Raw genomic sequence first — 112,912 nt, 5'->3', positions numbered from 1 at the left:
TGCTGACCGCCAGCGGCAAGACCATCGATGCCGACCTGACGGTGTGGGCCGCGGGTATTACCGCGCCGCCGGTGCTGGCGACGCTGGGGCTGCCGACCAGCCGCCAGGGCCAGATCGTGGTCGGCCCGACGCTGCAGAGCGAGGGCGATCCCGACATCTTCGCCTTCGGCGACTGCGCCAGTTGCCCATGGCCGGAGAAGCAGACTTCGGTGCCGCCGCGCGCGCAGGCGGCGCACCAGCAGGCGACTTTCCTCTACCAGGCGTTGTGCGCGCGGCTCGATGGCAAGCCGCTGCCGTCGTTTGCCTTCAAGGACTTCGGCTCGCTGGTGTCACTGGGCCACTTCAGCGCGGTCGGCAGCCTGATGGGCGGGCTGATCGGCGGCTCGATGTTTATTGAAGGGCTGATGGCGCGCGTCATGTACACCTCGCTGTACCGGATGCACGTGATGGCGCTGCACGGCGCGGTCGGCATGGCGCTGGATACGGTGTCGCACTGGCTGCGCAGCAAGACCAGCCCGCGGGTGAAACTGCACTGAGGGAAATGAGCACGAAGCGTCATGTCTGCTTAGAATCGGTGGCTGGCGATTTTTTGGCACGCCAGCCACCAACATTCCTGGAGACACGCATGCTCAAACCCGAAGTGGAAAGCCTCGTCCCCGGCCAGACTTTCGACCGCCGCGGCTTTGTGAAAACCGCGCTCGGTTCAGCCTTTGCCGCGGCAGCCTTGCCGGTGATGGCCCAGCAAGCCATCAAGACCGATTTCGCCGGCCTGACCGCCGGCGAGATCACGATTCCGTCCGGCGGCTTCAGCATGCCCGCCTACCGGGCCCAGCCGGAAGGCAAGAAGAACCTGCCGGTGGTGCTGGTCATCAGCGAGATCTTCGGCGTCCATGAACACATCGCCGATATCTGCCGGCGTTTTGCCAAGCTCGGCTACCTGGCGATCGCGCCCGAGCTGTTCGCGCGCCAGGGTGACCCGCAGAGCTTCGGTACCATCCAGGAACTGCAGCGCGAGGTGATTGCCAAGGTCTCGGACGCCCAGGTCATGGGCGACCTTGACGCCGCGGTGGCCTGGGCGGGCGCCAATGGCGGCGACGTGTCGCGCCTTGGCATCACCGGTTTTTGCTGGGGCGGCCGCATCACCTGGCTGTTCGCGGCGCACAGCCGGCAACTCAAGGCCGGCGTGGCCTGGTACGGCCAGCTGTCGCCGGAGCCGACGCCGCTCAAGCCCAAGAACCCGACCGACCTTGTCGGTCAGTTGCATGCCCCGGTGCTCGGCCTGTACGGCGGCAAGGACACCGGTATTCCGCTGGAGCATGTGGAGAAGATGAAGGCGGCGCTGGCGGCTTCGTCCGACCCGGCCGCCAAGGCCTCGCGCTTTGTTGTCTATCCGGAGTCCGGCCACGCCTTCCATGCCGACTACCGGCCCAGCTACCGCGAGGCCGATGCCAAGGATGGCTGGCAGAAATGCCTCGCCTGGTTCAAGCAGCACGGCGTGGCCTGACCTGACCTGGCCCGCCACCAGGGCGGCCCGGCCGTCGGCAGGATTGCAAACTGCCGGCGGATACGTACAATGCGGCCTTTGAGTTATTGCAACATTGTTGCGTTAGCCGTCCGGCGCAATGCGGGCGGAACGGCGGAGCTGCTGAACGTCCTTTACGTCCTTAAGGGATGGCTGAAAGGCCGGCAGCGTCGCCACCTGGGAGCCCATCATCCATTCGACGCTTTTGTACATCCTGCTCGCCGCCACGATCTCGGGCGTGGGCAGCATCTTCGGGGCGGCGCTGCTGTCGCTGACCGTGGCGTCCCGCGTGGTCGAGCGCATGGTGAGCTTTTCGGTGGGCGTACTGCTGGCCACGGCGCTGCTGCATTCGCTGCCGGAGGCGTTCGAGTCCGGCGCCGACCCGCGCGCGCTGTTCGGCACGCTGCTGGCCGGGCTGCTGGGCTTCTTCCTGCTGGAGAAGATCTCGCTGCTGCGGCACTCGCACCACCACGAGGGCGACGGGCACCACCACCACCACGGCCATGACCGCGAAGAGGCGGGGCGCAGCGGCCTGACCATCCTGGTGGGCGATACCTTCCACAATTTCGCCGACGGCATCGTGATTGCGGCGGCCTTCCTGGCCGACCCGCATATCGGCGTGGTCACCGCGCTGGCGATCGCCGCGCACGAGATCCCGCAGGAAGTGGGCGACTTCATCGTGCTGCTCAACGCGGGGTTCTCCAAGGCGCGCGCCTTCGCCTTCAACCTGCTGTCGAGCGTGGCGGCCATCGCTGGCGGCCTGGTCGGGTATTTCCTGCTCGACGAGATGAGCGGCTGGATCCCTTACGTGCTGGTGATCGCCGCCAGCAGCTTCCTCTATATCGCCGTCAGCGACCTGATGCCGCAGATGCAGCGCAAGCCGCGCTGGCGCGAGTCGGCGATCCAGGTGGTGCTGGTGGCGGCGGGGATTTCGGCGATCGTCTTTATCACCAACGGCGTGCACGAGCGGCACGGCCACGGGCACGGCAGCGCCGCGCCGGTGGCAACTTCGCACTAAGCCGCACCAAGCCGGATCCTCAGGCGGCGCCCGTCGCCACCGGGCGCGCCGGGTCGGCGCACCATTCGCTCCACGAGCCCGGATAGAGCGCCGCGCCGCCCAGGCCGGCAGCTTCCAGTGCGAGCAGGTTATGGCACGCCGTGACGCCGGACCCGCACTGCATCACCGCCTGCGCGGGCGCGCGCTGGCCCATCACCGCGGCAAACTCCGCGCGCAGCGTTTCCGGCGACTTGAAACGGCCTTCGGCGTCGAGGTTGTCTTTGAAGAAGCGGTTGACCGCGCCGGGGATATGGCCGCCGACCGGATCCAGCGTTTCGTTCTCGCCGCGGAAGCGGTCGGGCGCCCGCGCATCCACCACCAGCAGCGCGGCACGGCCCAGGTTGTCGAGCAACGCGGCCGCGTCCACGGTCGGCACCAGCGACTCGCGGCGCGAAATCTTGCCGGGAAACTCCGGCTCGGGGGTGGCCTCAGGCTCCAGCGGCATGCCGGCCTTGATCCAGGCGTCCTTGCCGCCATCCAGCACCGCGACCTCGGCATGGCCGACCCAGCGCAGCAGCCACCATAGCCGTGCGGCGAACATGCCGCCCTGCGCGTCGTAGGCCACCACCGGGGTGTTGTCCTCCACGCCCAGCGCCTGCATCCGCGCGACGAGGTCGTCGGCGTCGGGCAGGGGGTGGCGGCCGTTGCTGCCGGTCTTGCGGCCCGACAGTTCATTGTCCAGGTGCAGATAGAACGCGCCCGGCAGGTGGCCGCCCTGGTATGCCTCGCGACCGGCGGCGGGGTTGGCCAGGTCGAAGCTGCAGTCGATCACGACGCACCGGTCGTTGCCGGCCAGCAGCGCCTGCAGTGCGGCGACGGAAATCAGCGGTTTCTGCATGGGAATCCTGTAGCGAGCGAAGGGAACGACAGCATACTGGATGCTACCCCTCGGGATGCTACACCTCGGGATGCACTTCCGCCTCCGGCGACTTGACCGGCGTGGCCGGCGTCGGTTTGGCGTCGGTGCCCTGGCGCGCGCGCATCAGCGTGGTGGCGATGCCGCTGGCGATGATCAGCCCCATGCCCAGCCACGACAGCCAGTTGAGTTGGTCGGACCAGATCAGCATGCCCCAGACACTGGAAAAGACGATGCCGGCGTATTGCAGGTTGGCGGTCAGCAGCGTGTTGCCGCGCTTGTAGGCGCGCGTCATCGCGGTCTGGCCAAGCGTTGCCAGGATGCCGATGGCCAGCAGCAGGCCGGCGCCATACCAGGTATGCGGGCTGACGCCGGAGATCAGCATCCACGCCAGGCCGGCGATCATGCCGACCAGCGAGAAATAGAACACGATGCGGCCCTCGGGCTCGCCCAGCTGGCCGAGCTGGCGCACCTCGACATACGCCAGCGCGGTGAAGACCCCGGAGATCAGGCCGACCAGCCCGCCGGTGAGCTGGTCCTTGCCGACCGAGGGCTGCAGCAGGCAGATCACGCCGCCAAAGGACAGCAGGATCGCCAGCACCAGGCGCCGGTCCGCATTGCCGGCGGTGCCGGCCAGGGCGGCGCTGGCGCCGAGGATCAGTGCGATCCACACCGGCGACATGTAGTTGAGCGTCATCGCGGTCGCCAGCGGCAGCAGCGTGATCGAGGTGAACCACAGCATCAGCGCGGTGACGCCGAACACGCTGCGCTTGATATGCGACAGCATATATGGCGTGCGCACCGGCACGCCGCGCGACGACAGCAGCACCCACATGATGACCACGCTGATCAGGCCGCGGTAGAACACGATCTCGCCGGTGGTGTACAGGTCGGATGCCAGCTTGACGCCCACCCCCATCAACGAGAACGAGAAGGCGGCGAACAGCATCCAGAGCGATTGCATGGCGGGGGCGGGAAGGGGTGTGGTGCGGCGCGGGGTCTTGCGAAAGGCGCGGGCGGCGGCGTTGCGCCCCGGCGTTGCGGAGCGATGATTCTATCAGCGCACATCGCGCCCCAAAGCAAAACGGACCGCCGCGGCGGTCCGTGATGGCGCAAGGCGTGCGGTTATCGCACTGCCCCCGGTCTAGCCCTGGTACGACATGGCGCGCCGATACCACTCGTGGAAGTGCTGCATGCCATCTTCCATCGGCGACTGGTACGGCCCGACCTCGCTGGTGCCGCGCTTCATCAGCGCCAGGCGGCCGGCGTCCATGCGCTCGGCGATCTCGTCGTCCTCGATGCAGGTTTCCATATAGGCGGCGCGCTCGGCCTCGACGAACTCGCGCTCGAACAGCGCGATCTCCTCGGGGTAGTAGAACTCCACCACATTGCGGGTCTTGCGCGGGCCGAGCGGATGCAGCGTCGAGATCACCAGCACGTTCGGGTACCACTCCACCATGATGTTGGGGTAGTAGGTCAGCCAGATCGCGCCGTGCTTGGGCAGCACGCCATTATTGAAGCGCAGCACCGCGTCGTGCCATTTCTGGTACGTCGGGCTGCCGGGACGCTTCAGGCCGGCGTGCAGGCCCACGGTCTGCACGCTGTGCCACTCGCCGAACTCCCACTTCAGGTCGTCGCACGAGACAAAGCTGCCGAGTCCCGGGTGGAACGGCACGACATGGTAGTCCTCCAGGTAGACCTCGATAAAGGTCTTCCAGTTGTAGTCACAGTCGTGCACCTCGACGTGGTCGAGCATGTAGCCGTCGAAGTTCAGGTCCTGCGCCACGCCCAGTCGGGCCAGGTCGGCGCGCACGTCGCGCTTGCCGTCGAACAGCAGGCCGTTCCAGTTCTGCAGCGGCGAGCGCTTCAGGTGCAGGCACGGCTGCTGGTCGAAATGCGGCGCGCCGAGCAGTTCGCCCTTCAGGTCGTAGGTCCAGCGGTGCAGGGGGCAGACGATGTTCTGCTTGTTGCCGCGGCCATTGAGCATGATGGCCTGGCGGTGGCGGCATACGTTGGACATCAGCTCGACACCGGCGGCGTTGCGCACCAGCATGCGGCCCTCGTCCTCGGCCTTGAGCGTGTGGTAGTCGCCGACTTCGGGAACCATCAGTTCGTGGCCGACGTAGCCCGGACCTTGCCTGAACAGCAGTTCCAGTTCTTGTTGGTGCAGCGCTTCGTCGAAATAGACGTCGACGGGCAGTTGCGTATCAGCCGGCGCGAGCTTAAGCGCGGTGCTGAGATTGGACATTATCCCCACTCCCAGATGAACAGGTGAAAGCAGTGAACAACCCAACCATCGAAAATTGAATCGATTTGGGAAAGACAGCCGCAGGTTTGCAAGGATGCGTCAGACCCTCGCGGCGAGCGGGAGATTGTACCCGACCCAAAAAGTTAAGGGACTGATTTTTTTGCCTTTTTAGCGAAAAAGTCGACCCGGGTCGTCATCGGGGTGCCGTACCGGCCGCATTCGGAAAGACGACCCGAGCGCACAAGTCACATATGCCCCGACTGCACTCCTGTGGTACGCCGTTGCGGTCCACTCGCGCATGCTCAAGGATGGGGCAAGCGCCGGCTTTGGCGTAAAATCCGGGCTTCCCCATCCGGGTTTTCCCCCGGCGCCATATTTTCAGGGCCCTACATGCCAAAGACGACGACCGCTGCGGTCCAGACCGAAGACACCATCACGGCCTCCGCGCCTCCCGCTTCCTATGAAGCGGCGATGGCCGAACTCGAGACCCTGGTGGCCAGCATGGAGAGCGGCGAACTGCCGCTCGAGGCCTCGCTGGCGGCCTACCGCCGCGGCGCCGAGCTGGTGCGCTACTGCCAGCAGAAGCTGGAGCGCGTGGAGCAGCAGGTCAGGGTGCTGGAGGGCGAGGTGCTGAAGCCGCTCGCCGGCGACGGCAACGGGGCCAACGGTGCGCAGGGGGCGGACGAGGCATGACCGATTTCGCCCAATGGACGCAGGCGCAGGGCGCCCGAACCGAAGCCGCGTTGCAGGCGGCGTTGCCTGACGCCAACACCGTGCCGCATACGCTGCATGAAGCCATGCGCTATGCTGCACTGAGCGGCGGCAAGCGCGTGCGGCCGCTGCTGGTGCATGCTGCCGGCGAGGTCAGCAGGGCCGACTCCGCCGCCTGCGATGCCGCGGCCTGCGCGGTGGAGATGATTCACGCCTACTCACTGGTTCACGACGACATGCCGTGCATGGACGACGATGACCTGCGCCGCGGCCGGCCCACCGTGCACAAGGCTTACGACGAGGCTACCGCGCTGCTGGTGGGCGACGCGCTGCAGACGCAGGCCTTCATCGTGCTGGCCGGCGCCGAGGTACTGACCCCCGCGGCACGGCTGAAGCTGGTGGCCGAGCTGGCGCAGGCATCAGGTTCGACCGGCATGGCCGGCGGCCAGGCGATCGACCTGCAGAACGTGGGCCACGCCATGACGCGCGACGCGCTCGAGGCCATGCACCGGATGAAGACCGGTGCGCTGCTGCGCGCCAGCGTGCGCATGGGCGCGCTGTGTGGCGAAATCGACGCCAACGGGCTGGCCGCGCTGGACAAGTATGCGGCGGCGGTGGGATTGGCGTTCCAGGTGGTTGACGATATTCTGGACGTCACCGCGGATACCGCAACGCTGGGCAAGACCGCCGGCAAGGACGCGGCGCACGACAAGCCGACCTACGTGTCGCTGATGGGGCTGGCAGCGGCGCGCGACCTGGCCGCGGCGTTGCGCACCGAGGCGCATGCGGCGCTGGCCGGCTTTGGCAGCCGCGCGGCCCGCCTGGCCGACCTGGCGGACCTGATCGTGCTGCGCACACACTGAAATGACGAGCCGGACGCAAGAATCCGGCGGCCGAACGGACACTATGACCTACGCACTCCTCAAGAAGATCGACGCCCCCGCAGACCTGCGCAAGCTGGACCGGCGCGAGCTACAGACGCTGGCCGAAGAGCTGCGCGCCTACGTGCTGGAATCGGTCTCGCAGACCGGCGGGCACCTCTCTTCGAACCTCGGCACGGTCGAACTGACCATCGCGCTGCATTACGTCTTCAACACCCCCGATGACCGGCTGGTGTGGGACGTGGGCCACCAGAGCTACCCGCACAAGATCCTGACCGGGCGCCGCGAGCGCATGGGCACGCTGCGCCAGTGGGGCGGCATCTCGGGCTTCCCGCGCCGCAGCGAGAGTGAGTACGATACCTTCGGCACCGCGCATTCGTCGACCTCGATTTCGGCTGCGCTGGGCATGGCCCTGGGCGCACGCACGCTGGGCGAAAAACGCGTTTCGGTGGCCGTGATCGGCGATGGCGCCATGACCGCGGGCATGGCCTTCGAGGCGCTGAACAATGCCGGCGTGTACAAGGACCTGCCGCTGGTGGTGGTGCTCAACGACAACGACATGTCGATCTCGCCGCCGGTGGGCGCGCTCAACCGCCACCTGGCGCGGCTCTTGAGCGGCCAGTTCTATGCGGCCACCAAGAAGGGCATCGAAAAGGTGCTGTCGGTGGCGCCGCCGGTGCTGGAATTCGCCAAGCGCTTCGAGGAACACGCCAAGGGCATGATGGTGCCGGCGACGCTGTTCGAGGAATTCGGCTTCAACTACATCGGCCCGATCGACGGCCACGACCTGAACTCGCTGGTGCCAACGCTGCAGAACATCCGCGAACGCGCGCTGGAAGGCGCCGGCCCGCAGTTCCTGCACGTTGTGACCAAGAAGGGGCAGGGCTACAAGCTGGCCGAGGCGGACCCGATCCTGTACCACGGCCCGGGCAAGTTCAACCCGGCCGAGGGCATCCGTCCTGCCGCCAAGCCGGCGCGCAAGACCTATACGCAGGTGTTCGGCGAATGGCTGTGCGACATGGCCGCCGCCGACAAGCGCCTGGTCGGCATTACTCCGGCGATGCGCGAAGGCTCGGGCATGGTCGAGTTCGAAAGGCGCTTCCCGGACCGTTACTACGACGTCGGCATCGCCGAGCAGCACGCGGTGACCTTCGCCGGCGGCCTGGCCTGCGAGGGCCTGAAGCCGGTGGTGGCGATCTACTCGACCTTCCTGCAGCGCGGCTATGACCAGCTGATCCACGACGTGGCGCTGCAGGACCTGCCGGTGTTGTTCGCGCTGGACCGCGCCGGCCTGGTCGGCGCCGACGGCGCCACCCACGCGGGGGCCTACGATATCGCCTACCTGCGCTGCATCCCCAACATGATGGTGATGACGCCGTCGGACGAGAACGAGTGCCGCCAGCTGCTGACCACGGCGTTCCATCAGGATTGCCCTACCGCGGTGCGCTACCCGCGCGGCTCGGGCCCAGGCGCGGCGATCGCCGCCGAACTGGCCGGCGTGCCGGTCGGCAAGGGCGTGGTGCGCCGCGAAGGCGCTGCGCGCGCCGGCCAGCGCGTTGGCTTCCTGGCCTTTGGCTCGATGCTGCATCCGGCCCTGGGCGCGGCCGAGGCGCTGGATGCGACCGTCGCCGACATGCGCTTCGTCAAGCCGCTCGACGTGGAACTGGTCAAGCGCCTCGCCGCCGAGAATGACTTCCTGGTCACGGTGGAAGAAGGCAGCGTGATGGGCGGCGCGGGCAGCGCCGTGCTGGAAGCGCTGGCCGAAGCCGGCATCGATATCCCGGTGCTGGTGCTGGGCCTGCCAGACCGCTTCGTCGACCATGGCGACCCGGCCTACCTGCTGCAGCAGTGCGGGCTCGATGCGGCCGGCATCGAGCGCTCGGTGCGGCAGCGCTTCGGCCTGGACCAGCCCAAGGTCACTGTCGCTTCGCGCGTGGCCTGACCGCTGCCGGCGTATTCCCGCGCGGGTGGCTGAGATCACCCGCGCCGGCTAAGGGGATTCGGCCCTCGGCAACGAGTGCGTCCGAATTCCCTTAAACTCCCCCTTTTTGTGTTCGCAGCTGCGGGTCGGCGCACCCTGTGCCGGGTCCCGTGGTTTCACACTCGTTGCGCGGCATGGATGGACTGCGAAAATGCCGCGACCGTAAGGACCTGTGCCAACCGCTGGCGCAGCCCTGGAGGAAACCGTAGATGAATGACATCAATCCCGCCTTCGTGATGCCCGACGTCCAGTCGAGCCTCGACACCCGCCAGATCCCCATCCAGCGCGTTGGTGTCAAGGGCGTGCGATATCCCGTGACCCTGAAGACCCCGACCGGCATCGTGCCGAGCGTGGGTACCTTCAACCTCGACGTGCACCTGCCGGCGGACCAGAAGGGCACGCATATGTCGCGCTTCGTCGCGCTGCTGGAGGAAGAGCGTGCGCCGCTGGAGCTGGCCAGCTTCCGCCTGCTGCTCGACAAGATGCTGGAAAAGCTGGAGGCCGAGGCGGGCCGCATCGAGGTCACCTTCCCGTACTTCATCAGCAAGATCGCGCCGGTGTCGGGCGTGCAGTCGCTGCTGGACTACGAGGTCACGCTGACCGGCGAAGTGCGCAACGGCCTGACGCGCGTGTTCCTGAAGGCGATGGTGCCGGTGACCAGCCTGTGCCCATGCTCGAAGAAAATCTCGCAGTACGGCGCGCATAACCAGCGCTCGCACATCACGATGGACGTGGAACTGGCCGCAGAGCTGCCGGTGGAAGCGCTGGTGCGGATGGCCGAGGAAGAGGCGTCGTGCGAACTGTGGGGGCTGCTCAAGCGCCCGGACGAGAAATTCGTCACCGAGCGTGCATACGAGAACCCCAAGTTCGTCGAAGACCTGGTGCGCGATATCGCGATGCGGCTGAACGCGGATGACCGTATCGTCGCGTATGTGCTGGAGGCGGAGAACTTCGAGTCGATCCACAACCACAGCGCGTATGCGGTGATCGAGCGGGACAAGCGGGCGAATTGATCCGGTTGCCGCCGAAATGGAAAAAGCCACCGCATGCGGTGGCTTTTTCTTTGGCGAGGGAGTCGTCAGGCTGCGGACGGCAGCCGGATATCCGCAAGATCCCACCTCGGCGTCACGCCATAGCCATACTCGCGCCGCGCCAGCTCCGGCGCCGCCTGCAACCGCATCGCGCCGGCAAACGCAATCATCGCGCCGTTATCGGTGCAGAACGCCAGGTCCGGGTAATACACGTCGATCTTGCGTTGCTTGCCGAGCTGGTCCAGCCGCTCGCGCAACTGTCGGTTGGCGCCGACGCCGCCGGCCACCACCAGCCGCTTGTGGCCGGTCTGCTTCAGCGCCGCGAACGACTTGGCCGCCAGCACATCGACGATCGCATCGACAAAGGCCCGCGCCAGGTTGGCCCGATCCTGCTCGCAGGTATTGGACAGCTTGCGGGTTTGCGTCAGCACCGCGGTCTTCAGCCCCGCGAAGGAAAAATCGAGATTGCCCGAATGCAGCATTGGCCGCGGCAGCGCAAACGCGCCCGGCGTGCCGAACTCGGCCAGCCGCGACACTTCCGGTCCGCCGGGATACCCCAGGCCGAGCAGCTTGGCGGTTTTGTCGAAGGCCTCGCCCGCGGCATCGTCCAGCGTCTCGCCCAGCAGCGTGTAGTCGCCGACGCCGCGAACATCCATCAGCTGGGTATGCCCGCCCGACACCAGCAGCGCCACGAACGGGAACGGCGGCGGCTCGCGCGTCAGCAACGGCGACAGCAGGTGGCCTTCCAGATGGTGCACGCCGACCATCGGCACGTTCAGCGCAAAGCCCAGGGCGTTGGCGACCGAGGCGCCGACCAGCAGCGCGCCGGCAAGGCCCGGTCCCTGGGTAAAGGCGATGGCGTCGATGTCCTGGCGGGTGCGGCCTGCGTCGGCCAGCACCTGCTCGAGCAACGGCAGCACACGGCGGATATGGTCGCGCGAGGCAAGTTCGGGGACCACGCCGCCGTAATCGCGGTGCATGGCGATCTGCGAATGCAGTGCATGCGCCAGCAGGCCGGCCTCGGTGTCGTAGAGGGCCAGCCCGGTTTCGTCGCAGGAAGATTCAATGCCGAGGACAAGCATGAGGAAGAAGCTGAACGCCGCCGCAAAGGCGAAACGGCTGTCGAAACAACAAGTTGCAGGAAGCGCGCAGGGTAGCACAGCGGCGCGCGGCGCGCTTTTCGCTACAATCTGCCCTTTCTTGAGCGGTGGCAACAGATGGATTGGCGAGGCAAGCAATGAGCGGGGCGACGGGAACCCGGACGGGCCGGTATGACGTGGCCGTGCTGGGCGCGGGCGCGGCCGGCATGATGTGCGCCGCCGTCGCCGGCCAGAACGGTGCCAGCGTGGTGCTGGTCGATCACGCCACCAGGCTGGCCGAGAAAATCCGCATTTCCGGCGGCGGCCGCTGCAACTTCACCAACCTGCAGGCGGGGCCGGCCAACTACCTGTCGTCCAATCCGCACTTCTGCCGTTCGGCGCTGGCGCGCTACACGCCGCAGGACTTCCTCGACCTGATGCGCCGCCACGGCATCGCCTGGCATGAGAAGCATCGCGGCCAGCTGTTCTGCAATGACAGCGCCGAAGACGTGATCGCCATGCTGCGCGCCGAATGCGACACCGGCCGCGTACGCTGGCAGACCGGCTGTTCTGTGACGGAAATCCGCCGCGAGGGCGACGACTTCCTGCTGCTGACCTCCACCGGCACGATCCGCGCCGGCGCACTGGTGGTGGCGACCGGCGGCCTTTCGATCCCCAAGATTGGCGCCACCGACTTCGGCTATCGCATCGCGCGCCAGTTCGGGCTGGGCATCGTCGAAACGCGGCCGGCGCTGGTGCCGCTGACCTTCGACGGCAAGGACTGGGCCCCGTTCGCGCCGCTGGCCGGCGTGTCGCTGGAGGTGGATGTCGTCACCGGCAACGGCAAGACGGCCGGCGCGTTCCGCGAAGACTTGCTGTGGACCCACCGTGGGTTGTCAGGCCCGGCGGTGCTGCAGATCTCGAGCTACTGGAAGCCGGGCACGCCGATCGCCATTGACCTGTTCGACGGCGAAGACGCGGCGGGGTGGCTGCTGGAGCAAAAGGGCGGCAGCCGCAAGCACCTTGGCAACCTGCTGGCGCAGCGGCTGCCGGCGCGGCTGGCCGACGCGTGGTGCGCGGCCGCCGGCGCTGACGCCGCCATGCCGCTGCACGATGTCACGGACAAGGCGCTGCGCAAGCTTGGCGCATCGCTCAACGACTGGCGCATCGTGCCGTCGGGCACCGAAGGCTACCGCAAGGCCGAAGTGACGATCGGCGGCGTCGATACCCGCACCTTGTCCTCGACGACCATGATGGCGCGCGAGGTTCCAGGGCTCTACTTCATTGGCGAAGTGGTCGACGTGACCGGCTGGCTGGGCGGCTACAACTTCCAATGGGCCTGGGCCTCCGCCGTCGCGGCAGGCAAGGCGGTGGCGGAGGCCAGACGCAGCGCGGACGCCGGGCAGCCAATGGCCTGATCGTTGGGTCGGTTTGAGACTTAAGCAGCACTTTTCGGGTGTCCATTGCGCGCCACTTCCGTGCTCTGGGCTTGGTGCTACAATCCAAAGCTTCGTAAAGCCGCTATCCCGAAAATCTTTATTTTCTGGCCAAATGACTACGATCCGCCTCAAGGAAAACGAGCCTTTTGAAGTCGCCTTGCGCCGTTTCAAGCGCACCATCGAAAAGAACGGGCTGATCCCCGAATTGCGGGCCCGCGAGTTTTACGAAAAGCCCACTGCCGAGCGCAAGCGCAAGAAGACCGTCGCTGAAAAGCGACAATACAAGCGCATCCGCAGCCAGATGCTGCCGAAGAAGCTGTACTGAACCGGGCCTCGCGCTTGCACCAACCCGCTGTGGCGCACGCTTCGGCGGGTTTTTGCGTTATGGGCCTTGCAGCGAGCGGCTCTCGCCGCCACCTGTGAGTGTCCGCCCACTTTCTGGAAGATCACAATGTCCCTCAAAGCCCGTATCAGCGAAGACATGAAGACCGCCATGCGCGCCCGCGAAGCGGAGCGCCTCGGCACCATCCGCCTGCTGCTGGCCGCCATCAAGCAGCGCGAGGTCGACGAGCGCACGGAGCTTGACGACACCGCCGTGCTGGCCGTGGTCGAGAAGCTGATCAAGCAACGCAAGGACTCGATCTCCCAGTTCCAGCAGGCTGGCCGCAACGACCTGGCCGACAAGGAGCTGGCCGAAGTCGAGGTGCTGAAGGTCTACATGCCCGCCGCACTGTCGGAGGCCGAAGTCGCCGCCGAGGTCCAGCAGGCGGTTGCTGCCACCGGGGCAGCCGGCCCTCAGGACATGGGCAAGGTCATGGGCGTGCTCAAGGGCAAGCTCGCCGGCCGTGCCGACATGACGGCCGTGTCGGCGCTGGTCAAGGCGGCGCTGGCTCCGAAGTAAGTGCTGATTTAACCAGATATAGGTGTGATGAGCGCCGAATCGTTGGGATTCGGCGTAAATGCACGGAGTTGATAAACATTGCGGGCGGCCTGAGCGCGCTGCACTACAATGTTCCGATAGCAACCGGGCGTCGCACCGGTCACGCATTCCTAGAAATTGCCTCCCGTCGCGGGACGGCCAAGCCTCAGGACGGTCAGTCGGGTGATTCCGCAATCCTTTATTCAGGACCTGCTCAACCGTGTCGACATTGTCGATGTGGTGGGCAAGTATGTGCAGCTGAAGAAGGGCGGCGCGAATTTCATGGGGCTGTGCCCCTTTCATAACGAGAAGTCGCCGTCGTTCACGGTCTCGCCGACCAAGCAGTTCTATCACTGCTTCGGGTGCGGCGCGCATGGCTCGGCCATCGGTTTCCTGATGGAGTATTCCGGGCAGTCCTACCCGGAGGCGGTGCGCGAGCTGGCGCAGTCGGTCGGCATGACCGTGCCGGAAGAGCGCGACCGCCTGCCGCCCGGCCAGCGCGCCGAGCAGCAGGCCCGTTCGGTGGCGCTGTCCGACGCCATGACCCGCGCGACTGATTTTTTCCGCCGCCAGCTGCGCACTGCGCCACAGGCGATCCAGTACCTGAAGGGACGCGGGCTGACGGGCGAGATCGCCGCGCAGTTCGGCCTGGGCTATGCGCCAGATGACTGGCAGGGGCTGGAGGCGGTGTTCGGCAGCTATCGCGATGACAATATCGCCGCACCGCTGGTCGAGGCTGGCCTGCTGATCGAAAGCGAAAAGCGCGATCCCGACGGTAAGCCGCGGCGCTATGACCGCTTTCGCGACCGCATCATGTTCCCCATCCGCAACACCAAGGGGGCCGTGATCGGCTTCGGCGGCCGCGTGATGGGGCAGGGCGAGCCCAAGTACCTGAACTCGCCCGAAACCCCGCTGTTCAGCAAGGGCACCGAACTATATGGCCTGTTCGAGGCGCGCCATGCGATCCGGGAAACCGGCTACGTATTAGTGGTCGAAGGGTATATGGACGTCGTGGCACTGGCTCAGCTCGGTTTTGCCAATGCCGTCGCTACCCTCGGCACGGCATGCACCCCCGTGCACGTGCAGAAGTTGCTGCGCCAGACCGACGCGGTGGTGTTCTCGTTCGATGGCGATGCCGCCGGCCGTCGTGCGGCGCGACGGGCACTTGAAGCCTGCTTGCCGCATGTGGCCGACAACAAGACCATCCGCTTCCTGTTCCTGCCGGCCGAGCACGATCCCGACAGCTACGTCCGCGAAGAGGGGACCGAGGCTTTTGCCACGCAGGTGCGCAACGCCATGCCGCTGTCGCGCTTTCTGCTGCAGTCGGTGACCGAGGAGCTTGACCTGCGCCAGCCCGAGGGGCGCGCCCGCGCCCAGTACGAGGCCAAGCCGCTGCTGCAGGCGATGCCGGCCGGCGGCCTGCGGTTACAGATTGTGCGCGAACTTGCCGATGCAACGGGTACGACTCCTGCCGAGATCGAGGCCATCTGCGGCCTGCGCAGCGATCCGGCCCGTGTGGGCCGTTTCGAGAAGCCGCGCCCGCGGGCAAGGCGACAGGCACCGACCGGCCTCGAGCAGCGCGTGATCCAGTTGCTGATGTGCTATCCGGCACTGTCGGCGCGGCTCGACGAAGACGCGCGTGCCCTGCTGCTGGATGGCGAGGGCGGCATGGGCGCGGAGAGCGAAGTGCTGACGCACCTGGTGTCGACGTGCGACGGCCTGCAGGGCGAGGTGAATTTCGCGGCGTTCAGCGAGCAATTGGCCCAGTCGCCATACGCCGAGTTGTATGCGGCCGCGCGCACCGCCGTGCTGAAGGAAGAGATCGAAGAGGCGCCTGCCACACAGGAGTTCGATGCCGCCATCACCAAGCTGCTGGCCGAGCCATTGCGGCGCGAACTCGACATGCTGCAGGCCGAAGTGGTGGCCGGAACCGCCGATGAGGCGGCCAAGCAGCGCATGCGCTGGCTGGTGGGCGAGATCCACCGGCGGCGTCAACTTGGCTGAAGCGTCGCGGCGCAACGGCTATCAACCGGGAGACAGGTTCAGGCGTTCGATGAGGGGCTAGGCCGGCGCAGCCGAGCTTAAGCCTTGATTTTTCAGGTGAAAACCCCACCTGACAGGAAGCCGGCTATCCGTGGCGTGCTACAATAGGCGGTTTGGATTGCGAAATCTTTCTTCCCAGTTCTGGTGAAAGTGAGCGTGCCAATGGCAAAGGCCAAAGCAACCGAAAAGGTTACAACGAAGGCTCCCCAATCAGGGAGCGGCAAGGCGTCTGCGAAAACGACGGCGGCGAAGACATCGACCGCGCCAGTCAAGACACCAGCCAGGTCTGCGCCATCCAAGTCCGTGCGTAGCGCGAAAGCGCCCGCCGTGACGACTCCTGCCAGGACTCGCACATCCAAAGAAACACAGGCCTCGACTTCGGCACGCGAGGGCGCCAGTACGAGCGGCAAGGTTGCCGTGTCTGCACCAGTGAAAGGCAAGAGTATCACCGTGGCGAAACAGCAGAATACCGAAGTCGAGAGCAAGCGAGCGGCAGCAACCGGCGCCAAGAGCGGAGCCGCCAAGGCGGACAGCACCGCGACGGCATCCAAGGCGCGCACCGCGACCCCTGCATCCGTTGCATCCGAGCGTCCCGCTGCCCCGGCAATCAAGCCGGAGCCGAAAAAGCGCGGCCGCAAGCCCAAGGCCGAGATGCAGCACGACGACAGCACAACAGACGACGTGACTGAAGAGTTTTACGAGAACGACGTGCGCGCCGCGACGCCCGCAGCCGCGCCGAAGACCGAAAAGCAGAAGGCCAAGGACCGCAAGGCCAAGGAAAAGGCCCTGCTCAAGGAGTTCGCCTCGACCCAGCAGGGGACCGAAGAGGAGCTCGAGCTGCGTCGCCAGAAGCTCAAGGCGCTGATCAAGCTCGGCAAGTCGCGCGGCTACCTGACCTACGCGGAAATCAACGATCACTTGCCGGACGACATGGTCGATTCGGAAACGATCGACACGCTGGTCGCCACGCTGAACGACATCGGCATCGCTGTCTACGAACAGGCGCCGGATGCCGAGACGCTGCTGCTCAACGACAACGCCCCCTCCGCCACCAGCGAGGAAGAAGCCGAGGAAGAGGCCGAGGCGGCCCTGTCCACGGTGGACTCCGAGTTCGGCCGCACCACCGACCCGGTACGCATGTACATGCGTGAAATGGGCACGGTCGAGCTGCTGACCCGCGAGGGCGAGATCGAAATCGCCAAGCGCATTGAAGCCGGCCTGAAGGACATGGTGATGGCGATCTCGGCATGCCCGGTCACCATCTCCGAGATCCTGGCCCACGCCGAGCGCGTGGCCAACGACGAGATCAAGATCGACGAGTTCGTCGACGGCCTGATCGACCCGAACGCCGACGAAGCCCCGGAAACCCCCGCGGCCGCGGCCGCAGCGTCCGAAGACGAGGATATCGAGTCAGACGACGAGGAGGAAGGCGACGAGGACGATGACGACGAAGGTGGCGCCGGCGCCGGTGCCTCCGCTCGCCAGCTGGAAGAACTGAAGCAGAACGCGCTGGAGAAATTCCGCGTGATCGCCGAGCAGTTCGACAAGATGCGCCGTGCCTTCGAGAAAGAGGGCTACAAGTCCAAGCCTTACGTCAAGGCACAGGAAGCCATCCAGGCCGAACTGATGGCGATCCGTTTCACCGCCCGCAATGTCGAGCGTCTGTGCGACACGCTGCGCGGCCAGGTGGACGAAGTGCGCAAGCTCGAGCGCTCGATCCTGAATATCGTGGTCGACAAGTGCGGCATGCCGCGCTCGGAGTTTGTCGCCCGCTTCCCGGGCAACGAGACCAATCTCGAGTGGATCGGCACCGTGGTGGCCGACGGCAAGGGCTACAGCGCCATCGTCGAGCGCAACGTGCCGGCCGTGCATGAGCTGCAGCAGAAACTGATTGACCTGCAGTCGCGCGTGGTGCTGCCGCTGAAGGAGCTGAAGGGCGTCAACCGCAAGATGGCCGAGGGCGAGCGTCGTGCCCGCGAAGCCAAGCGCGAGATGACCGAGGCCAACCTGCGCCTGGTGATCTCGATCGCCAAGAAGTACACCAACCGCGGCCTGCAGTTCCTCGACCTGATCCAGGAAGGCAACATCGGCCTGATGAAGGCGGTGGACAAGTTCGAATACCGCCGCGGCTACAAGTTCTCGACGTACGCCACGTGGTGGATCCGCCAGGCCATCACGCGCTCGATCGCCGACCAGGCGCGCACCATCCGTATTCCGGTGCACATGATCGAGACGATCAACAAGATGAACCGCATCTCGCGCCAGATCCTGCAGGAAACCGGTAATGAACCGGATCCGGCAACGCTGGCCGAGAAGATGGAGATGCCGGAAGACAAGATCCGCAAGATCATGAAGATCGCCAAGGAACCGATCTCCATGGAAACGCCGATCGGTGACGACGACGACTCCCATCTGGGCGACTTCATCGAGGACACCAACACGCTGGCCCCGGCCGAAGCGGCGCTGCACGGCTCCATGCGCGACGTCGTCAAGGACGTGCTGGACTCGCTGACGCCGCGCGAAGCCAAGGTGCTGCGCATGCGCTTCGGCATCGAAATGAGCACCGACCACACGCTGGAAGAGGTCGGCAAACAGTTCGACGTTACGCGTGAACGGATCCGCCAGATCGAGGCCAAGGCGCTGCGCAAGCTGCGCCACCCGAGCCGCTCCGACAAGCTGAAGAGTTTCCTGGAAGGCAACTGAACGCTTCCAAGGGCCTCTAGCTCATGCCTGGTTAGAGCAGCGGACTCATAATCCGTTGGTGCCGTGTTCGACTCACGGGAGGCCCACCAATGCTGAAAAAAGGGGTTACGGTGAATGCCGTAGCCCCTTTTGGTTTTGCCGCGAGTTACTTCCAGAACCCCACATGCGGCTGCGCCGCTTCCTCCTCCAGCACCGGCCCGATCACCTCCACCTGTCGTTGCCCGCGCGCAAACACTTCACGGCATGGTAACGAGAAGGTGGGATTCTCCGGGTGGTCACCAGTCAGCCCCAGCAGGCTGTGCTCGGGAAGCGCATAGACCACGCGCCCAATGCCGGTCCAGTACACCGCCCCAGCGCACATGCAGCAAGGCTCGGCACTGGTGTACAAGGTGCAGTCGGCCAGCTTTTCCGGTGGCAGCGCGCGGGCGGCCTGTGCAGCGGCTACCAGTTCGGCGTGCTGGGTCGGGTCGCCTTCCGGCGGCATCGAGTTGTTGCCGGCGCTGGAGATGATATTGCCGTCCTTGTCGGCGACCAGCGCGGCAAACGGATGGCGGCCACGGGCCTTGGATGTGTCCGACAGCCTGATGGAATGGCGCAGCAACTCAAGGTCGAGCGGCGACAGTTCGTTGCCTGACGGGTCGGTCATTCGGGTCATGCTGGATATCTCCGGGTTGGGGGAAAAGACTCAGGAAAGGGAAGGGTGGTCGGACTCCGCCGCCATCGGCGCGGATTCCGCATGGGACTGCGTGGCGTTGCCGTTGAGCAATACGTTGAGCAGGATCGCAGTCATGCCGCCCAGGAAAATCCCGCTTTCCAGCACCAGCTTGAGCGTGCCGCCCACATGCTCGAAAAGCGCGGGGAATGACATCGGCAGCACGCCCACGCTGACCGAGACGGCAACGATGATGGCGTTGCGGGTGCCGTCGAATTTCACCCGCGACAGTTCCTGGATGCCGGCGACCGTGGTCATGCCGAACATCACGATGGCGCAGCCGCCCAGCACCGGCCGTGGTACCGAGGCAATCAGCGCGCCGAGCTTGGGAAACAGACCCATCAGCACCATGATCGCGCCAGCGGCGGCCACCACGTAGCGGCTCTTGACGCTGGACAACGCGATCAGTCCGGTGTTCTGCGTGAAGGCGTTGTACGGGAAGCTGTTGAAGATGCCGCCCAGCATGGTTGAAAGACCGTCTGCACGGAAGGCGTTGCCAAGCGTTTCCCGCGTGGATGGCTTGCCGACGATCTGGCCGATGGCGAGGCAATTGCCGGTGGTCTCCGCCATGATCACCAGCATCGCCAGGATCATGACCAGCGTTGGCGCAATGCCGAACTGAGGCAAGCCGAAGGCGAAGGGCGGGCTGATCTCGAACCATGCCGCGCTGCCGACATGGGCAAAGTCGGTGAGACCGAATGCGGCGGCGATTACTGTCCCGGCGAACAGGCCCAGCAGCACCGCAAGATTGCCGATAAAACCCCGAAAGCGCGCATAGATGAACAGCGTGATGGCAATCGTGGCGGCGCCGAGCAGCAGGTTCGGCATGCTGCCGAAATCCGGCGCGCCGGGATTACCGCCACCGAGCCAGATTGCCGCGGCCGGCATCAGCGAAATGCCGATGATGGTGATCAGGCTGCCGATCACCACTGGCGGAAAGAAGCGCAGCAGGCGGCTGAACACCGGTGCCAGCGCGATGGTGGCGGCGCCGGCGGCGATCACCGCGCCGAATACCATGGCCAGGCCGTATTGCTTGCCGATCATGATCATCGGTGCCAACGCGATAAAGGAACAGCCCTGGATCATCGGCAGCCGCGCGCCGAACTTCCAGACGCCCAGGCACTGGATCATGGTGGCAATGCCGGAGGTCAGCAGGTTGGCGTTGATCAGCGTAACCACCTGCGCCGCCGACAAGCCGAGCGCGCTGCCCAGGATCAGCGGCACGGCCACTGCGCCGGCGTACATCACCAGCACGTGCTGCAGGCCAAAGCTGGCCAATTGGCGCAGCGGAAGGATTTCGTCGACCGGATGCACCGGCTTGGGGGTGTTCATGCGCTTGTCTCCTCTGTTGTGTGCTGGAACGGAGCGGTGTTTGCGGTGGCGCGTCCGTTGCGGCATGATCTGCGCAACGTCATCGAGACAACAAATCAATATCTATCGATCCAGTCGATAGGTTGGGAGGCAATGATGCGCTTCTCGCTGGACCAGTTGCAGGTTTTTGCCCTGGTAGTGGAGACTGGATCGTTCTCCGCGGCGGCACGGCGGCTGGGCAAGACCCAGTCGACCATCAGCGCGGCGGTGGCGAACCTGGAGATCGACCTCGGCGTGCCGCTGTTCGACCGCAGCAGCCGCAACCCGGCGCTGACCGAGGCCGGCGGCAAGCTGCTGGCCGAAGCCGAGGCGGTGCTGGAACGCTGCCTGTCGCTGCAGGCCCACGCCGCCAGCCTGTCCGACGCCAATCCCTGCGGGCTGACGCTGGCGATCGAGATCCCGTACAACGCGGTAATGCCCGTGCTGGCGGAGTTCGAGCGGGAATTCCCGTACGTCGACCTGATCATCCGCAACCCCGTGTATGGCGATGTCAGCGAACTGGTGCTGCAGGGCGAGGCCGAATTGGGCATTGCCTTCTCGCAGCCCGGCTATCCGCCGGAACTGGCCTTCATGCAGCTGGGCAAGCTGATCATGTCGCACGTCGTGCATCCCGACCACCCGCTGGCCGCGCGGGCCCAAGTGTCCTTCGCCGACCTGCATGCGTACCGGCGCTTGGCATTCAGTGCACATGCCGACAAGCTGCCCACCTCCGAGTATCTGTGCGCTGCCCGCGTCTGGCGCGCGGAGAACTACCTGGCGTTGCTGGAAATGGTGAAAAGCGGCTTGGGCTGGGCCACGTTGCCGCGCCAGCTGGTGCGCACCGCGCTGGACCACGGCGAACTGGTCGAACTGGATCTGTCCGCCTATCCGTACACCGACTGGCTGGTCAGCGTGGACCTGCTGTGGGCACGCTCCGGGCGGCCACAGGGGCGCGCCGAGCAGTGGCTGCGGCGGCGCTTCCAGGAAAACATGGTGTTCGAGGCTGACCGCCGCGGTCAGCGCACCACGCGTTGACGTGAAGGGCGCGATCCATGGAGGAACCTCGGCCCATGTAACGATGGACTAAGGTATTCGGATGCAAGGCGTTTGCAACCGTTCAACCCGACGAGGAGTCAGATCATGTCTTATATCGACGGATTCTTGCTGGCCGTGCCGCAGGCCAATCGCGAAACCTACCGCCAGGTGGCGCAGAAGGCCGCAGCGGTGTTCAAGGAGCACGGCGCGCTGAAGGTGGTGGAATGCTGGGGTGACGACGTGCCGGAAGGAAAGGTGACGTCCTTCACCATGGCGGTCAAGCGCAAGGACGATGAAGCGGTGGTGTTCTCCTGGATTGTGTGGCCGTCAAAGGAGAAACGCGACACCGGCATGAAGGCGGCGATGGAAGACCCGCGCCTGAAGGAAGGGATGGATCCGATGCCGTTCGATGGCCAGCGGATGATCTACGGCGGCTTCGAGGTGATTGTCGACGAGTAAGGCGCCGGGCGACAAACACCGCGCCGGCGTGGCGGCGCGGTGCCCGGTGAGTTCAGGTCAGATCAGGTGGAAGACCATGCCGAGAGCGATCGCGCCGCCTACGGTTTCCACTGCTGCGAGGGCAAGCAGGTTCTTCAGTACGAATGCGTCTTCTTTTTTCGTCACCATGGTCTGTCTCCCGGTCATTGGAATCGTCTTGGTGCTTCATCGACTGCGGCGCTGGCGATTGCCGTGCCTGTCAATGTGATACCAGTAGACCTCATGGGCGGCGTGATCGGAAGCTGGCGGAAACCCGCTCGGAGAAAACCCCGATTCCAGGCCGGGCAAGTGCGAGTGATGATTGACAGGCTTTGCAGGTGGCATTAGCCACGCGCCGCCCGTGCTATGTTGTCAACCGTACAAAGACCCGCATTTGGGGGATGTGGGCCTTGGAACGATCGGACAAGATCACTGTGTGGGTGATCGGAAGGTTGCCCCGCTACCACTTAAGCCCCGCTGCCCTCCCCGGCACGCGGGGCTTTTTCATGGCCAGGCGGCCAGCTGGAACGATGGCAAGCCTCAGCGCGCCTGCAGGATTGCTTCGATCTGTCCGGCGGCGTCGCGCAGCGGTCCCAGGAAATGCCGTTCCAGATGCGCCCGATCGCGGCTGCCCAGCACCATGCTGAACCCCAGTCCCGCCACGACCTTGCCGGCCTGGTCGCGCAGCGGCACCGAGATTCCCGCATAGCCGTCCACCAGTTCGCTGATTAGCACGCAATAGCCGTCGCTACGCACCTGCCGCAACGTGCGCGCCAGCGCCGTGCGCGAGCTGATGGTGAACGGCGTCAGCTTGCGCAGTGTGGTGCCGTCCAGGCAGGCCGCCAGCGCGTCGTCGTCCAGCCCGGCCAGCAGCACGCGGCCGAGCGAATGCGCGTAGGCCGGCATACGCCGTCCCAGCGCCATGTCGACGCGCAGCAGCTGGCGCGGCTCTTCGCGCGCCACCAGCACCACCGACTCGGCGTCGAGCACCCCCACGGAGCAGGATTCGCCCAGCGCCCCGCACAATTCCTGCAGGTAGGGGCGCGCCATCTGTGGCAGGGTCATCGAGGCAAAGTAGGCATAGCCGAGCTCCATCACGCGCGGCGTCAGTGCGAAATGGCGGCCGTCCTGCGCCACGTAGCCATTGTGCTCCAGCGTCAGCAGCAGCCGGCGCGCCGCGGCGCGGGTGACGTCGAGTTGCTCGGCCACGTCCTGCATGGTCAGGCGTTCCGCGCCGCCGGCGAACAGGCGCAGCAATGCCAGCCCCTTGCTCAGCGACTCCAGCAGTTCGTCTTTCTTGGCGGCTTCGGCTTGTGGCATGTCGGTCGAGGCGGGGAATGATGAAAAAATGATTCGGAAAGCACGCGATTTTCCATGCCTCGCCGGTCTTGCGCCAGCCTCTGACATTTCCGTATGATATGCATTTTGCGAACAAATGTTCGCAAAATAAAAAGCACAAGCCGTCCCCGATGCCGGGGCGAGACTAGAACCGGAGACAGCGATGAAGGTAATCACCTCACGCGAAGCGGCCGCCCTGGTGCAGGACGGCTGGACCGTGGCCAGCGCAGGGTTTGTCGGCGCCGGCCATGCCGAGGCCGTGACCGAGGCGCTGGAGCAGCGCTTCCGGCAAAGCGGCCTGCCGCGCGACCTGACGCTGGTGTACTCGGCCGGGCAGGGCGACCGCGGCGCGCGCGGCGTGAACCACTTCGGCAATGCCGGCATGACCGCCAGCATCGTCGGCGGCCATTGGCGCTCGGCCACGCGGCTGGCCACGCTGGCGATGGCAGAGCAATGCGAGGGCTACAACCTGCCGCAAGGCGTGCTGACGCACCTGTACCGCGCCATTGCCGGCGGCAAGCCCGGCGTGCTGACCAGGATCGGCCTGCACACCTTCGTCGACCCGCGCACCGGCCAGGATCCGCGCTATCACGGCGGCGCCGTCAACGAGCGCGCGCGCCAGGCGCTGGCCGAGGGCAAGGCGTGCTGGGTCGAAGCAGTCGACTTTCGCGGCGAGGAATACCTGTTCTATCCCAGCTTCCCGATCCACTGCGCGCTGATCCGCTGCACCGCCGCCGATGCGCGCGGCAACCTGAGCACGCACCGGGAAGCCTTCCACCATGAACTGCTGGCGATGGCGCAGGCCGCGCACAACTCCGGAGGCATCGTGATCGCGCAGGTGGAAAGCCTGGTCGATCACCACGAAACCCTGCACGCTATCCACGTGCCCGGCATACTCGTCGATTACGTGGTGGTCTGCGACAACCCCGCCAACCACCAGATGACGTTTGCCGAGGCGTTCAATCCGGCCTACGTCACGCCGTGGCAGGGCGAGGCTGCCGCGGCTGCGCTAGAGGCCGAGCAAGCCGCCTCGGTGCCGGCCACGGGCGGGGCGCTTGACGCGCGCACCATCGTCCAGCGGCGCGCAGCGATGGAGCTGGCCCGGCGCGCGCCCCGCGTGGTCAATCTCGGCGTCGGCATGCCGGCCGCAGTCGGCGCGCTGGCGCACGAGGCCGGGCTGAGTGGCTTCACGCTGACAGTCGAGGCCGGCCCGATCGGCGGCACGCCTGCCGACGGCCTTAGCTTCGGCGCCTCGGCCTATCCGGAAGCGGTGGTCGACCAGCCGGCGCAGTTCGACTTCTACGAAGGCGGCGGCATTGACCTGGCCGTCCTTGGGCTGGCCGAGCTCGATGGCCACGGCAACGTCAATGTCAGCAAGTTCGGTGAGGGCGAGGGCGCGCTGATCGCCGGCGTCGGCGGCTTCATCAACATCACGCAGAGCGCGCGCGCCGTGGTTTTCATGGGCACGCTCACGGCGGGCGGGCTGGAAGTCCGGGCCGGCGACGGCGAGCTGCAGATCGTGCGCGAAGGCCGCGTGAAAAAGATTGTGCCGGCGGTCTCGCACCTGAGCTTCAACGGCCCGTACGTGGCGTCGCTGGGCATCGCGGTGCTGTACATCACCGAGCGTGCGGTGTTCGAGATGCGCGCGGGCGATGACGGTGAGCCGCGGCTCACGCTGGTCGAGATCGCGCCCGGCGTCGACCTGCAGCGCGACGTGCTCGACCAGTGCGCCACGCCGGTGGCGGTCGCGCCGGACCTGCGCCAGATGGATGCGCGGCTGTTCCAGGCCGGCACCATGCGCCTGTAGTCGCGCATCCCATGCAACCCGCATCGATCAGACGGGCCGGCCACGACCGGTCCGCGAGGAGACACGCCCAGCCCTGTATGACGTCATTGATCCGCTCTCGCTTTGCCTTGCCGCGGCGCTGCGCCGCTTTGCTCCCGATACATTGCAGGACTCAGTCTTACCATGCAGAACACTAGCCGCCTTACTCGCCTTACTCGTCGCTCCCGCCGTATCTTCACGCGCCGCCTGGGCGCCGTCCTCCTGACCGCTTCGCTGCCATTCGTCGCCACCCCCGCCTTTGCCGAGGCCTTTCCGAACAAGCCGATCCGCCTGGTGGTGCCGTTCCCGCCGGGCGGCCCCACCGACACGGCCGCGCGCATCATCGGCCAGAAGATGAGCGAGTCGCTCAAGCAGCCGGTGGTGGTCGACAACCGTCCCGGCGCCTCGGGCACCATCGGTGCGGAGAACGTCGCGAAGAGCCCCGCTGACGGCTACACGCTGCTGGTGCTGGCCACGCCGACGCTGCTGGCGCCGCACCTGCTCAACCGCAAGGGCTACGACATCTTCAAGGACTTCACGCCGATCGGGGCGGCCTACGACCTGCCCATCGTGATGGTGGTCAATCCGCAGGCGATGCCGGACGTGAGCGACCTGCAGCAGTACATCGCCAAAGCCAAGGCGAAGCCGGGCGCTCTCAACTACACCAGCGCCGGCAACGGCAGTTTCGGCCACCTGTCGACCGAACTGCTCAAGAACCTGGGGCATTTCGACGTGCAGCACGTGCCGTACAAGGGCAGCGCGCCGGCGATCTCCGACCTGCTGGCCGGACAAGTGCCGATGATGTTCTCGGACATGATCGCGGCGCTGCCCCACATCAAGGCCGGCAAGCTGCGCCCGATCGCGGTGGGCTCGTCCAGGCGTGTGAGCTTTACGCCGGAAGTGAAGACGGTGGCGGAGCAGGGCTTCCCGGGCTTCGATGCCACTGCCTGGGGCGGCCTGCTGGCGCCGGCCGGTACCCCGAAAGACGTAGTCGCCAAGCTGTCGGCCGAGCTGAAGAGCGCGCTGGCCGATCCGACGGTGCAGCAGAAGATGCTGGGCGCCGGCACCGTCGCCGCCTATATGCCGCCGGAGCAGCTGGCGGCGCGCATGAGCGGTGACTACAAGAAGTGGGGCAAGGTGATCCAGGACAACGGCATCCGCGGCGATTGAGTCAACCTGGGGCCGCGCTGACGGTCCGATGGATCTCTCTGTCAGGCCGCCTGCTGTGCAGGCTGGGCCGGCTGGCTCGCCGGCCGCGCCGGCAAGGGCAGGACGGCGGCCAGGCCAAGGAACTGGCTCGAAGTGCGCAGGAACTGCTGGCAGGTCTGGCGGAATTGCTCGAAGTCCATATTGGTCTCGGTGGTCGGAGGGTGGCGTCCGCGCGGCCGGTTCGGGCTCGCCTTGTCAACGGCGCCGCCGGCATCATCCATCGCCGATGTGACAGTTTCTTGAAAACGCCCCGGCGGAGCCGCGCACTGTCGCGGCGCCCGCACGCCCGCGCCATGCTGGTCACTGTGGGGGCAGAAATGCTAAAATGTAAGTCTTTGATTCTCTTGGCCAAAACTGCAAGCTCTGTGTAAGCGGCATGGCCGCACCGGCGCTTCCCCAGTGCCAGGCGAGAGCCAGGGCGAGATGAGTTCCAGACGCGTATCCGTTTGTGCCGGGTTCGCCTCCCGCCAGACACCGATACCCATGACCACTACGACCGCACCAGAACCCACCACCGCCGGGCAGACCGCGGTGCAGACCTTCGAAAGCTTTGGCCTGGACGCGCGCATCCTGCGTGCCTTGTCCGACCAGGGCTACACCACGCCCACGCCGATCCAGGCGCAGGCCATTCCCGTCGTGCTCCTCGGCAAGGACGTGATGGGCGCCGCGCAGACCGGCACCGGCAAGACTGCCGGCTTCGCGCTGCCGATCATCCAGCGCCTGTTGCCGCTGGCCAACGCCAGCGCCTCGCCGGCGCGCCACCCGGTGCGCGCGCTGATGCTGACGCCCACGCGCGAACTGGCGGACCAGGTCTACGACAACGTCGCCCGCTACGCCAAGCACACCGACCTGCGCAGCACGGTGGTATTCGGCGGCGTCGACATGAATCCGCAGACCGACGCCCTGCGCCGCGGCGTCGAGATCCTGGTGGCCACGCCTGGCCGCTTGCTCGACCACGTGCAGCAGAAGTCGGTCAACCTGTCGCAGGTGCAGATGCTGGTGCTGGACGAAGCCGACCGCATGCTCGACATGGGCTTCCTGCCGGACCTGCAGCGCATCATCAACCTGCTGCCGGCGCAGCGCCAGACGCTGCTGTTCTCGGCCACGTTCTCGCCGGAAATCAAGCGGCTGGCCGCCAGCTACCTGAAGCATCCGGTCACCATCGAAGTGGCGCGCAGCAACTCGACCAACGAGAACGTGCGCCAGGCGGTATACCAGGTCGAGGACGGCCACAAGCAGGCTGCGGTGGTGCACCTGCTCAAGCAGCGCGCCGAGCAGTCGCAGTCGCGCCAGTGCATCGTCTTCGTCAACAGCAAGATCGGCTGCTCGCGGCTGGCGCGGCACCTGGAGCGCGAGGGCATCAACGCCGCCGCGATCCACGGTGACAAGACCCAGACCGAGCGCATGCAGACGCTGGACGGCTTCAAGAGCGGCACCATCGATGCGCTGGTCGCCACCGACGTGGCCGCGCGCGGGCTCGATATCCCGGAAATGCCGTGCGTCATCAACTTCGACCTGCCGTTCAGCGCTGAAGACTACGTGCACCGTATCGGCCGCACCGGCCGTGCCGGCGCCAGCGGCGATGCACTGTCGATCTACGTGCCGGGCAACGATGAGCGCCTGCTGTCCGATATCGAGAAGCTGATCAAGCGCAGCATTCCGCGCGGCAAGCTGGAAGGGTTCGACCCGACCGGCGAGAAGTCGCGCCAGGACGAGGCAGAGCGCCGCCGCCAGCGCGGTGACCTGCGCCGTGCGCGTGGCAATGGCGACGAGGAGCGGCCGCGCCGCAACGAGCACAGCGGCAACCGCCAGGTGTTCCGTCCGTCCGACGATCCGTTCTTCTCGCGCCCGTACGAGCCCAGCGGCAGCAGCGCGCAGGTCAAGCCGTCGGAGGAAATCGCCGCCGCGCTGAGCCGTGGCCGCCAGGCACCCAAGCGGCCGGTCGCGGCGCTGCTGGGCGGCGTGCCGCGCAAGTCCTGATCCGGCGATTCTCCTGAGGCGGCCTGCAGATCAGGCCGCCGCCATGTGCTGGCGCCAGTCCTCCGTGGCGCGCGTCAGCCAGTCCTGCACATTCCCTTCGTTGTTCGCCAGTCCCAGGTGCATGCCCGCCAGGCGCAACGCCTCCAGCGGCGCGCCAGTATCGATCGCCTGCGCGCCGCTCTGCTTGCTCAGCTTTTCCCCAATCTCGTTGACCACCACCGGCACGTGCAGGTAGCTCGGCGTGGGCAGGCCCAGCAGGTGCTGCAGGTGGATCTGCCGCGGCGTCGAGTCGAGCAGGTCGGCGCCGCGCACGATATGCGTGATGCCCTGCAGGCCGTCGTCGACCACCACCGCGAGCTGGTAGGCCCATAGGCCGTCGGCACGGCGCAGCACGAAGTCCCCCAGCTCGGTTTCGAGGTTCTGGCACTGGCGCCCCTGCCAGCGGTCGTCAAAGCAGATCGTGGCGGCCGGGCCATCCGGTACGCGCACGCGCCAGGCGCGCGGCAGCTTGCCGTTCAGGCCGTGGCGGCAAGTGCCGGGGTAGCCCAGCGTCTGGTGCCGCTCTCGCACATGCACCAGCGAATCGGCGATTTCCTTGCGCGAGCAGCCGCAGGGGTAGAGCTGTCCGGCGGCGTCGAGTTGGCGCAGTGCCTCGGCGTAGTGCGTCTCGCGCCGGCTCTGCCACACCGGCGGCTCGTCCGGCGTCATGCCCAGGCGCGCCAGCGTCTGCAAGATGTCTTCGTCGGCGCCGCGCACGCAGCGCGGCAGGTCGATATCCTCGATGCGCACCAGCCACTGGCCGTCGTGCGCGCGCGCATCCAGCCAGCTGGCCAGCGCGGTGACCAGCGAACCCATGTGCAGCGGGCCGGTCGGCGAGGGGGCGAAGCGGCCGCGGTAGCCGGCCGCCAGGGCAAACATTGCAGCCGTCTCTGCCATGCGCAAGCCCTCAGCCGGCGTGTTCGGGTTGCAGCAGCAGAGCCTGCGCCAGGCGGGGGTCTTCCAGCTTGCCGGCCCACCACTGCAGCGCCTTGCCGCGGTTGCTGGTGCGCCAGGCCACCTTGAAATTGCCCGGGGCGCGCACCTCGACCGTCTCGCGCACCTGCAGCACGCCGCTTTCGATATGCGGCTGCGCCATCGGCGCCGGCAGCCAGCCGCAGCCGAGGCCGCGGATCTGCGCTTCCATCTTGTCGCGCATGGTCGGCACCACCAGCACGTCCTGGCCGGCCAGGACGCCATGGGTTCGCGCCGGCAGGTTGCGCGAGGTGTCGCCCACCGCGACGATGCGGTGCCGGGCGATCTGGATGGTGGTGAGCGGGCCTTCCTCGGTGGCCAGCGGATGGTGCGCCGCTACCGCGAACACGAACGGCACCGTGCCCAGCGGCCGGATCTGGAAGCCCTGCGTGCTCGGTGCGTCGTAGGCGCCGCCGATCACCAGGTCGGCGCGGTTGCTGACCAGGGCATCCCAGGCGCCGCCCAGCACTTCCTTGGCGAAGCGTAGCCGCGTGGCGGTGTTCTCGGCATAGAAGTCGTGGATCACCGGCAGCAGCGCGCGGAAATTGATCAGGTCGTCCACCACGATAGTCAGCGTGGCTTCCCAGCCGGTGGCCAGCCGCTTGACGCGGCGCGCCAGGTCGTCGGCGGCGTGCAGCAGGTGGCGGCCTTCGTCGAGCAGGGCGCGCCCGGCCGGGGTCAGCTCGGCGCGGTGGCGGCGCCGGTCGAACAGCAGCACGTCCAGGTCTTCTTCCAGCTTGCGCACGACGTAGGTCAGCGCGGAGGGCACTTTGCCCATCTCGTGGGCGGCAGCGGCGAAGCTCCCCTTGCGCTCGATGGCGTCCAGGACTTCGAGGGATTCGAGTGAGAGTGGCATATTCAGAAAAACTGAATGAGTGCTTCTAAGGTGGTCCCCGTAAATATACGCCCCGCGGCTTAAACTTCCTAGCATCAACAGCGAAACATATGCCGCCAAACGGTTGCAAGCGATACCGATGCCGGTGGTGATACGGAAACAGGCCAAGGAGGGCCATCAAAATGATTGAAATCAGAAAGTCTGCAGAGCGCGGTTTTGCGGATCACGGCTGGCTGAAGTCCTATCATTCGTTCTCGTTTGCCGACTACTACGATCCGCAGCATGTGCAGTTCGGGCCGCTGCGCGTGATCAACGAGGACCGCGTCGCGCCGGGCATGGGCTTCGGCACGCATGGCCACCGCGACATGGAGATCATCAGTTACGTGCTCGAAGGCGAGCTGGCGCACAAGGACAGCATGGGCAACGGCAGCGTGATCCGCCCGGGCGATGTGCAGCGCATGAGCGCCGGCACCGGTGTGCGGCACTCGGAGTACAACCACGCAGCGCACGATACAACCCACTTCCTGCAGATCTGGATCATGCCTGCGCAGAACGGCATCGAGCCTGGCTACGAGGAAAAGTACTTCAAGGCGGCCGACAAGCGCGGCAAGCTGCGCCTGGTGGCCAGCCAGGACGGCGCCGACGGCTCGGTGGTGGTGCACCAGGACGTGCGCCTGTACGCCGGGCTGTTCGACGGCGACGAGGCCGCCACGCTGGCCCTCGCGCCGGGCCGTCGCGCCTACGTCCATGTGGCGCGTGGCCGCGTGCTGGTCAACGGCAAGGCGCTGGAAGCGGGCGATGCGGCCAGGCTGGAGTCGGTCGGCGAAGTCGCACTGTCCGGTGGCGACGAGGCCGAAGTGCTGGTGTTCGACCTGCCCTGACCCCCACCGCGCGTAGATGCGTAGATTCCATCGAAGAAGTGTTGCCCGCCCACCGGCGGGCTTTTGCTTTTTGTGTCGCAACGGGTAGGGTCAGGTACCGCTGTGCTATCTTCTTGCTATGCATTGCGCCTGCACCGGCACATCGGGCAGAGCGCGCCCCCTTGGAACACCCGTACCAAGATGACCTTTGTTTCTATTCTCCTGGCGCTGATCGCCGAGCAGTTCCGCGCCCTGGGCCGCAGCAACCCGATCTACGAAATCGTGCGCACGCTGGGCGACCGCGCCGAGCACGCCTTCGACACCGGTCGCCCCCGCGATGCCGCGCTGGCCTGGTTCACCGTAGTGCTGCCATTGACGCTGGGCGTGGTCGTGGTGCATTACCTGCTGGCTTCGATCAGCGTGGCGCTGACGCTCGCCTGGAACGTGCTGGTGCTGTACTTGACGCTGGGTTTCCGCCAGTTCAGCCACTACTTCACCGATATCCACGAGGCGCTGAACCGCGACGACGTCCATACTGCGCGCACGTTGCTGCATGAGTGGACCGGCGTCGACACGGTCGAGATGCCAGTCACCGAGATCGTGCGGCACACGCTGGAAGCGGCGATCATTGCCGTGCACCGGCATGTGTTCGGCGTGTTCTTCTGGTTCCTGGTACCGATCGGGCCTGGCGGCGTGGTCTTGTACCGCGTCGCGGAATATCTCGGCCGCCACTGGAACGAGCCGTCGACCGACCGCAGTCCCGCGCTGGGCCGCTTTGCCGCGCGCGCGTTCTACCTGCTTGACTGGATCCCCTCGCGCCTGACCGCGATCGGCTTTGCCATTGTCGGCAATTTCGAGGATGCGGTGTACGCCTGGCGCAACCATGCGCGCAAGTGGAACGATGCGGTCAACGGCATCCTGCTCGCCAGTGGCGGCGGGGCGCTGGGCGTGCGCCTGGGGACGCCGCTTGCCGAGGACGATTCCACCGTGGTGCTGCGCGCCAGCGTGGCCGGCCCGGCGGTCGACTATGCACCCGGCATGGAAGAGGACAACGGCCCCGAGCCGTCGGCGCCGGAATTTGGTGCCGAGCCAGGCGTGCGCACGCTGCAGTCAGCAGTCGGGCTGGTATGGCGTGCGGTGGTGCTGTGGATGCTGCTGCTCGCCATGCTGTCGCTGGCGCTGTGGGTGGGTTGATACCGGCGTATGTGAATGGGGGCGCCGACGCTAGTCGCGCGCCGCGCCGCAGCGCCAGCAGGCGCTAAATTGCGCCTCATGCCATTCGTGGCAGTGACGGCATTGCCAGCTTGGACCTGGCACCGGGTTCGCGGCGGCATTGAGCGCTGCCCACGCCTGCGCTTCCATCTCGTCATCGACCAGCCAGACCTGCGGCGCGCTTTCCCGGAACGGGATCTCGCCGGTGGCGCCGCCCAGCCAGGTGTTGCGGAGTTCCGCCCGGATGCCGGCGGCCCGCAGCACATTCTCGCAATGGGCGGCGTGGACCAGCGAGGTGGCATACAGCAGCAGTTTCATGGCGGCTCGCCGGTTACCCAGTGCGCTTACCTTACCACGGCTTCTGCTGGCTGGATTCGTGCAGCAGTTGCGCGTAAAGCTGGTGGCGGCGTTCGGCGATCGCGCCGGACGCCACCGCCGCCAGCACGCCGCAGCCGGGTTCGTTGGTGTGGTGGCAGTTGTAGAAGCGGCACTCCGTCAGCCGCGGCCGGAACTCCGGGAAGGCGCGTTCCAGCATGCCTTCGCTCAGATGGTACAGGCCGAATTCCTGGAAGCCGGGCGAGTCGATCAGCGCACCCTGGCGCCCGTCAACCGTGCCCCAGTCGGCCGGCAGGTGATACAGCCGCGTGAAAGTGGTGGTGTGCTTGCCGGAATCGAGCTTGGCCGAGATCTCGCGCGTCTGCGCGTCCACACCTGGAATCAGCAGGTTCAGCAGCGACGACTTGCCCATGCCCGACTGGCCGATCAGGATGCTGGACAGCCCCGCCAGCCGCGGCTGCAGCGCCGCCAGCGCCTGTTCCGGGTCGGCACGCACCGACAGTTCCAGCGTGTCGTAGCCCAGCTCGCGGTACAGCGCCAGGCGCCGACGCGCTTCGTCCAGCCGCTCCGGCAGGTCAGTCTTGTTGAGCACGATCAGGGGCCGGATCTCCAGCGCCTCGGCCGATACCAGCGCGCGTCCCAGCAGGTCTTCGGAGAAGCCCGGCTCGGTCGCCAGCACGATGACGACCTGATCGATATTGGCCGCCAGCAGCTTGGACTTGAACTGGTCGGAACGGTGCAGCAGGTTCTTGCGCGCCAGGACCCTGGTGATCACGTACTGGTCCGCCGCGGCGCGCTCGACGCTGACATGGTCGCCCACGGCGCTGTCGCTCTTCTTGCCGCGCGGGAAGGCATGCATGCGCGTGCCGTCGGCCAGCTCGACCACGTAGTGGCGGCCGTGCGCGGCGATGATCAGTGCGGGCTCGGCGCTTTTGCCTGCATTCGCGCCGGCATTGGCGCCGCCGGCGCCGCGGTGTCGGGAGGTGCGGCTCATGCGTGCGCCAGCAACCGGTCGATCCGCTGCGCGGCGGGCGGATGCGAGTAGTAGAAGGCGCTGTAGAGCGGATCGGGCGTGAGGGTCGAAGCGTTGTCCTTGTACAGCTTCACCAGCGCCGACACCAGGTGGCCGGCGTTGGTATGGTCGGCGGCGAAGGCGTCGGCCTCGAATTCATGGCGGCGCGACGACTGGCTCGACAGCGGCCCGAGCAGGAAGGTGAACACCGGCAGCGTCAGGAAGAACAGCACCAGTGCCAGAGCATGGTTGGACACGCCCAGGTTGGGCGCCACGCCGAGGCCCGTATAGAACCACGTGCGCGTCGCCAGCCAGCCCAGCAGCGCCAGGAACACCAGGCTCAGTGCAAAGGTGACGGCGATGCGCTTGGCCACGTGGCGGCGCTTGAAGTGGCCGAGTTCGTGCGCCAGCACCGCCTCGATCTCGTCGCCCGACAGGCGTGCCAGCAGCGTGTCGAAGAAGACGATGCGCTTGGCCGCGCCGAAGCCGGTGAAGTAGGCGTTGCCGTGCGCGCTGCGCTTGCTGCCGTCCATCACGAACAGGCCCTTGCTGGCAAAACCGCAGCGCTGCATCAGGCTCTCGATGCGCTGGCGCAGCGATTCGTCGGTCAGCGGCTCGAACTTGTTGAACAGCGGCGCGATGAAGGTCGGGAACACCACCAGCAAGAACAAGTTAAAGCCCATCCACACCAGCCACGTCCACAGCCACCACAGCGAGCCGGCGCGTTCCATCAGCCACAACACCGCCAGCAGCAGCGGCAGGCCCAGCACGCTGGCGACCGCCAGCATCTTGACCATGTCCGCCAGCCACAGGCCGAAGGTCATCTTGTTGAAGCCGAAGCGCTCCTCGATGCCAAACTGGCCATAAAGCGAGAAGGGCAGGTCGACCAGCCCGCCGATCACCGCCACGCTGGCGACCAGCGCTACGCCATATACATAGCCCGGGCCGAAGATTTCCAGCCAGAACTGGTTGAGCCACTGCAGCCCGCCCAGCATGGTGAAGCCGATCAGTACCGCGGCGCCGGCCAGCACTTCAAGCATCGACAGCCGGGTGCGGGCGATGGTGTAGTCGGCCGCCTTCTGGTGCGAGGCGAGCGAGATGGTGTCGGCAAAGCGTGCCGGCACCGCATTGCGGTGCTGTGCCACATGGCGCACCTGGCGCGCGGCCAGCCAGAGCTTGGTCAGCACCATCAGCACCAGCGCGGCGAGGAAGACAAAGGTGAACATCGGCAAGAGCCTTGAGACGGATATGCGAGAATTATAAGTTGTTCGCGTCCGCCCCCGCCGCGGCCGCTTCCCCAAATCCCTTTCTCAGCAGTCCCGATGACCACCCACGCCACCGCCAAATCCGTCAAAAGCGAAAACAACCTGATCTGGCTGGACATGGAAATGACCGGCTTGCAGCCGGATACCGACCGCATCATCGAGGTGGCGGTCGTCATTACCGACTCCGAACTCAATATCCTGGCCGAAGGGCCGGTGCTGGTAATCCACCAGAGCGATGCCGTGCTCGACGGCATGGACAACTGGAACAAGGGCACCCACGGCCGCTCCGGCCTGATCGACAAGGTCAAGGCGTCCACGCTGACCGAGGAACAGGCCGAGGCCGAGCTGCTGGCCTTCCTGAAGCGCTGGGTGCCGGCCAATAAGTCGCCAATGTGCGGCAACTCGATCTGCCAGGACCGCCGCTTCATGGCGCGCTACATGCCCAAGCTGGAGGCGTTCTTCCACTATCGCAACCTGGACGTGTCCACGCTCAAGGAGCTGTGCAAGCGCTGGGAGCCGGTCATCCACAAGGGCTTCGTCAAGCGCCAGCTGCATACGGCGCTGGCCGACATCCTGGAATCGGTGGAAGAGCTGCGGTACTATCGCACGCACTTTATCCGTCACACGCCGCCGGGCGCCCCGGCGGCCACTCCTGCTGCCGACACTCCTGCTGCCGACACTCCGGCGCAATAAGCCGGGTTTTCGGCCTGCGACGACAACAACAAACAACCACCACCGACGGGGCGCGCGCTGCCCTCCCCGGGCACCTCCCGTCGAGCCCGCCATGTTCGAGCGCATCGTATCCATCATCACGCCGGTCATCCTGATCATCCTGGTCGGGTGGCTGTACGGGCGCAAAGCCCATCCGGACATGGCCGGGATCAACCGCGCCACGCTGGATGTGATCGCGCCGCTACTGGTGGTGTCGGCCTTTGTCAGCAAGGACTTCGTGCTGGCAGACCAGCTGGTGCTGCTGGTCTGCGCGGTGGCTGTGGTGCTGGGCTCAGGCGTGCTGGCGTGGGTGGTGGCGCGGCTGCTCAAGGTCGATCCCCGCACCTTCGTGCCGCCGATGATGTTCAACAACTGCGGCAACATGGGTTTGCCGTTGTCGGTCTTTGCCTTTGGCCACGCCGGGCTGGCACCGGCGGTGGCGCTGTTCGCGGCGTCGAACCTGATGCACTTCACCCTCGGCCTGAAGATCGTCAACCGGCATGCGTCGATGGGGCAGATCGCGCGCAACCCGATGGTGCTGGCCACGGTGGCCGGCGTCGGGCTGTCGCTGGCGCGGCCCTGGTTCACGTTGCCGGACCCGGTGTATCAGTCGGTCAAGCTGCTGGGCGACGCCACCGTGCCGCTGATGCTGTTTGCGCTGGGCGTGCGCATGAAGGACGTGAGCCTGCGCAACTGGGGCATGGGCGTGGTGGGCGCGGTGGCGTGCCCGCTGACCGGCATCGCCGTGGCGCTGCTGCTGGCGCAGTGGGTGCCGCTGACGGAGCTGCAGCGCGGGCTGCTGTTCGTTTTCGCGGCGCTGCCGCCGGCGGTGCTGAACTTCCTGATCGCCGACCATTTCCGGCAGGAGCCCGACCAGGTCGCGTCGATCGTGCTGCTCGGCAATATTGCCGCGGTGGTGTTCGTACCGTTGGGGTTGTACCTGGGATTGCGCTGAGACGCAGGGGAGGCTGCCGCCGGCAGATGCCGGCGGTCAGGCTTTTGTGACTCAGGCAGCAGGCTTGGCGCGCACCGCGTTCTTGGGCCGCCAGGCCTTGACCACGGCCTCGTCGGTTTCCATGTAAGGCCCGCCGATGAGGTCGATGCAATACGGCACCGCGGCGAAGATGCCCTGCACCACGGACTTGCCGTCGGCATCGCGCAGGCCTTCCAGCGTCTCGCGGATGGCGCGCGGCTGGCCGGGCAGGTTGACGATCAGCGCGGCGCGGCTGGCGGTCTCGCGGATCACCGCCACCTGGCGCGAAAGGATCGCGGTCGGCACGAAGTGCAGGCTCACTTGCCGCATCTGCTCGCCGAAGCCCGGCATTTCCTTGGTCGCCACCGCCAGCGTGGCCTCCGGCGTGACATCGCGCCGCGCGGGGCCGGTGCCGCCGGTGGTCAGCACCAGGTCACAACCCGCCACGTCCACCAGCTCGATCAGCGTGCGCGAGATTTGCGCCTGCTCATCGGGAATCAGCCGCTCCACCGCCTGCCACGGCGAAGTCAGCGTGCGGCCGAACCACTCGCGCAGCGCCGGGATGCCTTCGTCCTGGTAGGTGCCGGCCGAGGCGCGGTCCGAGATCGAGACAAAGCCGACGACGAGTTCGTCGGGATGGTTGCGGGATACCGGCTGCGTGGACTGCGTGGTCTGGGTCATGCCTCGGGCTCCGGGGAAGGGGCTGCGTCGCTGGAGGCAGCGCCGTCCTTGGCGTCGAGCGCTGCCTTGATGGCCTGGAACAGTTCGCGGAAGTAGCGCGGCGGCCTGGCCTGCTCCTTCTCCCTGCGTGCGTTGCGGATGATGTTGCGCAGTGACTGGACGTCGGCGACCGGGTGCTCGCCGAGGAACCGCGTCAGTGCCGCGTCATCGGCCAGCAGCAGTTCGCGCCAGCGCTCGATCAGGTGCATGCGTGCGGTCTCGGCCTTGCTGGTGCCCTTGAAGCCTTCCAGCGCGGCGCGGATCGCCTCGACCTCGTCGTCGTCGAGGCTGCGCATGACTTTGCCCACGAACTGCATCTGGCGGCGCTTGCCTTCATGGCTGGTGATGCGGCGCGCCTGGTGGATGGCGTCGGCCAGTGCTTCGGGCATGGGCACGCGCGCCAGCCGGTCCTTGGCCAGGCTTTCCAGCTCGGCGCCAAGGTCCTGCAGGGCGGTCATGTCGCGCTTGCGCTGCGACTTGCTTTTCGGTTCGTCGTCTTCGGGCTCCGGCGAAAACGCGCCGGGGAAGCGCGAGCCTTGGGAATTACGGGAATTTCGCGTCATGACCGGCATTTTATCTTGCTATGATTGCCGCTTGGACTTTTGATGACCCCCAGGCACGGATCCCACATGGACCAGATCGCAGAACAGACCGCGCATTTCACCTACACCCAGGCCCAGCTCAGCGAGATGGCCGCCGATGTGCTGCGTGTGGCACGCGAACTGGGCGCGACCGACGCCGCCACGGAGATCTCCGAAGGCAGCGGCCTGTCCGTGTCGGTGCGCAAGGGGCAGGTGGAAACGATCGAGCAGAACCGGGACAAGGTGGTCGGCGTCACGGTGATGATCGGCAAGCGCCGCGGCAACGCCAGCACCTCGGACTTCTCGCCGGCCGCGCTTCGCGCAACCGCCGAGGCTGCCTACAACATTGCCCGCTTCACCGCGGAAGACGAGTGCGCGGGCCTGGCCGAGGAAGAGCTGCTGGAGCGCTCGCCGCAGGACCTCGACCTGTTCCATCCGTGGACCATCGATGCAGAGGCTGCCATCGATATCGCCACCCGCGCCGAGGCCGCCGCCTTCGCGGTGTCGCCGCGCATCCGCAACAGCGACGGCGCCAGCGTGTCGGCGCAGCACTCGCAATTCGTGCTGGCGACCACGCGCGGTTTCTCGGGTGGCTATCCATATTCGCGCCATTTCATCTCGTGCGCGCCGATCGCCGGCAGCGGCAGCGGCATGCAGCGCGATGACTGGTACTCGTCCAAGCGCTCACCGCTGGCACTGGCCAACCCCGAGGACATCGGCCGATACGCCGCAGAGCGCGCACTGGCGCGGCTGCAGGCACGCAAGCTGACCACGCGCCGCTGCCCGGTGCTGTTCGAGGCGCCGCTGGCCGCCGGCCTGCTGGGCGCCTTCGTGCAGGCGGTGTCGGGCGGCGCGCTGTATCGCAAGTCCACCTTCCTGTGCGATACGCTGGGCAAGGCCGTGTTCGCGCCGCACGTGCAGATCCACGAGCAGCCGCACACCCCGGGCGCGATGGGCAGCGCCCCGTTCGATGAAGAAGGCGTGCGCACGCGCGAGCGCGACGTGGTCTGCGACGGCGTGGTGCAGGGCTACTTCCTGTCGACCTATTCGGCGCGCAAGCTCGGCATGAAGACCACGGGCAATGCCGGCGGCTCGCATAACCTGAGGCTGTATAGCAACCGGACCGAGCCAGGCGATGACTTCCCGGCGATGCTGCGCAAGCTCGGCACCGGCCTGCTGGTGACCGAGCTGATGGGGCAGGGCGTCAACTACGTGACCGGCGACTATTCGCGCGGCGCGTCGGGTTACTGGGTCGAGAACGGCGTGATCCAGTACCCGGTGGAGGAAATCACCATTGCCGGCAACATGGCCGAGATGTTCCAGCAGATCATCGCGATCGGTGCCGATTCGCTGATCCGCGGCACCAAGGAAACCGGCTCGATCCTGATCGAGCAGATGACCATCGCCGGCAACTGATCGGCGACGGATCGGCAACTGACGGACTGGCGAGCCGCCTTCGGGCGGCTCGCTTGCGTTTACAGCGGGAACTACGCGAGGAACATGCGGTACGCCGGGTTTTCGCTGACTTCCTGCCACGGATAGCCCAGCGTGGCCAGCCGCTCGCGGAATGCCTGCACCTGGCCGTCGGTCACCTGGATGCCGGCCAGCACCGATCCCGTATCGCCGCCCTGGTTGCGGTAGTGGAACAGGCTGATGTTCCAGCCCGGCGCCAGCGCCGACAGGAAGGCCATCAATGCCCCCGGTTTCTCGGGGAATTCAAAGCGGAACAAGCGCTCGCCGCGCGCCAGCGGCGAGCGGCCGCCGATCATGTGCCGCACGTGTTCCTTGGCCACCTCGTCGGCGGTCAGGTCGATCGCCGGGAAGCCCTCGGCGTGCAGTGTGTCGAGGATCTCGGTCGTCTCGCCGGGGGAGCGCTGCTGCATGCCGACAAAAACGTGCGCGGTCTGCGCATCGGCAATCCGGTAAGTGAATTCGCTGATGTGCCGGTCGCCCATCCGCTCGCACACCCGGGCGCACAGGCGGCGGAACGCGCCGCAGGCCTCGGGCAGCGTTACGCCAAACATGGCTTCGCGCGCGTTGCCCAGCTCGGCGCGGTCCGCGACGAAACGCATGCGCTCGAAGTTGATATTGGCGCCGGAGGTCACCGCCACCAGCGTCTGGTTGCGCAGGCCCTCGCGCATCGCATACTGCTTGGCGGCGGCCACCGCCAGCGCGCCGGCGGGTTCCAGCACGCTGCGGGTGTCCTCGAACACGTCCTTGATGGCTGCGCACAGCGCGTCGGTGTCGACGGTAACGATCTCGTCCAGGTAGCGGCGGCACAGCCGGAAGGTCTCTTCGCCGACCAGTTTGACCGCGGTGCCGTCCGAGAACAGTCCCACTTCCTCCAGTTCGATGCGCCGTCCCGCGCGGACCGATTGCGCCATCGCGCACGAGTCCTCCGTCTGCACGCCGATGACCTTGATCTCCGGCCGCACGGCCTTGACGTAGGTGGCCACGCCCGCGGCGAGGCTGCCGCCGCCGATCGGCACAAAGATCGCGTGGATCGGGCCGCGGTGCGCGTTGAGGATTTCCGCCGCGACAGTCCCCTGGCCGGCGATGACATCGGGGTCGTCGAATGCCGGGATGAAAGTCAGTCCTTGCTCAGCCTGCAGCTGCATCGCGTGACGGTAGGCATCGGTATAGGAATCGCCGGCCTGCACCACCTCGACCGTGGGCCCGCCGTGCGCGCGCGCCGCATCGACCTTGACCTGTGGCGCCGTCGTCGGCACCACGATCAGCGCGCGCACGCCGAGCCGCGCCGCGGACAGCGCCACGCCTTGCGCATGATTGCCCGCCGACGCGGTGATGACGCCGCGCCGCAGCGCCTCGGGAGCCAGTTGCGCCATCTTGTTGTAGGCGCCGCGCAGCTTGAACGAGAACACCGGCTGGGTGTCTTCGCGCTTGAGGTAGACCTGGTTGTGCAGCCGCGCGGACAGGTGCCTGGCAAAGTCCAGGTCGGTCTCGCGCGCCACGTCGTAGACGCGCGCGGTCAGGATGCGCTTCAGGTAGGCGTGATGGTCGGACGCGGCGGATGTGGCGACTTCGGTGGCGACTTCGGTGGCGTCGTCAGTGGCGGCTTCGGCGGTGGCGTGCATGGGGTGGCTCCGGGGTTCGTTGTCGATTGCCCTGGAGCCGGGAAACAAAACACCCGCCTGCAGGGCGGGTGTTTGCGGAAATCTGGTTCTGGACGCGCGCTAACCCACCATTCGGAGAATGGTGCGAATAATTCGCGCGATGGGGAAGTGACGGCGGTCCATGGGACAGACTTTGGGCGATGCGGCGGGATTTGTCAATGCCGCCGGCATGGGCTCAGGACTCTTCCGAAGGTGGCCGATCGTACGTGACGAACGCATAGTCGAAGCCGTTGGCCTCGGAATGATGCATCTCGCGCGCAGTTTCCAGCCATTGCGTGCGGTCGATCGGCGGGAAGAAGGCGTCGCCTTCCACGTCGGCATCGATTTCGGTCACGACCAGCCGGTCGGCGCAAGGCATCGCCTCGGCATACAGCTGCGCGCCGCCAATCAGAAAGATCTGGTCGACGCCCACGCACAAGCGCTGCGCGTCTTCCAGCGACGTTGCCACCTCGGCGCCTTCGATGCTCAGCTCTGGGTTGCGGCTGACCACGATATTGCGCCGGCCCGGCAGCGGGCGGCCGATCGAGTCCCAGGTCTTGCGGCCCATGATCACGGGCGCGCCCATGGTGGTGCGCTTGAAATGCGCCAGGTCTTCCGGCAGGCGCCACGGCAGCGTGTTGTCGCGGCCGATGGTGCCGTTGCGGGCCTTCGCGACAACCAGGGTCAGGATCGTCATACGGCCACCGGTGCCTTGATGGCGGCATGCGACTGGTAGCCGTCCAGTTCGAAGTCTTCGTAGCGGTAGTCGAAGATGCTGTCGGGCTTGCGCAGGATTTTCAGCCGCGGCAGCGGCAGCGGCGCGCGCGCCAGCTGGGTCTCCACCTGCTCGAAGTGGTTGTTGTAGAGATGGCAGTCGCCGCCGGTCCAGATAAAGTCGCCCACTTCCAGCCCGGCCTGTTGCGCGATCATGTGCGTCAGCAGCGCATAGCTGGCGATATTGAACGGCACGCCCAGGAAGATGTCGGCGCTGCGCTGGTACAGCTGGCACGACAGCTTGCCGTCGGCTACGTAGAACTGGAAGAACGCGTGGCAGGGCGGCAGCTTCATGCGCGGGATATCGGCCACGTTCCAGGCCGACACGATCAGCCGGCGCGAGTCGGGGTTGGCGCGGATCTGCGCCATCAGATCGGTGATCTGGTCGATATGGCGGCCGTCCGGCGCCGGCCACGAGCGCCACTGCGAGCCGTACACTGGGCCCAGTTCGCCGTTCTCGTCGGCCCACTCGTTCCAGATGCTGACGCCGTTTTCCTGCAGCCAGCGCACGTTGGTCGAGCCCTGCAGGAACCACAGCAGCTCCAGGATGATGGACTTCAGGTGCAGCTTCTTGGTGGTCACCACCGGGAAGCCTTCACGCAGGTCGAAGCGCATCTGGTAGCCGAACACCGAGCGCGTGCCGGTGCCGGTGCGGTCGGCCTTGTCGGTGCCATGCTCGTACACATGGCGCATGAAGTCGAGGTACTGTTTCATCGGCGCGGGGCGGGGATGGAAGGTGACGCGGACGCGGGGCCCGCAATGCTGGCATTTTAAAGCAAGAAGGGCCACCCCCTCGGGTGGCCCTTCGTGTGGCCCTTCGCGCAGCAGGCCGGGGCGGCAGCCCCGGCGCGGCGGCAAGCCTTAGTGGCTGCCGGCCGGTTCCTGCTGAACGCGGCGCTTCTGCACCAGGTAGCCGCCACCCAGCACGCCGCCGATGATCAGCACGTACAGGCCCCAGTTGACCACCGGGTTGGCCTCGAAGAAGGCCTTGACCAGCGGCTCGTGGACGATCATCTTGACCGCCGTGAACGCGAGCACGCCGGCGCCGACGTAGATGATCGCCGGGAAGCGCGCCATCAGCTTGAGCACCAGGCTCGAGCCCCACACCACGATGGGAATGCTGATCAGCAGGCCCAGCACCACCAGCAGGAAGCTGCCGTGCGCAGCGCCGGCCACGGCCAGCACGTTGTCCACGCCCATCACCGCATCGGCGATGATGATGGTCTTCATCGCGCCCCACAGGGTCGCGGCGCCTGAGCCGTGCCCTTCTTCGCCGCTTTCGTCGGAGAGCAGCTTGTAGGCGATCCACACCAGCGCCAGGCCGCCGACCAGCAGCAGCCCCGGAATCTTCAGCAGCCAGACCACGCCGATCGTCATGGCCGAGCGCACCACCACGGCACCGATGGTGCCCCAGACGATGGCCTTCTTTTGCAGGTGCGGGGGCAGGTTGCGCGCCGCCAGGGCGATCACGATGGCATTGTCGCCGGCCAGCACCAGGTCAATGACGACAATCGACAGCAGCGCCGTCAGGAACTGCATCGTGAACAGATCGGTAAACCACTCCATGAACTCTCCTCAGGTACAAAACAGGGTACAAAAACAGCGCAGATGCGCACGCTTAACGTTGGTTCACCTGGATTCGCGGAGCACGGGAGCATGGGGGCGCCTTTGCAAACCATGAAGTCCAGGTTGCAAAGGTCTTGCTCGACCACAGGCGCGGTATGCGCACCGGCGGTCAGCACAACCGGGGACGCGGGTCCCGGAATGACGATTGTGCTAAGGGCATCAGCCCCGGAGCTACTCCCCTTTGAGGATCGCGGGCCGCTGGGGCCGCGCTGGGCGGCATTATAAACGAACTGTTGCTGGTGTGGCCCATTGGGGGAGATACCGACTCAAGAAGCGAAGTGTGCTGCATCGTGCCCATCCGGCCATGCAACGGTGCGCAATCCGCGGGATGCACCTATCCTTGAAACTCGGCTCCGCCCGATGCGCCCCGGACCGCACAGTGGCGGATCGCGGAGACCGGCGCGCACGACATGCACAGCGCGGCCTTGGGGAATACGCAGTGAAGCAGTGACTATTCGCGACCACACAAGGAAACGTCATGCCGGCTGTCCCGAATCCGCCGAACGCCCCTTCCCAGCAGACCCCGCAGACCACTCCCCGTAACCACCACCACAACGGCCATGCCGTGTCGCCAGCGCCCGGCGCCCATCCCGCGCTGGTCGCCCTGGCCAACGGCCACGCGCACCCCCTGCCGTCACAGCCCGAGTTCGTGCAACAGTATTGCGAGGACAGCGGCGCCCTGCGGCGGCAGCTGCTTGCCGGGCTGTGCGCCGAGCCGGCGGCGATCAGTCCCAAGTTCTTCTACGACGTGCTGGGCTCGCGCCTGTTCGAGGCGATCACCGACCTGCCCGAGTACTACCCGACGCGCACGGAGGCGGCCATCTTTGCCAGCGCCGCCCCCGCCATCGCGGCACGCGCAGGCAGCGGCTGCGTGCTGGTGGACCTGGGCGCCGGCAATTGCGAGAAGGCCGCGCGTCTGTTCGGCAGCCTGCGGCCGGCGCAGTACGTGGCACTGGATATCTCTGTCGATTTCCTGCGCACCACGCTTTTGTCGCTGCAACAGCAACATCCTGGCATCCCGATGCTGGGGTTGGGCGCCGACCTGTGCGCGCCGTTCGACCTGCCGCCCAATGTCAGGCGCGGGAGGCGGCTGTTTTTCTACCCGGGCTCGAGCATCGGTAATTTCTCTCCGATGGAAGCGCTGGCGCTGTTGCAGCGGCTGCGCGGCGCGGCCGGGCGCGGCGATGGCGTGCTGATCGGCGTCGACCTGCACAAGGACGAGGCCGCGCTGGTGTCTGCCTACGACGATGCGCTGGGCGTCACGGCCGCCTTTAACCGCAACATGCTGCGCAACGTGAACCGGATCGTCGGCACCGATTTCGAACTGGCGGACTGGCGCCACGTGGCGAGCTTTGACCGCGAGGCTTCACGCATCCAGATGCACCTGGAGGCGTGCCGCGACGTGCGCGTGCAGTGGGAGGGCGGCGCGCGCGAGTTCGGCACGGGCGAGCGCATCCATACCGAGGATTCGTACAAGTACAAGCCGGCCGACTTCGCGCTGCTGCTCGAAGCCGCGGGGTTTGACGACCCGGTCTGCTGGACCGATCCGCGCGGCTGGTTCGCGGTGTTCCACGCGCGCGGCTGAGCCTGCCGGCCCTGCCGGGGCCGCCTTCAGGCTGCCTTCGGGCCGCATCCGGACTGCCTCCGGGAAGGGCCGGCAGGTGGTGTCATAATGGCCGCACCGGGTGCGCTGCAGGCTTCACGCCGGTGCGGCCATTGCCTTCCCACCCCCCATCTCCCTGCGCGGACTTTCCGATGAGCGGCTTTCCCATGCTTCCCGATCTCTATTTCACCGGCGGCAAGGCGGCCTGGTCCGACCCGCGCCGGCTGCCGCGCGAAGGGCTGGCGCAGGCGCTGGTCGAGACGCGCAACCGCACGCTGGCATGGCTGGCACCGTTCGGCCAGACCCGCCGCGCCTGGGATGTGCCGCGCCAGTACGATGTCGACCCGCCATTGTGGACGCTGGGCCATGTCGCCTGGCATGCAGAGTGGTGGTGCCTGCGCGGCGTGCGCCAGGTAGATCGTGGCGGCGTGCCGGTGCCGGTGGCGTCCGAGCCTTCGCTGCTCGACGGCGCCGACGAATGGTTCGATCCTGACCGCATCGGCCCGGACGAGCGCTGGGAAGTCACGCTGCCCGACGTGGCCATGGTCAAGCGCTATGCCGCAGATGTGCTCGACGGCTTGCTGCGCCGGGTGGCATTGCTGCCCGACGACAACGACCTGACCTTGTATCCGTACCGCCGCGCGCTGTTCCATGAAGATGCACAGGGCGAGGGACTGGGCGCGTTGCTGCAGGCGCTGGGCATGGCGCCCGCGGAATCGGCGCCTGCCGCCGGCAGCGCCCGGCCGGCCGGGCAGGGCGGCACGCTGCAGTTCCCGGGCGGGCGCTTCACGCTGGGCTGGAGCGAGGCGGACGGGTTCGCCTGGCCCGACGAACTGCCGCCGCAACCGACCTATGTGCCGGCCTTCGAGATGGATGTCGCGCCGGTCAGCAACGCGCAGTTCCTGGAATTCATCGAAGACGGCGGCTACGAGCGGCCCGCGTGGTGGTCGGCGTCGGGCCGCCAGTGGCTGATGACGCAGGAGCGCTCGTCCCCGCGCTACTGGTTACGCCATCCGGACTCGCGCCAATGGATGGTGGAGCGCTTCGGCACGCTGCGAACACTCAATCCCGACGAGGCGGTGCGCCACGTGACGCTGTTTGAAGCGCAGGCGTGGTGTGTCTGGGCCGGCCGGCGCCTGCCGGCGGAATCGGAATGGGAACTGGCGGCCACGCAGAACCGCGGGCTGCAGTGGGGCGCGTTGCGCGAATGGACGGCGACGCCGTACGAGCCCTACGCGGGCTTCACCGCGGCGCCGTCTGACGGCGAGTTTGTCGGCCGCTTCGGCACGCACCAGGCGGTGCGCGGCGTATCGTTTGCCAGCCCGTCGCGGCTGCGCCATGCGCGGGCGCGCTGGGCCCTGTTGCCGGAAGGCGACCTGGCGTTCGTCGGCTTCCGGACCTGCGCGCTGTAGCGCGCTCCAGCGTCTCCCGGCGCGCATGAAAAAAGGGCACCCGTGGGTGCCCTTCTTGCTGCTGGCGGAAAGGTGCGCTCAGCGCACCGGCCAATCAGCGCTCGTAGCGCGAGCGGCTGTTGCGGTTGCCGCCATTGCCGCCATTGCCACCGAAGCCGCCGCCAAAGCCGCGGTTGCCGTCACGGTTGCCGTCACGGTTGCCGAAGCTGCGGCCTTCGCCGTTGCCACGGTAGCCGCCGCTGTTGCGGTTGCCGTCGCCGAAGCTGCGGGCGCCGTCGCGGTTGCCGAAGCCGCCGCGGTTCTCGTCGCCGAAGCTGCGGCCGCCTTCACGGTTGCCGAAGCCGCGAGCGCCGTCATTGGCGCCACGATAGCCACCATTGCCGGCGTTGCCGCCCTGGCCGCGGTACCCACCCTCACGGTTGCCGAAGCCGCCGCGGTTGTCGTCGCCGAACGGGCGCGCGCCTTCCGTGCGGTTGCCGAAGCCGCGGCTTTCGCCGCCGAACTTGCGCTCACCAAAGTTGCGCTCGCCGCCGTTGCCGCCAAACTTGCGGTCGCCGAAGCTGCGGTCACCAAAGCTGCGTTCGCCGCCACGGTAGCCGCCGCCATTGCCACGGCCGCCCGGCTTGCCGCCGAAGTTCGAGCGCGGCTTGGGCGAGCGGCGCGGCTCCAGGCCTTCGATCACCGAGGCGTCGATGCGCTGGTTGGTAAAGCGCTCGATGCGGCGCCACTGGAACACGTCGCCGTGGTTGACCAGGTTGATGGCGATGCCCGAGCGGCCCGCGCGGCCGGTACGGCCAATGCGGTGCACGTAGTCCTCGGCCTGCTTGGGCAGGTCGAAGTTCACCACGTGGGTGATGTCGGGCACGTCGATGCCGCGAGCGGCCACGTCGGTGGCCACCAGGATGCGCAGGTTGCCGCGGCGCAGTGCGGTCAGCGTGCGGTTGCGTGCGCCCTGGGTCATGTCGCCGTGCAGCGCGCCGGCGGCAAAGCCGGTGTCGGACAGGCGCTCGGCCAGCGAGTCGGCATCGCGCTTGGTGGCGGTGAAGACGATGGCCTGCTTGAGCCCGACGTCGCGCAGCAGGTGGTCCAGCAGGCGCTCCTTGTGCGACATGTCGTCGGTGTAGTGCAGGCGCTGCTCGATGTGGCTCTGGTCGGCGCGGGCGGCAGCGATCTCGATGCGCTGCGGGTCGCGCAGTTGGCGCGAGGCGAGCTGGGCGATGCGCGCATCCAGCGTGGCCGAGAACATCAGCGTCTGGCGCGAAGCCGGCGTGGCGTTGACGATGGCGTCGATGTCGTCGGCAAAGCCCATGTCCAGCATGCGGTCGGCCTCGTCGAACACCAGCATCTGCAGCGCCGACAGGTCGATGCGGCCGGCGTCGATATGGTCGAGCAGGCGGCCCGGCGTTGCCACCAGGATGTCAGGCATCTTTGCCAGCGCGGCCAGCTGCTTGGGGTAGGGCATGCCGCCCAGGATGCTGGCGCAGACGATGCGGCGCAGGTTGCGGCCGTACTTGGCGGCGGCTTCGGTCACTTGCAGGGCCAGTTCGCGCGTCGGGGTCAGCACCAGCAGTGCGGGCTGGGCCGGCGACGGACGGGGGCGCTTGCCCTTCATGCGCTTGGCGGGCTCGGTCGAGCGCTGCGGAGCGGGCATTTCGCTGATGCGCTGGATCGCGGGCAGCATGAACGCGGCGGTCTTGCCCGAGCCGGTCTGGCTCGACACCAGCAGGTCGCGGCCGGCCAGGAAGGCGGGGATGGCCTGGGCCTGCACCGGGGTCGGCGTGTTGTAGTTCAGTTCGGAAAGCGCGCGCAGGATGGCCGCGTCGAGGCCAAGCTTGGCAAAGCCGCTTTCCGTCGCAGGGGTTTCCGTGGCGGCCTGGGCTTCGGCTGCCGGGCTGCCGTTGAGCATGGCGTCGAGCTTGTCGAGCGGGCTCTCGATAATCTGGGCAGCGTCGGAAGTGATCGAAGCGTCGGTCGCGGAGGCAATAGCTTGCTCCGCACGAATGTCGTGCTGGGTCATGTCGTAATGATCAAATAAATGCATGGCACCCCGAACGCAGAATGGGGTGGGCGCAGTGCAAAGTCTTAAAAAGGCTTCGGCGCCAATCGGTGAGGCCGTTACGACAGACACAGCTGGCAGTACGGCGGCAGGCAGGGCGTTGGCTGGTTCCGCTAGGCGGTCCGGCCATGTCCCTGGCAGGCAAACAGCTCGGGTTTCAGGCTGTTCAACAGGATCGGAGACGAGGCGACGTCAGGTGAGCGGTGCGTTCTGCTGGGCGGCTGGCGCAAACAACAACTAGGCGTCCGGCAGCGAGGAAACAGAGCTTGGGAGGGCAGCGGATTCGCCGCGGCATTGAGGTGAAGCTGTTGCCGGGCGGTTGGCGGATCTCACAGTTGCGAAACTCACGGCGCGGATTATAGCAGACTGCAGAAATTTTGTTGCACTGCGAAAAGGTAACGAGATATGTCAGCCAGCCGTCACCCGGCTGCGCCGCTGTCGCCACCTGCAAGCCGCCCGGGTTGAAAGGCCGCGCCCCGTGCCTATACTGGAGGCGCGAGCACACAGGATGCCCGCACGGGGCGGACGAAAACGTTCCCGCTTTGACCTCCTCCAGCGGCATTGCGCTACTGCTAGCGGCAAGCATTGCGGTCATTGCCCCCAAGCGCCAGTCTTCCTGCGACTCTCCGGGTGGTCCGGATGGGCGTCCGCTTCATGGGCGGAATCATGGGAAGCCTGCCTGGCAAAGAATGACCGAACTGTTGACCGCGTGACACAGAAGGTCCGGGCCCGTCCGCAACCAAGCCCGCCAGTTACTGGCGGGCTTTTCATTTGACTGACCGTTTCTCTCTACCCGTTGCCGCCCGCGCTTAGCCGCCCGTCCCCTCGTCTGCCGGTCCTGCCGGTTTTCGGGGCAGCCGGCTCAGCGGGACTTCCCGTGGCATCACATGGCGATTGCCGGGCAGGCCGCCCGGGTAATCGACGATGCGCGCCGGTCCGCTGCGCCGCAGCCCATGCCATCCCTGGCCGCCGGCAGTGCGCCCGCCGCCCAGGATGGCGGTCATGGCCTGCCGGTCGAGATCCATGCTGTCGGACAAATCCTTGATGACGATTACTGCCATGGCTGTCTCCGCTATTGCTGGTAACGCGGCGCCACGGCCATGCGGCCGCGGGACCGCTTCAGTATAGGCGGCGGCCCGCGGTGCTCACCGCGGGCCGCCGCCGCTCCCCGTACCCAGGCGCTCAGACCGCGGCGAAGTTGCCGGCCCATTGCGACGGGTTGACATCGACGCTTACCGGGCCCACGCCGTGGCCGACGAAGCTGTTATTGAGCGTGTTGACATTGATGCTCTGCAACTGGGCGATGTTCTGGTTGACGTTGACGGTCACGTTGGCCAACGGGCCGACGCTGCCGACACCGCGGCTGAGCCAGGAATTGCCGCCGCGCACGGCGCGCAGGGAGGCACGGTCGAGGTCTTTGCTGACTGCGAGGTCGCGAACGATGATCGATGACATGATGGTGCTCCTTCAGGTGATTCAATGAGTGTTCCGGGGCGGCTGGCGCGGAGGTTGCATGTCCACAAGTCCCACCGCGCGCCGCGGCCGTGGCTGGATCAGCCGTAGATGTTGTTGGTGGCGTTCTGGTTGGTGTGCACGTTGGACTTGACGTGATCCAGGAAGGCCGAGCCGTTGCCATTCAGGTTGGTGACGGACTGCATCTGCGCGATCGACTGCTTGGCGTCGATGCTGTTGTCGAACGCCAGCTTGATCGGCGCATAGACGGCGGCGAAGGGCAGGTAGGACAGGCCGCCGCGCACGGCGTGCATGCGCTTGCTGTCGAGGGTTTCGGCGGCGGACAGGTCTTTGATGGTCAGCGTGGTCATGATCGTTCTCCGGGTATCGGTATGTGCGTGGGCAGCTATGGCGCGGGGCTCAGCCGTAGATGTTGTTGGTGGCGTTCTGGTTGGTGTGGACGTTCGACTTGACGTGGTCCAGGAACGCGGAGCCGTTGCCGTTCAGATTGGTGACGGACTGCATCTGCGCGATTTCCTGCACGGCGGTGATGCTGCTGTCGAACGACAGCTTCAGCGGGCTGTACACCGCGGCGTACGGCATGTAGGTCATGCCGCCGCGCACGGCTTGCATGCCCTTGCGGTCCAGGGTTTCGGCGGAGGACAGGTCCTTGATGGTCAGCGTGGTCATGATGGTCTCCAATGGCGGAAGGTATTGCGTTTGGGTTTGGATTCGAGCATCGGGTTGGTGTCGCGCTCGGTTGGGATATCGCAGGGAGCGTGCCAGCGCTGCGGCAGGCTGCGCGCGCCGCGCGCAAATGCCTGAAAACAAGGGGTTTTTGACGGGCATGTCGGCTTGCCGGCACCGGCCGCGTGCGCAATTGCGGCGCCGTGGATGGCGGTGCCGGGCCAACACCCGTGGCGCCGGTGTTGGCCCGGCAGTGACAGTCGGCGCCGATCGCGGCCGACGCACGCTGACGCCGCATGCGCACGGCGATGCGTGCCGGCAGCGCAGCGCAAGCGCACGGATTGCGCATGCCATGGGTGCGCACTAGTATCCATCGAAGACAGGGCAATTTCGCACTGCACACAGCGCGGGCAACCCTGCCCGAAAACCATGTCAGGGCGAGCCGTGGCCAGTCTTAAAGACCTGATCCGCAAGTTCCAGAACGGCGGTCTGTCCGACGACGAATTCGTTGCGTCGTTCGAGACGGCACTGGCCCAGGACCCCACTTCGCCCAGCCAGGCGGCGCGCGTGGTGATCGAGGAAAACACGCGCTTTCCGTTCCCGCCCGCGGTCTATGCCGAAGTGATGCGGCGCATCGAGCGCCGCAGCGCTACCCAGTACGAGGGCGCTACCGAAGCCACGCGCATGGGGCCGCAGACAGGTTCGCTCTACGCGACCTCGCCCGAGGCCGGCACGCTGCCGCCGGCGGCGCATGCCAAGGGCGTGGGCGATACGCTGAACGGCCGCTTCGTGCTGGAAGAGTGCCTGGGCGTGGGCGGCATGGGCACGGTGTACAAGGCGCTCGACCTGCGCAAGCTGGAAGCGTCTGACCGCAAGCCCTATATCGCCATCAAGGTGCTGAACCTGCAGTTCAGCGGCCATCCCAAGTCGCTGATCGCGCTGCAGCGCGAGGCGCGCAAGGCGCAGACGCTGGCGCACCGGAATATCGTTACCGTTTACGACTTTGACCGCGACGGGCCGGTGGTCTTCCTGACCATGGAATACCTGTCGGGCAACTCGCTCAACCATGTGCTGAAGGCTCCCGGCTTCAGCGGCATGCCGATGGCGCGCGCCATGCCCATCATCAACGGCATGGGCAACGCACTGGCCTATGCGCACGAGCGCGGCTTCGTGCACTGCGACTTCAAGCCCGCCAACGTGTTCCTGACCGACAACGGCGAGGTCAAGGTGATTGACTTTGGCATCGCGCGCGGCTTCCTGCCGCCGGCTGACGAGTCTGACCGCACCGTGTTCGATCCCGGCTCGCTGGGCGGCATGACGCCGGCGTATGCGAGCCCCGAGATGTTCGAGCACCGCGAGCCCGACCCGCGCGACGACATCTACGCGCTGGCCTGCGTGACGTACGAACTGATTACAGGCAGGCATCCGTACCAGCGCATGTCGGCCAACCAGGCGCGCGAAGCGGGCGTCAAGCCGCCGCAGCCGCCGCAGCTCAGCCGCACGCAATGGAAGACCATGCGCGAGGCACTGTCGCTGGATCGCGCCACGCGCACGCCAACCGTCGCGCGCTTCCTGCACGGCATGAGCGCGGTGCCGATGACCACGCCGTCGCAGCGCTCGCCCATGATGATCGGCGGTGTCGCCGCCGTGCTCGCCGGGGTGTCGGCAATCGGCTACTACGCCTGGCATGTGCAGCGGCAGCCTGCCACACCGCCCGCCGAGACGCGTGTGGAAGCGCCCGCCACGCCGCGCGCGCCGCCGCCGGCGGAAGCGCCTGCGCCCGCGCGCCCCGCGGTGTTCTCCATGGCCGAGGTCACCAAGGCGCTCGCCGCCGTGCCGTGTTCGTTGCTCAGCGCCAGCGAGAAGGCCCATACGCTGCGCGTGCGCGGCTTCCTGGCCGAAAGCGTTGGACCCACGCGCTTGCGTGAGCAGTTGGCGGCGTTGCCCGGCGTGAAGGGCGTGACCGTCGAGACGCAGCCTTTTGCCGATGACAAGTGCGACGTGGCGAGGCTGGTTGCGCCGTACTGGTCCGGCAATCGCGAAGGCGACAGCGCCTCGTCGTTGCGGCTGCGCGGCAAGAGCTCGCAGCTCACCGATGGTTCGCCGCTGGTGCTGGAGCTGCGAACGCCGGCAAAGGAGTCGTATGTCTACGTCGACTACTTCGCGGCCGACGGCAAGGTCGCGCACATGGTGCCCAGCGCGCGGGTGCCGGCCCATCAGGCCCCGGCAGGCCACCAGGCGACGATCGGCGAGGGCGGTGCCTGGGTCGTGTCGGCTCCCTTCGGCACGGAGTTGGTGGTGCTGCTGACGACGCCGGTGCCGCTGTTCGAAGGACGCCGCGCTGAGGTGGAAGGGCGGCAGGATTACCTGCGCGCGCTGGAAAAGCCGCTGGCGCAGATGGCGCGCACCTATGGCAGCGACCGCATCAGCGCGGATGTAGTGCAGATATCGACGCGTCCGCGCTGACCGCGCGCACGCGCTGGCTTGCACTTCATGCCAGGCACTGTGCCACGCGCTATTTCATGTCGCGCGCAACGCGGAAGCCGTTCTGCGACTGCCGCACGCTCGGGCTGTACTTGAAGCGCGTGGAAGACACCATGTAGCTGGCTCCTTCGCGCCACGAGCCGCCGCGGATCACGCGCGAGCCGCAGGCATTCTCGTTCCAGGCGCGTCCGTCCGCGGGCGCGCCCTTGTACGAGCTGTGCCAGCAATCGGCCACCCATTCCCACACGCTGCCGTTGACGTCATGCAGCCCCCAGGGGTTGGCGGCGAACGAGCCCACCGGCGCCGGCGCATCGTTGCTCCACGGATCGCCGCATTCCTTGCAGTTGGCGTTGCCCTTGCGCATCTGGTCGCCCCACCAGAACGCGCTGGCAGTGCCACCGCGCGCCGCGTATTCCCATTCCGATTCGGTAGGCAGGCGGTAGCTCTTGCCGGTGGTCTTGCTCAGCCACTCCACGTACTGTTGCGCATCGTCCCAGCTGACATCGCGGACCGGTGAGTTCTTCGCGCTTTCAGCAATGGTTGGCACGCGCTGGCAGCCGCCGGCGTCGACACAGGCATTCCACTGCTCGACCGTGACTTCGAAGCGGCCGATCGCGAACGGCTGGCCGATGGTGACGTGGTGCGGTGGCTTCTCCGCCGGATCGCTGGCGCTACTGCCCATGGTGAAGCTGCCGGCCGGCAGCGCGATCAGCGCCGGGCATGTCGGGCAATCGCGAATTTCGCCGGCGCGGGCTGGCGGTGGCGCAACACTGACCGAGCCACCGGCAGCGGCGCCGGCCTTGGGTGCTGCCGCTGAAGGCGGGGCCGGAGCCGGAGCCGGAGCGGGCGCGGAACGGGCAGTGGAAGGTGCCGACGCAGCCGGCGCGCGCGAAACCTGCCCGCCTGAGGAAGTGCCAGGCCGTGGTGGCGGTGCCGGCTGTTGCTGTGCCTTCGGTGCAGGCGTAGGCGCTGGTGCCGACGCACGCAGGCGCTCAAGCCGTGACTTGGCCAGCACCGCGAAGCGCCCGTTGGGGTACTGCTTCAGGTAAGCCTCGTAGTCGGCGGCGTAGTTGCTGTTCTTGATCGATTCCCAGAAGCTGAGCTCGTACTGCTCGTCGGTATTCTTGGGCATGATGCCGGCCAGCAGCAGCGGATCCGCGGACGCGGCAGACGCTGCACCCATGGGAAGTGCAGTGGAGGCGAGAATCCCGGCCATCGCGGCCAGATGCACGACTGGTAGATTGCGCCACATCTTCACACCTCGTCGGACGGCAGCGAACCCGTTGCATGCCGGTACATGCCCTGCGGGCGCATTGTGGTGTCGCCGAGACCTTGACCGGCTTGCTTCAAGATAGCACAGCGCCTGTGCCCGGGCGAAGCATTGCAAAGCCGCCACGCTTCGCCGGGGTCGCATTTTCTGGGCTTGCGTCCTAACCTGAATGACGAATCGCCGAGCGCTGGCCAACAAGCAACAAGAATGGGCTGACGGGACAACGTGATCGGGTTTCGGGCAGATCTCCGGGGAGGGCGTATGTCCAGACGATTCCTGTTCCGCCTGGCGGCGGCTGCCGTGTTCGCCGCCGCGCCATCGCTGTCCCTGTCGACAGCCGCTCCACCCAATGCCGAGGCCTACATCATCTGGCCACACGACGGCACGGTAATCACCGGTGGCAAGTTCTGGGTGCGCATGGGACTGCGCAACATGGGCGTGTGTCCCAAGGGCATCGAACTGCCACGCTGCGGTCATCACCATTTGTTGATCGACGTGGAACTGCCGCCGCTGGACAAGGAAATCCCGAACGACCGGAACCACCTGCACTTCGGCGCGGGCGAGACCGATGCGCGCATCGAACTGCCGCCGGGAAAACACACCTTGCAGCTGCTGATGGGCGACGCCAAGCACATACCGTTCGAGCCGCCGATCTATTCGAAGAAAATCACGATCACCGTGCGCTAGCGTTGCGTGCGGCGTGGCACGGTCACCAGGGGAGAAGGTTATGTCCAGACTACTTGCTGCCGCTGCGCTGGCTGCCAGCGTGCTGGTATCGTTCGCGGCCCAGGGCGGTTCCACGCCGGCGCCGCCCAATGCCTATCTCTATATCGGGTGGCCCAATGACGGGCAGGTGATGCCTGCCGGCAAGCCGTTCAAGGTGTGGTTCGGATTGCGGAACATGGGCGTGGCGCCGAAGGATGTGAAGTATCCCAATACCGGGCACCACCACTTGCTGATCGACGTCGAGCTGCCGCCGATGGACAAGGAGATCCCGAACGACCGCAACCACCTGCATTTCGGCGCGGGCGAGACCGAGACCATGCTGGAGCTGCCGCCCGGCAAGCATACGTTGCAGCTGATCATGGGGGATGACAAACACATTCCCACCAATCCGCCGGTTTATTCGAAGCGGATCACGATCTATGTGAAGTGATTGGCGCAGGCTTTGCGCTTCTGTCGCTGGCGCTTGGCATCTGGCGGATATTTGATGCGCCCTGTTCCGCCCTAAAGGGCGGGTAACTTTTTGTCCGAGCGACAAAAAAGGTCACCAAAAAGCGCGTTTACTGCCCTGGGCGGGCGGCCACTCTTATCGTAGTGTGCCGCGGTCCTCGTACGGGGCTTCGCTTCCTCACAAAGCAGGGCTGCCTGCCGCCGTGGTGCGCCACGTTGGCTCGGGATTGACGCGGTTATTGAACGAGCCCAGATCTGTGCGTAGCCCCTGCTGCTGGCGGCAACGTAGGAACGCCTGCGGCTGCGCTGCGCGCCGGTCTCGGCCGAGTGCGCTGATCTTGCGCTTGCGGCGCCCATGCTCGCACTGTCGCGCGATTGCCGACACTTCAGTTCGATCTGTTGGGCTGGCCCCGTCTTTCTTTGAGCGGCGGTTGGCGGCAGGCGTACCAACCCGCTGGCGCAGGGCAAGAGAAAACCCCTTGTTTTCAGCCACTTACGCTCGGTCCTTTCACAGGCCGCCGCTCCTGGCACGCTCCCTGCGATATCCCAACCGAGCGCGACACCAACCCGATGCTCGAACCCAACCCAAGCAACACCATCCGCACCAGGAGCCCATCATGACCACGCTGACCATCAACGACCTGACCACCATCGACACCCTGGACCAGAAGCGCATGCACGCCGTCCGCGGCGGCTTCGCCTACGTGCCGTTCGTTGCCGCCTACATGCCGCTGAAGCTGTCGATCGACAAGAGCATCACCGCCACGCAGGAAATCGCCCAATTGCAGTCCGTCACCAACATGAACGGCAACGGCTCCGCGTTCCTGGACCACGTCAAGTCGAACGTCCACACCAACCAGAACGCCACCAACAACATCTACGGCTGAGCCACCCGCGCCATAGCTGCCCACGCACACTTACCGATATCCGGAGAACGATCATGACCACGCTGACCATCAAGGACCTGCCGGCCACCGAAACCCTCGACAGCAAGCGCATGCACGCCGTGCGCGGCGGTTTCAGCTACATGCCTTTCGCGGCGGTCTACGCCCCGATCAAGCTCAAGCTCGACAGCAGCATCACCGCCACGCAGGAAATCGCGCAGATGCAGTCTGTCACCAACCTGAATGGCAACGGCTCGGCCTTCCTTGACCATGTCCGTTCGCATGTGGATACCAACCAGAACGCCAGCAACAATATCTATCGTTGAGAAGCTTGTTGAGATGGCGCTGCGCCGCGAGGGCGTCCTCGCGGCGCGCTTTATGTGCCCATTCATGCCCGACTGCACCTGATTTCGCCTGATGCAGATCGGGGTTGGAGCGCGCGCCCGCGCGCACCACAATACAGACAGACATCCGTGGCCACGGCACGCCAGCGCGTCCCGCCCGCCGCGCACGCACGCAGGAAAGCACCGTGCCCGTATCCCTTACTGCCGCTTCCCGGGTCATGCCGACCCAAGCCTCGCGCCGCCTTGCCTGGCTCGCATCCGCCGCCTGCGCTGCGTTGCTGGCCGGCTGCGCCGATTTCCGGCCGCCGGTGTACCAGCGCCCGGAAACGCCGGCCAAGGCCGAATGGTCGCGCCAGGACTCGATCACGGTGTCGCCCAGGGAAGCGGTGCAGCCCAACTGGTGGCACAACTTCAACGACCCGTACCTGAACGGGCTGATCGACCAGGCACTGGCCGGCAATTACGACATCAAGGTGCTGGCCGCGCGCATCCGCGTGGCGAATGCGCAGATCGGCGAAGCACGTGCCGGCGGGCTGCCGGTGATCGATATCGGCGCCGGTGCGAGCTTCGAGAAAAGCACCGGGCAGAAGTCCACCTGGACCTACAACGCCGGTGCGCAGTTGAACTGGGATATCGATATCTGGGGCAAGGTCGAGAAGGGCGTGCAGGCGCAGACGGCAGAGTTCCGCGCCACCGAGGCTGACTGGCGCGCCGGCTACCTGACGCTGGTCTCCAATGTATCGACCACTTACTTCACGATCCTGCAGTTCGACGAGCAGATCGAGCAGCAGACGCGCACCGTCGCCAAGAACGGCCAGATCCTCACCACCTACCAGGCCATGTACCAGAACGGCCTGGTGCCCAAGATCCGCGTGATGCAGCAGCAGGCGGAAATCAACCGGCTCAACAAGGATCTGCTGGAGCTGCGCCGTTCGCGCGATGTGGCGGAGAACGCGCTGGCGACGCTGGTGGGCGTGCCCGCGGGCAACCTCAAGGTGCCGGCAGGACGCCTGCAAGACCGCGTGAAGCCGCCTAGCGTGCCGGCCGGCCTGCCGTCGCAGTTGCTGGCACGCCGGCCTGATATCGTCGCGGCCGAATATCGCGTGCTGGCGGCCTACAACATCGTCGGGCAGGCGCGGCTGGCGCAGCTGCCCAGCATCAGCCTGACCGCGCGCGGCGGCACCGCGAGCTTTGCGCTGAGCGACCTGCTCAAGTCCTTCACCTTCGGCTTCATGCCGAGCATCAACCTGCCCATGCTCGATCCCAGTGTGCGTGCGCGCGTGAAGACCACCGAGGCGCAGGTGGGCGTGGCGGAAAACGAATATGGCCGGGCCGTGATGACGGCGTTCGAAGAGGTGGAGAGCGCGCTGGTCAACGTCGATGCGCACAAGAAGCAGCGCGTCGAGCTGCAGCAGCAGGTCGAGCAGCTGCGCGTGGTCGCGGCGCAGATCGAGGCGCAGCTCAGGGAAGGAGTGGTCTCTCAACTCGAGGTGTTCGAGACCGAGCGCTCGCTGCTCAACGCCCAGCTGCAATTGTTGGCGGTCCACCAACAGATCCTGGCCGACACTGTCACGCTGTACAAGGCGCTTGGCGGCGGCTGGCCCGACACCGAAGTGCGCAACACGGCGGCCAGCCAGCCGCAATAGTGCACCCGCTGCCGCGCGGCGCGGGCCGGTGCCCGCGTCGTCCTTGTGCGCGGCGTGACGCATGCGTACGCAACGCGTTGCGCAAAGCCTTGCGTAGTGCGTGCCGCCCTTGTCTCTTTCCCCGTTCGACACCGTGAAAACACGCGCTTGCACGCGTGCCGCAGCCGATTGACTAGCCTAAGCCGTCGCCTACTATGTTCTTAGTCGCCTCATCCCCCTTGGCCAGCCGCCGCGGCAGCCGCGCTGTTGGCTCACTGGAAACATGGCTCCTGACGAAGCACTGATCATGGAAATGCCGGTGAAAATGGCCCAGGGGATCGCTGGGGAGTCGAGCCGGGATCTGGCAAGGGAATTCGATGTGTTCCTGACGCCGGTCTCGCGGCCGGACCTGGGCGAGATCCGCATCGACGAAGACCTGTTTCCGGTCGGCCGCACCGAGCTGCCATTCGCCGCCTATCCCGAAGACCTCGCGGCGCCGCTGTCGCGGCGCCATGCACGCATCTTTGCCGAGCACGGTGCGGTCTATGTCGCCGATCTGGGCAGCAAGAACGGCACCCGCGTGAATGGCGCGGCGGTGGCGCGGCAGCCAGCGCAGCTGCGCGATGGCGACGAGGTGGCGTTCGGCCCCGCGTTGTCGTTCCGCGTGCGGTTGTCGCCGCGCGCACCGCAGCCGGAGCCGCCGCGGGTCGCTTTGGCGCTGCTGCCGGAACGCAGCGATGTCGGACTGCAGCCGATCCATGTCGACGGCTTCCCGTACCTGATCAGCAAGGCCGACGATGCCTTTGCGCGCTATCGCGACAACTATCCGCAGCAGGTCAACTACCTGTCGCGCCGTCACGCGCATGTGTACCTGAAGGGCGGCGTGCCGTTCGTGGAAGACCTGGGCAGCACCAACGGCACCTTCGTCAACGGCAGCCGCCTGGCGGATCACGGCGTGCCGCTGGACAACGGCGACCGCATCGCGTTCGGCGGCAACCATTTCGTCTACAAGGCCGAGGTGCGCCGCGCCGGCGACGACGATGCCACCGCGACGCGGACCACGCTGGAGCCTGCCGCATCGGCGCCAGCGGCGCCAGTGTTGGCCGAACCGGCCACACACGACGAAGAGGACCGCACCACCTTTGTCGGCGCGGCCGATTCCTTCCTCGACATCTTCTGTGTCGACTACGCCTCGCACCAGGAAGACGAAGTCAACGCCGACGCCGAAGCCCAGGCCGCGGCCGCGACTGCCGCGCCTGACCGCGCGCATCCGCCGCGCGGGCGCGTCGCGCTGCTGCTGGCGGAGGCAGCGCGCAGCTTCGGCCTGGATGACGGCGCACGCCTGCGGCGCGCCACGCGCTGGGGCGGCGCGCTGTTGCTGCTGGCCGTGCTGGCCGGCGTGGCGCTTTACTGGCACGGCGCCGACGAGCGCGCGGTGCAGACGCTGCATGCGGCGGGCGACTATGCCGGCGCGGCGAAGGCTGCCGATGGCTATCTCGCAAGTCATCCCGACGACGCCGAGGTGCAAGTGCTCGGCACCGAAGCGCTGCTGCGCGCCTACGTACCCGGCTGGGTCGCGAAGCTCAAGGCCGGCGACTTCGGCGGTGCCGATGCCGCCCTCGCGCAGATGCGGCAGCTCAGCACGCATAACGCCGACGCCCGGCCGCTGGTCGCCGAACTCGAATGGATCGGCCGGCTCGAACGCTATGCCGCGCAGCGCGGCGCCGATGCGCCGATCCGCCTCTACACCGACGAAGCGCCGATCCGCCAGCTGCTGGCGCACTGGAACCAGGACACCATCGCGCACCAGCGCGCGCTGGGCCGCATCGCCGCCGACGTGCCGGCGTTCCGCGACCTTTATGCCGATGCGCTCAGCGACGTGCGCCGGCTGCAGAACGACGCGTCGGTCTACCTTGCGGCGATCGCGCGGCTCGACACCAGCATCGCCGCCGAACTTGGCCGCGACCGCCCCGAAGCGCTGCAGCCGCTGATCGCCGACTATCGCGAGAAATACCCGCGCCTGGCGGGCCTGGATCAGGTGCAGGCAGACCTGGACCGCTACACCGCGCTGCTGCAGGCCTTGCGCGCGCGCCGACCCGGCACGCTGGTGGCGCGGCTGGCCGACAGCCGCTTTGCCACGCCGCCGTTCCAGGCGCAGTTCGCGCAACTGGCACCGCGGCTGCCGCCGCCGGAGATGGCAACGCAGTACGCCAGCGCCGCCGGTGCATGGCAGAAGGGCGACAGCGACGCCGCCCTGGCAGGATTCAAGCAGATTCAAGGCGGTGCGTGGAGCGATGACCTCGCGCGCGACCTCGCGCACAAGCAGAAGGTGGCGGCGCAGTTTGCCGAGTTGCAGTCCGCGCGCGGCAGCAACGGTTATGAAGACCGCCTGCTCGGCTTCTACGCCATGCTCGACGCCGACGAGGACAAGTTTTTCGCCAATGCGGTGGAGGCCGATGTCAACAGCGTGCGCGACAGCGCGCTGCGGCGTGCGCGCGAGCTGATGGGCAGTGCCGTTGCCGCGTGGAAGCAATACCGCAGCAAGGGCGTGATTGGCAGCGAGCAGCGGCTCGAGCCCGGCATCTCACCCAAGTTCCGCGCGCAGGCCCGGCTGTTGTCGCAGGCGCAGGAAGATGCGCGCCAGGGCATGCGCATCTTTACGCAGCTGCGCGCCGGCGAAAGTGCGGACCTGGCGCAGCTGGCCAAGGTCGAGGAAGAGATTCGCGCCGAGGCCGACCAGCAACGCCATGCGCTGCGCGAATTGCGCACCGTGCTCGATCCCGCTGTCCTCAAGACCAAGCTCGAGCTGATCGGCGGCGAAGACAGCGGCAAGGTGCCCGCGGATGCCGCCCCGAGTGGCGCGGCCAATGCGACCGGTGCGACCGGTGCGACCCCCACGCCGCAGCAGCCAGCGAGGCAGCCATGAAGGACGATTCCCGCCAGGCCGGCCTGAAGCCGCTGTCCGAAGCGCTGGAAGACCACAGCGCCGAAGGCATCGGCCTGCTTACCGCTGAACCGTCGCGGCTCGGCATGCTTACCATCGTCACCACGTTTGCGCTGGTAGTGTGCGGGCTGGTGTGGTCCTTCGTCGGTCACGCCGACGTCATCGTTACCGCGCAAGGCACGCTGGCCCCGGAATCGGAAGTGCGCCGCTTCTATGCCCCCGTCGACGGCGAGCTGGCCGACCTGTACGTCGCCGAAGGCCAGCCGGTGTCCAAGGACGACGTGCTGGCGCGGCTGAATGCGCGCGGTGCGATCGAGGCCGCCGCCAATGCGCTGGAAGCGCAGCTCAAGCTGGAGGATTCCGAGCGCGAATGGAAGCAGTTCCCAGAGAAGAAGGCGCTGATGGAACGCCGCGCCAACGCGCTCAAGCAGCAGATCGACGTGGCCACGCGCCAGCACGAGAACCGCGTTTCCGAAGGCACCACGCGACTGGCCGAGGAACAGCGCGCACAGCTGCAGGAGGCGCGCAGCAACCTGGAAAACACCAGGCGTGCGCGCGAGTTCGCACGCCAGGAGCAGGACCGTTATGCGCGCCTGCTGGCGCTGCCCGGCGGCGGCGGCGTGTCGCAGTCGCAGCTCGATGCCAAGCGCGCCGCGGCGCAGGACGCCGAGAACAACCTGCGCGTGGCGCAGTCACGGCTGAGCGAACTCGATGCCCGCCTGTCCCGCGAGATGACACAAGCCAGCGCGCAGCTTGAAAGCAGCGGGCAGGACCTGGCCGGGCTGCGCGTGCAGTACGACGCCGCGATGCGGGAGATCGCCAGTACCGAGGACAAGCTGCGCCTGCAGGTGCAGACCGCACGGCTGGTGGCCGACGCTGCCGCTCGCATCCGCTTCGAGAATATCGACAAGGATAATTTCCTGCTGATCCTGGCGCCGGTGTCGGGCGTGATCACCGATGTCACCTCCACCCAGCGCGGCGACAAGGTGCAGGCCAATACGCCGCTGGGCGGGATCGCGCCGAAGGATGCACGCCCGGTGGTCAAGATCGTCATTGCCGAGCGCGACCGCGCCTTCCTGCGCGAAGGGTTGCTGGTCAAGCTCAAGTTCAGCGCTTTCCCGTACCAGCGCTACGGGATCATCGAAGGCACGCTGGAATTCATCTCGCCCGCGACCAAGCCGGGCCCCGACAAGCAGCCGGTCTACGAGGGCAGGGTGCGCCTCGCGCGCGACTACTACACCGTGGCCGACAACAAGTATCCGTTGCGCTATGGCATGACTGCCACGGCGGAGATCGTGGTGCGCGAGCGCCGCCTGATCGACCTGGGGCTCGACCCCTTCCGCGAGGTGGCGGGTTAACTGCCGGCAGCGCCGGCAGCCGGGGGATTACAGGAACAGCCGAGCTGGATGCCCGTGCGCGCGCATCGGGCCGTCAAAAGGAGCCTAGACATGACTGGCATTGTCCGTATCGACGACGAGGTGCTCGGCGTCGATGAATTCGTGCGGCTGCTCAAGCTGACCGGGCAGTTCGAAGGGCTGGTCGAGCAGATGGTGCGCGACAAGCTGACCGTGCACGCCGCGAAGCGGCAGGGCATGGTGGTCACGCCCGACGAAATCCAGGAGCGCGCCGACCAGTTCCGGCGCGTGCAGGGGCTGCACCGCGCCGCCGACATGAACCACTACCTCGATGCGCTGAATGTCAGCCTCGACGAATTCGAGGCGTTCATCACCGACAACCTGTACCAGGAGCGGATGATGGAGCAGGTCTGCAGCGACGCCGCGGTGCAGGAGTACTTTGCGCTGAACTCTCCGCGCTTTGACAGCATCGAGGTCAGCCATATCGTGGTCGACAGCGAAGGCAAGGCCAAGGAACTGATCTCGTACCTGCAGGACGATCCCGAGGCGTTCGCCGACATGGCGCGCGAGCATTCGATCGCCGACACGCGCGAGCACGGCGGCGAGATCGGCAAGGTGCTGCGCGGCTCGCTCAAGACCGATATTGAGGCCAAGGTGTTCAACGCGGAGCCGGGCGACCTGCTGGGGCCGTTCCCCGCGCCGGACCGTTCCTTCTTCGAGGTCTTCCTGGTGCGCGCCAAGCATCCCGCCACGCTCGACAGCGAGGTCGCGGTGGAAGTGCGCCGCCTGCTGCGCGAAGACTGGCTGATGGGCAGGGCGCAGGAACATGTCATCGAAGCCCGCTAGCGAGTCTGGCGACGCCTCCGCCGCCGCTGCCCCGACAGCCCCGACCGGCTCGGAGAGGTCCGAAGGCGGATCCGCGCTGGCCGCTTTCCTGGCCGGCGTGGAGATCCTGTCGGTGCTGACGCCGGAGGAATTGGCGCGCCTGGCGGACGCCGCGCAAGTGCTGACCTTTGGCTTTGGCGATACCGTCTGCAACGCCGGCGACGCGGCGCCCGGCCTGTTTATCGTCAAGTCGGGATCCGTGCGTGTGTTCAATGAAGAGCACGGCAAGGAAATCAGCATGGGCGTGCGCAAGGCCGGCGAGGTCTTTGCCGATATCGCGCTGCTGCGCGAGTACCGGCACGAGTCGTCGGTGCGCGCCTCGGGCAAGACCGAACTGCTGATGATCCCGCGCAGCGTGGCTGAGCCGGTGGTGGCCGGCAACCCGGCGGCGCTGGCCTTTGTCACCAGCTATGTCGCGATCAGTTCCGCCGGCGGCTTTGTCGCGCGGCTGTTCGACCTGCGCGGCAAGCTCGACAAGCAGGAACTGGCCGACGCCGTGCGCAGCGTGGGCGTCAAGCGCGTCAGCGCCGGCAAGGAGATCCTGAAGCAGGACGGGCGCGAGGACCGGCGCCTGTACGTGGTGCGCCAGGGCACCGTGCGCGTGGTGCGCAGCGAAGAGGGCAGCGAGTTTCCCCTGGCGACACTTGGGCAGGGCGATATCTTCGGCGAGCGCGCGTGCGTGATGCGGCAGGAACAGCTGGCGTCGGCCGTCGCCGAGACCGACGTGCGCCTGCTGGTCATCCCCGAGAAGACCGTGCAGCTGATCCTGGAACGCAACCCGCGCCTGCGCGAGGTGCTGGAAGAACGCATCCGCGCGCTCGATCGCGAGCTGCATCGGCAGAAGAAGCTGGCCGAGCGGCGCAAGCGCCCGGTGCTGCTGGACCTGCATTCCAGGCCCGAGCTGGGCGAAAAGATGATCCGCCGCTTCGGCCTGGTCGAGCAGGCCGAGGAGATGGACTGCGGCGCGGCCTGCCTGGCGATGATCTGCCGGCACTACGGCATCCCGATGACGCTGGGCAAGCTGCGCGAGCTGGCCAACGTGACCACGCAGGGCGCCACGCTGGACAGCCTGGCGCGCGCGGGCGAGTCGCTGGGCTTCACCACGCGCGGGGTGCAATGCACGCGCGACTCGCTGATGGGCTTCGAGCTGCCGTTCATCGTGCACTGGGAGGGCTACCACTACGTGGTGGTGTACGGCATCTCTTCGCGCTGGGTGTGGGTGGCCGATCCCGCCATCGGCTTCCGCAAGATGAGCGCGGAGGAGTTCGAGCGCGGCTGGAGCGGCACCTGCCTGCTGTTCTCGCCGGGCGAGAGCATGACGCAACTCTCGGTGCAGCGCTCGCCGTGGCTGCGCTTCATCGGCTACCTGGCGCCGTACAAGAAGATCCTGGCGCACCTGTTCCTGGCGACCTTCGTGATCCAGATGCTGGGGGTGGTGCCGCCGCTGATCATCCAGAACATCCTCGACGGCGTGGTGGTGCACCAGAACGTGGGGCTGCTGCACCTGCTGATCGCTGGGCTTATCATTGCCAACGTGTTCTCGCAGCTGATGTCGACGATCCGCGCGTACCTGGCCAACTTCATGGTGCGCAACATGGATTTCGCCATGATGTCGCATTTCTTCAAGCACACGATGTCGCTGCCGCTGTCGTTCTTCGCCAAGCGCAAGACCGGCGACATCTTCGCGCGCTTCCAGGAGAACCAGACCATCCGCGCCTTCCTGACGGAGTCGACGGTGACCACGGCGCTGAACCTGCTGATGGTGTTCATCTACTTCACCATCATGTTCCTCTACAACGTCAAGCTGACGCTGCTGCTGATCGCCTTCGTGATCCCGATCGCGGCACTGACGGTGGTGGTGACGCCCAAGGTCAAGACGTATGCGCGCGAGGTCTTTGCCACGTCGACCGATGCCAAGGCCTACCTGATGGAAACGCTGGGCGGCGCCGAAACCGTCAAGGGCATGGGCATCGAGCGTCCGGTGCGGCTGCGCTGGGAGCGCAAGTACACCAAGGCGCTGGAGTCGCAATACAAGGCGCAGGCTTTCCATATTCTGGTGGGGCTGGTAAGCCAGCTGCTCAACGCCGCCACCACCATCGCGGTGCTGTGGGTCGGCGCGACGCTGGTGCTCGAGCGCGAGCTGACCATCGGCCAGCTGATCGCCTTCAACGCCTTCATGGGCAGCGTGCTGGCGCCGCTGATGGGCCTGGTCGCGCTGTGGAGCCAGCTCAACGATGCGGCCGTGGCCATGGAACGGCTCGGCGACGTGCTCGACCTGGAGCCCGAGCAGAAGCCGCAGGACGTGCTGTCTCGTGTGATGCTGCCCGACCTGCAGGGAGAGATCGTGATGAAGGACCTGTACTTCCGCTATGGCGGCGAGGACACGCCCTACGTGCTGGAGAACATCAGCTTCACCATCCGGCCGGGCGAGATGGTCGCCATTGTAGGGCGCAGCGGCTCGGGCAAGACCACGCTGGCCAAGCTGCTGGTCGGCTTCTACAAGCCCACCGAGGGCACGATGTCGGTCGACGGGTACGACCTCAACGTGATCGACGCGGCGTTCTACCGCGCGCAGGTCGGCTATGTGATGCAGTCCAACCTGTTGTTCTCGGGCACCATCGCCGAGAACATCGCCTGCGGCGACGACAGCCCCGACCGGCGCCGCATCGAGGAAGTGGCGCGCATGGCCGATGCCCATGCGTTTATCAGCAAGCTGCCGCTGGGCTACGAGCAGGTGGTGGGCGAGCGCGGCATCGGCCTGTCGGGCGGGCAGATCCAGCGGCTATGCATCGCCCGCGCGCTGTACCACGACCCGCGGCTGCTGGTGTTCGACGAGGCGACCTCGGCGCTCGACACGCAGTCCGAGAGCAACATCCTGGCGAACATGCAGGAGATCCTGCGCGGGCGTACCGCAGTCATCATCGCGCACCGGCTCAGCACCATCATGCAGGCCGACAAGATCCTGGTGCTGTATGAAGGCGCGATTGTCGAGCAGGGCCGGCATGAAGAGCTGCTGGAACGCAAGGGCATGTATTTCCAACTGGTGCAGAAGCAACTGAGCGCAGCATGAAGCTATACAACCAGGGTGCCACCCCCGCCTCGGTCACCTCGCCGGTGTCGTTCGCCGGCCTGATCGAGAAAATCGAGATCCTGCGCTCGACGCTGCGCTGGGCGTCGCGTCTCGACCGCCCCGAGATCGAGAAGCTGCTCAAGCAGGCCACCACGCTGCGCGACGAGGTCATGGGGCTGTCGCACAAGGAGCGCTTCGTGCAGGCGGCGTCATCTGCTGAAACCGCGGCCGGAAGCGCGGATGAAAGCGCGCCGCCGCAGCAGGAAGTCGAGCGCATGCCGCGCGAGCGGCGGCAGGCGCTGATGGAGCGCAGCTTTATCTTCGAGGGAACCTTTGGCGACAACCCCAAGCTGCTCGAAGCGCTGGAAATTGCCGAGAAGGCCGCGCCGACCGACCTGCCGGTGCTGATCGACGGCGAGAGCGGCACCGGCAAGGAGCTGATGGCCAAGGTGATCCACGCCAACGGTTCGCGCACCGACAAGCCCTTCATCTCGGTCAACTGCGGCGCGATCCCAGACAGCCTGCTCGAATCCGAACTGTTCGGCCACAAGAAGGGCGCCTTCACCGGCGCCAGCAACGACCGGCGCGGCAAGTTCGAGAGCGCGCATACGGGCACGATCTTCCTCGACGAAATCGGCGAGCTGCCGCTGACCGGGCAGGTCAAGCTGCTGCGCGTGCTGGAAGCGCACGAGATCCAGCGCGTGGGCTCGGACGAGATCATCTCGGTCGATGCGCGCATCGTTGCCGCCACCAACAAGGACCTGCGCAAGATGAGCGAGGCCGGTACCTTCCGCGAGGACCTTTTCTACCGCCTGAGCGTGATCCATGTCAGCCTGCCGGCGCTGCGCGAGCGGCACGACGAGATCCCGCTGCTGGTGTCCTACTTCAGCGACGAGGCCGCCAGCATGCTCAAGCGCGCGCCGGTCAGGCTGACGCCGCGCCTGCGCGACTTCCTGCTGCACTACGACTACCCGGGCAACATCCGCGAGCTGCGCAACCTGATCTACCGGCTGTCATGCCTGGCTGGCGACACCGCCGACCTGGCGCAGTTGCCGCAGGACATCCGGCCCAGGCCGGCGGCGCTGGCGGTGGTGGGGACGGCGGGAGGAGCGGGAGGGGCAGGGACCGAAATCGCCATGCCGACCTCGCTCAGCGAGGCCAAGCGCGCGGCCAGCGACGAGGCAGAGCGCGCTTTCCTGGAGCGCGGGTTGCAGGAAGTCGGCGGCACCGTCGCCGAGCTGGCGCGGCGCTTCGACATGAACCGCTCGCACCTGCAGATGCTGCTGAAGAAGCATGGCATCCATTCCAAGGATTTCCGCGCCAGCCGGCAGGCGGACGGGAGCAAGGGGTAGGCGCGGCGCTCAGGTGTCGAGCTCGGGATTGACCAGCGTCTTGTCGCCGTAAGGATCGGCGGCGCGGATCACCACCACCGAGATGTTGTCGCGCCCGCCGGCATCGAGCGCCATCTTCAGCAGCGTCTGCGCGGCTTGTGGCGGATCCTGTTGCGCCAGTACCGCAGCGATGTCGGGGTCGTCGACCTCATTGCTCAAGCCGTCGCTGCACAGCAGGAAGATGTCGCCATCGGCAACTTCGGTCAGAAGTTGCTCCGGCGCCAGCGTTGCCGCGGCGCCGACGGCGCGCGTGATGGTGTTCTGCGCGGGATGGTGGCGCGCCTGCTCTGGCGTGATCAGGCCGCGCGCCAGCAGGCGCTCGACCTGGTTATGGTCGCGCGTCAGCCGCACCAGCTCGCCGCCGCGCAGCCGGTACAGCCGGCTGTCGCCCGCCCACAGGCAGCCGCAGCGCCGGTCGCCGGCCAGCAGCACTACGACCGTACTGCCGATGCATCGCACACCAAGCCGCGCGGCTTCGTCGACCAGCGCCAGGTTGACGCCCTGCATCGCCGCCCGCGTGGCCTCCATCCGGTCTTCCAGCAGCGGCTGCGGCGGCAGCGCGGCCAGCGCCTGAACCACGGCCTGGCTGGCGAAGTCGCCGACGGCGTGGCCACCCATGCCGTCGGCGACCGCCCACAGCTGCTGCGCGGGCAGGTCCAGGCACGCATCCTCGTTGCGTTCGCGTACGCGGCCGACGTCGGTGCAGGCCGCCGAGGTCCACTGGAAGTGCGAATCGAAACCCAAAACTAGCCTCCGCTCCGCGTCGCGCCCCTTTCGTACCGATTTTTCGTGCCCGTCGCGCCGGGGCGTGCCACGATGGGCGCTCAGATCAAGCGACCGTCGTTCCTCGCGCCCTGGTCGCCCTGGACACTGATATTGGAGTTGGGCGCGTTGTTGCGGATATCGATGTTCTGGAACTGGTTGTTCATCTGATCAGCATAGAAGCTGTAGTTGATCTCGTAAAAGTTGAACACCGCGCCGGCCGGCACCGGCGACGACGGCACGAACGGGCGGATCCACCCGAACACCCACTGCCCGCCGGCACCGCGTACGCGGGCCATGGCGTCGGAAGCAAGTTCGCGGCAGCTGGCAAGATCGTGAATAGCTAGGGTGGCCATGTGTCTGTCTCCGGGTTGTAGCGACTTGTGCCGGGGCGGCATCGGAATACAGCAAGGCGCGTGCCAACAGTAGCGAGCCGCTGGTTGGGTTGGCGCCAGAGCGCCATGCGGCACGGTTTGCTGGTTGGCGGCACGGCGTCGCGCCATCAGCGGACCGCAGTATGCGTTCGCCTGGCAACGACACCTGTGCGAACACATGTCGGAATTTCCCCGTCACTGTATCGCTCGCGGGCAAGACCCCGCTTCAGCCGCAATATTCCCCGGTTATGTGTCGCAGGCCACCGATGCGGCACGTGCCCTGCAGCGACACTGGCCCCTCACGCATCAATGCGAGGGCGTCATGCTGATCCTGCTGACCATCGTCGAGCCCTTGACCCGGCTTGGACTGAGCGTAGTCCGGACACCTTCTCGGGGGCAGCCGGAAATATGCGTGACGGACGACTTCGGCAACCTCACTGAATGCGAGTCGCTCGGACAGGCGCTGGCGTTCGCGGCGGATATCCAGTCGCACTGACGCGCGCGGCCGCGTCCCGAATCCTGGATGGCTGGCTGTCGGTGTCGGGTGACTTCCGGCAAGAGGATTTTGATATACTCCCCTCCTGCTTCAGGGTCCCCTCGCCGTAGTTCAATGGATAGAACGAGCGCCTCCTAAGCGCTAGATACAGGTTCGATTCCTGTCGGCGGGACCAATCCAATGCCACCTTTCAGGGTACCCCTTCTCCAAAGTGCCGCGGGCGGCATTCCTGCTGCGCGGCAGGCAGGTTGCGCCTAAGCGCGCTGACATCGTCGGGATTGACCAGGTCTGGCACGGTCCAGCCGTTCAGGTCGTAGTCGTCCATTGCCGAGCGCGCAAAGGCCTTCATCTGCTCCAGATTGCCGGTGTTCTGCGCAGCCGACAGGTTGGTCAGCCGCGTCGCCTCATTGCTGCCGATGTAGTTGATCTCGTACAGCTCATGGCGTGCGCCGAACTCGGTGCCGATGGCATCCCACAACAGCTTCATGACCTTGACGCGCTCCTCGGCCTGCGCGCCGCCGGAGCCGCGCAGGTACTTGTCGATGTAGGTGCGGATCTCGGGCACGTTGAAGTCGTTGGCGTGCGAGTTCAGGTAAATCAGGCCGCTGGCCACCACCTGCTCGATGATATTGCGCACGCGTGGCAATGCCTCCTGGTTCAGCACGCGGTAGGCGCCGGCAAAGTGTGGATCGGGACGGACGTGGCCATGCCAGGGCACCTCGCTCTTGGCCATCGCATCTGACAAGGCCCAGAAGGCATTGCGCCAGGCGATCACCTCGCCGAGGTGCACCTGGACGCCGTACAGGTTGCGCGTACCGGTGATCTCCAGCGCCCGTGCCAGCAGGCCGACGATAAAGTCAAGCTTGACCGCGACGCGCGTGCAGCCGTGGAGCGACGCGCGTTCCAGATACCCGGAGCCGGACTGTATGGTGTCTGCCTGCGCCACCTCGCCGTGCATGAACACGTTCTCCCACGGCACGAAGACATTGTCCATCACGAGGATGGCGTCGTTCTCGTCCAGGCGCGATGACAGCGGGTAGTCGAACGGGCTGCCGAGCACCGCGGCGCGGTATTCGTTCGAGACCCGGCATAAGAGCTTCAGGCCCGGGGCGTTGGTGGACACGATCAACTTGGGTCCACGCGCCGGCGTGGCGTCGGCATTGGCAACATAGATGTAATGGGTCAGCGCGGCGCCGGTGGCAACCACCTTGGCGCCGCTGACGTAGATGCCGCCATCGTCCTCGCGGACCACGCGCACGAATACGTCAGATGCGGCCGATGGCGGCAGATCGCGATCAACGGGGGGATTGACCACGGCATGGCCCATGTACCAGGTTCGCTCCTGGGCCTTGCGGTACCAGCGTCGGGCGTTTTCCTCGTAGCCCTTGTAGAACGTCGCGTTGGCCCCCAGCGTGGCGAGGAAGGAGCCCTTGTAGTCCGGCGACCGTCCCATCCAGCCCCATGCGCACTGCTGCCAGCCGGCAATCGCATTGCGTTGCGCCAACTGCTCGGCCACGTCGCGCGGCGCGCGGAAAAAGCGCTGGGTAAAGCCGCCCCATTCGGTCGGGATGCAGAGTTCAGCGTGGCGCTCCGGATCATGCAACGCCTGGTACATCCGGGCGATCATCCGTGCCATATTGCGAAACGCCGGATGTTCGGCGACATTCCGCACGCGCTCGCCGTAGATCCACACCTCGCGCCCATCATCCAGGCTTTGCAGAAATTCCTTGCCGGTGAAGGGGACATAGACGCGATCGTAGGTGTTCCGCAGGTCGTCGAACATATCGTTTGGCTTCTCTCGGAAAGTTTCTGGGCCGTGCCGCAAGCCGGGCACACCAGAACTTCGGTGCGCAACCGCGCACGCCGAAGCTGCATTGACGATACATTGCTATGTCATGGCAATGACACGGCGTTGGTGTCCGGGGCCACTTTTGCCATGTCTGCATGCAAATTCAAGCAGGCAAGGTGCAACGTGGTTCAGCTACGCTGCTCAGTGCGCGCTGGTCTTCGAAAAAAGCTGGATCACCGCGACGCCGGCAATGATCAGGCCAATCCCCAGGCAAGCCGCCAGATCCGGGATCTGCCGGTACAGCACCACCGCAATCAACGTAACCAGCACGATCCCGGCCCCGCTCCAGATCGCATACGCAATCCCCACCGGCACGGTCCGCATCACCATCATCAGCAGCCAGAACGCCGCCACGTAGCCGCCCACCACCAGCACGCTGGGCACGAGCCGGGTAAAGCCTTGCGAGGCCTTCAGGCTGCTGGTGGCGATGACTTCAGCGACGATGGCGAGGCCGAGGAGCAGGTATCCGTTCATGGCTGGGGCTGGAAAGTGGGGCGGCAGGCGCTAAACCGGCATCTTAGCGCCGCCGCCATGTTGCGCCAAAGCCGCGTCCCTCCATCGCGGTGGTTGTGCGAAGCGGCATTGCAGTTTTGAATAGAACAAAATACAGAACAAAGCAGACCCCCCTCGGGCCTGCGTTACCAGGCAGTCGCGGTATTTTTGCGGCCTGACCAAGCCGGCACGAACCTGACGATGCCGGCGGCTGGCTTCTTGGGGTAAGGGGAGCGGTATGAATCACACCGGCATCTACGGCACGGCCGCCTGGCCGACGGCGCAGTTCGTGGAGGCGGCACCGGAGCCGGACGCGACGCCATGGCAGGACACCATCGCCGCGGCGGACCATGCGTTGGAAGAAGCCACGCGCATCCAGCGAGGCGTGCAGCACAACCTGAAGCTGATGCAGGAGGTCCGGTCGCTGCGTGAAGAGCTGCGCAAGGCCCATGCGGAAATCGACCGTTACCGGGGCATGCATGCGCGGGTGGTGGTGGGCATGCGCCAGCTGGAAGACGACCACACCGGGGCAATGAGCCGGCTCAAGGCTGAGAACGAGATGCTGCTGGTGCGCCACCGGGTCTACAAGCTGATGGCCGAGCACTACGCCCGCATGGCGTTGCGGCTGGATCCGCAGGTCTTCGCCACGCACCGCGACCGCGTGCTGCAGCACATCCTGTTCCAGCGCCGCAAGGGCGTGCCGCCGGATGCGGTCAGTGCCGCCGACGTTGCCTTCCTGATGCTGTAGCGGCGCGTGGGGGGCGCTCAGGCCGCGCGCGGCCGCAGCACGTAGAACGCCAGCATGCCGCCGACCACGCCCCAGAATGCCGAGCCGATGCCAGCCAGCGTCATGCCCGAGGCGGTGATCATGAAGGTCAGCAGCGCGGCTTCGCGCTCGGCCGGCGTCTGCATGGCAACGGTCAGGCCGTTGGCGATCGAGCCCAGCAGCGCGAACGCCGTGACGCCGACCACCAGCGCCTTGGGAAAGGCGGCGAACAGCGCGGCGATGCTCGCGGCCAGCGTGCCCGCCACCAGGTAGCCGATGCCGCAGACCACCGCGGCGGTATAGCGGCGGTTGCGGTCCGGGTCGGCCTGCGGGCCCGTGCAGATGGCGGCGGTGATCGCCGCCAGGTTGATGCCGTGCGAGCCGAACGGCGCCAGCGCGGCCGACGCCAGCCCGGTGACCGTGATCAGGCGCGAGGCCGGTACGTGGTAGCCGTCGGCGCGCAGCACCGCCAGCCCGGGGATGTTCTGCGACGCCAGCGCGACGATGAACAGCGGGATCGCCATGCTGATGAAGGCCGACAGCGAGAACGCCGGCGTGGTCCATACCGGCACCGCCAGTTCCAGCCGCAGGCCGGAGAAGTCAAGCTGGCCGAGCACGCCCGCCACCGCCACCCCCGTCAACAGCACGCCGGGCACCGCGTAGGCCGGCCACAGCTTCCTGCCCAGCAGGTAGGCGGCGAACATTGCCAGCAACAGCACGGTCTGGTGCTGCGCCTGCACGAACACATCGACGCTGATGCGGAACAGGATGCCGGCGAGCAGCGCCGAGGCAATGCTCGCCGGCAGCGCCCGCATCAGCCTGTCGAACCAGCCGGTCATGCCGGCGGCCACCATCAGCAGGGCGGCCATCAGGAAAGCGCCGATCGCCTCGGGATAGGGCACGCCGGGCAGGCTGGCGATCAGCAACGCGGCGCCGGGCGTGGACCAGGCCACCACGATCGGCATGCGCGACGCCAGCGACAGGCCGAGGGTGGTGACGCCCATGCCGATCGACAGCGCCCAGATCCACGACGAGATCTGCGCGTCGGTCAGGTGCGCGGCCTGGCCGGCCTGGATCATCAGCACCAGCGAGCTGGTATAGCCGGTCAGCGTGGCGACCAGCCCGGCGACGAGCGCGGAGACGGACAGGTCGGAAAATTTCAGCGAAGCGGTGGTCATCGGGCAGACGCGGAACGGGGCACGCACATTGGCAGGCCGACATCTTCGCACGAGTGCCTTGGCCGTACCATCCGCCGCGCCTTCCCCGGGTCTGGCCGCGTCAGTCCGCCACCTTGTCGCTCGGGAACTTGAACGAGTCGCGCAGCAGGTAGCTCATCGGGATATCGAGCCGGATGCCATGCGGCGGGATTGGTGCCTGGAACCACTTGCGGTACAGCCGCTGCGTGTCCTGGTCGTAGATCGACGCCACCAGCGTCTTGTCGACCAGCTGCTTGAAGGCCGCGTCGTGGCGCGACAGCATGATGGCGTAGGGCTCGATGGTGAGCAGGTCGCCGGTGACGCGGTAGTCGTCCGGGCGCGCCGCGTTGGCGCGCAGGCCATAGAGCAGCACGTCGTCCATCACGAAGGCATCGGCCTTGCCGGCCTCGACCATGGCGAAGGCCTGGGCGTGGTCCTTGGCCTCGACCAGCCGCAGCTGCAGCGCGCCGGCCTCATCCATCTTGCGCAGCGTCGCCAGCGGCGTCGTGCCGGTGGTCGAGACCACGGTCTTGCCGCGCAGGTCCGGCCACCTGTTGATGCCCGACGCCGCCTTGACCAGCATGCGGCTGCCGGCGATGTAGTGCGGGATGGTGAAGGCGACCTGCTCGCGCCGCTCGCGGTTGTTGGTGGTCGAGCCGCATTCCAGGTCGGCCTTGCCCTCGACGATGGCCGGGATGCGGCTGGCCGGCGTGACCGGCACCCAGTCCACGCGCAGCGACGGCAGCTTCAGCGCGCCGCGCACGGCGTCGGCGACCTTGAGGCAGAGGTCGACGGCATAGCCGACCGGCTTGCCGTCGACGACGAAGGAGAACGGCACCGAGCTTTCGCGGTGGGCGATGCGGATGGCGCCGGTCTGCCGGATCCGGCGCAGCACCGGCGCGCCGTCGGGCGGAGCCGTGGCGGCAGGGTCGGTGGCCGGTGTGGCGGCGGTTGTGGCTGCGGATGGCGCCGGCATGGCCACGGCCAGCAGCGCGGCCGCCAGCGCGGCCAAGGCATGGCATGACAAGACGGGCGCGCGCTTCCCGCAGGAAGGCAGGCGCCCCGGACCCGGATCGAACATGTAACCCCCGTACAAAAATGACTGGAACCGGCGCGGGCGGCGGCCGCAGGCCAACCACCCGTTCCGTCTTCTGGCCGGCTGTGGCGCCGGCTCTGTGTTGTGTTGTCTTGTTTGTCGTGCCGGCACCCCGGGGTGCAGGACAAGCCATTGTTCCACGCGGCGCCGGATGCGGACAACTGCCGGCTCGGCAAGCGTGCCCGGCGAGCAACGCCCCGGCGTGCCCGGGTTGACGGGGCTTTCCCTTACGGAGTTGTCCGACTGGAGCGGGGCTAGGCGCATTGATATTCTGCTTGTGTGCCTTGCGAGCAGGGCACCGAGGAGAGACTCTTGGGCCCGCAGTGCGCGGGCCCTTCTTTTTTGGGGGCGCCTGCGCGGGGCCGCCTGTCGGCCGGGGTCGTCTACAATGCGGGCTGCCGCGCCGTGCCCGGCAACCATCCCCGTCCCATCCGGCTTTGCCTTTCCATTCGTCGTCTTTTCCCATGGCCCTGTTTTCCATCACCGATGCCCAGCTCGCCTTCGGGCACGTGGCTTTGCTCGACCACGCCGATTTCTCGCTGGAGGCCGGCGAACGCGTGGGCCTGATCGGGCGCAACGGCTCGGGCAAGTCTTCACTGCTGAAGATCGTGGCCGGGTTGTCGGCGCCGGACGACGGCCTGATTGCGCGCCAGAGCGGCGTGACCAGCGCCTACGTGCCGCAGGAGCCGCAGTTCGAGCCAGGCATCACCGTGTTCGACGCGGTGTCGCAGGGCATGGGCGACGCGCACGACCTGCTGGTGCGCTACGAGGCGGCCGCCGATCGCGTCGCCGAGCACCACGACGACGAGTCCGCGCTGGCCGAGCTGCACCGGCTGCAGTCCGAGCTGGACGCCGCCGGCGCCTGGCAGCTGCGCACCCGCGTGGAAACCACGCTGGCCCGGCTGGGGCTGGATTCGCACACGCACGTCGATGCGCTGTCCGGCGGCCTGCAGAAGCGCGTGGCGCTGGCGCAGGCGCTGGTGGCCGAACCCGACATCCTGCTGCTGGACGAGCCGACCAACCACCTCGACATGGAAGCCATCCGCTGGCTGGAAGACCTGCTGCTGGCGTTCCGCGGCAGCGTGCTGCTGATTACCCACGACCGCGCCTTCCTGGACCGCGTGGCCACCCGCATCGTCGAACTGGACCGGGGCCGGCTGGTGTCCTTCCCGGGCAACTTCGCCGCCTACCAGGCGCGCAAGGAAGAAATGCTGGCTGCCGAGCAGGTCGAACAGGCCAAGTTCGACAAGCTGCTGGCGCAGGAAGAGGTGTGGATCCGCAAGGGCGTGGAGGCGCGCCGCACGCGCAGCGTGTCGCGCATCCAGCGGCTGGTGGCGATGCGCACCGAGCGCGCCGCGCGCCGCGAGGTGCAGGGCAACGTCAAGCTGGAGGTGTCGCAGGCCGACCGCTCCGGCAAGATCGTCTCCGAGCTGATCGAGGTGAACAAGGGTTATGGCGACAAGGTGGTGGTGCGCGATTTCACCGCCACTATCATGCGTGGCGACAAGGTCGGCCTGATCGGCCCCAATGGCGCCGGCAAGACCACGCTGCTGCGCCTGATCCTGGGCGAGCTGCCGCCGGACAGCGGCACGGTGCGCAACGGCAGCAATCTGCAGGTGGCGTACTTCGACCAGATGCGCACCGCGCTCGACCTGGAAAAGTCGCTGGCCGACACCATCAGCCCGGGCAGCGACTGGGTCGAAGTCAATGGCCAGCGCAAGCACGTGATGAGCTACCTGGGCGACTTCCTGTTCGCGCCGGAGCGCGCGCGTTCGCCGGTCAAGTCGCTGTCGGGCGGCGAGCGCAACCGGTTGCTGCTGGCGCGGCTGTTCGCGCGGCCGGCCAATGTGCTGGTGCTGGACGAGCCGACCAACGACCTTGATATCGATACGCTGGAGCTGCTGGAAGAACTGCTGCAGGATTACAGCGGCACGGTATTCCTGGTCTCGCACGACCGCGCCTTCCTGGACAACGTGGTGACGTCCACCATCGCCGCCGAGGGCGAAGGCGTGTGGCGCGAGTCCGTGGGCGGCTATTCCGACTGGGTCGAGCAATCGGCCCGCGCCGCCGCGATCCAGGCAGCGCGCAAGCCGGAGCAGAAGGCGCCGGAGGCGGCCAGGGGCAAGGATACGCGCGAGGCGCGCGGCGCCAACCGTTCGGTCAAGCTGTCATACAAGGAGCAGCGCGAGCTGGACGGCCTGCCGGAGCGCATCGCCGCGCTGGAGACCGAGCAGAAGACGATCTCGGCGCAGCTGGAAGACGGGTCGCTCTATGTCAGCGATGCGGCCAAGGCCGCGCAACTGGCCACGCGCCACGACGAGATCGAGATGGGATTGCTGGAGGCGCTGGAGAGGTGGGAGGTGCTGGAGGCGAAGGTGAAGGGGGAGGGAGTGTAAGGGGGTTGGGTTTTGGCTTCTGTTGTCGCTGTTGGTGACATGCTGTCGGTCTTTGAAGCGTTGTTGTCGCTGTTGGTGACATGCTCTCGGCCGTTGAACCGCCTGGTTCCGCCCTCCTGGGCGGGTAACTTTTTGTCCGAGCGACAAAAAGTCACCAAAAAGCGCGTTGACTGCCCTGGGCGGGCGGCCACTCTTATCGTAGTGGGCCGGGGGTTTCGTACGGGGCTGGGCTTCGATGCAGGGCAAGGCTGCCTGCCGCCTTGGTGCGCCACGGTGGCTCGGGATTGAAGCGATGTTTGAACGAGCCCAGAGCTGTGGGTGGCCCCTGCTGCCGGCGTCAACGTAGGGACGCCTACGGCTGCGCTGCGCGCCGGCAGCATCTCAGGTCAGGGGCTCGGGCACGGAACGCGTCGCTACGCTCGCTTGGCGCTATCGCCGATGAGCCCAGGAGTCTGCCGCCGACCGCCTGTTCGCTCCCCTCTCCCGCTTGCGGGAGAGGGGTCGGGGGAGAGGGCCGGGCCCTCCACGAAGTAAAGCCAGCCAATTCCCCGGCGCTGCGCCAAGACCTTTGTATGCGCCAGCCATGTCGCCAAGCGTGCGACGCCGGCCCGAAGCGCGAGCCGGGATGTGGATGCCAGCTCTGCCACGTTAGGGCCCGCGCGCAGCGCAGCCGAAGGCGTCCCACCGATGGCGCAGTTAGCAGGCGGCCACTACCCTGCTTCGGGTTCGTTCAACAGCCCGTCGACGCAGGCACATCCCGGGGGCGTAGCAGGGTCGAACGGGCAACCTCGGTCAAAGGAGACCAAAGCCGCCCGAACCACTGCCACCGTGAAATTGATAGCCAGCCGCTCAGGCGACGCGTTTTTTGGTTACTTTTTGTCGCTTGGACAAAAAGTGACCCGCCCAGGAGGGCGGAACCAGGCGCTTCAACGGCCGACAGCATGTCACCAGCAGCGACCACCGCGCTTCAACGGCCGACAGCATGTCACCAGCAGCGACCACCGCGGTTCAACGGCCGACAGCATGTCACAAACAGCGACCACCCTCGTAGCGCCCAAGCCTCACCCACACCAAGCCAGCACCATATTGGTCAGATCGACCATGAACGACGGCCGCAGATACCCCACGAACCCAAGCGCCAGCACCCCCGCCAGCACCGCCAGCAAGGCCGCCTTCGCCATGCGCGCGCGGGCCGCCACCATCACGCCGCCGCCGGCTGGGCGCGCACCAGCGCCTGCTCGCGGATCGGCAGATTGACCAGCGCCGCCATCACGCCAAGCCCGATCGAGATCAGCCACACCGTGTTGTAGCCGCCGGTGCGGTCATAGAGATAGCCCCCCAGCCACGCGCCCAGGAAGCTGCCGATCTGGTGCGAGAAGAACACCACCCCCGACAGCATCGACAGGTACTTCACGCCAAACACCTGCGCGATGATGCCGTTGGTCAGCGGCACCGTCGACAGCCACAGGAAGCCCATCAGCGCCGCGAACACCCAGGTGCTGGCCACCGTCAGCGGCAACAGCAGATAGCCGGCGATCACGACCGAGCGCGCCAGGTAGATGAACGCCAGCAGGTAGCGCTTGGGCAGGCGCTGGCCGATCGCGCCCGCGGTATAGGTGCCGAACACGTTGAACAGCCCGATCAGCGCCAGCGCCACGACGGCGACTTTCGGGTCGGTCAGGCCCTGGTCCTTCAGGTACGGTGTCAGGTGGACACCGATAAACACTACCTGGAAGCCGCACACGAAGTAGCCCAGCGTCAGCAGCTGGAAGTTGCGGTTGTTGAAGGCTTCATGGACGGCCTGGCCGATGGTCTGGTGGTGGCCCGCCGTGTGCGCCTCTTCGCGCGGTTCGCGCAGCGTCAGTGCCAGCGGCAGCATCACGCAGGCCATCAGCGCCATCACGTACAGCGCGTTCTGCCAGCCGAGGCCCGAGATCAGCCCCTGTTCGATCGGGATCATCAGGAACTGCCCGAACGAGCCCGCCGCGGCGGCAATGCCCATTGCCCACACACGCTTCTCGGGGCTGGCGACGCGGCCGATCACGCCGTAGACGATGCTGTAGGTCGTGCCGGACTGGGCGATGCCGATCAGCACCCCGGCGCCGGTGGCAAAGGCCGTGCCGCTGGTTGCCAGCGCCATCACCACCAGGCCCGCCACATACAGCGCCACGCCGACCAGCATGATGCGAAGTGCGCCGAACTTGTCGGCCAGCGCGCCCGCGAAGGGCTGGCTGGCGCCCCACATCAGGTTCTGCAGCGCCAGCGCGAAGGCGAAGGTCTCGCGGTTCCAGCCGTGCGCCTGCGTGATCGGCAGGTTGAACAGGCCGAAGCCGTGGCGGATGCCCATCGAGAGCGTCACGAGCAGGCCCCCGCACACCAGCACGGTGGTCAGGGAAAGTTGTCGGTTTTGCATGTCTTGGCTCGGTGTGCGGCTGAGCGCGCGGTGGCGCGTCGCCGGCATGGATTGTCTGTGCTTGTTGTGGACCGTGCCGGGACGGCAATCAGGCTTGCCGTGGGCCGGGTGGTGGCGAGTTTACCCCGGACGCGAGAAACGCGTACGCCGCCCCCTGAAGCCGGCGGCGCGGCAAAAAGTGGCGGTGCCACGGCAAAGGCCGCGCGAGCACCGGCGGCAGCGGCAAGCGCTTTCCGGCGGGAATACCGCCGCCGGCATCCATTACAATGCAGTGCCCGGTGCCCCGGCGCGTGCACAGTTGTACGCCCGCCGCAGCCGGGACATCCACTTTCGTAGCGACTCCATGGCGAGCAAAACCAGTCAGTACAGCGAATCTTCCATCCGGGTCCTGAAGGGCCTGGAGCCGGTCAAGCAGCGCCCCGGCATGTACACCCGGACCGACAACCCCCTGCATATCGTGCAGGAGGTGATCGACAACGCTTCGGACGAGGCCCTGGGCGGCCACGGCTCCGAGATCCTGGTGACTCTGCACCGCGACGGAAGCGTCAGCGTGGAGGACGACGGCCGCGGCATCCCGGTGGGCATCCACCCGGAAGAAGGCGTGCCGGTGGTCGAGATCGTCTTTACCCGGCTGCACGCCGGCGGCAAGTTCGACAAGGGCAAGGGCGGCGCCTATGCCTTCTCGGGCGGCCTGCACGGCGTGGGCGTGTCGGTGACTAACGCGCTGTCGACGCAGCTGGACGTGACCGTCTGGCGCGACGGCATGTGCTCCACGCTGACCTTCTCCGGCGGAGACGTGACTGTGCCGCTGGCCTCGCGCAAGTTCGAGCGCGGCGAGAAGAAGAACGGCACGCGTGTGCAGGTGTGGCCCGACGCCAAGTATTTCGATTCGGCCGCGATCCCGCAGGCCGAGCTGCAGCGCCTGCTGCGCAGCAAGGCCGTGCTGCTGCCGGGCGTCAAGGTGACGCTGGTGCTCGAGAAGACCGGCGAAACCCAGACCTGGCAGTACGACCAGGGATTGAAGGGCTACCTGGTCGAAGCGCTGGCGCAAGGCAGCTCTCAGGGGCCAGATCGGGAACTGGTGATCCCGATGTTCGAGGGCGAGCACTTTGCCGATCCCGACGCCAACCCCGGCGAGGAAGGCTTTGCCGACGGCGAAGGCGCCTCGTGGGTGGTGGCCTGGACCGAGGATGGCGCGCCGGTGCGCGAGTCCTACGTCAACCTGATCCCCACGCCCGCCGGCGGCACGCATGAGTCCGGCCTGCGCGAAGGCTTGTTCCAGGCGGTCAAGAGCTTTATCGAGATGCACGCGCTGCAGCCCAAGGGCGTCAAGCTGATGAGCGAAGACGTGTTCGCGCGCGCTTCGTTCGTGCTGTCGGCCAAGGTGCTCGACCCGCAGTTCCAGGGCCAGATCAAGGAGCGCCTGAACAGCCGCGACGCGGTGCGGCTCGTCTCTACCTTCAGTCGCCCGGCGCTGGAGTTGTGGCTGAACCACCATGTCGAGTACGGCAAGAAGCTGGCCGAGCTGGTGATCCGCCAGGCGCAGGCACGCACGCGCGCGGCGCAGAAGGTCGAGAAGAAAAAGGGCTCCGGCGTGGCCGTGCTGCCCGGCAAGCTGACCGACTGCGAATCCACCGATGTGACCCGCAACGAATTGTTCCTGGTCGAGGGCGATTCCGCCGGCGGCTCGGCCAAGATGGGCCGCGACAAGGAATTCCAGGCCATCCTGCCGCTGCGCGGCAAGGTGCTCAACACCTGGGAGACCGAGCGCGACCGCCTGTTCGCCAACAACGAGGTGCACGACATCGCCGTGGCGATCGGCGTGGACCCGCACGGCGCCAACGATGAGCCCGACCTGTCCAACCTGCGCTACGGCAAGATCAGCATCCTGTCAGACGCGGACGTGGACGGCGCGCATATCCAGGTGCTGCTGCTGACACTGTTCTTCCGTCATTTCCCCAAGCTGATCGAGGCCGGCAACGTCTATGTGGCGCGTCCGCCGCTGTTCCGCGTCGATGCCCCCGCGCGCGGCAAGAAGCCGGCGCAGAAGCTGTATGCGCTGGATGAAGGCGAACTCGTGGCCATCCAGGACAAGCTGGTCAAGGACGGCGTCAAGGATGGCAGCTGGCAGATCTCGCGCTTCAAGGGCCTGGGCGAGATGAGTGCCGAGCAGCTGTGGGAAACCACCATGAACCCCGACACGCGCCGCTTGCTGCCCGTTACGTTGGGCGAGTACGACCTGCCGCAGACCGTAGAGATGATGAACATGCTCATGGGCAAGGGCGAGGCCGCACAGCGCCGCAGCTGGCTGGAAGAGAAGGGCAACGAGGTCGAGGCCGATATCTGAGCGCTGGAGCGCGGGCCCGCGATTGGGTAGATAATCCCGAGGTTCGCTTGACCAGCTGGAACGCACGATGACGACGAGACCTCCCGGCAATCCATGGCGCAACGCGGCAGCCGCCGTGCTGGCGCTGGCCGGGCTCGCCTTCGTGCCGGCGGCGCATGCCGAGCTGTGGGGCTATATCGACGCAGACGGTGTCGCGCACTTTGCCGACCAGAAGCTCGACGCGCGCTACAAGCTGTTCATGAAGGACGGCGGCAAGCTCGACAGCGCGCGCCTGGCGGCGATCCAGCGTGGCAAGGCGCCGGCTGGCACGGACGGCGCGGGCGATGTCGACCTGGAGCAGCACAAGCTCTACCGCTATGTCGTCAATCATCCCAACATCAAGACCGTCGAGCCGCTGATCCACCAGATCGCCGGCAAGCAGGATGTCGATCCCGCGCTGGTCAAGGCGGTGATGGCGGTGGAGTCGGGCTTCAACCCGGGGGCGGTCTCGCCCAAGGGCGCGATCGGGCTGATGCAGGTGATCCCCGGCACCGGCGCGCGCTTCGGCGTCAGCGCCGACCAGCGCCGCACGATCGAGCAGAAGCTGGCCGATCCGCGCACCAACATCACCGCCGGCGTGCGCTACCTGCGCTGGCTGATGCAGCTGTTTCCGAACAACCTGGAGCTGGTGCTGGCGGCGTATAACGCAGGCGAGGGCGCGGTGCAGCGCTACAACAACCGCATTCCGCCGTACCCCGAAACGCAGCAGTATGTCAGCACGGTGCTGCAGTTCTACCGGTTCTACCAACCCGCGCAAGGCGTGGGGCCCATGCGTGCCAGTGCCAGTGCCGACGGCCCGCGCGTGAAAATGGTGATCGGCGGGCGGCGCAATATGCCCTGACCGGCATGACCGAACCACAAGCAACCCGGCGCGCTGCTTCAACATGGCGCGCCGAATTCTTGCCTATCCATGGAACAACAAGACATCACGTTTCAACCTGAAGAGCCGGCCGATTCGCTGACGCTGGCCCGCTACGCCGAGCGCGCCTACCTCGACTACGCCGTCAGCGTGGTCAAGGGCCGCGCGCTGCCGGAAGTGGCCGATGGCCAGAAGCCGGTGCAGCGCCGCATCCTGTTCTCGATGCATGAGATGGGCCTGCGCGCCGATGCCAAGCCGGTCAAGTCAGCGCGCGTGGTCGGCGACGTGCTGGGCAAGTTCCACCCGCACGGCGACCAGTCCGCCTATGACGCGCTGGTGCGCCTGGCGCAGGACTTCTCGCTGCGCTACCCGCTGATCGACGGCCAGGGCAACTTCGGCTCGCGCGACGGCGACGGCGCGGCGGCGATGCGCTACACCGAAGCGCGCCTGACGCCAATCTCGCGCCTGCTGCTCGACGAGATCGACCAGGGCACGGTCGACTTCATCCCCAACTACGACGGCTCGATGCAGGAGCCGAAGCTGCTGCCGGCGCGGCTGCCGTTCGTGCTGCTCAACGGCGCCTCGGGCATTGCCGTGGGCATGGCCACCGAGATCCCGCCGCACAACCTGCGCGAGGTCGCCGCGGCCACCGTGGCGATGATCCGCAACCCGAATATCTCGCTGGCCGAGTTGCTGGCGCTGATGCCGGGGCCGGACTATCCCGGCGGCGGCCAGATCATCTCGCCGGCATCGGACATTGCCCAGATCTACGAGAACGGCCGTGGCAGCCTGAAGGTGCGCGCGCGCTGGTCCATCGAGGAAATGGCGCGCGGCCAGTGGCAGATGGTGGTGAACGAACTGCCGCCGAATACTTCCGCGCAGAAGGTGCTGGAAGAGATCGAGGAAATCACCAATCCCAAGATCAAGGCCGGCAAGAAGGCGCTGACGCCGGACCAGCAGCAGCTCAAGGCAACCGTGCTGGCGGTGCTGGACGCGGTGCGCGATGAATCCGGCAAGGACGCGCCGGTGCGGCTGGTGTTCGAGCCCAAGAGCAAGAACATCGACCAGCAGGAGTTTATCCAGGCGCTGCTGGCGCATACCAGCCTGGAGTCGGGCGCGCCGATCAACCTGGTGATGATCGGCACCGATGGCCGGCCGCGCCAGAAGGGCCTGCGCGAGATCCTGAGCGAGTGGATCGCGTTCCGCTTCGAGACGGTCACGCGCCGCACGCGCCATCGCCTGGGCAAGGTCGAGGACCGCATCCACATCCTGGAAGGCCGGATGCTGGTGCTGCTCAATATCGACGAGGTGATCCGCATCATCCGCGAGAGCGATGAGCCCAAGCCGGCGCTGATCGAAGCCTTCGAGCTGACCGACCGCCAGGCCGAGGACATCCTGGAAATCCGCCTGCGCCAGCTGGCGCGGCTGGAAGCGATCAAGATCGAGAAGGAACTGAAGGACCTGCGCGAAGAGCAGGCCGACCTGGACGTGCTGCTCAAGTCCGAGACCATGATGCGCCGTCGCATCATCAAGGAGATCGAGACCGACGCCAGGCAGTACAGCCCGGAAGACAAGGACCCGCGCCGCACGCTGATCCAGGAAGAGCGCCGCGCCGCCGCAGAGGTGCGCGTGATCGACGAGCCGGTGACGGTGATCATGTCGCAGAAGGGCTGGGTGCGCACGCGCCAGGGCCATGGCCACGATCCGCAGCAGTTCACCTTCAAGGCGGGCGATGCGCTCTACAACACCTTTGACTGCCGCACGGTCGACGTGCTGCTGGTGTTCGGCACCAATGGCCGGGTCTACTCCGTGCCGGTCTCCAGCCTGCCGGGCGGGCGCGGCGACGGGGTGCCCATCACCACGCTGATCGAGCTGCAGTCCGGCAGCCAGGTGGCGCATACCTTTGCCGGCAGCGCCAGCCAGCGCGTGCTGCTTGCCACGGGCGGCGGCAACGGCTTCCAGACCACGGTGGGCGACATGACCGGCCGGCAGAAGGGCGGCAAGTCGTTCCTGACGCTGGACGACGGCGATGCCCCGCTGCCGCCGGCGCCGATCGGCGACGAGGCCACGCATGCGGCTTGCCTGTCCGGCAACGGCCGCCTGCTGCTGGTGGCGCTGGACGAGGTCAAGGTGCTGTCGGCCGGCGGCCGCGGCGTGATCCTGATGGAGCTGGAGCCCAAGGAGAAGCTGCTGCAGGCGGTTGCCGTGGGCGCGCCGGGGCTGATGCTGTCGGGCGCGGGCCGCGGCGGCAAGCCGTCGTCGCAGAAGCTGTCCGGGCAGTCGCTGCTGCCGTATGTCGGCAAGCGCGCGCGCAAGGGCAAGCAGATCGAGGCCAGGCTGAAGGAGCCGAGGATCGATCCGGTGCGGGTGGAGGCGCCGGGCAACGGCAACTGAGTTCGCCGGAGCCAGTGTTTTCTCCCCTCTCCCATTTATGGGAGAGGGGCGGGGGAGAGGGCCAGCGCGTCCACGAAGTGACGCACTTTCATGCTTGCCGAAGTCCTGCCCTCTCCCCCGACCCCTCTCCCGCAAGCGGGAGAGGGGAGACAACAAGCGCTCAGTCCACCCCCACAAACCCCCCCGTCTGATGCGCCCACAGCCGCGCATACAGCCCTCCATGCGCGAGCAATTCCGCATGCGTGCCATTCTCCACGATATGCCCGTTGTCCAGCACCACCAGCCGGTCCATGCGTGCGATCGTCGACAGCCGGTGCGCGATGGCGATCACCGTCTTGCCTTGCATCAGCGTTTCCAGGCTGTCCTGGATCGCCGCTTCCACTTCCGAATCCAGCGCCGAGGTCGCTTCGTCCAGGATCAGGATCGGCGCGTTCTTCAGCAGCACCCGCGCGATCGCGATGCGCTGGCGCTGTCCGCCTGACAGCTTCACACCGCGCTCGCCCACCTGCGCCTCCAGCCCGGTATTGCCGTGGGCATCGACCAGATTGGGAATGAACTCGTCCGCGCGGGCGCCATGCAGTGCTTCGGTCAGCTCGGCCTCGGTGCTGGAGGGTTTGCCGTACAGCAGGTTCTCGCGGATCGAACGGTGCAGCAGCGAGGTGTCCTGCGTCACCATGCCGATCTGCGCGCGCAGGCTTTCCTGCGTGACATCGGCGATGTCCTGCCCATCGATCAGGATGCGGCCGCTTTCCACGTCATAGAGCCGCAGCAGCAGGTTGACCAGCGTCGACTTGCCGGCGCCGGAAGGGCCGACCAGGCCGATCTTCTCGCCCGGCCGCACGGTCAGGTTGACGCCCTCGATCACGCCCGAGCCCTTGCCGTAGTGGAACCCCACCCGCTCGAAGCGGACTTCGCCCTGCGTGACGCGCAGCGGTTGCGCATTGGCGCGGTCGGTGACCTTGCGCGGCACGGCGATGGTCTTCATGCCGTCCTGCACCTGCCCGACGTTCTCGAAGATGCCATTGACCACCCACATGATCCAGCCCGACATATTGTTGATGCGGATCACCAGGCCGGTGGTCAGCGCGATCGCGCCGGTGGTGACATGCCCGGTGCTCCACAGCCACACCGCCAGCCCGGTGGTGCCGGCGATCAGAGCGCCGTTCATCGCGGTGATGGTGACGTCCATGCCGCTGACCATGCGCCCGGCCTGCCGCGCCTTCTCGGTCTGCTCGGCCATGGCGTCGCGCGCGTAGTCTTCTTCCTGCCGGGTATGGGCGAACAGCTTGAGCGTGGTGATATTGGTGTAGCCGTCGACGATGCGCCCCATCAGCCGCGAGCGCGATTCGGTGGCGACCACCGAGCGCTCCTTCACGCGCGGCACGAAATACATCAGCGCGGCCACGTAGCAGACGATCCACAGCAGCAGCGGGATCATCAGCCGCCAGTCGGCCTGCGCGAACAGCACCAGCGAGCTGACCGCATAGATCACCACGTGCCACAGCGCGTCGACCGCCTGCACGGCGGAGTCGCGCAGCGAGAAGCCGGTCTGCATGATGCGCTGGGCGATGCGCCCGGCAAAGTCGTTCTGGAAGAACGACAGGCTCTGCTTGAGCACGTAGCGGTGGTTCTGCCAGCGGATCAGGTTCGACAGGCTGGGGTTGATGACCTGGTGCACCAGCACGTCGTGCAGTCCGAAGAAGATGGGCCGCAGCAACACTGCCACCACCAGCATCCACACCAGCTCGTTGCGATGCCGGCTGAAGAATTCCGCGCCGGGCGTGGTCTGCGCCATGTCGACCAGCCGGCCGAGGAAGCTGAACAGCGCCACCTCGATCAGCGCGCCGACCAGGCCCACCAGCAACAGCAGCGCGAACACGCCCCAGACTTCGCGCAGGTACCAGGTGTAGAAGCGCAAGACCTGCCCTGGCGGCTCGCGGTCGGGCATGTCACGGAAGGGGTCGATCAGTCTTTCCAGGCGACGCAACATGGCAGGGTTCCCGTTGTGTGCCACGGCGCGCCCAGCCGGCTTGTGGGATCCCGCGGGCGCTTGCGGCGGATCAGACGCAACATGATACGCGCGTTGCCCAATGGAAAAGCCCCGCCAGCGGCGGGGCCTTGACTGAAACGCCATGCCGAAACTGCCGCGGCGGCAGGGTAATCAGGGGTGGTGGATTACCATGTGCGTGAACGGCGGCACGTAGGCCTGCAGCGTCACGAACAGGCCGACCAGGATCGCCAGCACGACCGAGTGGAAGAACACGTAGCGCAGGATGTCGCCCTCGTGGCCGTACCACTTGGTTGCGGTCGAAGCCACCACGATGGACTGCGCGTCGATCATCTTGCCCATCACGCCGCCCGAGCTGTTGGCCGACGCCATCAGCACCGGCGACAGGCCCAGCTGCTCGGCGGTGGTCTTCTGCAGGCCGCCGAACAGCACGTTCGAGGCCGTGTCCGAGCCGGTCAGCGCCACGCCCAGCCAGCCCAGCATGGTGCCGAACAGCGGGTAGAACACGCCCGTGTGGGCGAAGGCCAGGCCCAGCGTGGCATCGAGGCCCGAGTAGCGGGTCAGGTAGCCGACACCGAACATCGCGCAGATGGTCAGCAGCGAGTAGCGCACCAGCTTGATGGTTTCCCAGTACTCCTTGAACAGGCGCGGCACGGAGTAGCCCATCAGCAGGCCGCCGGCGATTGCCGAGACAAAGATGCCGGTGCCGGCCATCGACAGCACGTTGAAGTTGAACACGGCGCCTTCGATGACTTCCTTGGGCACCACCGGCGGCACCTTGACGATGGCCTTGTCCAGGCCCGGGACCGGGAATTTCCAGGCCCACAGGCTATCCATCAGCTTCTTGAACTCGGGGATGCCCCAGACGAACACGAACACCGTCAGGATCACCCACGGCATCCAGGCCTTCGCCACCGAGATGCCGGCCGAAGCGGCGCTGGCGCGGGCGTCGGCTTCGAGCGCTTCGGGGTGGTCGACCTTGGAGTCGTCGTGACGGCCGAGGATTTTGGTCGACGTCCAGATTTCCTTCGGATGCCAGACCTTCAGGAACAGCGTCAGCGAGCCCATCGACACCAGCGCCGCGATCACGTCCACCAGCCATGGGCCGTGGAAGTTCGACACCAGGTACTGCGGAACGGCAAAGCTCACGCCTGCGACCAGGATCGCCGGCCAGATCGCCAGCATGCCGCGGAAGCCGGCAAAGGCCCAGATCAGCCAGAACGGCACGAGCACCGAGAAGAACGGCAGCTGGCGACCGATCATCGCCGACAGGTCGAGCAGGTCCAGTCCGGTCACCGAGGCCAGGCCGATGATCGGCGCGCCCAGCGCGCCGTACGCCACCGGAGCCGTATTGGCGATCAGCGCCAGCCCCGAGGCAGCCAGCGGGGAAAAGCCCAGGCCGATCAGGATGGCGCCGGTCACGGCCACCGGCGTGCCGAAGCCGGCCGCACCCTCGAAGAACGCGCCGAAACTGAACGCCACCAGCAGCAGCTGCAGGCGGCGGTCCTCGGTGATGCCGGAGATCGAGTTCTGCAGCACCTTGAACGATCCGTTCAGGGTGGTGAGCCGGTGCAGGAAGATGATGTTCAGCACGATCCAGCCGATCGGGAACAGCCCGGAGACGATGCCGAGCCCCGCGGCCTTGCCCGCCATTGCCGCCGGCATGCCGAACACCGTGGACGCGACCACGATGCCGATCACCAGCGCCAGCCCGGCGGCCAGGTGTGCCTGCAGGTGAAAGAACGCCAGCGCTGCCAGCAGCACGGCGACCGGAATGCCCGCGGCAATGGTCGACAGCGCCATATTGCCCAGCGGGTCATAGACTTGACTCCACACGATCGAAATCCTCCTCAGGTTGGCTCGGGCGCCCGGGCGATCTGCGTGCCCTGGGCTACCCGCTTGCGCTTTGCACCGGCGCGCGGCATCCGCCGCGTGCGGGAAAGAACCAGCGATTGTAGGAACGGGTTCCGTGTTCGCTGCCGTACATTGCGTCATGCCAGGCATGAGCCACATTCAGGGATCAGGGTTTGCCTGGGGCATTGCAGCGCACATGGGACGTACCCGGCACACCGGGCAGAGTACTCTAAACGGCGCCTGTTGCAAAAGTCTGCATGCCTGCGCGTGGCCCGGATGACTGGCCCGGCAGCCATGCCGGAGACTGGCGCAAGCGCGGTCGGGCGGCGCATACTGGCGGTCGCCATGACGCGGGCACGCTGCCCGCATTCCAATATCGAACGAGGCTACCCATGACTGAATTCCTGCCCGCGTGGCCGCTCCTGACCGCCTTCGTGCTGGCCAGCCTGGCGCTGGCCATCACACCCGGCCCGGCCGTGGTCTATATCGTGACGCGCACGCTGGCGCAGGGCCGGCAGGCCGGGCTAGCCTCGATCGGCGCGGTGGCGCTGGGCAACCTGGGGAACGCCGTCGGCGCATCGCTGGGGCTGGCGGTGCTGTTCTCGGTCTCGGCGCTGGCGTTCTCGGTGGTCAAGTTCGCAGGCGCGGCCTACCTGATCTGGCTGGGTATCCGCGCGCTGCGTGGCGGTGGTGCGACGGCGGCCGACGGCGGCACGCCTGAAGTGGCGCAGCGCAGCCTGCGCCAGGTGATGCGCGACGGCTTCGTGGTGGCGCTGCTCAACCCCAAGACCGCGATCTTCTTCGCCGCCTTCCTGCCGCAGTTCATGAATCCGGCCGGCTCGGCGCTGACTCAGAGTCTGGCGCTGGGCGTGGCCTTCGTGCTGATCGCCGCCACCACCGACGCCTGTTACGTGCTGGCCGCGGCCGCCGTGATGCCGGCGCTGCGCCGCGCCGGGCGGGCACGCGCGTTCGGCCGCTACCTGACGGGTGCGGCGTTTATCGGGCTGGGGATCTTTACGGCGACTTCGGGCTCGCGCGCCGCGAAGTAGGCAGGCAGAAGGCGGGGAAGGAAAAAACTGCCGCCGCTCAGCGCAGCGGCAGTTCCAGGATGCCGCCGGCGGCAGGGCGGGCGCGCATTGACGCGAGCCACCGTTCCAGGTTCGGCCGCGTCTGGTGCTGGAGCGGCAGCCCCATCCAGCGGTGTGCGGCGCAGGCCAGCGAGATATCGGCCATGGTGAAACGATCGCCGCCGATGAACTCGCGGCCAGCCAGCGCCTTGTCGAGCAAGTCGGCCAGCGGCTCGGTGCGCGCGCATGACGCCTGGATGGCGGCCTCGTCGCGTTCGCCGGCGGGCGTGCGCACCAGGTTCAGGAAAGCCGTCACCATCGCCGGGCTGAAGGCCGTGGTCTGCCAGTCCATCCAGCGGTCGGCCGAGGCGCGTGCCTTGACGTCTTCGGGCCACAGCGTGCCCTCGCCGTAGCGTGCGCACAGGTAGCGCACGATCGCGTTCGATTCCCACAGCACGAAGGGCTCGCCGCCTACGTCCGTCCCGCGGAAATCCTCGATCACCGGGATCTGGCGGTTCGGGTTCAGGCGAACGTAGGCCTCGGTGTCGAGGTCGCCCTTGGTGACGCCGATATCGACGCGCTCATGGTCCAGGTGCAGTTCGCGCGCGCACCAGACCACTTTCTGCACGTTGATGGAGGAGAGTCGGCCCCAGATACGCAGCATGTCGGCTCCTGGAATACGTGCGCCCGGACGGCGTCAGGCCGCGCGCGGTTGCTTGGCGGCAGCGGCGGCGATGGACTCGCGGAACAGCTCGCCCAGGATCGCCACGCCCTGTTCAATGCGCTCGGGCGGCACCGTGACAAATGCCAGGCGCAGCGCATTGCGCTTCGGGTTGCTGGCGTAGAACGGCGCGCCCGGCACATAGGCCACATTGCGCTTCACCGCCTCTTCCAGGATAGCCATGCTGTCCAGCCCCTCGGGCAGCTCCATCCAGATGAACATGCCGCCTTCCGGCGTGTTCCAGGTCACGCCTTCCGGCATGTGGCGCTTGAGCGCGTCCAGCATGGTCTGGCACTGCTTGCTGTAGAGCTCGCGGATGGTCGGGATATGGCGGTCGAGCAGGCCGTCGCGCACGGTCTCGTAGGCCACGCGCTGCGTGAAGCTCGGCGTGTGCAGGTCCGATGCCTGCTTGGCCTGGCACAGCTTGAAGTGCAGCTCGGGCGGGGCGATCACGTAGCCAAGGCGCAGGCCGGGGGCCAGGATCTTGGAGAACGAGCCCATGTAGATCACGCCGTCCGGATTCATCGACAGCAGCGTCGGCAGCTGGTCGCCGGTGTAGCTGAGCGCGCCGTACGGATCGTCTTCCACTACCAGCACGCCCAGTTCCTGCGCACGCGCCACCAGCGCCTGGCGGCGCTCCAGCGGCAGGCGGCGGCCGGTCGGATTCTGGAAGTTGGGCAGGGCGTACAGGAAGCGCGCGCCGGCGGTCAGCTCGGGCGTCAGCGCCTCGGGCACCAGGCCCTTGTCGTCGGTCGGGATCGAGACGAATTCAGGTTCGAACAGCGAGAACGCCTGCAGCGCGCCGAGGTAGCTGGGGGTTTCCACCATCACCTTGCTGCCCGGGTCGATCATCACCTTGGCGATCAGGTCCAGCGCCTGCTGCGAACCGGTGACGATCAGCACGCGCTCGACGCCCACGCCATGGCGCTTGGCGACGAATTCACGCAGCGGCAGGTAGCCTTCGGTCGCGGCGTATTGCAGCGCCGCCTGCGGGTTGTCGGCGAATACGCGGGCCGTCGCTGCCTCCATGGCCGCTACCGGGAACGATTCCGGCGAGGGCAGGCCGCCGGCGAACGAAATGACTTCCGGACGCTCGGTGACCTTGAGGATTTCGCGGATGGCCGAGCTGGTCAGTTGCTGCGCCCGGCGGGAGATGGCCCATTTCATGATGTGTCTCTTGTGGTCTGGGGGAATTCTGGAGAGAGCGGCTAGCCTGCCGCTCAGTCAACGATAAAAAGTCTGGCGCCCGTCGGCGAGGACGAACGGTGCGCTTCCGCCTGGTCGGCGACCTGGTAGCTGGTGCCCGCGGTGAGCACGAACTGCCGGCCGTCATCCAGCTCGGTATGGAGCTCGCCGTCCAGCACGAACAGGATATGGCCCTTGCTGCACCAGTGGTCGGCCAGGTAGCCGGGCGAGTATTCGACCATCCGCACGCGGATATCGCCGAACTGGCGCGTGCGCCAGGTTGCCTCGCCTTGCTCGCCGGGGTGCCGGGTCGGCGTGATGGCCGACCAGTCGGTGGTGCCGAAGGGCAGGTTGTCGATGCGCATGCGGCCTTAGCCCTGGACCTCGACGATCATTTCGATCTCGACGCAGGCGCCCAGCGGCACCTGCGCCACGCCAAAGGCGCTGCGCGCGTGCTTGCCCTTGTCGCCGAAGACTTCGGCCAGGAACTCGGAAGCGCCGTTGGTCACCAGGTGCTGCTCGGTGAACTCGGGGGTGGAGTTGACCAGGCTCATCACCTTGACGATGCGGGTGACGCGGTTCAGGTCGCCCACGTGCGCGTGCAGCGTGGCCAGCAGGTCGATGGCGATGGCGCGCGCGGCGGCCTTGCCGGATTCGGTGTCGATGTCCTTGCCCAGCTTGCCGGTCCATACCTTGCCGTCCTTGCGGGCGATATGGCCCGACAGGAAGACGGTGTTGCCGGTCTGCGCGGCCATCACATAGGCGGCGGCAGGGGCGTTGGCGGTCGGCAGTTCGACGCCGAGGCGGGCAAGGGTGTCGTAGACGGACATGCGTTGGACTCCTGGTCAGTGAATGCGTCCTGGAAGGACTGGGGACGTTTCCGGGGCGAGGGCAGGTGCGCTCTGGTGCACGGCGGCGTGTCGGCCTAGGGCCACGACAGCGATCACCGCCACCGCGAAGGCGATGGTGGGGGCGTCAAGCGGCTCGGCCAGGATCAGCGCACCGCCCGCCAGCGTCAGGAACGGCTGCAGCAATTGTATCTGCCCGACGCGGGCCACGCCGCCTTTTGCGAGGCCCGCGTACCAGAAAAGGAAGCCGACAAACATCGAGAACACCGAAACATAGGCCATGCCGCCCCAGGCACGCGGCGACGCCGCGGCGATCGCGGGCAGGTCGCGCAGCGTCAGCCAGGCCACCACCGGCACCAGCACCGGCAGCGACGCCACCAGCGCCCAGCTGATCGTCTCCAGCCCGCCCAGTTCACGCGATAGCTTGCCACCCTCGGCATAGCCCAGTGCACCGAGCACCACTGCGGCAAACAGGTACCAGTCGGCGTGCTGCAGGCCGCCGGCGCCTTGCCAGATGGCAAAGCCGACCACCAGCGCGCTGCCGGCCAAGGCCGACAGCCAGAACCCCGGCGACGGCCGCTCGCACCCGAACCAGGCCGCGAACACGGCCGTGACCAGCGGCAGCAGGCCGACCACGATGGCGCCGTGGCTGGCCGGCACCTCGCGCATCGCCAGCGACGAGAACACCGGGAAGCCGGCCACCACGCCCAGCGCCGTGACTGCCAGCCGCGGCCACTGGCCGCCGCGCGGCCGGCGTGCCGCGGCCAGCGCGCCGCGCATGGCCAGCAGCGCCAGCGCCAGCAGCGCGGCCAGGACGGCGCGTCCCAGCGCGACAAAAATCGGGTCCAGCTCGGCCACCGCCATGCGCGTGAACGGCAGGGTCTGGCTGAAGATGGCCACGCCGATGAAGCCGAGCAGCATGCCGCCTGAAGGGGGTGCGGAAGGGGGCGCGGCAGGTACGGACGAGGGTGCGGGAGCGGGCATGATTGGCCTCTTGCTTCTTGTCGGTCTATTCAATGCACGCCGGGCCGGGCGCTGACGGCGATCCACAGCGCGGTCAGCGCCAGCGCCACGCCCATGGCACGGTTGAACCAGCGCACGCGCTCGCCCTCACGCAGCCATTGCCGCAGCGCCGCGCCCAGCACGCCGTATACGCCGTTGCTGACGAAGCCCAGCAGCGCGAATACGCCGCACACCAGCAGCATGCGCTGCAGCGGCGCGGGGGCGCCTGCCATATAGGACGCCGCCACCGCCAGCGCCAGCATCCACGCCTTGATGTTGGCGTACTGCAGCACCGCCGATTGCCACACGTTCAGCGGACGCAGTACCTGCTTTTCGGCGAGTGCCGTGCCGCGCGCGATCTTCCACGCCAGCCACAGCAGGTAGGCCACACCGGCCAGGTGCACTACGGATGCCAGCGCCGGCTGGCCGAGGATCAGCGCGCCCACGCCGACCGCGCACAGCGCCAGGATGCTGGCAAAGCCGAACGCCACGCCGGCGCAATGCGGCAGCGTCGCGCGCAGGCCGAAGTTGGCGCCGGTCACCGCGGCAATGGTGGTGTTGGGCCCTGGCGTGAACAGGCCAACTGTCAGCAACGTCAGCAGGGCAAGGAACTGCGCCGCCGTCAGGCCGGTAAGCAAGCCAGATGTCACGGCGGTCATGCGAACGCCACCACCACGCGGCGGTTGGTGCGGCTCTTCTTCTCGATCTTGGTCACCGCCACGGTGCCGATCTCGCTGGTATTGCCCACGTGCGTGCCGCCGCAGGGCTGGCGATCGACGCCGGGAATCTCGACGATGCGAATGCTCGACGTCTCCGCGGGCGGCGCCGCGCCGATGGTGCGCACCAGTTCCGGCTGCGCGACCAGCTCTTGCGGCGTGATCAGCGAGATCCGCACCGGCGTTTCCGCGCGGATCAGCGCGTTCAGGCGCTCGGTCAGGTCGGCCTTGTCCAGCGTCGATTCCGGCAGGTCGAAGTCGATCCGCGCCGAGTCCGGCCAGATGCCGCAGCCGGTCACCGGCACCGGGATCAGCGAGCCGAGCAGGTGCAGGCAGGTATGCAGGCGCATCAGCCGGTGGCGGCGCGCCCAGTCGATGGTGACCGTGATGCGCTCGCCCACGCGCGGCAGCTCGGCGTCCGGCGCAGGCATATGCAGGATCCGGCTGCGGTCTTCGGCATAGACCGTGTCGACGATGGCCACGGTGCGCCCATCGGGCAGCGCCAGCGTGGCGGTGTCGCCGGCCTGGCCGCCGCTGCGCGCATAGCAGACGGTTTCGTCCAGTTCGATGCCTTCGGCGCTGGCCGCCAGCACGGTGGCGGTGCAGTGATCGAGGTAAGGATCGTCGTCGAAACGCTTGCGGGTCGCGGACATCGGTGTCTCCTTGGGATTCTTGTTTTCTTGTCGGAATGGCTAGCGCAGGATGCGGATGCCTTGCGGGGTTTCGATTTCGGCTGACAGCTCCGGCTGGCCCTCGCTCTGTTCGATCGCGATCAGGTGGTCCGCGCCCAGCCAGGCGAGGCCCTGCCGCAGCAGTTCGGCGCGCGGATGGCGGCCGCACAGTCTGCGCAGCGCCAGGTCCTGCCGTGGCAGGCTGACACCGGGGTAGGCGGCCACGTCCCACTGGATCAGGCTGGGCAGCAGACCGTCACCGGCCGCATCGGCCTCGCCTTGCCAGCGGGGCAGGGCGCCATCGTCCGGCACCGTGATACGCCAGCACAAGTCGCAGCGCGTCATCGGGATCACCGGCGCGATCCGGGCCGGATATTGCGACTGCCACAGCGTCAGGTCGGTGGGGCGCTCGACGCGGGCGGCCCAGTGCAGCAGGAACGGGCCGTTCTCCAGCCGTTGCCGTACCGCTTCGCTGTCCAGGCCGAACCAGCGCGGCCGCGCGGGCGCGGCGGCTGCGGGGTCGATCGCAATCACTTCCAGGTAGATGCCGCCGAACATGCCGAGCACGCGGTTGTGCGTGCCCATGGCGGCATGCGCACCGCCACCCTGAGGCGCAATCCCCAGCAGGTCGGCGACATGGGCGGCGCCTGCGTCCAGGTCGGGCGCGGCGATGACGAGGTGGTCGAGGGCGAGCTTCATCTTGGCTTGATGGTAAAGAAGGTAGTCGGTACAGTACCGGTACAGTTCTGCGGATCGTCTTCAGTACAGTTGCAGGAGCAGCACATGGATGCGAACACCCGGGACGCGGACGCCACCGCCGCGAACCCCCAGCAGCATAGCGGAAGCGGCGCGCGCGGCACCTCCGCTCAAGCCGGCGGGCGCCCGCTGCGGCTGGTGTTGCCGCCCACCGAGCGCCTGCCCGACCCGATCCCGTCGGCGCAGATGACCCTGGTCGAGCAATTGACCGAATGGGCTCGCATGCGCATCGACGAACGTGTGTTCCGCGCCGGCATGCGCATGCCGTCGATCCGCCAGCTGGCGCAGGAAAAAGGCATCTCGCGCTTTACCGTGGTCGAGGCCTATGAGCGGCTGGTAGCGCTGGGCTACCTGGAATCGCGCCGGGGCTCGGGCTTCTACGTGCGCGAGCGCGCGCCGGCCGCCCCCGCGGCGCCGGTGTCGTCCAATGTGGCCGAGTCGCGCAATATCGACGTCACCTGGCTGCTGCGCAGCATGTTCCATACCGCCGAGGCACACAAGGCGCCGGGGCTGGGCTTCCTGCCCAACGAGTGGCTCGATGGCGAGCTGATCGCCAGCGCGCTGCGCGGGCTGGGACGCCAGCCGGGCAACCATTTCCTGGCCAGCGGCACGCCGCAGGGCTTCCTGCCGCTGCGCCAGCAGCTGCGCACCCGGCTGGAGGAGCTGGAGATCCGCGCCGGCGCCGAGCAGATCGTTCTGACCTCCGGCATCACCCAGGCGCTCGACCTGATCGCCCGGCTCTACCTGCAGCCCGGCGACGCCGTGCTGGTGGGCGACCCGGCGTGGTTCGTGATGTTCGCCCGCTTTGCCGCGCAGGGCGCGCAGGTGATCGGCGTGCCGTACACCGCCGAGGGGCCGGACCTGGAGGCACTGGAGCGCATCGTGCAGGCGCGGCGGCCCAGGCTGTTCGTGATCAACTCGGTGCTGCACAACCCGACCGGTACCTCGCTGTCCGCCGCCAAGGCCTTCCAGCTGCTGAAGATGGCCGAGCAGTACGACTTCCTGATCGTGGAGGACGATATCTACTGCGACCTGTGCCCGCCCGGCCACGCCGCCACCCGGCTGGCCAGCCTGGACCAGTTGCGCCGGGTGATCTACCTGGGGAGCTTTTCCAAGACGCTGGCGGCCAACCTGCGCGTGGGCTTTATCGCCGCGCCCCCGGACATGGCATCGGCGCTGACCGACAGCAAGCTGCTGGCGGGCCTGGCCTCGCCCGAGATCAACGAGCGGGTGCTGTACAAGGTGCTGACAGAGGGGCATTACCGCAAGCATGTCGAGCGCGTGCGCACCCGGCTGGACCGCGCCCGCGACGAAACCCGGCGCGAGCTGGAGCGGCTGGGCCTGCGTCTCTTCCCGGGCCAGCACGCCGGTATGTACCTGTGGGCCGATACCGGCCGCGATACCAACGCGATTGCCACCGCCGGGCATGAAGAGGGCTACCTGTTCGCCCCCGGCAGCCTGTTCTCGCCGTCGCAGATGCCGTCGGGATGGATGCGCTTCAATGTCGCGAGCAGCGGCGACCCGGACATGCTGCGCTTCCTCGCGCGCCAACTGGAACGGCTCTGAGCCGCCTCGTTACATCCCCCGGGCCTTGAAAAATGGCCCGGGCGGCCCTATTTCTGGCGGCACCGGCCCCCGACGGCCACCCGACCATCCCAGATTCGCCTGTTTTCGAGATTCAAAAGGAGAACCATGACCGCACCGCACGAGACGATGAGCTTCCAGGCGGAAGTGAAGCAACTGCTGCACCTGATGATCCACTCGCTGTACAGCAACAAGGAAATCTTCCTGCGCGAGCTGGTCTCGAATGCTTCGGACGCCACTGACAAGCTGCGCTTCGAGGCGATCGCGAATCCCTCGCTGCTGGAAAACGACGCCGACCTGGCCATCCGCATTGAGGCCGATGCGCAGGCGCGCACGCTGAAGATCACCGACAACGGCATCGGCATGAGCCGCGACGAGGCGATCCGCAACCTGGGCACCATCGCGCGCTCGGGCACGAAGGAATTCTTCCAGCAGCTGTCCGGCGACCAGCAGAAGGACGCCGCGCTGATCGGCCAGTTCGGCGTGGGCTTCTACTCGGCATTCATTGTTGCCGACAAGGTCACGGTGGAAACCCGCCGCGCCGGCGTGGGCGCCGAGGAAGCCGTGCGCTGGGAAAGCACCGGCGACGGCGAGTTCAGCGTCGACGCGATCTCGCGCGCCGAGCGCGGCACCGCCATCACGCTGCACCTGCGCGAGGGCGAGGATGATTTCCTCTCGGCCTGGCGCCTGAAGGGCATCATCCAGAAATACTCGGACCACATCTCGCTGCCGATCCGCATGCCCAAGGAAGTGTGGGACGCCGAAGCCAGCAGCTACAAGCGCACCGACGAGTGGGAAAGCGTCAACCAGGCCAGCGCGCTGTGGACCCGCAACAAATCCGACATCACCGACGAGCAGTACATCGCGTTCTACCAGCACATTGCCCACCACGACAGCGAGGAACCGCTGGCCTGGACGCACAACCGCGTCGAAGGCCGCAGCGAATACACCCAGCTGCTGTACATCCCCGCGCGCGCGCCGTTCGACCTGTGGGACCGCAACCACAAGGCCGGCCTGAAGCTGTACGTCAAGCGCGTTTTCATCATGGACGACGCCGATCAGCTGCTGCCGGGCTACCTGCGCTGGGTCAAGGGCGTGGTCGATTCGGCCGACCTGCCGCTGAACGTGTCGCGCGAACTGCTGCAGGAAAGCCGCGACGTCAAGGCGATCCGCGAGGGCTGCACCAAGCGCGTGCTGTCGATGCTCGAATCGCTGGCCGACAGTGAAGACGAAGCCGAACGCGCCAAGTACGACACCTTCTGGCAGCAGTTCGGCCAGGCGCTGAAGGAAGGCGCCGGCGAGGACCAGGCCAACCAGGAGCGCGTGGCCAGGCTGCTGCGCTTTGCGTCGACGCACAACGACACCGCGGAGCAGAACGTGGCGCTGGCCGCCTATGTCGGCCGCATGAAGGAAGGCCAGGACAAGATCTACTACGTCACGGCCGATACCTGGTCCGCAGGCAAGAACAGCCCGCACCTGGAAGTATTCCGCAAGAAGGGCATCGAAGTCCTGCTCCTGACCGACCGCGTCGATGAATGGATGCTGTCGTTCCTGCGCGAATTCGATGGCAAGGAACTGGTGTCGGTGGCGCGCGGCGACCTCGACCTGGGCAAGCTGGCCGACGAAGCCGAGAAGGCCGAGCAGGAGAAGGCCGAGGCCGACTGGAAGGACGTGGTCGAGCGCGCCAAGACCGTGCTGGCCGGCAAGGCCAAGGACGTGCGCGTGACGCTGCGCCTGACGGAATCGGCATCGTGCCTGGTGTCGGACGAGGGCGACATGAGCGGCTACCTGCAGCGTCTGCTCAAGCAGGCCGGCCAGAAGGCGCCGGACGCCCAGCCGATCCTGGAACTGAACCCGGAGCACGCGCTGGTCAAGAAGCTGCGCGACCTGCCGGAGGGCGATGCCTTCAGCGATCGCCTGCAGGTGCTGTTCGACCAGGCGCTGCTGGCCGAAGGCGGCATGCTGGAAGATCCGGCGGCCTACGTGCAGCGCGTGAACAAGCTGCTGGCCTGAGGGCGCGACTGTCTTGCTCCCCTCTCCCGCGCGCGGGAGAGGGGTCGGGGGAGAGGGCCAGCGCCTGGCAAGCACGCTGACGTCTCACTTCGTGGACACACCGGCCCTCTCCCCCGCCCCTCTCCCATAAATGGGAGAGGGGAGACCACCATCGCAGTTTTTGCTCTTCCAGCGGCCCCAGCGAGGCTTCCGCGCTCTTGCCATGCCCGACACCACGCCCCCGCAGTCCGACCTCCGCCAGGGCCTGCCCCCTGTCATCGATTCCCACACCCGCGTGCTGGTGCTGGGCAGCTTTCCCGGTGCCGCCTCGCTTGCCGCGCGCCAGTATTACGCCCATCCCCGCAACCAGTTCTGGCCGCTGATGGCCGCGCTCACCGGCGAACCGATGCCGGCGCTGCCGTATGCCGAACGGCTGGTGCGGCTGCTGGCGCATCGCATCGGCGTCTGGGACGTACTTGGCGCGTGCATGCGCGAAGGCAGCCTGGACAGCAATATCCGCTATCCACAGGCCAACGATTTCACGCGGCTGCGCCAGTTGGCGCCGACGCTCGAGCGCGTCGGCTTCAACGGTGGCACATCCGGGCGTTTCGCGCCGCAGTTTGCCGCGCAAGGCTATCAGACGGTGGTGCTGCCTTCGTCCAGTCCCGCGCACGCCGCGCGCAGTTTCGAGCAGAAGCTTGCGCTGTGGCGTGCCTTGGTGGCGTAGTCCGGCTCGCCCTCCGCCCCCTCGGCTTTGGTACCTGGCACGTGTGCTGTATCCCTTATTGCCGCCTGCCATGGCGCCCTATACTGCAATCGAGTGACGAATCATTCGAAACCGGGGGTATCGGTCGCTCCTTGTCGTGCGCCTTGCGGTTCACACTTTCGGCCGCAACGCGATGACGTATCGAAAGTGAGCGCAATAGCGAGCAAGGAGTCAATCATGTTCAAGCATCTCCTGCTGGCGGTCGATGGCTCCGAGCTGTCCGAATCGGCATTCCGCAAGGCGATCGTGCTGGCGCGGGAAACGGGGGCGCAGATCACCGCGGTGCGCGTCTGTCCGAACTACCACGTGCTGACCTACCAGGTCGAAATGCTGCAGGACACGCGCGAGACCTACGTGAAGCAGGCGTGGGAAGATGCCACCCGCTACCTGCGCGGCCTGGCCGACGAGGCCGGCTCCGCAGGCGTGCAGTGCGATACCGCGTATGCTGTCAACGACCATCCCTACGAAGCCATCATCAAGGCCGCCGAAGAAAAGGACTGCGACCTGATCGTGATGGCCTCGCACGGGCGACGCGGGGTCCAGGGGTTGCTGATCGGCAGCGAGACCCTGAAGGTGCTGACGCACAGCAAGATCCCGGTGCTGGTCTACCGGTAAGCTTGCGGTCTTGCCGTCAGCCGCCGGCTTGCGGGCTGGCGGCGGGGCTGTATTTTTGCCGGCCGTGGTCGCTTCTGGCATGCTGACGGCCTGTCCCAATGCCCGGCCACCGTGGCCGCAAGCCCTCATGCCACTTTCCGACTGGACCCATGAAGCCATCCGCAAGATCGAGGCGGATTTCAACCGCTCCGCGGACACCCACCTGATCCCGCTGGATTTGCCGGGCTACCCCGACATCCGTGTCTACTTCAAGGACGAATCCAGCCACCCGACCGGCAGCCTGAAGCACCGGCTGGCGCGCTCGCTGTTCCTGTATGCGCTGTGCAATGGCTGGCTCCGTGAAGGCAGCACGGTGGTGGAAGCCTCCAGCGGCTCAACCGCGATTTCCGAGGCGTATTTCGCCAGGCTGCTGGGGCTGCCGTTCGTGGCGGTGATCCCGGCGGGCACCTCGCGCGCCAAGGTCGAGGCGATCGAGTTCTATGGCGGGCGCTGCCACCTTGTCGACAGCCCGTCGGAGATCTATGCCGCATCGCACCGCATCGCGCAGGAAACCGGCGGCCATTTCATGGACCAGTTCACCTACGCCGAGCGCGCTACCGACTGGCGCGCCAACAACAATATTGCCGAGTCCATCTTCAAGCAGATGGCGGAGGAGGAGCACCCGGTACCGGCCTGGCTGGTGTCCAGCGGCGGCACCGGCGGCACCATTGCCACGCTCGGCCGCTACGTTGCCTATCGCCGCCACAAGACGCGCGTGCTGTGCGCCGATCCGGAGAATTCGGTGTTCTTCGATTATTTCCGCAGCTGCCTGGCGGGCAAGCCGGAGCCGGACCTGTCGCTGCCAACCGGCTCGCGCATTGAGGGCATCGGCCGGCCGCGCGTGGAGCGCTCGTTCATCCCCAGTTGCATCGACACCATGCTGAAGGTGCCCGATGCGCTGTCGTTCGCCGCCATGCGCTACCTGGCCAGGCGCTTCGGCCGCCGCGTCGGCGGCTCTACCGGCACCAACTTCGTCGGCGTGCTGTACCTGGCGCAGCAGATGCTGGCGGCAGGGCAGGCCGGTGCCATCGTCGCGCTGCTGTGCGACAGCGGCGATCGCTATGGCAATACCTATTACGACGAAGACTGGTATGCCGAGCAGCGCATTGCCATCGACGCCGCCGATGCGCTGGTGGCGCGCGCGGTGAAGGGTGAATCGGTGCTTACGCCGCAGGTGGTGGCGGGGCTGCAGCCGGCCGGCGCGGGCATTCCGAGCTGAATGCAGGGGAATCGCGCCGCCGCCTTTCTGTCAAAATGCCGGCGGCCAGCGCATTGGCGCTGATCTTTGCTCCACTGATGACCCCATAGGGTGACTTATCCATGCGTATCTTCGGTATCAGCATCCATATCATCGTTGCGTTGTTCTTCGCCGTGCATGCGGTGCGCACGCACCAGAACATGTACTGGCTGCTGATCCTGTTCCTGTTCCCGGGGCTGGGCAGCCTGGTCTACTTTTTTGCCATCTTCCTGCCGGAGCTGCGCCAGTCGCGCGGCGCGCGCGTGGCCACGCGCGCTATCTCGCAACTGGTCGACCCCAACCGCGCGGTGCGCGAGGCCCGCACCGACTTTGACCGGGCACCGACCGTGGCGCACCGCATGCGCCTGGGCGCCGCGTTGCTCGAAGCCGGCGAGCCGGGCGAGGCGCTGCAGCACTACCAGGCCGCGGCCAACGGCCCGTTCGCGTCCGATCCGGCGCTGCTGCAGGGGCTGGCCCAGGCGCAGTTCGCCACCGGCGACGCGCCCGCCGCGCTGGCGACGCTGGAAAAGCTTTTCGCCGCCAGCCCGCATGCGCGCCAGCAGCCCGACCCCGCCTTGCTGTATGCTCGCGCGCTGGCTGCTACCGGCGCGCCAGGCACGCGTGCCGCGTTCGAGCAGGCACTGACCAGCGCCAGCGATGTCGCGGCGCGCTGCCTGTTCGCCGACTGGCTGGCAATGCAGCCCGCTGCCGCCGACCGCGAACGCGCGCGCGAACTCTATGCCGAAATCGTCCACGACGCCCGCCACTGGCCGCGCCATGCCCGCGAACACAACCGCGAGTGGCTGCAGCGCGCGCAAGCGGCGCTGGGCAAGTAAGGCGCCTGCCGGCGGCCGAGTATTTCTCGACTATATGACTCTACTGAAACGCAAATCGATTGAAGCCGTGGCCTCGCGCCGTCCGGCACGTGGCAACCGCAACCGTGGCCAGGCGCCAGGCTCTGGCACGGCCCGCGAAGAAAAACGCATGACGCCGCGCTTTGCGCCGGTGACCTTCTCGGAGCTGGACGGCGTGCGCTACCTGCATTTCGGCACGGAGTGGGTGCAGGGCGCGATGCGCCTGCGCAAGCCGGATGCGATCGAGCTGGAATACGCGCAGCAGATGATGGCCTGGCTGCTGTTCCTGTCGCCCTCGGTGGATGAGTTCCACGTGGTGCAGCTCGGTCTCGGGGCGGCGGCGCTGACCAAGTTCTGCCACCGCCAGTTCAGCCGCGCGCGCGTGACCGCGGTCGAGCTGAACCCGGCGGTGATCATTGCCGGGCGCAGCATGTTCGGCCTGCGCCAGGACGACGCGCGCCTGACCGTGCGCGAGCAGGACGCGTGGGACTACGTGATGGACGGCACCCACGCCGATGCCATCGACGTACTGCAGGTGGACCTGTACGACGCCACCGCGCGCGGCCCGGTGCTCGACACCACCGCGTTCTACCGCGCCTGCCGCCGCACGCTGAGGGCCCCGGGCGTGATGACCATCAACCTGTTCGGCGACCACGACAGCTTCCCGAAGAATATCGAGCGCATTTGCGATGCCTTCGATAACCGGGTGCTGGTGTTTCCCGAGGTGCATGACGGCAACGTCATCGCGATGGCGTTCAACGGTCCGGAGATCGATGTGGCGTGGGAAGTGCTGGAAGCGCGTGCCGACGTGGTCGAGAGCACCACCGGGCTACCGGCGCGGGACTGGGTGCAGAAGCTGCGCGCGGCGAATGCGCGGCAGGAAGACCGGTTGAGGATCTAAGCGGAAACGCAAAAAGAGGAGAGCGGTGTTGGGTGTGCCAAGCCCCGCCCGAACTCGCCTAAGCAAGGTGTTCTCCCTCTCCCCTCAGCGGGAGAGGGTTGGGGAGAGGGGTGGTCTAGCTAGGCACCACAACAAGCAAGGCCAACGGTTTAAAACCCACGGGCGTCAGCCTTTGACACTCCGGCCCTCTCCCCCGGCCTCTCTCCCGCAAGCGGGAGAGGGGAGCACACCGCGGGCCGATGACGGGCCGCCGTTCTCACTCCTTGTGGAAAAACTGCGCCAACGACCACTCGTCCGTCCGCGCCTCATACTTCAGTCCGTTCTTCATTGCCCACATCGCCAGCTGGCTGTGCGACGGAATGATCGCGTGGTCGGCCAGCGCAAACTTTGCCGCCGTGCGCGCGTTCTCTTCGCGCGCTTTCTCGCTGGAAACGGTGGTCAGCGATTTCTCGATCAACTGGTCAAGCTGCGGATTGCTGTACTTGCCCCAGTTCCACGTACCGTACCCCGTCTTGGGATTCGGCGTGCCCGTGATCGAGCGCAGCGCCACATCTGCCGCCGCCGAACCCCACCCCAGCATCTGGAAGGCAAAGTCGCCCTGCCGTGCGCGCGTGAAGTAGGCCGCCACCGGCATGGTCTCGACCTTGGTCTGGATGCCGATGCGCGTCAGCATGCTGGCGGTGGCCTGCGCCACCGCGGCGTCGTTCAGGTAGCGGTTGTTGGTGGCGTGCAGCGTCAGCCCGAAGCCGTCCGGGTAGCCCGCGGCGGCAAGCAGCTTTTTGGCGCCTTCCAGGTCATAGGCTTCGGGTTTGGTGCCCGGATGCCCGAAGATCTGCGGCGACACGATCGACGACGCCGGCACCGCCAGCCCCTCCATGATGCGGTTGACGATGGCGTCGCGGTTCAGCGACTTGCTGATCGCGGCACGCACGCGCGCGTCCTTGAACGGGTTCTTGCCCAGCGGCTTGCCGGCCTTGTCGGTGACGAAGGGCGGGTTGTCGCGTGACTGGTCCATTTGCCAGAAGATGGTGCGCCACGATACCTGCTGCTCGATCTTGAACCTCGGGTTCTGCTTGAGCTTGGCCACGTCGGCTGACGGCACGCTCTCGATCACGTCGACGTCGCCGGCTAGCAGTGCGGCGCTGCGCGCACCGTTGTCGGTGATGATGCGGAACACGGCGCGGTCCCACTCCGGCCTGGGCCCCCAGTAGTTGGGATTGCGTTCCATCACGATTTCCTGCCCGCGCGCGAAGCGCACGAACTTGAACGGTCCGGTGCCGATCATGGCCTTGCCCGAGTCGAAATCGGCCTGCGTCAGCGTGGCGGCAACCTTCTTCGGCATGATCGGCACGCTGTTCAGATCGTTGGCCAGGTTGGCGTAGTTGGGCACGCTCATGGTCAGGCGCACCGTCAGCGGATCGGGCGTGTCGATGCGGGCGATCGGCTTGGTGTAGCTGGTGAACGAGCCGGGGCTGTTGGTCAGCTTGTCCGGGCGCTCCAGCGACGCCTTGACGTCTTCGCTGGTGAAGGGCGATCCGTCGTGCCACTTCACGTTGGGGCGCAGCTTGATTTCCCAGGTGATGGCATTGACCGGCTTCCACGACAGCGCCAGGCCGGGGATATAGCGGGCGTTCTTGTCCATGAACACCAGCGACTCGAAGACATGCAGCGCGATCGCATTGTTGGGGCCGGAATTGTTCCAGTGCGGGTCCATCGAGGTGACGTCGGCGGCCAGCCCGATGCGCAGGTCCTCGGCATGGGCGGCGCCGGCCGGCACCAGCGTGAAGGCGGTGCTGGCCAGTACCAGCGCGGCGGTAGCGTGGAGCAGCCTGTGGGACACGGCCTGGCGGACGGGCTGGCGGGGCGTGGCGGTTGTCGATGGCATGGGTCTGGCTCCTCGTACGGGTCCGGTGCTTGCGGACGGGTTCTCAGGCGGTTTGTCCCGCATTGTGCCGCTAAAGTGACATGGTTGCAGCGTCCGATGTAAAGCTGCCGGCTTTGGCGGACTTTGGCGCCGGTAGAATGGAGGCCATGTTTGCCAATTCCCGCACCATCGTCTCGGCGCAGTCCGATGTCCACGAACACCTGGCCGAGCGTGTCGCGCGCCACCTGGCCGAGCCGTTCCGCAAACCCATCGGCGAAGCCAGCCGTCTCGCGCTGAGCATAGCGCTCGACAAGTGGCAGCAGGCTGGCGGCGCGCCGCTGATCCTGGATGCCGGCTGCGGCGTGGGCGAAAGCACGCTGCGCCTGGCGACGTCATTTCCGGATCACTATGTGATCGGCGTCGATCAGTCAGAAAAGCGCCTGGCCGCTGGCAAGGACTGGTGGGGCGATGCTCCGATGCCGGCCAATTTCTGCTGGGCTCGGGCCGATCTGGTCGATGTCTGGCGCATGCTGCAGGCCGACGCGGTGCCGGTGGCGCGCCACTACGTGCTGTACCCGAACCCGTGGCCAAAGATCGGCCACCTGGGGAGGCGCTGGCAGGGCCATGCGGTGTTCCCGGCGCTGGCAGCGTGTGGCGATTACCTGGAGTGCCGCAGCAACTGGCAGGTCTATATCGACGAGTTCGCGCAGGCGCTGGCGCTGGTGGGGCGTCCGGCGCAGGTGGTCGAGCCCTGGCAGCCGGCGCAGGCGATGACGCCCTTCGAGCGCAAGTACGCGGCATCGGGGCATGGGCTCTGGCGCTGCGTCAGCCAGCGCGGCGCCTGAAGACTGCCAAAAAACAAGAACGGCCCACGATGTGGGCCGTTTGCTTGCGTGGGCGGCAATAACTTAGTGGAACAGCGTCAGTGGAACAGCGGCTGCTGCGTGGGCGCGTCTTCCGGCAGCTCCGCATGCACGATCTCGCCATTGCGGTCGGCATACAGCGGTGTGCCGCAGTCCTCGCAATATTCCGGATCGAACAGCGCCGCGTGGCGGAAGATGTCTTCCACGCCGGCATTGCGCAGTTCTTCGCAGATCTGTTCGAGCGGATTGCCTTTCTCGTCGGCATCGACTTCGCCGGCTTCGCGGCCATAGACCGGCCAGACAATGCCGTAGATGACGTCCTTCTCGCCGCGCATGGTGAAGCCGACGCGGTATTCCTCAACCACTTCCTCGCCGAACGCGGCCACCACTGCGGCCAGCTGGCCGGCGGAGATATCCAGCGTGCCGGCCAGGTAGTTGACGGCGGCGCGCACCGTCAGCGGGCGGATGCTCTTGTCGGATTCGCGGCACGAGAGGAAGAAGGCGTCAGGCAGCAGCAGCTCGAACTCGCAGCCCGGCAGCAGCAGCGCCACTGACGGCTGGACCTGGCTGCGCCATTGCTCCAGGCACACCGAGCGCTCGGCGTGGTGCTCCTTGGCGTCTTCCTGCCAACGGAACAGCGCCTGCTCGTGCGGGGCCACCACCACGGCCAGCAGGTAGCGCGGGTCGGCCAGGATCGGCGCGGTCTCGGGCAGGTCGCGCAGGTCGACCTTGGGCACCGAGCCGGCCAGCGCGGCCGCGGCCAGCTTGTGTGTCAGCGCAAACGTGTCGCTGTGCGTGCGCGGCAACTGGTCGATGCTGTACAGGTACGGCGACAGCGCCACCTTGGTATCGGAAGCCAGCACATGTGCCTGCAAGTGCACGGCCAGTGTCTGGGCCAGTTCCGGCTTGAGCGCGCCGGAGGGAATGGCGTAGCGCGTGTGCGCCAGGATCGGCGCGGCGATCAGCAGCGCGTCGTAGCGCTGGCCATCGACTTCGATGGTGGCCGATTCGGCCAGCGTCTCGGCCTGCTCGGCCAGCACGTCGGAGGCGTCGGCGTTGTGCTTGAACAGGTGCTCCAGCGCCGCGTCCAGCGCGGTCTGGCTACCGTTCTTCAACAGGCGGCCCAGGCGCTGCGAGAGTCGCCGTTCCCAGTAGCCATCCTCCATGCGGCTGCCCGATGCGTCGAGGGCGAGCGCATCGGCCACCAACCGCTCGGCGTCGGGCGAAAGACGTGGGGAAGCCTTGGGGCGAAAACCTGCCATAGAAAGAAACCGTCCGTTTATACGTAAAACGGTATTCTACTCGTTGCGTTGACAAGCGGCCGCACGATGCGGCGCGCGCTTGCCCTTGGCGAGGCCGAAGAATCGATTTATTTCTGTTCGCTGGCCGCCGGCGCCGCCGGTGCGTGGGTCTCGATGCCGTGCTGCTCGCCGGCAATCGACACGTCGCTGCCGCCCTTGGTCAGCAGGTAGAGGGCCGCGCCGGCAACGACGATGAAAGCGATGATGATCTTTGCCATGTTGTCTCCAGTGTCTGTCTGAAGCGGGGTGGTCCCGCCTCTGGGTCATTGCGACCGCTGTTCTTTGGGACACAGTGTGGCAGTACTGGCTTGCGTGGAACTTACACGCGCGCGTGACGGCGCAGGGTGATTCCGGGGCCGCACCGCGTCCGCCATGACAAACGCCGCCTGCCGCGGCTCCCACATGTGGGGCCGGCAGGCAGCGTTTGCTGGTGCGAACCGCAGGCGTCAGGCGGCCAGCAGCTGGCGCAACACGAAGGGCAGGATGCCGCCGTGGTTGTAGTAGTCGACCTCGATCGGCGTATCGATGCGCAGCAGCACCGGCACGCGCTGCACGTCGCCATTCGCGCGCTTGATCACCAGCACCAGGTCCTGCTGCGGCTTGAGGTCGCCGGGGTTGTCCAGGCCTGTGCCTTCGATGTCGAAGGTCTCGTTGCCGGTGATGCCGAGCGTCTGCGCGCTGTCGCTGCCCTTGAACTGCAGCGGCAGCACGCCCATGCCGACCAGGTTGGAGCGGTGGATCCGCTCGAAGCTGCGCGCCACCACGGCCTTCACGCCCAGCAACTGCGTGCCCTTGGCCGCCCAGTCGCGCGACGAGCCGGTGCCGTACTCCTCGCCGCCGAAGACCACCGTGGGCGTGCCCTCGGCGACGTACTTCATGGCTGCGTCATAGATCGACATCTGCTCGCCGGTGGGCTGGTGGATGGTGATGCCGCCTTCCACGCGCGCGCCGTCCGACTTGGGCGGGATCATCAGGTTCTTGATGCGCACGTTGGCAAAGGTGCCGCGCATCATCACCTCATGGTTGCCGCGGCGAGAGCCGTAACTGTTGAAGTCGGCCTTGAGCACGCCATGCTCCTGCAGGTACTTGCCCGCGGGCGAGGTGTCCTTGATCGAGCCGGCCGGCGAGATATGGTCGGTGGTCACCGAATCGCCAAAGATACCCAGCACGCGCGCGCCGCGCACGCTGGCCGAAGCGCCTGACGGCTCCAGGCTGAAGTCCTGGAAGAAGGGCGGCTCGGCGATGTAGGTCGACTTGGGCCAGTCGTAGACCTGGCCCTTGGTGCCCTGGATCGCGCCCCACAGCTTGCTCGGCTTCTTGACCTGCTCGTAGTTGCCCTTGAAGGTCTTGGCGTCCATCGCGAACTTCATCAGCGCGTGGATTTCTTCCGAAGTCGGCCAGATGTCGCCCAGCCAGATGTCGCGGCCGCCCTTGCCCTTGCCGACCGGTTCGGTCATCAGGTCGCGCATGACATTGCCGGCGATGGCGTAGGCCACCACCAGCGGCGGCGAAGCCAGGAAGTTGGCGCGGATGTTCGGGTGGATGCGCGCCTCGAAATTGCGGTTGCCGGACAGCACCGCGGCCGCCACCAGGTCGTTCTGGAGGATGGCCTCGTTCAGCTCGGGCGTCAGGTCGCCGGCATTGCCGATGCAGGTGGTGCAGCCGTAGGCGGTCACGCCGAAACCCAGCTTCTCCAGGTACGGCAGCAGGCCCGCGGCCTTCAGGTATTCGGTGACCACGCGGCTGCCCGGCGCCAGCGAGGTCTTGATGTGCGGCGCCACTTCCAGCCCGGCTTCCACCGCCTTCCTGGCCAGCAGGCCGGCCGCCAGCAGCACGCTCGGGTTGGAGGTGTTGGTGCACGAGGTGATCGCGGCGATCAGCACGTCGCCATTCTTCACTTCAATGCCGTTGCTGGTGCTGTAGGGCTGGTCCAGCTCGGCCGGATCCTTGTTGAAGCCGTTCTCGGCCACCGGCTTGCTGAACAGCGACGCGAAGGTGCTCTTGACGTTGCCGATCTCGATGCGGTCCTGCGGGCGCTTCGGCCCGGCCAGCGACGGCGCCACCGTGGACAGGTCCAGCTTCAGCGTCTTGCTGAAGTCGATGTCGCCCGCCTGGGGGACGCCGAACATCTGCTGGGCGCGGAAGTAGCCTTCAAAGGCGTCGATTTCCTCGTCGGTGCGGCCGGTGCCGCGGAAGTAATCGATGGTCTTTTCGTCGACCGGGAAGAAGCCCATGGTGGCACCGTACTCCGGCGCCATGTTGCCGATGGTGGCGCGATCCGGCACTGACAGGCTGGCGGTGCCTTCGCCGAAGAACTCGACGAACTTGCCGACCACCTTCTCCTTGCGCAGCATCTCGGTGATGGTCAGCACCAGGTCGGTGGCGGTGACGCCTTCGCGCAGGCGGCCGGTCAGCTCCACACCGACCACGTCCGGCGTCAGGAAGTACACCGGCTGGCCCAGCATGCCGGCCTCGGCCTCGATGCCGCCGACGCCCCAGCCGACTACGCCGATACCGTTGATCATGGTGGTGTGCGAGTCGGTGCCGACCAGCGTGTCAGGGTAGTAGACCCCATTCTTCCTGTGCACGCCGCGCGCCAGGTACTCCAGGTTGACCTGGTGCACGATGCCGAAGCCCGGCTGCACTACGCCAAAGGTGTCGAAGGCTTGCATGCCCCACTTCATGAACTGGTAGCGCTCGTTGTTGCGCTTGAATTCCAGCTGCATGTTCAGGTCCAGCGCCTTTTTCTCGCGGAAATGGTCGACCTGCACCGAGTGGTCGACGACCAGGTCGACCGGCACCAGCGGCTCGATCTTCTTGGGGTCCTGGCCCATCTTCTCGGCGACGTTGCGCATCGCGGCCAGGTCGGCCAGCAGCGGTACGCCGGTGAAGTCCTGCAGCACCACGCGCGCCACGACGAACGGGATCTCGTCGACACGCTCGGCATTCGGTTTCCAGCTGGCGAGCTGCTTGACGTGTTCTTCGGTAACTTTCTTGCCGTCGCAGTTGCGCAGCACGGCTTCCAGCACGATGCGGATCGATACCGGCAGGCGCCCGATGTCCAGGTCCAGTTCTTGCGCCAGTTGCGGCAGGGAATAGAACTGGCCCTTGCCGGAAGCGCCGATCTTGAATTCTTTTAGCGTGTTTTTGAGGTTATGGGGCATTGCCGTACTCCGATCGAAGAATGATGCGATGGCATTTGGCTCGGACCTCTGAAACTGGAATCAGACCCCGGTGCGCTGCCGCGGCATATGACCGCGGTCCGAGGTCGGCAGCGCACTGCAACTGCATACTCTAACCGCCGCGCGGCTTTGCCGCCACCCGGTCTCGATCGGCCGGGCCCCGGCCATGCCTTATTGCGGCGTGACAGCGCGCCCCCCGGCGGATTGGCCGCCTGCAAAGGCAAAAGGGTGCCGGCGGCCGGAATTCAGGCGGCCGCCGGCACCCTGTACGGATTTACTGCTTCGGTGCCGCGGTCTGCTGAGTCGCGTCAGGCTGCTGCGGCTGGATCGTCGGGCCGCCCGGGGGCGTGACCAGCAACGGGGCGGTGACCGGGGCGCGCAGGCCGCCGGCCTGGGTCGGGGCCGCGGCGCCTGCCTGCATGGCGGCGCTCTGGCAGTCGTCGGCCAGGCGCTGGCCCAGGTTCTTGTTGAACAGCATGGCCTTGCTCGGGATCACCACCAGATCCAGGCCGGTGCGGGCGTCGTAGTAACGGTCGGCACCGGTCACGGTGGCCTGGCGCGGTAGCTTGTAGTCGCGGCCTTGCCAGTGCACGGTCAGCACTTCGTCGCGCAGCATGTCGCCCGAGACATAGATGCTGTTGCCCAATTCGCATTGCCACTTTTCACCGGTCGGGGTGACAGCGGCGGCGGCGCCGGCAGCGGCGGCGGTGCCAGCTGCCGCCTTTTTCTTGGTCGAGGACTTCTTCTTCGTGGTCGTGGTCTTCTTGGCCGGCTCCTGCGCCATCACGGCGGTGGCGGTAGTCAGGCTGAACGCGCCGATGCAGGCGGCAAGTACGAGATGTTTCATTTTGTGAGTGCCTCTCGGATTCTGAAATCTGGTCTGTTTGTCGTTCGTCGCCGTCACCTCGGGCGGCGGCTGGGATGAAAGTCTGCCGCTATTCTCTACGATTTGCCTGAGCCCGCGAAGTGCGCTGGCCTTTGGTTACATAATCGGGGTGTCCGGTTAGTCCGGGTTCACTTACGCTTGCCGATCGGCACGAATTTGAGGTTTTCGGGGCCCACGTAGTTGGCGCTCGGGCGGATGATCTTGTTGTCGATGCGTTGCTCGATGATGTGCGCAGCCCAGCCCGAAGTGCGCGCGATCACAAAGAGCGGCGTGAACATTGCCGTCGGCACGCCCATCATGTGGTAGCTCACCGCGCTGAACCAGTCCAGGTTCGGGAACATCTTCTTGATGTCCCACATCACGGTTTCCAGGCGCTCGGCGATGTCGAACATCTTCAGCGAGCCGGCGTCCTTCGACAGCTTCTTCGCCACTTCCTTGATCACCTGGTTACGCGGGTCGCC

Annotated in this window: 101 protein-coding genes and 2 tRNA genes (1 of these 103 cut by a window edge); 52 read left to right on the top strand and 51 right to left on the bottom strand. The window is 66.7% G+C overall.

Translation table 11 applies throughout. The features are described 5' to 3' along the window. From ACIP1U_RS03885 to ACIP1U_RS03875, 3 genes are all read left to right on the top strand, one after another. Positions 1–536, top strand: partial view of an NAD(P)/FAD-dependent oxidoreductase gene (locus ACIP1U_RS03885; RefSeq protein ID WP_400312026.1) — the 3' end only. It extends 790 nt beyond the left edge of the window; the window shows 536 of its 1,326 coding nt (coding positions 791–1,326); its start codon lies off the left edge, out of view; its stop codon occupies positions 534–536. Positions 537–625: 89 nt separating this feature from the next. Then, the gene (locus ACIP1U_RS03880) at positions 626–1,504 is read left to right on the top strand and encodes a dienelactone hydrolase family protein (RefSeq protein WP_400312023.1); all 879 of its coding nucleotides are present in this window, start codon (positions 626–628) and stop codon (positions 1,502–1,504) included. A 223-nt stretch (positions 1,505–1,727) separates the two neighbouring features. Beyond that, positions 1,728–2,540 carry a ZIP family metal transporter gene (locus ACIP1U_RS03875; protein ID WP_400312022.1) on the top strand — a complete coding sequence of 271 codons (813 nt, stop codon included), beginning with the start codon at positions 1,728–1,730 and terminating at the stop codon, positions 2,538–2,540. A gap of 19 nt (positions 2,541–2,559) precedes the next feature. Here ACIP1U_RS03875 and ACIP1U_RS03870 read toward each other — a convergent pair whose 3' ends face one another. From ACIP1U_RS03870 to ACIP1U_RS03860, 3 genes are all read right to left on the bottom strand, one after another. Continuing rightward, positions 2,560–3,417 (bottom strand): sulfurtransferase, encoded by an 858-nt coding sequence (locus ACIP1U_RS03870; RefSeq protein ID WP_400312020.1) that lies wholly within the window; start codon positions 3,415–3,417, stop codon positions 2,560–2,562. A 58-nt stretch (positions 3,418–3,475) separates the two neighbouring features. Further along, a complete protein-coding gene (locus ACIP1U_RS03865) occupies positions 3,476–4,399 on the bottom strand; it encodes a DMT family transporter (protein ID WP_400312017.1) in 924 nt (307 codons plus the stop codon). Positions 4,400–4,579: 180 nt separating this feature from the next. Next, the gene (locus ACIP1U_RS03860) at positions 4,580–5,683 is read right to left on the bottom strand and encodes an aromatic ring-hydroxylating dioxygenase subunit alpha (RefSeq protein ID WP_400312014.1); all 1,104 of its coding nucleotides are present in this window, start codon (positions 5,681–5,683) and stop codon (positions 4,580–4,582) included. A gap of 390 nt (positions 5,684–6,073) precedes the next feature. On the opposite strand from ACIP1U_RS03860, the gene ACIP1U_RS03855 reads away from it, so the two are divergent. From ACIP1U_RS03855 to folE2, 4 genes are all read left to right on the top strand, one after another. Next, positions 6,074–6,376 (top strand): exodeoxyribonuclease VII small subunit, encoded by a 303-nt coding sequence (locus tag ACIP1U_RS03855; protein WP_400312010.1) that lies wholly within the window; start codon positions 6,074–6,076, stop codon positions 6,374–6,376. Continuing rightward, positions 6,373–7,257, top strand: a complete 885-nt coding sequence (locus ACIP1U_RS03850; protein ID WP_400312007.1) for a polyprenyl synthetase family protein — start codon at positions 6,373–6,375, stop codon at positions 7,255–7,257. The genes ACIP1U_RS03855 and ACIP1U_RS03850 overlap by 4 nt, the downstream gene beginning before the upstream one ends. Before the next feature lie 43 nt (positions 7,258–7,300). Continuing rightward, positions 7,301–9,217: a 1-deoxy-D-xylulose-5-phosphate synthase gene (gene dxs / locus ACIP1U_RS03845; protein WP_400312005.1), complete on the top strand. Its 1,917-nt coding sequence runs from the start codon at positions 7,301–7,303 to the stop codon at positions 9,215–9,217. A 248-nt stretch (positions 9,218–9,465) separates the two neighbouring features. Further along, positions 9,466–10,269, top strand: coding sequence for a GTP cyclohydrolase FolE2 (folE2, locus tag ACIP1U_RS03840; protein WP_400312002.1), 804 nt, complete (start codon positions 9,466–9,468; stop codon positions 10,267–10,269). Between the two features lie 65 nt (positions 10,270–10,334). Here folE2 and tsaD read toward each other — a convergent pair whose 3' ends face one another. Further along, on the bottom strand, positions 10,335–11,369 hold the full coding sequence (tsaD, locus tag ACIP1U_RS03835) for a tRNA (adenosine(37)-N6)-threonylcarbamoyltransferase complex transferase subunit TsaD (RefSeq protein ID WP_400312000.1): 1,035 nt from the start codon (positions 11,367–11,369) through the stop codon (positions 10,335–10,337). Positions 11,370–11,524: 155 nt separating this feature from the next. Here tsaD and ACIP1U_RS03830 point away from each other — a divergent pair, with 155 nt between their 5' ends. From ACIP1U_RS03830 to dnaG, 4 genes are all read left to right on the top strand, one after another. Beyond that, positions 11,525–12,784 carry an NAD(P)/FAD-dependent oxidoreductase gene (locus ACIP1U_RS03830; protein ID WP_400311997.1) on the top strand — a complete coding sequence of 420 codons (1,260 nt, stop codon included), beginning with the start codon at positions 11,525–11,527 and terminating at the stop codon, positions 12,782–12,784. 133 nt (positions 12,785–12,917) lie between these two features. Further along, positions 12,918–13,130, top strand: coding sequence for a 30S ribosomal protein S21 (gene rpsU / locus ACIP1U_RS03825; protein WP_400311994.1), 213 nt, complete (start codon positions 12,918–12,920; stop codon positions 13,128–13,130). 126 nt (positions 13,131–13,256) lie between these two features. Beyond that, positions 13,257–13,706 carry a GatB/YqeY domain-containing protein gene (locus ACIP1U_RS03820; RefSeq protein ID WP_209805514.1) on the top strand — a complete coding sequence of 150 codons (450 nt, stop codon included), beginning with the start codon at positions 13,257–13,259 and terminating at the stop codon, positions 13,704–13,706. 201 nt (positions 13,707–13,907) lie between these two features. Then, the gene (dnaG, locus tag ACIP1U_RS03815; RefSeq protein ID WP_400311991.1) at positions 13,908–15,728 is read left to right on the top strand and encodes a DNA primase; all 1,821 of its coding nucleotides are present in this window, start codon (positions 13,908–13,910) and stop codon (positions 15,726–15,728) included. A gap of 92 nt (positions 15,729–15,820) precedes the next feature. On the opposite strand, the gene ACIP1U_RS03810 is transcribed toward dnaG, so the two are convergent. Next, the gene (locus ACIP1U_RS03810; RefSeq protein WP_400311988.1) at positions 15,821–16,177 is read right to left on the bottom strand and encodes a hypothetical protein; all 357 of its coding nucleotides are present in this window, start codon (positions 16,175–16,177) and stop codon (positions 15,821–15,823) included. Positions 16,178–16,196: 19 nt separating this feature from the next. Here ACIP1U_RS03810 and rpoD point away from each other — a divergent pair, with 19 nt between their 5' ends. Further along, a complete protein-coding gene (rpoD, locus tag ACIP1U_RS03805; protein WP_400312815.1) occupies positions 16,197–18,470 on the top strand; it encodes an RNA polymerase sigma factor RpoD in 2,274 nt (757 codons plus the stop codon). Positions 18,471–18,480: 10 nt separating this feature from the next. Further along, positions 18,481–18,559: transfer RNA gene (locus tag ACIP1U_RS03800), tRNA-Ile, on the top strand. A 56-nt stretch (positions 18,560–18,615) separates the two neighbouring features. On the opposite strand, the gene ACIP1U_RS03795 is transcribed toward ACIP1U_RS03800, so the two are convergent. Further along, positions 18,616–19,125, bottom strand: a complete 510-nt coding sequence (locus ACIP1U_RS03795; protein WP_400311985.1) for a deaminase — start codon at positions 19,123–19,125, stop codon at positions 18,616–18,618. A gap of 30 nt (positions 19,126–19,155) precedes the next feature. Continuing rightward, the gene (locus ACIP1U_RS03790) at positions 19,156–20,514 is read right to left on the bottom strand and encodes a nucleobase:cation symporter-2 family protein (RefSeq protein WP_400311982.1); all 1,359 of its coding nucleotides are present in this window, start codon (positions 20,512–20,514) and stop codon (positions 19,156–19,158) included. Between the two features lie 132 nt (positions 20,515–20,646). Here ACIP1U_RS03790 and ACIP1U_RS03785 point away from each other — a divergent pair, with 132 nt between their 5' ends. Beyond that, a complete protein-coding gene (locus ACIP1U_RS03785; RefSeq protein ID WP_400311979.1) occupies positions 20,647–21,567 on the top strand; it encodes a LysR family transcriptional regulator in 921 nt (306 codons plus the stop codon). A gap of 105 nt (positions 21,568–21,672) precedes the next feature. Continuing rightward, on the top strand, positions 21,673–22,026 hold the full coding sequence (locus ACIP1U_RS03780) for a DUF1428 domain-containing protein (protein ID WP_029045558.1): 354 nt from the start codon (positions 21,673–21,675) through the stop codon (positions 22,024–22,026). A 558-nt stretch (positions 22,027–22,584) separates the two neighbouring features. On the opposite strand, the gene ACIP1U_RS03775 is transcribed toward ACIP1U_RS03780, so the two are convergent. Continuing rightward, the gene (locus ACIP1U_RS03775; protein WP_400311976.1) at positions 22,585–23,364 is read right to left on the bottom strand and encodes an IclR family transcriptional regulator C-terminal domain-containing protein; all 780 of its coding nucleotides are present in this window, start codon (positions 23,362–23,364) and stop codon (positions 22,585–22,587) included. A 181-nt stretch (positions 23,365–23,545) separates the two neighbouring features. Here ACIP1U_RS03775 and ACIP1U_RS03770 point away from each other — a divergent pair, with 181 nt between their 5' ends. After that, positions 23,546–25,189, top strand: coding sequence for an acyl CoA:acetate/3-ketoacid CoA transferase (locus tag ACIP1U_RS03770; RefSeq protein ID WP_400311974.1), 1,644 nt, complete (start codon positions 23,546–23,548; stop codon positions 25,187–25,189). Between the two features lie 162 nt (positions 25,190–25,351). Next, a complete protein-coding gene (locus ACIP1U_RS03765; protein ID WP_400311971.1) occupies positions 25,352–26,377 on the top strand; it encodes a Bug family tripartite tricarboxylate transporter substrate binding protein in 1,026 nt (341 codons plus the stop codon). Positions 26,378–26,418: 41 nt separating this feature from the next. On the opposite strand, the gene ACIP1U_RS03760 is transcribed toward ACIP1U_RS03765, so the two are convergent. After that, entirely contained in the window at positions 26,419–26,556 is a 138-nt protein-coding gene (locus ACIP1U_RS03760) for a hypothetical protein (protein WP_400311969.1), read from the bottom strand. Between the two features lie 343 nt (positions 26,557–26,899). Between ACIP1U_RS03760 and ACIP1U_RS03755 the strand changes: the two genes are divergently transcribed. Continuing rightward, entirely contained in the window at positions 26,900–28,396 is a 1,497-nt protein-coding gene (locus ACIP1U_RS03755; RefSeq protein WP_400311966.1) for a DEAD/DEAH box helicase, read from the top strand. 30 nt (positions 28,397–28,426) lie between these two features. Here the strand turns inward: ACIP1U_RS03755 and gluQRS are convergent, their stop codons facing one another. Continuing rightward, a complete protein-coding gene (gene gluQRS / locus ACIP1U_RS03750; protein WP_400311963.1) occupies positions 28,427–29,314 on the bottom strand; it encodes a tRNA glutamyl-Q(34) synthetase GluQRS in 888 nt (295 codons plus the stop codon). A 28-nt stretch (positions 29,315–29,342) separates the two neighbouring features. Beyond that, the gene (locus tag ACIP1U_RS03745) at positions 29,343–30,263 is read right to left on the bottom strand and encodes a LysR family transcriptional regulator (protein ID WP_400311960.1); all 921 of its coding nucleotides are present in this window, start codon (positions 30,261–30,263) and stop codon (positions 29,343–29,345) included. Positions 30,264–30,424: 161 nt separating this feature from the next. Between ACIP1U_RS03745 and ACIP1U_RS03740 the strand changes: the two genes are divergently transcribed. Further along, positions 30,425–31,123: a pirin family protein gene (locus ACIP1U_RS03740; protein WP_400311957.1), complete on the top strand. Its 699-nt coding sequence runs from the start codon at positions 30,425–30,427 to the stop codon at positions 31,121–31,123. A gap of 180 nt (positions 31,124–31,303) precedes the next feature. Then, the gene (locus ACIP1U_RS03735) at positions 31,304–32,296 is read left to right on the top strand and encodes a CobD/CbiB family protein (RefSeq protein ID WP_400311954.1); all 993 of its coding nucleotides are present in this window, start codon (positions 31,304–31,306) and stop codon (positions 32,294–32,296) included. 30 nt (positions 32,297–32,326) lie between these two features. On the opposite strand, the gene ACIP1U_RS03730 is transcribed toward ACIP1U_RS03735, so the two are convergent. The 3 genes from ACIP1U_RS03730 to ACIP1U_RS03720 are packed head-to-tail and all read right to left on the bottom strand — an operon-like array spanning position 32,327 to position 34,888. Next, positions 32,327–32,632: a putative signal transducing protein gene (locus ACIP1U_RS03730; RefSeq protein WP_400311952.1), complete on the bottom strand. Its 306-nt coding sequence runs from the start codon at positions 32,630–32,632 to the stop codon at positions 32,327–32,329. A gap of 31 nt (positions 32,633–32,663) precedes the next feature. Further along, entirely contained in the window at positions 32,664–33,644 is a 981-nt protein-coding gene (gene rsgA / locus ACIP1U_RS03725; RefSeq protein WP_400311951.1) for a ribosome small subunit-dependent GTPase A, read from the bottom strand. Continuing rightward, positions 33,641–34,888 (bottom strand): M48 family metallopeptidase, encoded by a 1,248-nt coding sequence (locus ACIP1U_RS03720; RefSeq protein ID WP_400311948.1) that lies wholly within the window; start codon positions 34,886–34,888, stop codon positions 33,641–33,643. The genes rsgA and ACIP1U_RS03720 overlap by 4 nt, the downstream gene beginning before the upstream one ends. A 96-nt stretch (positions 34,889–34,984) precedes the next feature. Here ACIP1U_RS03720 and orn point away from each other — a divergent pair, with 96 nt between their 5' ends. Together orn and ACIP1U_RS03710 are read left to right on the top strand one after the other, a co-directional pair. Then, on the top strand, positions 34,985–35,620 hold the full coding sequence (gene orn / locus ACIP1U_RS03715; protein ID WP_400311946.1) for an oligoribonuclease: 636 nt from the start codon (positions 34,985–34,987) through the stop codon (positions 35,618–35,620). Between the two features lie 91 nt (positions 35,621–35,711). Further along, entirely contained in the window at positions 35,712–36,593 is an 882-nt protein-coding gene (locus tag ACIP1U_RS03710) for an AEC family transporter (protein ID WP_400311943.1), read from the top strand. A gap of 51 nt (positions 36,594–36,644) precedes the next feature. On the opposite strand, the gene mog is transcribed toward ACIP1U_RS03710, so the two are convergent. Both mog and yjgA read right to left on the bottom strand, forming a co-directional pair. Beyond that, the gene (gene mog / locus ACIP1U_RS03705) at positions 36,645–37,292 is read right to left on the bottom strand and encodes a molybdopterin adenylyltransferase (RefSeq protein ID WP_400311940.1); all 648 of its coding nucleotides are present in this window, start codon (positions 37,290–37,292) and stop codon (positions 36,645–36,647) included. Continuing rightward, a complete protein-coding gene (gene yjgA / locus ACIP1U_RS03700; RefSeq protein ID WP_400311937.1) occupies positions 37,289–37,903 on the bottom strand; it encodes a ribosome biogenesis factor YjgA in 615 nt (204 codons plus the stop codon). The genes mog and yjgA overlap by 4 nt, the downstream gene beginning before the upstream one ends. Before the next feature lie 57 nt (positions 37,904–37,960). On the opposite strand from yjgA, the gene pmbA reads away from it, so the two are divergent. Continuing rightward, a complete protein-coding gene (pmbA, locus tag ACIP1U_RS03695) occupies positions 37,961–39,328 on the top strand; it encodes a metalloprotease PmbA (protein WP_400311934.1) in 1,368 nt (455 codons plus the stop codon). 71 nt (positions 39,329–39,399) lie between these two features. Here the strand turns inward: pmbA and ilvA are convergent, their stop codons facing one another. From ilvA to ACIP1U_RS03675, 4 genes are all read right to left on the bottom strand, one after another. Next, positions 39,400–41,007 carry a threonine ammonia-lyase, biosynthetic gene (ilvA, locus tag ACIP1U_RS03690; protein WP_400311931.1) on the bottom strand — a complete coding sequence of 536 codons (1,608 nt, stop codon included), beginning with the start codon at positions 41,005–41,007 and terminating at the stop codon, positions 39,400–39,402. Between the two features lie 214 nt (positions 41,008–41,221). Then, complete coding sequence (locus ACIP1U_RS03685; RefSeq protein WP_400311928.1) at positions 41,222–41,722, bottom strand: dihydrofolate reductase; 501 nt, start codon at positions 41,720–41,722, stop codon at positions 41,222–41,224. Then, positions 41,719–42,513 (bottom strand): thymidylate synthase, encoded by a 795-nt coding sequence (locus ACIP1U_RS03680; protein ID WP_400311925.1) that lies wholly within the window; start codon positions 42,511–42,513, stop codon positions 41,719–41,721. The genes ACIP1U_RS03685 and ACIP1U_RS03680 overlap by 4 nt, the downstream gene beginning before the upstream one ends. Before the next feature lie 147 nt (positions 42,514–42,660). Then, entirely contained in the window at positions 42,661–43,365 is a 705-nt protein-coding gene (locus tag ACIP1U_RS03675; protein WP_400311922.1) for a TerC family protein, read from the bottom strand. Positions 43,366–43,903: 538 nt separating this feature from the next. Here ACIP1U_RS03675 and egtD point away from each other — a divergent pair. Further along, positions 43,904–45,010, top strand: coding sequence for an L-histidine N(alpha)-methyltransferase (gene egtD / locus ACIP1U_RS03670; protein WP_400311919.1), 1,107 nt, complete (start codon positions 43,904–43,906; stop codon positions 45,008–45,010). Between the two features lie 170 nt (positions 45,011–45,180). Then, the gene (locus ACIP1U_RS03665; protein ID WP_400311917.1) at positions 45,181–46,440 is read left to right on the top strand and encodes an SUMF1/EgtB/PvdO family nonheme iron enzyme; all 1,260 of its coding nucleotides are present in this window, start codon (positions 45,181–45,183) and stop codon (positions 46,438–46,440) included. 94 nt (positions 46,441–46,534) lie between these two features. Here the strand turns inward: ACIP1U_RS03665 and ACIP1U_RS03660 are convergent, their stop codons facing one another. The 5 genes from ACIP1U_RS03660 to ACIP1U_RS03640 form a co-directional block, all read right to left on the bottom strand. Next, positions 46,535–48,457 (bottom strand): DEAD/DEAH box helicase, encoded by a 1,923-nt coding sequence (locus ACIP1U_RS03660; protein ID WP_400311914.1) that lies wholly within the window; start codon positions 48,455–48,457, stop codon positions 46,535–46,537. Between the two features lie 848 nt (positions 48,458–49,305). Continuing rightward, complete coding sequence (locus ACIP1U_RS03655; RefSeq protein ID WP_400311911.1) at positions 49,306–49,557, bottom strand: hypothetical protein; 252 nt, start codon at positions 49,555–49,557, stop codon at positions 49,306–49,308. A 121-nt stretch (positions 49,558–49,678) separates the two neighbouring features. Further along, positions 49,679–49,951, bottom strand: coding sequence for a hypothetical protein (locus ACIP1U_RS03650; protein WP_029045579.1), 273 nt, complete (start codon positions 49,949–49,951; stop codon positions 49,679–49,681). 98 nt (positions 49,952–50,049) lie between these two features. Continuing rightward, positions 50,050–50,319 carry a hypothetical protein gene (locus ACIP1U_RS03645; protein WP_400311907.1) on the bottom strand — a complete coding sequence of 90 codons (270 nt, stop codon included), beginning with the start codon at positions 50,317–50,319 and terminating at the stop codon, positions 50,050–50,052. Between the two features lie 49 nt (positions 50,320–50,368). Further along, on the bottom strand, positions 50,369–50,638 hold the full coding sequence (locus ACIP1U_RS03640; protein ID WP_400311904.1) for a hypothetical protein: 270 nt from the start codon (positions 50,636–50,638) through the stop codon (positions 50,369–50,371). A gap of 426 nt (positions 50,639–51,064) precedes the next feature. Here ACIP1U_RS03640 and ACIP1U_RS03635 point away from each other — a divergent pair, with 426 nt between their 5' ends. Beyond that, entirely contained in the window at positions 51,065–53,101 is a 2,037-nt protein-coding gene (locus tag ACIP1U_RS03635; RefSeq protein WP_400311902.1) for a protein kinase, read from the top strand. Between the two features lie 49 nt (positions 53,102–53,150). On the opposite strand, the gene ACIP1U_RS03630 is transcribed toward ACIP1U_RS03635, so the two are convergent. Further along, positions 53,151–54,251 (bottom strand): formylglycine-generating enzyme family protein, encoded by a 1,101-nt coding sequence (locus tag ACIP1U_RS03630; RefSeq protein ID WP_400312813.1) that lies wholly within the window; start codon positions 54,249–54,251, stop codon positions 53,151–53,153. 399 nt (positions 54,252–54,650) lie between these two features. On the opposite strand from ACIP1U_RS03630, the gene ACIP1U_RS03625 reads away from it, so the two are divergent. After that, positions 54,651–55,076 (top strand): DUF4399 domain-containing protein, encoded by a 426-nt coding sequence (locus tag ACIP1U_RS03625; protein ID WP_133093055.1) that lies wholly within the window; start codon positions 54,651–54,653, stop codon positions 55,074–55,076. A gap of 40 nt (positions 55,077–55,116) precedes the next feature. Beyond that, a complete protein-coding gene (locus ACIP1U_RS03620; protein ID WP_342912231.1) occupies positions 55,117–55,545 on the top strand; it encodes a DUF4399 domain-containing protein in 429 nt (142 codons plus the stop codon). 195 nt (positions 55,546–55,740) lie between these two features. Here ACIP1U_RS03620 and ACIP1U_RS03615 read toward each other — a convergent pair whose 3' ends face one another. Next, on the bottom strand, positions 55,741–56,055 hold the full coding sequence (locus ACIP1U_RS03615; protein WP_400311898.1) for a hypothetical protein: 315 nt from the start codon (positions 56,053–56,055) through the stop codon (positions 55,741–55,743). 124 nt (positions 56,056–56,179) lie between these two features. Between ACIP1U_RS03615 and ACIP1U_RS03610 the strand changes: the two genes are divergently transcribed. From ACIP1U_RS03610 to ACIP1U_RS03575, 8 genes are all read left to right on the top strand, one after another. After that, positions 56,180–56,449, top strand: a complete 270-nt coding sequence (locus ACIP1U_RS03610; protein ID WP_400311895.1) for a hypothetical protein — start codon at positions 56,180–56,182, stop codon at positions 56,447–56,449. A gap of 53 nt (positions 56,450–56,502) precedes the next feature. After that, complete coding sequence (locus tag ACIP1U_RS03605) at positions 56,503–56,772, top strand: hypothetical protein (RefSeq protein WP_400311892.1); 270 nt, start codon at positions 56,503–56,505, stop codon at positions 56,770–56,772. 236 nt (positions 56,773–57,008) lie between these two features. After that, the gene (locus ACIP1U_RS03600; RefSeq protein WP_400312811.1) at positions 57,009–58,436 is read left to right on the top strand and encodes an efflux transporter outer membrane subunit; all 1,428 of its coding nucleotides are present in this window, start codon (positions 57,009–57,011) and stop codon (positions 58,434–58,436) included. A 262-nt stretch (positions 58,437–58,698) separates the two neighbouring features. Continuing rightward, positions 58,699–61,341: an FHA domain-containing protein gene (locus ACIP1U_RS03595; protein ID WP_400311890.1), complete on the top strand. Its 2,643-nt coding sequence runs from the start codon at positions 58,699–58,701 to the stop codon at positions 61,339–61,341. Beyond that, complete coding sequence (locus tag ACIP1U_RS03590) at positions 61,338–62,717, top strand: HlyD family efflux transporter periplasmic adaptor subunit (RefSeq protein WP_400311887.1); 1,380 nt, start codon at positions 61,338–61,340, stop codon at positions 62,715–62,717. Before ACIP1U_RS03595 ends, ACIP1U_RS03590 begins: the two co-directional genes overlap by 4 nt. Before the next feature lie 90 nt (positions 62,718–62,807). Continuing rightward, complete coding sequence (locus ACIP1U_RS03585; RefSeq protein ID WP_400311884.1) at positions 62,808–63,560, top strand: peptidylprolyl isomerase; 753 nt, start codon at positions 62,808–62,810, stop codon at positions 63,558–63,560. Next, positions 63,541–66,669, top strand: coding sequence for a peptidase domain-containing ABC transporter (locus ACIP1U_RS03580; protein WP_400311882.1), 3,129 nt, complete (start codon positions 63,541–63,543; stop codon positions 66,667–66,669). Before ACIP1U_RS03585 ends, ACIP1U_RS03580 begins: the two co-directional genes overlap by 20 nt. After that, positions 66,666–68,021, top strand: a complete 1,356-nt coding sequence (locus ACIP1U_RS03575) for a sigma-54 interaction domain-containing protein (RefSeq protein ID WP_400311879.1) — start codon at positions 66,666–66,668, stop codon at positions 68,019–68,021. The genes ACIP1U_RS03580 and ACIP1U_RS03575 overlap by 4 nt, the downstream gene beginning before the upstream one ends. A gap of 9 nt (positions 68,022–68,030) precedes the next feature. Here the strand turns inward: ACIP1U_RS03575 and ACIP1U_RS03570 are convergent, their stop codons facing one another. After that, the gene (locus tag ACIP1U_RS03570; RefSeq protein ID WP_400311876.1) at positions 68,031–68,804 is read right to left on the bottom strand and encodes a PP2C family protein-serine/threonine phosphatase; all 774 of its coding nucleotides are present in this window, start codon (positions 68,802–68,804) and stop codon (positions 68,031–68,033) included. 80 nt (positions 68,805–68,884) lie between these two features. Further along, positions 68,885–69,178 carry a hypothetical protein gene (locus ACIP1U_RS03565; RefSeq protein WP_400311874.1) on the bottom strand — a complete coding sequence of 98 codons (294 nt, stop codon included), beginning with the start codon at positions 69,176–69,178 and terminating at the stop codon, positions 68,885–68,887. Between the two features lie 340 nt (positions 69,179–69,518). On the opposite strand from ACIP1U_RS03565, the gene ACIP1U_RS03560 reads away from it, so the two are divergent. Further along, complete coding sequence (locus ACIP1U_RS03560; RefSeq protein ID WP_400311871.1) at positions 69,519–69,692, top strand: hypothetical protein; 174 nt, start codon at positions 69,519–69,521, stop codon at positions 69,690–69,692. A 100-nt stretch (positions 69,693–69,792) separates the two neighbouring features. Then, positions 69,793–69,867: transfer RNA gene (locus tag ACIP1U_RS03555), tRNA-Arg, on the top strand. 15 nt (positions 69,868–69,882) lie between these two features. Here ACIP1U_RS03555 and ACIP1U_RS03550 read toward each other — a convergent pair. Then, positions 69,883–71,475 carry a 4-hydroxyphenylacetate 3-hydroxylase N-terminal domain-containing protein gene (locus tag ACIP1U_RS03550; RefSeq protein WP_400311868.1) on the bottom strand — a complete coding sequence of 531 codons (1,593 nt, stop codon included), beginning with the start codon at positions 71,473–71,475 and terminating at the stop codon, positions 69,883–69,885. Between the two features lie 207 nt (positions 71,476–71,682). Continuing rightward, a complete protein-coding gene (locus ACIP1U_RS03545) occupies positions 71,683–72,015 on the bottom strand; it encodes a DMT family transporter (RefSeq protein WP_400311866.1) in 333 nt (110 codons plus the stop codon). A gap of 256 nt (positions 72,016–72,271) precedes the next feature. On the opposite strand from ACIP1U_RS03545, the gene ACIP1U_RS03540 reads away from it, so the two are divergent. Then, the gene (locus ACIP1U_RS03540) at positions 72,272–72,781 is read left to right on the top strand and encodes a hypothetical protein (RefSeq protein WP_400311863.1); all 510 of its coding nucleotides are present in this window, start codon (positions 72,272–72,274) and stop codon (positions 72,779–72,781) included. A 17-nt stretch (positions 72,782–72,798) separates the two neighbouring features. Here the strand turns inward: ACIP1U_RS03540 and ACIP1U_RS03535 are convergent, their stop codons facing one another. Further along, positions 72,799–73,977 carry a benzoate/H(+) symporter BenE family transporter gene (locus ACIP1U_RS03535; protein WP_400311860.1) on the bottom strand — a complete coding sequence of 393 codons (1,179 nt, stop codon included), beginning with the start codon at positions 73,975–73,977 and terminating at the stop codon, positions 72,799–72,801. A gap of 100 nt (positions 73,978–74,077) precedes the next feature. Then, a complete protein-coding gene (locus ACIP1U_RS03530; RefSeq protein WP_400312810.1) occupies positions 74,078–74,971 on the bottom strand; it encodes an amino acid ABC transporter substrate-binding protein in 894 nt (297 codons plus the stop codon). Positions 74,972–75,555: 584 nt separating this feature from the next. On the opposite strand from ACIP1U_RS03530, the gene ACIP1U_RS03525 reads away from it, so the two are divergent. Beyond that, complete coding sequence (locus ACIP1U_RS03525) at positions 75,556–77,487, top strand: ATP-binding cassette domain-containing protein (protein WP_400311857.1); 1,932 nt, start codon at positions 75,556–75,558, stop codon at positions 77,485–77,487. Between the two features lie 1,061 nt (positions 77,488–78,548). On the opposite strand, the gene ACIP1U_RS03520 is transcribed toward ACIP1U_RS03525, so the two are convergent. Next, positions 78,549–78,689, bottom strand: coding sequence for a hypothetical protein (locus tag ACIP1U_RS03520; protein WP_400311855.1), 141 nt, complete (start codon positions 78,687–78,689; stop codon positions 78,549–78,551). Next, entirely contained in the window at positions 78,689–79,900 is a 1,212-nt protein-coding gene (locus ACIP1U_RS03515) for an MFS transporter (RefSeq protein WP_400311853.1), read from the bottom strand. The genes ACIP1U_RS03520 and ACIP1U_RS03515 overlap by 1 nt, the downstream gene beginning before the upstream one ends. A 343-nt stretch (positions 79,901–80,243) precedes the next feature. Between ACIP1U_RS03515 and ACIP1U_RS03510 the strand changes: the two genes are divergently transcribed. The 3 genes from ACIP1U_RS03510 to parC all read left to right on the top strand — a co-directional run bounded on the left by ACIP1U_RS03510 (position 80,244) and on the right by parC (position 85,539). Next, positions 80,244–82,247 (top strand): DNA topoisomerase IV subunit B, encoded by a 2,004-nt coding sequence (locus ACIP1U_RS03510; protein ID WP_400311850.1) that lies wholly within the window; start codon positions 80,244–80,246, stop codon positions 82,245–82,247. Between the two features lie 67 nt (positions 82,248–82,314). Beyond that, positions 82,315–83,127 (top strand): lytic transglycosylase domain-containing protein, encoded by an 813-nt coding sequence (locus ACIP1U_RS03505; RefSeq protein ID WP_400311848.1) that lies wholly within the window; start codon positions 82,315–82,317, stop codon positions 83,125–83,127. Positions 83,128–83,196: 69 nt separating this feature from the next. Next, a complete protein-coding gene (gene parC, locus ACIP1U_RS03500; protein WP_400311845.1) occupies positions 83,197–85,539 on the top strand; it encodes a DNA topoisomerase IV subunit A in 2,343 nt (780 codons plus the stop codon). Between the two features lie 160 nt (positions 85,540–85,699). Here the strand turns inward: parC and ACIP1U_RS03495 are convergent, their stop codons facing one another. Beyond that, positions 85,700–87,529 carry an ABC transporter ATP-binding protein gene (locus ACIP1U_RS03495; RefSeq protein ID WP_400311842.1) on the bottom strand — a complete coding sequence of 610 codons (1,830 nt, stop codon included), beginning with the start codon at positions 87,527–87,529 and terminating at the stop codon, positions 85,700–85,702. 171 nt (positions 87,530–87,700) lie between these two features. Continuing rightward, positions 87,701–89,383, bottom strand: coding sequence for an L-lactate permease (locus tag ACIP1U_RS03490; protein WP_400311840.1), 1,683 nt, complete (start codon positions 89,381–89,383; stop codon positions 87,701–87,703). A gap of 410 nt (positions 89,384–89,793) precedes the next feature. Between ACIP1U_RS03490 and ACIP1U_RS03485 the strand changes: the two genes are divergently transcribed. After that, entirely contained in the window at positions 89,794–90,450 is a 657-nt protein-coding gene (locus ACIP1U_RS03485) for a LysE family translocator (protein ID WP_400311838.1), read from the top strand. 37 nt (positions 90,451–90,487) lie between these two features. Here ACIP1U_RS03485 and ACIP1U_RS03480 read toward each other — a convergent pair whose 3' ends face one another. Genes ACIP1U_RS03480 through ACIP1U_RS03445 form a run of 8 tightly spaced genes read right to left on the bottom strand, consistent with a single transcriptional unit; the run spans position 90,488 to position 96,310 of the window. Beyond that, positions 90,488–91,132 carry a glutathione S-transferase family protein gene (locus ACIP1U_RS03480; RefSeq protein ID WP_400311836.1) on the bottom strand — a complete coding sequence of 215 codons (645 nt, stop codon included), beginning with the start codon at positions 91,130–91,132 and terminating at the stop codon, positions 90,488–90,490. Positions 91,133–91,165: 33 nt separating this feature from the next. Continuing rightward, positions 91,166–92,356 carry a PLP-dependent aminotransferase family protein gene (locus tag ACIP1U_RS03475; RefSeq protein WP_400311834.1) on the bottom strand — a complete coding sequence of 397 codons (1,191 nt, stop codon included), beginning with the start codon at positions 92,354–92,356 and terminating at the stop codon, positions 91,166–91,168. Positions 92,357–92,409: 53 nt separating this feature from the next. Beyond that, positions 92,410–92,739 (bottom strand): DHCW motif cupin fold protein, encoded by a 330-nt coding sequence (locus tag ACIP1U_RS03470; RefSeq protein ID WP_400311831.1) that lies wholly within the window; start codon positions 92,737–92,739, stop codon positions 92,410–92,412. Positions 92,740–92,745: 6 nt separating this feature from the next. Continuing rightward, positions 92,746–93,204, bottom strand: a complete 459-nt coding sequence (locus tag ACIP1U_RS03465) for a RidA family protein (RefSeq protein WP_400311828.1) — start codon at positions 93,202–93,204, stop codon at positions 92,746–92,748. A 15-nt stretch (positions 93,205–93,219) separates the two neighbouring features. Next, positions 93,220–94,206, bottom strand: a complete 987-nt coding sequence (locus tag ACIP1U_RS03460) for a DMT family transporter (RefSeq protein WP_400311825.1) — start codon at positions 94,204–94,206, stop codon at positions 93,220–93,222. A gap of 29 nt (positions 94,207–94,235) precedes the next feature. Next, positions 94,236–94,883 carry a LysE family translocator gene (locus ACIP1U_RS03455; protein WP_400311822.1) on the bottom strand — a complete coding sequence of 216 codons (648 nt, stop codon included), beginning with the start codon at positions 94,881–94,883 and terminating at the stop codon, positions 94,236–94,238. Further along, on the bottom strand, positions 94,880–95,593 hold the full coding sequence (locus ACIP1U_RS03450; protein WP_400311819.1) for an alanyl-tRNA editing protein: 714 nt from the start codon (positions 95,591–95,593) through the stop codon (positions 94,880–94,882). The genes ACIP1U_RS03455 and ACIP1U_RS03450 overlap by 4 nt, the downstream gene beginning before the upstream one ends. Before the next feature lie 39 nt (positions 95,594–95,632). After that, positions 95,633–96,310 (bottom strand): VOC family protein, encoded by a 678-nt coding sequence (locus ACIP1U_RS03445; protein WP_400311817.1) that lies wholly within the window; start codon positions 96,308–96,310, stop codon positions 95,633–95,635. Positions 96,311–96,394: 84 nt separating this feature from the next. On the opposite strand from ACIP1U_RS03445, the gene ACIP1U_RS03440 reads away from it, so the two are divergent. The 7 genes from ACIP1U_RS03440 (at position 96,395) to ACIP1U_RS03410 (ending at position 104,355) form a co-directional block, all read left to right on the top strand. Further along, positions 96,395–97,933, top strand: a complete 1,539-nt coding sequence (locus ACIP1U_RS03440) for a PLP-dependent aminotransferase family protein (protein ID WP_400311815.1) — start codon at positions 96,395–96,397, stop codon at positions 97,931–97,933. Positions 97,934–98,059: 126 nt separating this feature from the next. Then, on the top strand, positions 98,060–99,964 hold the full coding sequence (gene htpG, locus ACIP1U_RS03435) for a molecular chaperone HtpG (protein WP_400311813.1): 1,905 nt from the start codon (positions 98,060–98,062) through the stop codon (positions 99,962–99,964). Positions 99,965–100,166: 202 nt separating this feature from the next. After that, complete coding sequence (locus ACIP1U_RS03430) at positions 100,167–100,670, top strand: DNA-deoxyinosine glycosylase (RefSeq protein ID WP_400311811.1); 504 nt, start codon at positions 100,167–100,169, stop codon at positions 100,668–100,670. A gap of 216 nt (positions 100,671–100,886) precedes the next feature. Beyond that, the gene (locus tag ACIP1U_RS03425; protein WP_400311808.1) at positions 100,887–101,324 is read left to right on the top strand and encodes a universal stress protein; all 438 of its coding nucleotides are present in this window, start codon (positions 100,887–100,889) and stop codon (positions 101,322–101,324) included. 127 nt (positions 101,325–101,451) lie between these two features. Beyond that, on the top strand, positions 101,452–102,582 hold the full coding sequence (locus tag ACIP1U_RS03420) for a PLP-dependent cysteine synthase family protein (RefSeq protein ID WP_400311805.1): 1,131 nt from the start codon (positions 101,452–101,454) through the stop codon (positions 102,580–102,582). A 101-nt stretch (positions 102,583–102,683) separates the two neighbouring features. Then, positions 102,684–103,436 (top strand): tetratricopeptide repeat protein, encoded by a 753-nt coding sequence (locus ACIP1U_RS03415; RefSeq protein WP_400311803.1) that lies wholly within the window; start codon positions 102,684–102,686, stop codon positions 103,434–103,436. A 34-nt stretch (positions 103,437–103,470) separates the two neighbouring features. Next, a complete protein-coding gene (locus ACIP1U_RS03410) occupies positions 103,471–104,355 on the top strand; it encodes a spermidine synthase (RefSeq protein ID WP_400311800.1) in 885 nt (294 codons plus the stop codon). Between the two features lie 256 nt (positions 104,356–104,611). Here the strand turns inward: ACIP1U_RS03410 and ACIP1U_RS03405 are convergent, their stop codons facing one another. Then, a complete protein-coding gene (locus ACIP1U_RS03405; protein WP_400311797.1) occupies positions 104,612–106,240 on the bottom strand; it encodes an ABC transporter substrate-binding protein in 1,629 nt (542 codons plus the stop codon). A gap of 137 nt (positions 106,241–106,377) precedes the next feature. Here ACIP1U_RS03405 and ACIP1U_RS03400 point away from each other — a divergent pair, with 137 nt between their 5' ends. Next, positions 106,378–107,064, top strand: a complete 687-nt coding sequence (locus ACIP1U_RS03400; RefSeq protein ID WP_400311795.1) for a tRNA (guanine(46)-N(7))-methyltransferase TrmB — start codon at positions 106,378–106,380, stop codon at positions 107,062–107,064. Between the two features lie 77 nt (positions 107,065–107,141). Here ACIP1U_RS03400 and ACIP1U_RS03395 read toward each other — a convergent pair whose 3' ends face one another. The 5 genes from ACIP1U_RS03395 to ACIP1U_RS03375 all read right to left on the bottom strand — a co-directional run. Next, complete coding sequence (locus ACIP1U_RS03395) at positions 107,142–108,344, bottom strand: DUF2863 family protein (protein ID WP_400311793.1); 1,203 nt, start codon at positions 108,342–108,344, stop codon at positions 107,142–107,144. Positions 108,345–108,451: 107 nt separating this feature from the next. Beyond that, complete coding sequence (locus ACIP1U_RS03390) at positions 108,452–108,601, bottom strand: hypothetical protein (protein WP_400311791.1); 150 nt, start codon at positions 108,599–108,601, stop codon at positions 108,452–108,454. Between the two features lie 228 nt (positions 108,602–108,829). Next, entirely contained in the window at positions 108,830–111,547 is a 2,718-nt protein-coding gene (gene acnA / locus ACIP1U_RS03385) for an aconitate hydratase AcnA (RefSeq protein ID WP_400311789.1), read from the bottom strand. A 292-nt stretch (positions 111,548–111,839) separates the two neighbouring features. Next, positions 111,840–112,412: a hypothetical protein gene (locus ACIP1U_RS03380; RefSeq protein WP_400311786.1), complete on the bottom strand. Its 573-nt coding sequence runs from the start codon at positions 112,410–112,412 to the stop codon at positions 111,840–111,842. A 167-nt stretch (positions 112,413–112,579) separates the two neighbouring features. Then, positions 112,580–112,912 (bottom strand): citrate/2-methylcitrate synthase (locus tag ACIP1U_RS03375; protein WP_400311784.1); only part of this gene is annotated, 333 nt, incomplete at its 5' end.

The organism is Cupriavidus sp. NPDC089707, from assembly GCF_044748965.1.
GTDB lineage: Bacteria > Pseudomonadota > Gammaproteobacteria > Burkholderiales > Burkholderiaceae > Cupriavidus.
This window is presented reverse-complemented; position numbering and strand designations above follow the sequence as displayed.

Bases quoted from the DNA above. Each gene is read 5' to 3' on its own strand.
- ACIP1U_RS03880 (WP_400312023.1), top strand. From the start codon at position 626: ATGCTCAAACCCGAAGTGGAAAGCCTCGTCCCCGGCCAGACTTTCGAC.
- ACIP1U_RS03870 (WP_400312020.1), bottom strand. From the start codon at position 3,417: ATGCAGAAACCGCTGATTTCCGTCGCCGCACTGCAGGCGCTGCTGGCC.
- ACIP1U_RS03865 (WP_400312017.1), bottom strand. From the start codon at position 4,399: ATGCAATCGCTCTGGATGCTGTTCGCCGCCTTCTCGTTCTCGTTGATG.
- ACIP1U_RS03860 (WP_400312014.1), bottom strand. From the start codon at position 5,683: ATGTCCAATCTCAGCACCGCGCTTAAGCTCGCGCCGGCTGATACGCAA.
- ACIP1U_RS03855 (WP_400312010.1), top strand. From the start codon at position 6,074: ATGCCAAAGACGACGACCGCTGCGGTCCAGACCGAAGACACCATCACG.
- ACIP1U_RS03850 (WP_400312007.1), top strand. From the start codon at position 6,373: ATGACCGATTTCGCCCAATGGACGCAGGCGCAGGGCGCCCGAACCGAA.
- dxs (WP_400312005.1), top strand. From the start codon at position 7,301: ATGACCTACGCACTCCTCAAGAAGATCGACGCCCCCGCAGACCTGCGC.
- folE2 (WP_400312002.1), top strand. From the start codon at position 9,466: ATGAATGACATCAATCCCGCCTTCGTGATGCCCGACGTCCAGTCGAGC.
- tsaD (WP_400312000.1), bottom strand. From the start codon at position 11,369: ATGCTTGTCCTCGGCATTGAATCTTCCTGCGACGAAACCGGGCTGGCC.
- ACIP1U_RS03830 (WP_400311997.1), top strand. From the start codon at position 11,525: ATGAGCGGGGCGACGGGAACCCGGACGGGCCGGTATGACGTGGCCGTG.
- rpsU (WP_400311994.1), top strand. From the start codon at position 12,918: ATGACTACGATCCGCCTCAAGGAAAACGAGCCTTTTGAAGTCGCCTTG.
- ACIP1U_RS03820 (WP_209805514.1), top strand. From the start codon at position 13,257: ATGTCCCTCAAAGCCCGTATCAGCGAAGACATGAAGACCGCCATGCGC.
- ACIP1U_RS03795 (WP_400311985.1), bottom strand. From the start codon at position 19,125: ATGACCCGAATGACCGACCCGTCAGGCAACGAACTGTCGCCGCTCGAC.
- ACIP1U_RS03790 (WP_400311982.1), bottom strand. From the start codon at position 20,514: ATGAACACCCCCAAGCCGGTGCATCCGGTCGACGAAATCCTTCCGCTG.
- ACIP1U_RS03785 (WP_400311979.1), top strand. From the start codon at position 20,647: ATGATGCGCTTCTCGCTGGACCAGTTGCAGGTTTTTGCCCTGGTAGTG.
- ACIP1U_RS03780 (WP_029045558.1), top strand. From the start codon at position 21,673: ATGTCTTATATCGACGGATTCTTGCTGGCCGTGCCGCAGGCCAATCGC.
- ACIP1U_RS03775 (WP_400311976.1), bottom strand. From the start codon at position 23,364: ATGCCACAAGCCGAAGCCGCCAAGAAAGACGAACTGCTGGAGTCGCTG.
- ACIP1U_RS03770 (WP_400311974.1), top strand. From the start codon at position 23,546: ATGAAGGTAATCACCTCACGCGAAGCGGCCGCCCTGGTGCAGGACGGC.
- ACIP1U_RS03765 (WP_400311971.1), top strand. From the start codon at position 25,352: ATGCAGAACACTAGCCGCCTTACTCGCCTTACTCGTCGCTCCCGCCGT.
- ACIP1U_RS03760 (WP_400311969.1), bottom strand. From the start codon at position 26,556: ATGGACTTCGAGCAATTCCGCCAGACCTGCCAGCAGTTCCTGCGCACT.
- ACIP1U_RS03755 (WP_400311966.1), top strand. From the start codon at position 26,900: ATGACCACTACGACCGCACCAGAACCCACCACCGCCGGGCAGACCGCG.
- gluQRS (WP_400311963.1), bottom strand. From the start codon at position 29,314: ATGTTTGCCCTGGCGGCCGGCTACCGCGGCCGCTTCGCCCCCTCGCCG.
- ACIP1U_RS03745 (WP_400311960.1), bottom strand. From the start codon at position 30,263: ATGCCACTCTCACTCGAATCCCTCGAAGTCCTGGACGCCATCGAGCGC.
- ACIP1U_RS03740 (WP_400311957.1), top strand. From the start codon at position 30,425: ATGATTGAAATCAGAAAGTCTGCAGAGCGCGGTTTTGCGGATCACGGC.
- ACIP1U_RS03735 (WP_400311954.1), top strand. From the start codon at position 31,304: ATGACCTTTGTTTCTATTCTCCTGGCGCTGATCGCCGAGCAGTTCCGC.
- ACIP1U_RS03730 (WP_400311952.1), bottom strand. From the start codon at position 32,632: ATGAAACTGCTGCTGTATGCCACCTCGCTGGTCCACGCCGCCCATTGC.
- rsgA (WP_400311951.1), bottom strand. From the start codon at position 33,644: ATGAGCCGCACCTCCCGACACCGCGGCGCCGGCGGCGCCAATGCCGGC.
- ACIP1U_RS03720 (WP_400311948.1), bottom strand. From the start codon at position 34,888: ATGTTCACCTTTGTCTTCCTCGCCGCGCTGGTGCTGATGGTGCTGACC.
- orn (WP_400311946.1), top strand. From the start codon at position 34,985: ATGACCACCCACGCCACCGCCAAATCCGTCAAAAGCGAAAACAACCTG.
- ACIP1U_RS03710 (WP_400311943.1), top strand. From the start codon at position 35,712: ATGTTCGAGCGCATCGTATCCATCATCACGCCGGTCATCCTGATCATC.
- mog (WP_400311940.1), bottom strand. From the start codon at position 37,292: ATGACCCAGACCACGCAGTCCACGCAGCCGGTATCCCGCAACCATCCC.
- yjgA (WP_400311937.1), bottom strand. From the start codon at position 37,903: ATGCCGGTCATGACGCGAAATTCCCGTAATTCCCAAGGCTCGCGCTTC.
- pmbA (WP_400311934.1), top strand. From the start codon at position 37,961: ATGGACCAGATCGCAGAACAGACCGCGCATTTCACCTACACCCAGGCC.
- ilvA (WP_400311931.1), bottom strand. From the start codon at position 41,007: ATGCACGCCACCGCCGAAGCCGCCACTGACGACGCCACCGAAGTCGCC.
- ACIP1U_RS03685 (WP_400311928.1), bottom strand. From the start codon at position 41,722: ATGACGATCCTGACCCTGGTTGTCGCGAAGGCCCGCAACGGCACCATC.
- ACIP1U_RS03680 (WP_400311925.1), bottom strand. From the start codon at position 42,513: ATGAAACAGTACCTCGACTTCATGCGCCATGTGTACGAGCATGGCACC.
- ACIP1U_RS03675 (WP_400311922.1), bottom strand. From the start codon at position 43,365: ATGGAGTGGTTTACCGATCTGTTCACGATGCAGTTCCTGACGGCGCTG.
- egtD (WP_400311919.1), top strand. From the start codon at position 43,904: ATGCCGGCTGTCCCGAATCCGCCGAACGCCCCTTCCCAGCAGACCCCG.
- ACIP1U_RS03665 (WP_400311917.1), top strand. From the start codon at position 45,181: ATGAGCGGCTTTCCCATGCTTCCCGATCTCTATTTCACCGGCGGCAAG.
- ACIP1U_RS03660 (WP_400311914.1), bottom strand. From the start codon at position 48,457: ATGACCCAGCACGACATTCGTGCGGAGCAAGCTATTGCCTCCGCGACC.
- ACIP1U_RS03655 (WP_400311911.1), bottom strand. From the start codon at position 49,557: ATGGCAGTAATCGTCATCAAGGATTTGTCCGACAGCATGGATCTCGAC.
- ACIP1U_RS03650 (WP_029045579.1), bottom strand. From the start codon at position 49,951: ATGTCATCGATCATCGTTCGCGACCTCGCAGTCAGCAAAGACCTCGAC.
- ACIP1U_RS03645 (WP_400311907.1), bottom strand. From the start codon at position 50,319: ATGACCACGCTGACCATCAAAGACCTGTCCGCCGCCGAAACCCTCGAC.
- ACIP1U_RS03640 (WP_400311904.1), bottom strand. From the start codon at position 50,638: ATGACCACGCTGACCATCAAGGACCTGTCCTCCGCCGAAACCCTGGAC.
- ACIP1U_RS03635 (WP_400311902.1), top strand. From the start codon at position 51,065: ATGTCAGGGCGAGCCGTGGCCAGTCTTAAAGACCTGATCCGCAAGTTC.
- ACIP1U_RS03630 (WP_400312813.1), bottom strand. From the start codon at position 54,251: ATGCCCAAGAATACCGACGAGCAGTACGAGCTCAGCTTCTGGGAATCG.
- ACIP1U_RS03625 (WP_133093055.1), top strand. From the start codon at position 54,651: ATGTCCAGACGATTCCTGTTCCGCCTGGCGGCGGCTGCCGTGTTCGCC.
- ACIP1U_RS03620 (WP_342912231.1), top strand. From the start codon at position 55,117: ATGTCCAGACTACTTGCTGCCGCTGCGCTGGCTGCCAGCGTGCTGGTA.
- ACIP1U_RS03610 (WP_400311895.1), top strand. From the start codon at position 56,180: ATGACCACGCTGACCATCAACGACCTGACCACCATCGACACCCTGGAC.
- ACIP1U_RS03605 (WP_400311892.1), top strand. From the start codon at position 56,503: ATGACCACGCTGACCATCAAGGACCTGCCGGCCACCGAAACCCTCGAC.
- ACIP1U_RS03600 (WP_400312811.1), top strand. From the start codon at position 57,009: ATGCCGACCCAAGCCTCGCGCCGCCTTGCCTGGCTCGCATCCGCCGCC.
- ACIP1U_RS03595 (WP_400311890.1), top strand. From the start codon at position 58,699: ATGGCTCCTGACGAAGCACTGATCATGGAAATGCCGGTGAAAATGGCC.
- ACIP1U_RS03590 (WP_400311887.1), top strand. From the start codon at position 61,338: ATGAAGGACGATTCCCGCCAGGCCGGCCTGAAGCCGCTGTCCGAAGCG.
- ACIP1U_RS03585 (WP_400311884.1), top strand. From the start codon at position 62,808: ATGACTGGCATTGTCCGTATCGACGACGAGGTGCTCGGCGTCGATGAA.
- ACIP1U_RS03580 (WP_400311882.1), top strand. From the start codon at position 63,541: ATGTCATCGAAGCCCGCTAGCGAGTCTGGCGACGCCTCCGCCGCCGCT.
- ACIP1U_RS03575 (WP_400311879.1), top strand. From the start codon at position 66,666: ATGAAGCTATACAACCAGGGTGCCACCCCCGCCTCGGTCACCTCGCCG.
- ACIP1U_RS03565 (WP_400311874.1), bottom strand. From the start codon at position 69,178: ATGGCCACCCTAGCTATTCACGATCTTGCCAGCTGCCGCGAACTTGCT.
- ACIP1U_RS03560 (WP_400311871.1), top strand. From the start codon at position 69,519: ATGCTGATCCTGCTGACCATCGTCGAGCCCTTGACCCGGCTTGGACTG.
- ACIP1U_RS03550 (WP_400311868.1), bottom strand. From the start codon at position 71,475: ATGTTCGACGACCTGCGGAACACCTACGATCGCGTCTATGTCCCCTTC.
- ACIP1U_RS03545 (WP_400311866.1), bottom strand. From the start codon at position 72,015: ATGAACGGATACCTGCTCCTCGGCCTCGCCATCGTCGCTGAAGTCATC.
- ACIP1U_RS03540 (WP_400311863.1), top strand. From the start codon at position 72,272: ATGAATCACACCGGCATCTACGGCACGGCCGCCTGGCCGACGGCGCAG.
- ACIP1U_RS03535 (WP_400311860.1), bottom strand. From the start codon at position 73,977: ATGACCACCGCTTCGCTGAAATTTTCCGACCTGTCCGTCTCCGCGCTC.
- ACIP1U_RS03530 (WP_400312810.1), bottom strand. From the start codon at position 74,971: ATGCCGGCGCCATCCGCAGCCACAACCGCCGCCACACCGGCCACCGAC.
- ACIP1U_RS03525 (WP_400311857.1), top strand. From the start codon at position 75,556: ATGGCCCTGTTTTCCATCACCGATGCCCAGCTCGCCTTCGGGCACGTG.
- ACIP1U_RS03520 (WP_400311855.1), bottom strand. From the start codon at position 78,689: ATGGTGGCGGCCCGCGCGCGCATGGCGAAGGCGGCCTTGCTGGCGGTG.
- ACIP1U_RS03515 (WP_400311853.1), bottom strand. From the start codon at position 79,900: ATGCAAAACCGACAACTTTCCCTGACCACCGTGCTGGTGTGCGGGGGC.
- ACIP1U_RS03510 (WP_400311850.1), top strand. From the start codon at position 80,244: ATGGCGAGCAAAACCAGTCAGTACAGCGAATCTTCCATCCGGGTCCTG.
- ACIP1U_RS03505 (WP_400311848.1), top strand. From the start codon at position 82,315: ATGACGACGAGACCTCCCGGCAATCCATGGCGCAACGCGGCAGCCGCC.
- parC (WP_400311845.1), top strand. From the start codon at position 83,197: ATGGAACAACAAGACATCACGTTTCAACCTGAAGAGCCGGCCGATTCG.
- ACIP1U_RS03495 (WP_400311842.1), bottom strand. From the start codon at position 87,529: ATGTTGCGTCGCCTGGAAAGACTGATCGACCCCTTCCGTGACATGCCC.
- ACIP1U_RS03485 (WP_400311838.1), top strand. From the start codon at position 89,794: ATGACTGAATTCCTGCCCGCGTGGCCGCTCCTGACCGCCTTCGTGCTG.
- ACIP1U_RS03480 (WP_400311836.1), bottom strand. From the start codon at position 91,132: ATGCTGCGTATCTGGGGCCGACTCTCCTCCATCAACGTGCAGAAAGTG.
- ACIP1U_RS03475 (WP_400311834.1), bottom strand. From the start codon at position 92,356: ATGAAATGGGCCATCTCCCGCCGGGCGCAGCAACTGACCAGCTCGGCC.
- ACIP1U_RS03470 (WP_400311831.1), bottom strand. From the start codon at position 92,739: ATGCGCATCGACAACCTGCCCTTCGGCACCACCGACTGGTCGGCCATC.
- ACIP1U_RS03465 (WP_400311828.1), bottom strand. From the start codon at position 93,204: ATGTCCGTCTACGACACCCTTGCCCGCCTCGGCGTCGAACTGCCGACC.
- ACIP1U_RS03460 (WP_400311825.1), bottom strand. From the start codon at position 94,206: ATGCCCGCTCCCGCACCCTCGTCCGTACCTGCCGCGCCCCCTTCCGCA.
- ACIP1U_RS03455 (WP_400311822.1), bottom strand. From the start codon at position 94,883: ATGACCGCCGTGACATCTGGCTTGCTTACCGGCCTGACGGCGGCGCAG.
- ACIP1U_RS03450 (WP_400311819.1), bottom strand. From the start codon at position 95,593: ATGTCCGCGACCCGCAAGCGTTTCGACGACGATCCTTACCTCGATCAC.
- ACIP1U_RS03445 (WP_400311817.1), bottom strand. From the start codon at position 96,310: ATGAAGCTCGCCCTCGACCACCTCGTCATCGCCGCGCCCGACCTGGAC.
- ACIP1U_RS03440 (WP_400311815.1), top strand. From the start codon at position 96,395: ATGGATGCGAACACCCGGGACGCGGACGCCACCGCCGCGAACCCCCAG.
- htpG (WP_400311813.1), top strand. From the start codon at position 98,060: ATGACCGCACCGCACGAGACGATGAGCTTCCAGGCGGAAGTGAAGCAA.
- ACIP1U_RS03430 (WP_400311811.1), top strand. From the start codon at position 100,167: ATGCCCGACACCACGCCCCCGCAGTCCGACCTCCGCCAGGGCCTGCCC.
- ACIP1U_RS03425 (WP_400311808.1), top strand. From the start codon at position 100,887: ATGTTCAAGCATCTCCTGCTGGCGGTCGATGGCTCCGAGCTGTCCGAA.
- ACIP1U_RS03420 (WP_400311805.1), top strand. From the start codon at position 101,452: ATGCCACTTTCCGACTGGACCCATGAAGCCATCCGCAAGATCGAGGCG.
- ACIP1U_RS03415 (WP_400311803.1), top strand. From the start codon at position 102,684: ATGCGTATCTTCGGTATCAGCATCCATATCATCGTTGCGTTGTTCTTC.
- ACIP1U_RS03410 (WP_400311800.1), top strand. From the start codon at position 103,471: ATGACTCTACTGAAACGCAAATCGATTGAAGCCGTGGCCTCGCGCCGT.
- ACIP1U_RS03405 (WP_400311797.1), bottom strand. From the start codon at position 106,240: ATGCCATCGACAACCGCCACGCCCCGCCAGCCCGTCCGCCAGGCCGTG.
- ACIP1U_RS03400 (WP_400311795.1), top strand. From the start codon at position 106,378: ATGGAGGCCATGTTTGCCAATTCCCGCACCATCGTCTCGGCGCAGTCC.
- ACIP1U_RS03395 (WP_400311793.1), bottom strand. From the start codon at position 108,344: ATGGCAGGTTTTCGCCCCAAGGCTTCCCCACGTCTTTCGCCCGACGCC.
- ACIP1U_RS03390 (WP_400311791.1), bottom strand. From the start codon at position 108,601: ATGGCAAAGATCATCATCGCTTTCATCGTCGTTGCCGGCGCGGCCCTC.
- acnA (WP_400311789.1), bottom strand. From the start codon at position 111,547: ATGCCCCATAACCTCAAAAACACGCTAAAAGAATTCAAGATCGGCGCT.
- ACIP1U_RS03380 (WP_400311786.1), bottom strand. From the start codon at position 112,412: ATGAAACATCTCGTACTTGCCGCCTGCATCGGCGCGTTCAGCCTGACT.